Raw genomic sequence first — 99,093 nt, forward strand, 5'->3', positions numbered from 1 at the left:
CTGGTAGCCTCGGCATTGACATTATTCGTGCTGCCGGTGGCTTATTGCGCCATTCATAAAATCAAGTGAGAGAACATTCAACAATTTACAGTTTACCAATTGAATGATGAAAACAAAGATACTTATTCTATCATTACTGTGCTCCGGACTGAATGCCGGGGCACAACAAGCATATCTGAGCCGCGAAGAATACCGCGACAAGGTAGAAGCATACAGCCAGATTCTGAAACAACAGCATCTGAAAACATTCGCCAGTACCGAGGCACGCAAGATTGCCTCCACCGGTTTCCTGCCCCAGATTGACATCATCGCCGAGGGTACCGCCAATCTCAATCATCTGGACCAATGGAACAGTCCGAAAGGAGACTACCGCCCTTATACCTATCAGGCACTTGCCACCTTGACGCAGCCGCTTTATACCGGAGGTTCCCTAATAGCCCAAAAGAAAGTGGCGCAAACCGAAGAGGCACTGGAGCAACTAACCACAGAACTGACCCTCGACCAGATACACTATCAAAGTGACGCCGTCTATTGGAATGCCTCTGCCGCCCGTGCCGGTCTGAAAGCCGCGGCTACCTTTCAGGATATTGTACAACAGCAGTACGACATCATCCAAGACCGCTTCGATGACGGCGCCATCAGCCGCACAGACTTGCTGATGATTTCCACCCGGCGTAAGGAGGCCGAATTACAGTACATCAAGGCACGCCAAAACCATACCCTTGCCCTGCAAAAACTGAATATCCTTATGGGCTCGGAACCGGACGCTCCCATAGACAGCATAGCCGAAATAGATATACCGACTGCCCCCATCATCCCTTTGGGCCTGGATGATGTGCTGCCCCGCCGGGCAGAATATGCCAGTACCTCCGTGAACATCGCCCGCAGTGAAGCGCAACGGCATGCCGCCCTCAGCCGCTACAATCCACAAGTCAGCATGTTTCTCGCTACCGGTTGGGATACGGGAATCGCCTATATGGGGCAGAATGTACCTCATACTCCCGTCGCAGGGGTCAACGTCAGCATCCCCATCTTCCGTTGGGGAGCCCGCTTCAAGACAAACCGCCAACAGAAAGCCTATATCGGCATACAGAAGCTGCAACAAAGCTATGTAACGGACAATATTCTGGAAGAGCTCTCCGCAGCCACCACAAAGCTAACGGAAACTGAACAGCAAGTCAAGACGGCCCGGGAGAATATGACACTTGCCGAAGAGAATCTAGACCTTGTCACCTTCTCTTATAATGAAGGAAAAGCCAGCATGGTAGATGTACTGTCCGCACAACTCTCATGGACACAAGCACACACCAACCTGATTGATGCGTATCTCGCGGAAAAGATGGCGGTAGCTGAATATTGGAAAGTGGTCAGCGAATGAAATGCCCCTCAACGAAAAAGATAAAGAAACTCCGGCATGGCTTTGTAAAGCCATGCCGGAGTTTCTTTATCTTTCCCCTACTGACCAGGTTTATCCCAAGAATGAAATCAATACACCAGCCGCAACAGCCGACCCGATTACACCGGAGATATTACTGGACATACAGTAATTCAGCACATGGTTTTTCGGGTCATATTTCGTTGCAATCTCATTGCAGACGCGGCTTGCCATGGGCACGGCACTCAGGCCGGTAGCACCAATCAGTGGATTGATCTTCTTCTTGCTGAATAGGTTGAACAGCTTCACAAAGAAAATACCTCCCGTAATGGACAATGCAAATGCCAGGAAACCGCCAATCACAATACCGATGGTTGTCCAATTCAGGAATGCCTCACTAGTCATCGTGGCGCCAACGCTCAATCCTAAAAAGATGGTAGCTGCATTCATGATACTATTAGCAGCAGCGTCAAACAAGCGGCTTGTATCAGAACCGATTTCCTTAATCAAATTACCGAACATCAACATACCAATCAAAGGTACTGCCGTAGGCACAAATAAAGCAACAATCGTAGTCACTGCAATCGGGAAGATAATCTTCAATACACGCAGATTCTTAATCTCGATTTTCGAAGGATACAGCTTCTCCTGCTCCTTCATGTTAATCATCAATTCCTTCTTGGTACAGAACAACTTCACCACCATCGGAATGATGACCGGTACCAGCGCCATATAAGAATAAGCAGCAATGGCAATCGGTCCCAACAGATGGGGAGCCAGCTTGATGGTAGTAAAGATAGCCGTAGGGCCATCGGCACCACCGATAATGCCCAACGCACCCGCTTCCTGCGGAGTGAACCCTATCATCACAGCACAAAGCAGTACGGTGAAAATACCTAACTGCGCAGCCGCACCGAATATGGAGAGACGCAAGTTACGGAGCATCGGACCGAAGTCCGTCAGCGCACCCACCCCCATAAAGATGACAGGTGGCAGGAATCCGGTCTTAATCAGCATATAATAGATGAAGTTCATCAGTCCAAGGTCGTGCGCTATTTCGTGCAACGGCATCTCCCAGATATTCTTCATCACCCCGCCTACCATGACCATTCCGTTTTCATCCGCCTGAATCACACCCATCTCGCCGCCAGGAAAGTTGGCGATGAGTACACCGAAAGCGATGGGTACCAGCAACAATGGTTCATAGTGCTTCTTGATGCCCAAATAAAGCAGGATAAAAGCGATGGCATACATCACGAGGAACGACGGATCAGCAATGATATTGCTGAAGGCCGTCATATCATAGAGTTTTGCAAATATATCTTCCATTATCCTATCTTCATTAATACATCATCTTCAGAAACAGAGTCACCCGGATTGACACAGATGGCAACAACCGTTCCATCAAAGTCTGCACGGATGGCATTGTATGTCTTCATAGCTTCGATATAGCAGAGAAGATCGCCACTCTTCACCTTGTCACCCACTTTCAACGGGGTTTCTTGTGCATTCTTCGTCAAGAAGAACTTGCCTTCGAGCGGAGCCGGAATATCCTGACCTTCGCCTACGGGAGAAGCAGTCACCTTCTCGGTAGCCGAAGCGGGCAGGTCAATGTCACCATAAGCCACCGTTACGCGGTAGGCCTGACCGTCCACCTGCACGGTGAGCGTCTTGGGTTTGGCATCGTCCAGCGGAGATTTGTCACGTTCAGCACGGCGTTTCTCCACATCCTCCAGGAAGTCCTGTTTGGCCTTGCCACTCTTGTAAGCCTCGTATTGAGCCGGGTGCATGGCGTATTCGAAAAGCTCTTCGTCGTCCTCGCCCAATTCCCATTTGTTTTCCTTCATCAGCTTGCGGTACTTGTCCAAAGCATCGGGATAGTTGTCCTGCGGATTGCCGGTGAAGAATTTACGTCCTTCGCGCTCTGCTTTCTCAATAAGCTCAGGAGCCAATTCACCCGGCAACTTACCGGCTTTGCCCAGCAGCATATCCCAAATATCATCGGCAATCATGCCCCAGCGTTCCTTGCCCTTCTCCATAGCAATGACGTTCATCATGGAGAGATTCTTGACATACTGGCTAAACGGAGTCACCAATGGCGGATAACCTACACGCGGCCAGACGTATGCCACTTCGTTGAACAACTTGATGAGCAATTCATCCTGCTTCATGAAGGGCAGGTTGCGTTTTGCCTTATATTTGTTAATGGATTCCAAATTGGACTCCAGGTCTGCCATCAAACTGCCCATCATGCCGCCCGGAAGTCCAGGACCAATCAGCAGGGAGTTCATCAAACGGTTACGCGGGCTGATGTACAAGCCAAGGAAATCATCCATAAATTCCTGGATGAGGGCACGTACCTTCATATATGCCTCCATGTTGATTTCGGGCACCTGGAAGCCTGCATCTTTCAGCATAGCCTGCACGCTGAGCAGGTCTGCATGTCCTGTACCCCATGAAAGCGGTTCCATACCTACATCAATATAGTCGCAACCTGCCTCGCACACTTCAAGAATGCTTGCCATATTGAAGCCGGGCCCCGCATGACTATGGTACTGGATAGGAATATCGGGATGTGCCGCCTTGATATTGGCCACAATCTTACCCAGGGAAACCGGACGTCCGATGCCTGCCATATCCTTGATGCAAATTTCATCGGCACCAGCCTTGATAAGCTTCAAAGCCATGTTCGTGTAGTATTCTACGGTATGGATAGGTGAATGGGTGATGCAGAGCGAACATTGGGAAATCATTCCGGCATCGTGTGCATAACCAATGGAAGGAATGATATTGCGAGTATCGTTCAGACCGCAAAAAGTACGCGTGATGTCCGTACCTTGCGCTTTCTTCACCTTATAGAACAGCTTGCGTACATCGGCGGGCACGGGACTCATGCGGAGGCCATTCAAGGCACGGTCCAACATGTGAGTCTGGATACCGGCTTCGTGGAACGGCTTCGTCCATTCGCGCACGGCTTTATTCGGATTCTCCCCAAACAGCAGATTTACTTGTTCAAAACCTCCGCCATTGGTTTCCACGCGCGCAAAACAACCCATCTCAATGATAGCGGGAGCTACTTTCACCAGCTGGTCAACACGGGGTACATATTTTCCGGCACTCTGCCACATGTCCCTGAATACCAAGCTGAACTTAATTTCCTTTTTCATACTAAATTATTCGGTGTGTTTTTATATAAGATTATTATTTCAGATTTTTTCTACCTTAGCAACTTTACCCTTACCTTGTGTCACTACTGTTACGGCTGCACTGATAGCTGCCAGAATATTACCGGGGACAGGTGCAGGACCATTTGCTGCAGCTTTGGCCGGTACCACTTCTTCGGGTGCATATTTGTTCACAAGTGCAATGAGACATTTTCCTAAGTAGATAACAATCAGCAGGATAGCAAAGACTGTTGCCATACCTACCACTATTAGCAGAAGTGCTATGTTCAAGTTTTCCATATTATAAATTATTAGTTATTCCGTAGGATTTAAAAAAAATCGTTCGAAATTAGCGATTATCCGTTAAAGAAAGGTGGTAAAAAATAATAAAAGATGCTAAAACGTCACTTCCCGCACTACCGGAGAGGTGGTACGGGAAGTGTATAATACCCCATTTATGTCAAGAAAAGAGGCAATTGGCGGGATGGGAAAAATCAGCCCAGCGGGTTCTCTCCCTGATCGCCGTCGTTGCCGCCCTGGTTGCTGCCACCTTGATTGCCACTGTCAGAAGAAGGAAGCTTGCCCCACTCTTCCCAAACAATCTTCGTATTCACCATGCTGCGGGTAATCACCTGACGGCCACTATTACGCTCCACTTCGGGCAAAAAACGGACACGTACTCCGTTAATCAGCGAAGCGCTTACCTCCGCAGCCGTCGACACTCCTCTTTTAGTAGAGGTGGCAGTATAGTAGAAGGTGCCGACACCGTTTATCTTCACAGTACGTCCCTGCCCCATGAAATTGCTCAATACACGCCCCAAGTTCTCCATCACCGCATACGTGTCACCACGGGTCACGGTAGAAAGAACAGACAGCTCGTCTGCCACTTCACGGGTAGTAACCGCCTTGCCCCAGGTTACTGATTGAGGATACCACAAATCGTTTACTTTTTTCTGAACTCTTTTAAAAAATGCCATAATCGTAATGTTTTAAATGATTAATTAATAATGTATATCCGGTTTCTCTTGTCTCACCCGAGAAGCAGAAGTTTTCATCGTGAGGCCTCAACGATTCAGCCGTCTGCTTTTCTCAAATTCGATGTTGCAAAGTTAGGGCGGGAAACAAGGGAAAACAAGAAAATGGCATCTACAACCAATTTTCATAAATCACTCAAATACAAACAATTACAAAAATAACATCTCTACAAGAAGAAGGGGGAAATAAAGCTGAAATAAGAAGAATAAGGTGATAATCTCTACAAGCTATACACGCAAACTTCTGATAATGAAGGCACCTATATCTTCCGGTCTCTACAAGATAGTTACTATAAGCTATTCTTTGCAATATGACATCATTTAGAGTTTATGCCAGTGAAAAGAAAGAATGCACACATAGAGAGAATGTGCCTCTCTACGTGTTTGGCTGATTTTACTTTGTTACTGCATTATACAAATCCTGGTAGGTTTTCACCACACTATACGCCACATCGCCAGTGCTGATAGCTGCAAAGTGGCGACGGGCGCACTCTATCTTGGCATCCTCGGCACGGCGAAGTTGTGATACTTCGATGTCGTTGCCTTTGGTTTCTGCCACGAAATAGACGTGCTTCACGGAATCTTCTCGAAAAGCTACAGCCCAGTCGGGATTATATTTGCCCATCGGAGTGTTGATGTAGAATCCACCGGGCAGTTTGCTATATACCACCACATCATCCTCAGCTTCCAGCGACTCGGCAAAACTCTTTTCGATACCTTCACTATCTACCACTACAAGATCGTAAAGCGACTTGGTACTTTCGATAGCATTCTTGCCAAGTGTACCACGCAGCGTAGCTTCCTCAAAGATGCCAGTACCAAAAGTTCCAGCACATTTCTCATACTGGATGTGTTGGATGAGCGAGATAGCCTTACAATCGTTGATGATGCGACCGGCTTTGATGATGAACTCTTCTGGATTCAGCTTGAACTGATGGAAAGTCGCATGATTAACGCCTTTCAGCATTTCTACAATGGTGCGGCGAGTTAGACCGGTGGATTGCACGAGTTCACCTACCAAGTCGTAAGTTACTTCTGCTCCAATAACTTCCGTTACCCGAATGGTTTTCACTGTAGCGGCACTCATGGCTGCTCCGGCTTCCAATTCTTCGCGGTCACGGATGCTTTCCATACCGCCACTCTCCACTACAATACGGATTTCTGTCACATTCAGGTGCTTGTCGAGTGCATCAATGGCACTCTTGATGAGTTTTGACGTTTCAAAACTCACGTTATAGTAAGTACGTGTATTGATGCGCCGCCACAACTCTTGCCACTCTTTTTTGTTGAAGTTGTCTTTCACTAAGTGAGCCTCCGTTTTATTACGTCCATTGGCTGGTTTGAAGGCATCGGGATTGAACACTTTATCCAACTGTTTGATGATAAACGAATGTAGATTTTCCACCTCACCAAACTGGAGCGAATCGGCTTTCTTTTCGTCAAAGTACTTTTGCGTGAGCTTGCCCTTCTTGATGTAACCTTGGACTATCAGTTCTTCGTGGATTTCCACGGCCTGTTCGGTCGTAATCTTTATGCTGTGTCCATCTTGTGTCTGTGCCAGTTGGTCGGCAAACAGTGTGGCTGTCACCACTACCGGACGGCTGGCACAGGCTTCTGCCATATCGGTTTGCAGCTTCTTGGCAAAGTCGTCATAGCTCTCGCTGGCAATAACGGTCAGGATATTGGTGTCGAACACATGGTCACCCAATACGTCGGCATCTTGACGTTCGCCCTTATCGTTGACGCATAGGCGCATACCACGACCCACCTCCTGACGTTTCTTGATTTCGTTGGAGGTATCTTTCAACGTACAAATCTGGAACACATTAGGATTGTCCCAACCTTCCTTCAAGGCCGAGTGAGAGAAGATGAAGCGAATGGGGCAACTTTGGCTAAGTAAGCGTTCCTTATCCTTCATGATAAGGTCGAAACCACGTTCTTCGTTTTCGCCTTCCTTATTCTTCGATTCCACGTTCTTCCCTTTTTTATCAATAGAAAAGTAACCATCGTGAATGTTTTCGGGCGCATTCTTCGGATTGGAAAGGAAGCGAGTGTAGGCGGTATCCTTAAAGGTAGACATAAGCTCTTGCAAGGCACGTTGGTATTCCTCTTCAAACATCCGTGCAAATTTCCCCTTCTCTGCCGTGTCCTTACCGTAGATGCGGTAACTATCCACATGATCGATAAAGAAGAGCGAAAGCACCTTGATGCCGCGAGCAAAAAGTTGGCGTTCACGTTCCAAATGAGTCTTGATGGTTTCACGTATCTGGTGGCGACGGAGAATATCCTCATTCACGCTGCCCACCACCTCACCGGGATGAAGCGTCAGTCCGTTGAGGAAATGCACGGTATTGGTCAATCCGTCTATACATTCCACTTTAAAGTTATTGGCATACTCCTGCAAACCACCGCTTTGCTCTTTAAGATCGAACCCTTCGCCGACCAAGCGAATGGTCTGGCGTGTGCCATTGGCAGTCTTGACATCGAAGCCCAATCGAGCTTGTGGATTGCCTTTGCTAATGACGATTTCATCCAGATAGACATAGCTATTGGTAGCTGTAGAACCCACTTGATGCACACTGCGTACCTCTATTTTTTTCACCAGCTTCTTGTTGTAAGCGTCGATGGCATCGAGGCGATATACTTGGTTGAATATTTCACGGTGCGTGGCACTATAAAGTAAGGTAAAGAGCGGGTTAAACAGTTTGATACCTTTTCGTGTGGCATTGCCTTTGTCCGTACCCAACACGCTTTGCGGCTCGTCAATAATTAGGATGGGATTCGTTTTTGCCAAGATGTCAATAGGCTTTCGCGAACCGAACTCATCACGACGTGAGAAGATGATACGGGCTGCGGAATCACCTGCGCGACCTTCCTTGTTTTTATCCTCGTTAAGCGAAGCATTGAAAGCCTGCGTATTGATAATCATTGCATGAATGCCGTTATCCGAAGCAAAGGCATCAATCTTAGCGAGCTGCTTCGAGTTGTAGATGAAGTATTGCATGCGCTTACCATATTCTCCAGCAAAGTGCTCTGCCATACTCTCAAAACTCTTGAACACGCCTTCGCGGATGGCAATACTTGGCACTACAATCACAAATTTCGACCAGCCATAGCGGGCGTTCAGCTCATACATGGTCTTGATGTAGGTATAGGTCTTACCCGTACCTGTTTCCATCTCGATGGTAAAGGTACGTCCGTCTCCCTCCAGATGCTCCACGGGATTCAATCCTTCTGCCATCTGTATGCCACGCACATTCTCGCAAATGCTTTCATTGTCAAGTACAAGGGGAAAATTGCCGAAACCGTCGAAGTTGAGCGCACCAAACTTGTTCAAGAAGGTGCGGCTGCCATCGTGTTTGGGTTGCCCCTGAAACACATCGCTCACGCATTTGGCGGCTTCCGCTTGAAAGCGTTGATGTTTATATCTTATTTTCACTTTTTGCCTCCTTTCTTACTTTTGTCACTAATCGCCTTGATAGCGTTCAAATAATCTTGCTCCACATCGCTGAGTGTGCGCTGTTTATATTTACAATACTCAGTAGCGGCATGATCCATCGCTTCTTGATGGGATACTAGGCCTCCATCCAGTAGGAGTTGTTCTCCAGTTGAGGTGAGTATGCGATCCAGATAGTTTGCCCAATCGTTCATGGTCATGGGTTGCTCTTTCTCGGCTTGGCTTTCTGCGAAATCAAGTAAAGCGATAATCATATCAAGATTATAGAAGGTTGTCATGTATGACTTACCATCTGTGGCAGTTGTTCGGCATTTCCGAACAACTGAGTCCTCTTGTAGTTCGCCTTCTTCGAAAATGTGCTTAATATGCTCACTTACATTTGATTTACTCGTATGATACAGCTCGCACATCTGCGTTTGAGTAAGCCATAAAGGATCTTCCTCAAGTTTCACATCTATCTTTGTCAGACCGCCATTGTCTGTATAGATTAGTATTTTGTTGTTCTCTTCCATGGACACGTCAAATTACTCTGATATTATTAAACGCATCATTATCCGACCAATCCAAGGATTGCTTGAACTGCTCATAAATATTGATTTTCTGAGCATCTTCCTTGAAGCAGGCATCACGGAAAAGTACACGCAAGGGACTCTTGTCGGCCATCGCAGTTACTACCTTATCGGTAATGCCCTCGGAAAAGCAAGCCACAAGTTCACCTTCGTTGACAGTGTAGATGGTACAACCGTCCATGGTTTCTGTCTGCAAGGGCAAATCCAAGCGAACACCCCATGCCAACATCGAACCATAGAGTAGGTCAAGGTCAGTACGATCGCGCTTGATATTATAGGCAAAGAGGTCAAGCTGGTCTTGCTTGTATTCCTTGGGTGAAAGTGATACTTTCTCGTAGTTGCTTTCGTCAAGGCGGTAGACACGGAAACCAGTGTCGAGGTTTTGGGTAGTAAGCGAGGAATCTGCTTTTATTTTTGCACCGGAACGACGGATGCGTTCTTTGGCTATCTCAGGGATAGTGGCGTAGCCTGCCTTACGTGCTTCGCTATCTTCTGGTGTTTTTTCGGGAAGCTGAACGCAGATATATTTTCTGTTACCTCCGTCTTCGGCGTTGAGTTGCATTACAGCATGGGCAGTGGTGGCAGAGCCTGAGAAGAAATCGAGAATAAGTGCATCTTTATCAAAATGAGTCATCATCTTGAGCATCCTTATCAAGAGATTTATACTTTTGGGATTGTCGAATGCTTTGCAGCCCATTAATTTCTGAAGATATGAAGTTGCGGAAGAAGTTAAGAAATCTGTATCCCACCAAGTCGTAACTTTTTTTCTTGATTGTCGAGCCTGTTCTTCGTAATACTTCTTCTGGAGATTGTTCTCTGTGACAATAAGCAGTCCATTATCATACAGTTTCTGCATGGTCTCTTTTGAATATCTCCAATATCCTTCAACACCCATAAATTCGTAAAAAGGATTACCTTTCTTTGCTCCACCAGGACCATCTACAGGTGCCAATTTATATTTTCCCTTATCGTCTTCTCGATCAAATCCGTCTAATACAGGGTCTTCTCCTATATTCTTTTGTTGAGCAAACACCTCATTTATTTCTTTGGCATAAAACGCAATGTGATTGTGATTCTCAGATATTATTCTATCATTAGAAACAGAGGCTCTATGCTTATGGCAAATATCAGCAATGAAATTATGCTCGCCAAAGACTTCATCACATATTTTGATGAGATTTGCATTCTCATCATCACCTATCGAAATAAAGATAACTCCATCCTCCGTGAGCAGAGAACGAGCCACCAGCAGACGACTATAAATCATACTGCACCAATCCGAATGAAACTTACCATTCGTATCGGAATTCTTCCTGAAGCGATAGCCCAACTCGTCCACATTGCCGGCTTTGAAATCCTCTTCGGCAGCAGTGAGAGCAAAGTCGTCATGATACACAAAGTCATTGCCAGTATTATAGGGTGGGTCGATATAAATCATCTTCACCTTACCCATATATGAGCGTTGCAAGAGTTTGAGCACTTCCAGGTTATCACCTTCGATATAGATATTCTTCGTATTGTCCCAATCCACGGAATCTTCCACCACCGGGCGTAATGTCTTATCGGTTGGTTTGGCAGCCTCCGCACGAGCGGCATTCTTACCTACCCATGTAAACTGATACATCTCGCCATCGCCGTCTGTGACATAGTCGCCAAGCAACCGGCGAAGCACCTCGAAGTTTACCTTTCGGGAGATTTCACCAGTCTTGTCATCACGTACTTCGGTAAATGCCGAAGGTGCTATCTGATAGAGCGCATCAAGATTGAGTTGCGTTCCGTCTGCGGAGTTCAAATCCAAATGTTTTAATATGTCAGTCATATATCTTGTTTCTTAATTGTTTTCTAATGTTTTAAGTTTCTCTTTCTTTGATTTATCCTTGATGAAAGTAGGAGACGTGAAAATGAAACGCAATTGTTCCACTTGCTCCAATTCTTCTTTCAATGCTTCGTAGGCATAGATGGAGAATGAAGCCGCAGCAATAGACACAAAAGTACCTTTGGATAATCGTCCTTTGATGTCATCCACTACACGTTCGTTTATATTGTTTATTAATTTGGAATGTTCCATCCTCGTTCTATCAGACCTTAGTTCCGCGGCACTTTACAAAACAATTATTTAAAATACTGAACAATAAAATATTGCCCAGTACTTTGCCATGTCAGAAGATTCACTTAAATTAGTGCTGCAAAAAAAGCACAAGAAATCCTCAACAAGCATGACAAAAATAAGCATAAAATCCGGTAAACTCACTTCTTTTGGAGGGATATTTTTAATTATGGAGCAATTTGATTCTATGCTCTCATCCGTAATCAATTCAACACTTTAGTAGTCCAATAGAAAGCGAACTATTGAAATAACAAGGAATAACAATATTTTTTAAGTCACCAATCAGTTTCTTATTTCATTTTGTAACAACATTTCAAATCCCAAAAGCATCCGTTTCAAGCCATCAAACCGTCACAGTCCATCCCCTCCCAGAACACCTTCTGAAGTGGGGGTAATTCAGTATACGACTAAATAGGATTCAATATAAGACTGAATGGCATTCAGTATACGACTGAATAGGGTTCAGTATAAGACCGAGGTTATATTAGTAGCAAAACAGATTGAGAACAAGGGAAATCACCGACTTTTTGTCCTAATAAATCAACACAAATTGGCTATATCCCTAAAATAATCATATAAAAATATCGGAATCAAGCAGTGTTCTTTGCCCAACGGGTAGGAAGTCTATAAGAAATTGACTATCGACCCGTTATTTGCATTACTTCCGAGGTTATTCTCTATGGTTTCTTCCATAGGAAACTGTTGCTTGTTTATGCAAAAAGAACCATTCTTCCGTTCAAAAACCAAATTATCGTCCACCCGAAGCGATTCGGACACTAATATACCACCGGCATTTTTAGAATAGGCATAGACAACTGTCCCGTTCTCAAACCTAAATGTATATTCGAACCCGACTACTCCCTCTTTCTTTACAGCATAAATAAAATTCACATAATAATCTATCTTCTTCCATTTGGGCGACAAATGGTTCTCAATATCGAATAAGGCCAAACTGAAGTTTGTTTTACCCGATCCGTTCGGTCCATATACAATACCATTTTTTATGATACCGTCTTTGATAGCGTTTTTATGAACTCATAATTAGCCGGACTTGACAAATCCCACTTGAAGATACGGAAAAGGATTTCCGTAAAGAAATTACGGGCCTAATTTATCTTAATGCCACCTAATAGTTTCATACCCTTGTCACTGTTGTCTTGCAATCCGAAATTTCAGACATGGCACACTACTGTATCCAGCGTCTCTCCATCAGCAAACAGTCCACCATCCGCCTGCATCATCCGCTTCTTCAGGCGGAATTTCTGCTGGGACACGGAAGCGGGAGACACGGCAATGAGCGTGGCAATCTGTGCATTGCTGAAATGCAAGCGGATAAGCATGCAAAGCTGGCTGTCGGCAGGCGTAAGCTGGGGAAAGCGCATGACAAGGCGTTTGGAAGCGCCCTTATATACTCTGTCAGTAAGTTTCTGTAAGTAGTCCCACTGGCTGTCCGCAAGGAATTTGGGCTGGATGCGCAACTGCTTCACCACTTCGTCTGCGTCTATCATGACGGAAGCAAGCGCCTGCACCTGCCCGTCGAGCATCCGGACACGCTCGCCCTCTTTCCTCAACAGTTCCAGTTCGCGGGGCACGGGGTTGTCTTCATACTCCTTGAGACGGGCGCGGAGTGACTCGTTTTCCTTATCCAGACGGCTACCATGTTCCATGAGGTTCGTCAGCGAGCTATGCACTTCTTCGCGCTCTTCGTCGGTCAGCGACATCTCCTTCAGGCATTCTTCCAGTTCCTCGCGCTCGCGTTCATTGTTGCGCAAGCGCTGTTCGTTTTCGCTCAAGGTGATAAGGTAGTTGCGGTGGTGGCGCTCTTTCTTGAACCGGACAAGGCTGAACAGCATAGCACCGGAAATGCTGAACATAATCACAGAAAACACTCCCCAGAAAAAACGTTCGTAACCACTGACCGGCTTCAGCCGCACATGCCTGCCATCGGAAAGCTCCTTTATCTGACTGTATTCACGGTGCAAACCGGAAATCAGGCGGACGGCCCGGGCACTGTCGACAGCACCGCATTGCACCAACGAGTCAGCATGAGAAAGGGCCTGTTCGTAGTTCATCAAAGTTCTACCGGCAGGTTTCGAGCAGGCTGTCAGCCCTAAAAGGAAGGTCAGCAGGAGAAAAAGGAAGGTATGTTTCATCTTGAAATTTTGTGTTTATAATAAGTAAGGTGTAAAGTCGGTAAGGAACGAGCTTACTTCAAGTGTCTTCATAATCAATGCATATTAATAGAAACAAAGGTAACACTTTCTTCCCACAATAAATAAAGAGGTACAAAGTTTTTTATTACTTTGTACCTCCTCTTTTTCTTCAACCTGCATCATTTACAGCCGTGAGTCAGCAAAATCATATAGCTTAGAACTCACTCGTAAAGTGGAACTTGATATGCTTGAAGTCCATCTGCGCCATCTGCAACACATATCCGCTGTCGGCCAGGAACACATCCCTACCCTCGCGGTCTTTGGCCATGTACTGGTATTTGCGCTTCTTGAAGGCTTCCAGCTCCGCCGCATCATCGCTCTCAATCCAGCAGGCCTTATACAGACTGAGCGGCTCCCAACGGCACTTCGCACTGTATTCGTTCTCCAGACGATACTGGATGACCTCGAACTGCAACTGCCCCACCGTACCGATAATCTTACGCCCGTTAAACTGGTTGACGAACAACTGAGCCACACCTTCGTCCATCAACTGGTCGATACCCTTGGCAAGCTGTTTCTGCTTCATCGGGTCGGCATTCTCAATGTACTTGAACATCTCCGGCGAGAAACTTGGAAGTCCCTTGAAGTGGAGCACCTCGCCTTCGGTCAGCGTATCGCCAATCTTGAACGTACCATTATCCGGCAGACCGATAATATCTCCCGCCCAAGCCTCATCGACAGTCGTCTTGCGCTGCGCCATGAACTGCGTAGGTGACGAGAAACGCATCATCTTGCCATGACGTACGTGCAAGTACGGGGCATTGCGTACAAACTTCCCGGAGCAGATTTTGCAGAAAGCGATACATGAACGGTGATTCGGGTCGATGTTGGCGGTTATCTTGAAGATGAATCCGGTAAATTTAGGCTCTTCCGGCTCCACCTCACGTTCTTCCGCCTTCACGGGACGGGGACTGGGAGCAATCTCCACAAAGCAATCCAGCAGTTCCTGCACACCGAAATTATTCAGTGCCGAACCGAAGAATACGGGAGCAAGCTCCCCTTTCAAATATTCCTCCTTATCAAATTCGGGGTAAACACCGTCTATCAGTTCCAATTCTCCGCGCAGCTTGTCGGCCAGCTGGGCACCAATCCGGTTGTCCAGCTCCTCGGTATGGATGTCCACTTCCACCTTCTCTGTCACCACCTGCTTACTGGGCTGGTAGAGGTTAAGATTATGCTCGTAGATGTTGTAGACACCCTTGAAACGGACACCGCTCTCGATAGGCCACGTCAAAGGGCGCACGTGGATGTGCAGTTCCTCCTCCAGCTCGTCCAGCAGGTCGAACGGGTCTTTGGCTTCACGGTCCATCTTGTTGATGAAGATAATCACCGGCGTATTACGCATACGGCAGACCTCCATCAGCTTGCGTGTCTGCGTTTCCACACCTTTCGCACCGTCCACCACGATAATAACGCTGTCCACAGCCGTCAGCGTGCGGTAGGTATCTTCGGCAAAATCCTGGTGACCCGGAGTATCGAGGATGTTGACCTTGTAGTCATGGTAGTCAAACTCCATTACAGAAGTGGTGACGGAAATACCACGCTGTTTTTCAATATCCATCCAGTCCGACGTTGCCGTCTTCTTTATCTTATTGCTCTTTACGGCACCCGCCACCTGGATTTGTCCACCAAAAAGCAACAGCTTCTCGGTCAATGACGTCTTACCGGCATCCGGATGCGCGATAATCGCAAACGTTCTCCGTCTTTCTATTTCGTTGTTATTGGCCATATATCAATTAGTCAGTAATAATCACTCTTCCAAATTCTTCATGCAGACAGCAAGGCTCTCCTCCCAATGGGGTATATCGATGCCGAATGTCTTCTTTATCTTTGTCTTGTCCAGTACGGAATAATGCGGACGCGGCGCCTTGGCAGGGAATTCGTCCGTATGTAGTGGATTTACTTTGCAGGTCTTTATGCCGGCCAGGCGATGGATAACCAAAGTGAAATCATACCACGAGCACACACCCTCGTTGCTGAAATGATAGATACCGGGAACAATCCCCCGGTTGACAGCCGCAAAAATGACACGTGCCAAATCATTGGCATATGTCGGCGTACCTATCTGGTCGAAGACAACCCCCAGCGTCTCTCGCTCACGCCCCAGACGAAGCATCGTCTTCACAAAATTATTCCCGTAAATGGAATAGAGCCATGCTGTACGGATAATCATGGCACGGCTGCAATGCTTCATCACCGCCTGCTCACCTGCCAGTTTAGTAGAGCCATATACCGAATTGGGGCAAGTGGCCGCCTCTTCCGTATAAGGAGTGTGTCCGGTTCCGTCGAAAACATAATCGGTGGACACTTGTATCAAGGCAGCACCGCAAGCTTCGGCAGCGGCAGCCAGATAGCCAGGAGCGACATGGTTCAGCTTGTCGCAAAGTTCCTGATTGTCCTCCGCCTTGTCCACCGCCGTATAAGCAGCGCAATTCACAATCACATCTATCCGGTTACCCTTCACAAACCTGTGCACAGCTTGTTCGTCGCAAATGTCCAATTCCTGCACATCAGTGAAAAAATAAGCATGTTGTCCGTTTTCTTTCGACAACACTCGCATTTCATTGCCAAGTTGACCGTTGGCACCGGTTATCAGAATATTCATTTAATAAAGTTACACTTATATATAGAATGTTACGATGAACAATATTTTCCTTCATAATTATCAATCATCCACTATCAATTATCCATCAACTCCAGTTCTCCCCGCTTCTCCTTGTCATAATAGTTGGCAAGCAACGAGATGAAACCACTGATGGCCTCCATAGCCTTTGCCGTGCCCTGACTGATTTCCTTCTTCTGCAAGCGTAACAGCAACACTCCATAAAGCGCCTCGAAACAAGTGTCTACCTCAGACTCCTCTTTCCGGCCGTTCTTCTGACGCAGTTCCACGATAAAAGGCAGTGCCTTGAAATAAGCCGCATTATAGAACGGATATTTCGTAGAAGCCAGCAATTCGCCATGCAGTTCCGTCAGATTCAGAATGACATTACGGTTGATTTGCAGATGCCCTTTTTCCGTTACGCCTTCCGCACGCATCATATCTGCCAGGTTTCCATACCATTCTTCCAGCGCAGGCCATTCCTCCTCCGGATAGCGCAAGATGATGTTCTGGCGTATCCGGTCTATGTCACAGCCGTTGGCACGGAGCAAGTCCTCCACCTGCCACATATATATAAGGTATTCGGCTATATTCTTCTCTTTCAGTTGTTGCGCAATCTTCACGATAAAATGTATGATTTATAACCTTAGATTTATGACTTCATTATCAATTTATCCACTATCGATTATCCATTAATACAGCGATTCACCCATCAGCGTAAACACCAGTCCCATCACAGACACCACAATGACAATGCTCCCGATAATACGGTTCAGTATCCAGATACCTCGCAGGTTGAATTGTGTACGGACCTTATTGACAAAAAAGGTTATGCCAAACCACCAAGCCAAAGCACCCAATGCGATGGCCAAGTATCCGGTGACAGCCTCAAACACCAGCACGCCCTCACTTACAAAAGCGAAGCGGGCGAAAAGGCCTACAAAAAGGAAAATAATCAGTGGATTGGAAAGTGTGACGGCAAACGCCGTTATGAAGTTATGGAAATAGGAACCCTTATTGGTGGATACCGGCCGGATGGACTGTACCGGATTGCTGCGGAACGTATAAATGCCAAATGCCAACAGAAGAATGCTTCCGAAAAGCTGCAGGTAAAAGATGTTCTTGTTGACATAATCAAAAACGAAACTCATCCCGTAGCCCGTCAGCAAGGCATATGCAATATCGCTCAGCGAAGCTCCTATCCCCGTTACGAAACCATACCACCGTCCTTTATTCAAAGTACGCTGAATACACAATACTCCTACAGGACCCAATGGCGCGGACACAATGACGCCGATAATGAACCCCTTCCACAATATGTCAAATATGGTCTCTATCTGAATCATGGCTGCAAATATCGGACTTTTTTATGAGACGAACGAATAGTGTTAACGTTTTTTCGACGGAAAAGGATTTTAAGAAGTAAAGATTATCCATTTTACATATTATTCCGTATATTTACCTCCGAACTTAACAATACCCCCTAATGAAACGAATAAAAAAAACTCTAGCACTCGTTTCCATGACCGTCTTACTACTGACGGCATGCGAAGCTCCCAAGGAACTCGGTGTGATTCCATATCCGCAGTATGCCCAAACTACGTCAAAAACAGTCGAACTGCCATCTACGGTAACCTTCTCGACCAATCTGGCGAAATCCGACATGAATGACCTGCTGGCCTATCTGCCGGACTTTGCCATCCCCATGAAGCTTGTCGACAAGAATCCTTTTGTAACGATAGAAATAACGGACGAGACGGACAATCCAATCGCCGCCGAAGGCTACAACCTGACAGTCAGCAAACAAGGTGTAAATATTCAGGCCTCCTCCGCAGCAGGTGCCTTCTATGGACTGCAAACCTTGGCACAACTTGCCCGTAACGGGAAGGAACTGCCAGTCACGACCATCAAGGACGAACCCAGATTCCCCTACCGTGGGCTGCACCTGGATGTTTCAAGGCACTTCTTTAACACGGACTATGTCAAGAAACAAATAGACCTGGTAGCCACCTACAAAATCAACCGCCTGCATTGGCATCTGACCGACGGTGCCGGATGGCGGCTGGAGATTCCGGGCTATCCCCGCCTGACAGAATTCGCAGCCTGGAGAAAAGCCGCCAATCTGCAGGATTGGGGGAAATATAACCACCGCTTCTGCGAAAAGGATGAAGAAGGAGCCTATGGAGGCTACTATACAGAAGCAGATGTACGCGAAGTTTTAGAATACGCCCGCTTGAGGCATGTTACCGTCATCCCCGAAATAGAAATGCCGGGACACTCAGGAGAAGTACTGGCAGCCTATCCACAGCTGTCCTGTACCGGCGAGCCTTATACATCCGGTGAAGTCTGTATCGGCAACGAAGAGACCTTCAAGTTCTTCGAAGATGTGCTGGATGAAGTGATACGGCTGTTCCCTTCCCGTTATATCCATATTGGAGGCGATGAAGCCAGCAGACGCCACTGGAAAGCATGTCCCAAATGCCAGAAGCGCATGAAGGAAGAAGGGCTCAAAGATGAAAGTGAGTTGCAAAGCTATATGATAGCCCGCATAGAGAAGTACCTCAACGACAAAGGGCGTGAAATCATCGGCTGGGATGAGATACTGGACGGAGGCCTGGCCCCCAACGCAACCGTCATGTCGTGGCGGGGTACGGAAGGTGGCATTGCCGCCGCCCGCATGGGGCATTACGCCATCATGACACCGGAGAGCCACTGTTATCTGGACCACTACCAGGATGACCCCGAGACACAGCCGCTGGCGTTCGGCGCCTGCGTCCCCATCGGACAGACCTACTCCTACGACCCGGCTCCCGACTCATTGGAAAGTGATATCTGCAAATACATATTAGGCGTGCAAGGCAATGTATGGGCCGAATATCTACCCACTTACGAACATGCCGAATATATGATATACCCGCGCATCATCGCTCTGGCAGAAGTAGGATGGACTCCCATGAAGAACAAGCATTCAGAAAGTTTCAAGAGACGTATCAACAACGAAATACGCCATATCAAAGCAATAGGCTACAACCCGTTCACCTTGTCGGAACTAGTGCAGACCAGCCAGACCGTTGACTATGCCAAGAAAAGAATCATGCTGTCCCTCACCTCCGAAAAACATCCGATTGACATCCGCTACACAACGGACGGTTCCGAACCGACTGCGTCTTCCAAGTTATACAAGAAACCGTTTGCCGTAAAAGACTCCATATTGCTGACCGCACGTCTTTTCGATGGAGAAAAGCCTATCGGAAAAAGCCTTCACCTGCGCACCGACTATCACAAAGGCATAGGCAAAAAGATAACCTATGCACCGGGCGGCGGATACTATCAGCATAAAGAAGTATACAAAGGCGGCGGTGACACCGGTCTCCTCGACGGACTTCGCGGCGGTAAAAGCTACATGGACGGGCGTTGGCAGGGATTCTGCCCCAATGATTTGGATGCCACCATCGACTTGGGCGAAGTGACCGCTATACACCGGGTCATGGCCAACTTCATGCAAATCCGTACCCCGCAGGTTTTTCTTCCAGCCAAAGTAGAAGTGTGGGCATCAGTGGACGGCAAAGAATTCTCCCTGCTGGGCAGTGATACTTGCAGCGAGGAGGATGCCGGAAAAGACGTGATTTTCAGAGATTTCGGATGGACCGGCACCCCTACTGAAGCACGGTATGTACGCTTCCACGCCATACAAGGGAAGAAACAATTCTTATTTACGGATGAAATCGTCATACAATAATATACATCCGGCTTTATAAAACAGAATAAAAAACGCATACAAGTAAAATTGCATGCGTTTTTTGTTTTCCTTTTTTTCTCCTCCCCACCGATTTTGCGTATCTTTGTCCCCAAGAAGAAAAGATGAAGATATTCAAAGAAGTAACTTCAATCGTAAAATCGTAAATCGTAAAATCGTAAATATAACTATGATTCTTTTTTTCAGAACACCATCCAAGAGTGTGATTGCCGTAGAATGTAATCATGAACTCCCCCAGGCAGACAGCGACAAACTCTGCTGGCTTTTTGGAGAAGCCACCCCCGAAAGTGAAAACAACCTGAAAGGACATTTCGTCGGCCCGCGCCGCGAGATGATTACTCCGTGGAGTACAAACGCCGTAGAAATCACCCAGAACATGGGACTGGACGGCATTATCCGCATCGAGGAGTATTTCCCCGTAAAAGATGAGAATGCAGACCATGACCCGATGCTGCAACGTATGTACAAGGGGCTGGACCAGAATGTATTTACAACCAACCGGCAACCGGAACCGATTGTACACATCGAAGACCTGGAGGAATACAATGAGAAGGAAGGGCTGGCACTTTCCAAAGAGGAAATGGACTACCTCAAGAAGGTAGAAAAAGATCTTGGGCGCCCTCTGACGGACTCCGAAGTATTCGGTTTTGCGCAAATCAACTCCGAGCACTGCCGTCACAAAATCTTCGGCGGGACATTCATCATCGATGGAGTAGAACAGGAATCTTCACTCTTCCAAATGATAAAGAAGACCACACAAGAGAATCCCAATAAGATTATCTCTGCCTACAAAGACAATGTGGCCTTTGCCGAAGGTCCGGTTATCGAACAGTTTGCTCCGGCAGACCACTCCAAGCCCGACTATTTCCAAGTAAAAGACATCAAGAGTGTCATCTCCCTGAAAGCGGAAACACATAACTTTCCCACTACCGTAGAACCGTTCAACGGTGCATCTACCGGTACGGGCGGTGAAATCCGCGACCGTATGGGCGGCGGTAAGGGCTCTTGGCCGATTGCCGGAACAGCCGTCTATATGACCTCCTACCCCCGTACGGAAGAAGGACGTCCTTGGGAAGAGATTCTGCCGGTACGCAAATGGCTGTATCAGACTCCCGAACAAATACTGATCAAGGCCTCCAATGGTGCCAGTGATTTCGGAAACAAATTCGGTCAACCGCTAATCTGCGGTTCCGTGCTCACTTTCGAACATAAGGAAAATGATGAAGTCTATGGTTACGACAAAGTGATTATGCTTGCCGGAGGCGTAGGCTACGGTACCCAACGCGACTGTTTGAAAGGTACACCGGAAGCCGGAAACAAAGTGGTTGTTATCGGTGGAGACAATTACCGCATCGGTCTGGGCGGCGGCTCCGTATCTTCCGTAGATACCGGACGCTACAGCAGTGGCATCGAGCTGAATGCCGTGCAACGCGCCAACGCCGAAATGCAAAAACGTGCCTACAACGTGGTACGCGCACTTTGTGAGGAAGAGACCAATCCGGTTGTCTCCATCCACGACCACGGCTCTGCCGGACATGTTAACTGTCTGTCTGAATTGGTAGAGGAATGCGGCGGCCTGATTGACATGAGCAAGTTACCCATCGGTGACACCACGCTGTCTGCCAAGGAAATCATAGCCAACGAAAGCCAGGAACGCATGGGCTTGCTGATTCAGGAAGAGGCCATCGAACATGTACGCAAGGTAGCCGAACGCGAACGCGCTCCGATGTACGTAGTAGGTGAAACCACCGGTGACCATCGCTTTGCCTTCCAGCAAGCTGACGGTGTACGTCCGTTCGACCTCGCCGTAGAACAGATGTTCGGCTCTTCCCCCAAGACCTATATGGTGGACAAGACCGTGGAACGTCATTACAAAATGCCCCAATACGAACTTTCCCAACTACATGAATACCTCACCAATGTGCTCCAACTGGAAGCTGTGGCTTGTAAAGACTGGTTGACAAACAAGGTAGACCGTTCTGTAACAGGCAAGATTGCTCGCCAGCAGTGCCAGGGTGAATTGCAGTTGCCTCTGAGCGATTGTGGTGTGGTAGCTTTGGACTATCGCGGCGAAAAGGGTATCGCAACCTCTCTGGGCCATGCTCCCCAGGCGGCACTTGCCGACCCGGCAGCCGGCTCCGTTCTTTCCGTCAGCGAAGCCTTGACCAACTTGGTTTGGGCACCGCTTGCCGAAGGTCTGGACAGCGTTTCCCTTTCTGCCAACTGGATGTGGCCTTGCCGTTCGCAAGAAGGTGAAGATGCCCGTCTGTACACGGCAGTAAAGGCATTGAGCGACTTCTGCTGTTCCCTGCAAATCAATGTACCGACTGGTAAAGACTCTCTTTCCATGACACAGAAATACCCCGACGGCAGCAAAGTCATTTCTCCGGGCACGGTAATTGTTTCTGCCGGTGGAGAAGTTTCCGATGTCAAGAAGGTCGTTTCTCCAGTGCTGGTCAACAATGAAAAAACTACCATTTATCATATAGACTTCAGTTTCGACAACCTGAAACTCGGTGGTTCCGCCTTCGCCCAAACCCTGGGCAAAGTGGGTGACGAAGTTCCCTGCGTGCAGGATGCCGAATACTTCCGCGATGCTTTCCTTGCCGTGCAGGAGCTGGTCAACAAGGGACTGATTCTTGCCGGACATGATATTTCTGCCGGTGGCCTTATCACTACACTGCTTGAAATGTGCTTTGCCAATGTGGAGGGCGGTATGGAAATCAACCTGGATAAAATCAAGGAGCAAGACCTTATCAAGATTCTGTTTGCAGAGAATCCGGGTATCGTTATTCAGGTGAGTGACAAGCATAAGGAAACAGTAAAGCAAATCCTGGAAGATGCAGGCGTAGGTTATGTGAAACTCGGTAAACCGACAGACGAACGCCATATTCTTGTATCAAAAGGCGATGCTACTTATCAGTTCGGCATCGACTATATGCGTGATGTATGGTACTCCACTTCTTATCTCCTTGATCGTAAACAGTCCATGAACGGCTGTGCCAAGAAGCGTTTCGAGAACTACAAGATGCAACCGGTGGAATTCGCCTTCATGCCGGACTTCAAAGGCAAGTTCTCACAATACGGCATTACCCCGGACCGCCGCACACCTTCCGGTATACGCGCTGCCATCATCCGTGAAAAAGGGACTAACGGCGAACGCGAAATGGCCTACTCGCTCTATTTGGCAGGCTTCGATGTGAAAGATGTTACAATGACCGACCTTATCAGCGGCCGCGAGACGCTGGAAGATGTAAACATGATTGTTTACTGCGGTGGTTTCTCCAATTCCGACGTGCTTGGTTCTGCTAAGGGTTGGGCCGGTGCCTTCCTTTTCAATCCGAAAGCCAAAGAAGCGCTCGATAAGTACTATGCACGCAAGGATACGCTTTCGCTAGGCGTCTGCAACGGTTGCCAGCTTATGATGGAACTCAACCTTATCAATCCCGAGCTTGAAAAGAAAGGCAAGATGTTGCACAACGATTCCCACAAATTCGAATCCAGATACCTCGGTGTTACCGTTCCCACTAACCGCAGTGTAATGCTCGGGTCTTTGAGCGGCAGTAAACTGGGTATCTGGGTGGCCCACGGCGAAGGCAAATTCTCTTTGCCGTACGATGAGGACAAATACAACGTTGTGCTGAAATACTCATACGACGAATACCCTGCCAACCCCAACGGTTCGGATTATTCCATAGCCGGATTGGCAAGTGCCGACGGACGCCATCTGGCCATGATGCCCCACTTGGAACGTGCTATCTTCCCCTGGCAAAATGGTTGCTACCCCGCAGACCGCGTAAACAGCGACCAAATCACTCCTTGGATAGAAGCGTTTGTCAATGCACGCAAGTGGGTGGAAGCCAATAAAAAATAAACAGAACTTCCTTCTTAATAGAAATGTGACAAGCGCGGGTTGACAAATAAATCCGCGCTTGTTCATTTTTTCCATTCTTTGCCTTCCTTTTGCTTTTCTCGAACAAAAGCACTACTTTTGTGTTTATTTTCAACTCTCCCTCAGTACAACATTCAAAAACCGTTCGACAATTATGAAAAAGTACTTCTTTTTCTACATACTACTATTATTGCCAATTATAGGCATTGCGCAAACATACAAGTACATCGATGTGGAAGACGGTTTGAGCAACAGACGGGTATATGCCATTCAAAAGGGCCCCAAAGGTTACATGTGGTTTCTCACCCACGACGGCATCGACCGATATAGCGGAAAAGATTTCAAGTCTTACAAACTGATGGACGGAGATGAAGAAGTAAATTCCATGATGAATCTGAACTGGCTCTATGTGGATCCTAAAGGAACCATATGGGAAATAGGCAAAAAAGGACGTGTGTTCCGCTACGACACAAGACACGACCGTTTTGTCTTAGTATACAAGCTACCCGAAAATGAAGTAAAAGGACGTCCTACTCCCATCAGCTATGGTTTTGTGGATGCCAACAGCGTAATATGGCTTTGCAATGAAGATGCCCTATATCTGTACGACAGTAATACTCAAAAAGTGACCTTCATTCAAAATGAAATAAAAGAACGAATCACGGACATCGTACAGATTGACTCAACTCATTTCTTTATCGGAACCGACATCGGCATACATTATGCCGAATTGGAAAACAATGTACTCACCTTGAGTCCCTGCGACCAATTGGATACCTTAAAGGTACAAATCAACGAATTATACTATCACAAACCGTCCCGTAAGGTTTTTATCGGTACTTTTCAACGAGGAATATTTGTCTATGACTTGAACAAACATAAAGTCATGCATATACCGTCCGGCCTGATGGATGTCAGCATCAACTGCATCCGTTCCTACACTGACAATGAAATTCTCATTGCAACAGACGGAGCCGGCATCTACAAAATGAACGCTGCTACTTATGAGTCCGTACCATACATTGTTGCCGACTACAACCGGCACAACTCTATGAACGGGAATACCATCAACGACATCTACATTGACAGCGAACAACGCATCTGGATAGCCAATTATCCCATCGGTATCACCGTACGCGACAACCGATATGCCGATTACCAATGGATAAAACACTCTATCGGTAATAAACAGTCACTCATCAATGACCAAGTAAATGCCATCATCGAAGATCATGACGGAGATTTATGGTTTGCCACCAACAACGGCATCAGCCTTTATAATAGTAAAACAAACCAATGGCATTCTTTTCTCAGTACCTTCGATCCTGCAAGCCACAGTAAAAACCACACCTTTATCTCACTATGCGAGGTTGAGCCTGGTATCATCTGGGCCGGAGGTTACAGTTCAGGCATCTATCAGATAAACAAGAAGCAACAGTCCGTAGATTTCTTCACTCCATCCTTATTCAGCAACCTCAATATCCGGCCGGACAAGTATATCCGTTCTATCATGAAAGACTCTTCAGGAAACATCTGGTCCGGAGGGTATTATAACTTGAAGGAAATAGACTATTCCAGCAAAAGCATACGGCATTTCCCCGGTCTGAACGGCATTACCGCCATTATAGAAAAAGACTCCACACATATGTGGATAGGCACTGCAACCGGCCTATACTTATTAGAAAAAGCAACCGGCAAGTACACCTATATCCGAATGCCAGTAGAATCATACTATATCTACTCTCTATGCCAGACCTCTGACGGAATGTTGTACATCGGTACCAACAATGCCGGTTTACTGGTATATGATACGGCCAAAAATACATTCAGACACTATCATAGAGACAACTGTGCCTTGATTTCCAATAATATCTATACACTATTGTCTGATGGAAAAGGAAATATCTTTCTGAGTACAGAACACGGTCTGTCCACCTTCTATCCTGCCGAAGAGACATTCCATAACTGGACCAAAGAACAAGGACTGAAGTCAGATCATTTCAATGCAGCTTCAGGCACCTTAAGAGGAAACGGCAATTTCATTTTCGGCAGTACGGACGGAGCCATAGAGTTCGATAAGGACATGGTCCTGCCACGTGACTATAAATTCAAAATGGTATTCAGCGACCTGCGGGTTTTCTATCAGACCGTTTATCCCAAAGATGAAGGTTCCCCACTTATTCAGGATATAGACGAGACAGAAACCTTGCGTTTGAAGTACAACCAGAACATCTTCTCATTGCAAGTTTCCGATATAAACTATGACTACCCTTCCCTGATTCTGTACTCTTGGAAGCTGGAAGGATTCTATGAGGGCTGGAGCCGCCCGGGACAGGAAAATGTCATTCGTTTTACCAATCTGAGTCCGGGTAACTATACCCTCCGCGTACGTGCCATCTCCAACGAAGACCGCCGTATTGTCCTGGAGGAACGTAGTATGAACATCATTATCGAACAACCCATCTGGCTCAGTTTTTGGGCATTAATACTCTATGCAGTGATTATCATATCCATTGCAAGCATCGCCCTGCGAATCATAGCCTTGAGAAAACAGCGGAAAGAATCCGACGAGAAAATACGCTTTTTCGTCAACACGGCACATGATATACGTACTCCACTGACGCTCATCAAAGCACCCTTGGAAGAAATCACCGAACGCGAACAACTGACTTCCAGCGGACAGAGCAACATCAACACAGCTCTGCGAAACGTAAATGCCTTGTTGCGCCTGACCACCAATCTTATTAATTTCGAACGAGCAGACACCTATTCCGGAAGTCTATACGTATCCGAATACGAACTGAGCACATATATGGAGGAGACAATCGATGCATTCCGTCCATACGCAAACATAAAACACATCAACCTGACCTACGAAAGCAGTTTCCGTTATCTGAACGTATGGTTGGACAAGGACAAGATGGATTCCATTTTGAAGAATATCATATCCAACGCATTGAAATATACACCGGACGGCGGCAATGTACATGTCTTTACTTCCGAGACGGAAGATACCTGGAGTATTGAGGTGAAAGATACCGGTATCGGAATTCCGGCCTCGGAACAAAAAAAGCTGTTCAAGATGCATTTCCGCGGCAGCAATGCTATCAATTCCAAAGTTACCGGCAGCGGCATCGGACTACTCTTGGTTGGGAAACTTGTACGCTTACATAAAGGAAAGCTCAACTTCAGCAGTATGGAAGGAAAAGGCTCTTGCATCAAAATCACGTTCCCCAAAGGGAACAAGCATTTCCGCAAGGCAATCCAACGCCCTCAACCCCAAAACGAACGGATTGTTTATTCGGCTTCCGGAGTGCCCATCAATGCCTCCGCCACACCGTCCCCTGCTTCCAGCGGCATCTACGACAAGACGCAGCAACAGTCGCAAAACAACAGTAGCCACCAGAAAATTCTTATTGTAGAGGACAATGACGAATTAAGGGAATATCTGCGCAGAACATTGTCTGAACAGTACAACATACAAGTATGCTCCAATGGAAAAGAGGCACTGATCATTGTCAAGGAGTATATGCCTAACCTAGTCATTTCAGACATCATGATGCCGGAAATGAGAGGAGACGAGTTGTGCCATATCCTGAAGAACGACATCGAGACATCACATATCCCCATCATCCTGCTCACAGCACTGAATACCGACAAGAATATCATCGAGGGACTGCAAAGCGGAGCAGATGAATATATTGTGAAACCCTTCAATATCGGTATATTGCGGGCAAACATTGCCAACTTACTGACTAACCGGACACTGTTGCGCCACAAATATGCCAGCCTGGACCTGAACGACGAGAAAAACAATACGGATTGCATCAACTGCTCCAACGACTTGGACTGGAAATTCATTGCAACCGTCAAAAAGAGTGTCGAAGACAATATGGACAACCCAAGCTTCAACGTCGACGTGCTCTGCAACCTGCTGAATATGAGTAGAACCAGCTTCTACAACAAGATAAAGGCACTGACCGACCAAGCTCCGGCTGACTACATCCGGCTGATTCGACTGAAACATGCCGCCCAACTTCTGAAAGAACAAAAGCATACCATCACCGAGATTTCAGAGCTGACCGGTTTCAGTGATGCGAAATATTTCCGTGAAGTATTCAAGAAACATTTCGATATGAGCCCAAGCCAATATGCCAAGAGAGGGAAAGAAGGGAAAGATGATAAAGAAATAAAGTAAATTACAACATTTTGAATATGAATATATATCTTGAAGCATTCTCCATATTCTTTAAGATAGGAGCCTTTACCATCGGCGGCGGTTATGCCATGGTACCACTGATAGAAAACGAAATCGTAACCAAACGAAACTGGATAGCCAAAGAAGATTTCATTGACCTGCTTGCTATATCACAGTCCGCTCCGGGCATTCTTGCCGTCAATATATCCATTTTTATAGGGTACCGGCTACGGGGAATACGAGGGAGCATAATCACTGCATTGGGAACCATACTTCCTTCGTTTCTCATCATCCTCGCCATAGCGTTGTTCTTTCACAACTTCAAGAACAACACCATTGTGGAACGTATATTCAAAGGCATCCGCCCGGCAGTGGTTGCATTGATTGCCGCCCCTACATTCAGCATGGCCAAATCGGCCCGGATAAACCGATACAATATATGGATACCGGTGGTTTCAGCACTGCTCATCTGGCTGCTGGACTTCTCCCCCATCTGGATTATCATTGCAGCAGGTGCAGGGGGATATGCCTTCGGACGTCGGAAACATCGAAGAATTAAAAATGAAAGAATTAAAAAATGAAAGGTGCAATAACACTAATCATTAATCACTAACCATTAATCACTAACCATGATTTTCTTACAGCTATTCTATACATTCTTTAAAATCGGCCTTTTCGGCTTTGGCGGCGGATATGCCATGCTGTCTATGATACAAGGCGAAGTAGTCACCCGTTATGGCTGGCTTTCCCCTCAAGAGTTTACTGATATCGTGGCAATCAGCCAAATGACACCCGGTCCGATAGGTATCAATTCGGCAACCTATGTAGGTTTTACTGTCACCGGTAGTGTATGGGGATCTATTACCGCCACTTTTGCCGTAGTGCTCCCCTCTTTCCTACTGATGCTGACCATCAGCAAATTCTTTCTGAAATACCAGAAACATCCTTCCGTGGAAGCGGTATTCAGCGGGCTCCGCCCGGCAGTGGTCGGTCTGCTGGCCTCAGCCGCGCTGGTATTGATGAATTCGGAAAACTTCAGTTCTCCCAAAGAAGACACATATTCCTTCGTCATCAGCTGCCTCATTTTCCTCGTGGCATTTGTAGGCACCAAAAAATATAAACTGAACCCGATAGGAATGATTGTAGCCTGTGGAATAGCAGGGTTGATACTTTATTAAGGAGGGAAATTAAGGATTAGGGATTAGGGATTAAGGATTAGACGTTAATCCCTAATCCTTAATTTTCTTTTTAAAGTTTAATCTTCTTTCCAACGGATTTCGATTCATTATGCAGACGGTCCAAGGCTGTCACCACATAGCGGTACTTTGTCTTTCCGTCTTCATAAGGAAGTTTATAGAAATTATCACGCGTGATGGCTACAATATGGGAAGGATCGTCTATATTCACTTTCTCTTTGGCATCAAAACAATAAACTACATACTGGACAGCACGATTCATCTCCTCTTTATACTTGGGTGCTGTCCAAAAAAGAATATATCCGTCTTCCGTCCATATCGGTTTCATCTTACGCACCTTTCCTGGAGCTTCGTTATCCATAAAATCGAAAACGGGAGGCAATGCCGGATATTTATGATATTCGGCAATCAAAGCATCGCGATACTTGCCCGCATTCTCAATCACTGCACTGGCGGGCCACTGGCAACTGCCACCGATGGTTTGATAAGCTCGCTGCAAGGCCATCTTGCGGGGAAGCTGATTTATTGAGGGGTTCTTGGGGTCAGCATTCTGCACTGTATTCATTACGGACTGACCGATAAACAAGGGACGGTTTTCCGTATTCCTAGCCCACCACTTCACCAGTGTCTCATAGTCGGCAACCGGATGTCCTATATGCCAATAAATCTGCGGAATATTATAGTCTATCCAACCTTCACGGGCCCATAGCAGTACATCTGCATAAAGGTCATCGTAGTTTTGCAGGCCTTTGGTCTTACTGCCAAGCGGGTCACTGCTTTCGTTCCGGTAAATACCAAACGGAGAAATCCCGAACTTCACCCACGGCTTGATTTCACGGATAGTTTCATGCAGTTTTTTAATCAGCACATTCACGTTGCTCCGGCGCCAGTCTCCTTTATTGCTGAATCCTCCACCAAAACGTGCAAAACTTGCATCGTCGGGGAAATCCTTTCCCTTAATGGGATAAGGATAAAAGTAATCGTCCATATGGATAGCATCCACATCATAACGGGAAACAATGTCGCTCACCACCATGCAGATGTGTCGGCGGCTCTCAGGCAGTGCCGGGTCAAAATACAACTGGTCGCCATAAGTGACAAACCATTCCGGATGGATATTGTACACATGATTGGGAGCCAACTCACTCTTCAAGGTCGTCTTCGTGCGATACGGATTAATCCATGCATGAAACTCCATGCCACGTTTATGGCATTCATCAATCATAAACTGCATAGGGTCCCAATAAGGTTCGGGCGCTTTACCCTGCACTCCGGTAAGGAAACGACTCCACGGTTCCAGTCTGGAAGCATACAGAGCATCCGCTTCGGGACGTACCTGGAAAATTATGGCGTTGATTCCTGCCTTCTGCAAGGAATTCAACTGCCCGATCAGATTCTGCTTTAGCTTTTCGGTCGGCATTCCACGGAACTGTCCGTTTACTGACTGTATCCATGCTGCACGAAATTCACGTTTAGGATAGGCAGACCCGGTCTGCACTTGCGCAAATGCCCCTCCTGCCACCATCAGTGACAAAAGACATAGGCATAAAATGGATTTTATTCTCATATTCCGGTCAATAGCTTTTATTAAAAAAGCGAAATTAATTCTTTTGTCCTAAGTATACCGGTAAAAAGCGGAAAGTATAACAAATCTTAACCAAGGGTATCTTTCCTCCCCAATAAATCCACTTTTGCCTTGCCTGATTGTTACAATTCGGATAGCAAACATTATCTTTGCATTCTGTAAACCACCGAACCAACCTACAGATATGGCAGAAAATACATCGATTATCATAAAAGGGGCCCGTGTCAATAACCTCAAGAACATTGACGTAGAGATTCCCCGTAACAAACTCGTAGTCATCACCGGACTGTCCGGTTCCGGAAAATCCTCACTTGCTTTCGATACATTATATGCCGAAGGGCAACGCCGCTACGTGGAGAGCTTGAGCAGTTATGCCCGCCAGTTTCTGGGACGTATGAGCAAGCCTGAATGCGATTTCATCAAAGGGATTCCACCTGCCATTGCCATTGAGCAGAAAGTAAGCAGCCGCAATCCGCGGTCCACCGTTGGCACCTCCACCGAAATATACGAATATCTGCGGTTGCTCTACGCACGCGTAGGGAAAACCTTCAGCCCGGTCAGCGGACTGGAAGTGAAGAAGCACTCGGCGGAAGACATCGTGAAGTGCATGCTGGAATATCCGGAAGGAACCAGATATACCGTACTCGCCCCGATATTGCTGCGCGAAGACCGCACGCTGCAACAACAACTGGAGATAGACATGAAGCAAGGTTTCACCCGTCTGGAAGTGAATGGTGAAATGATGCGCATCGACGAATACAAGCCGAAAGCCGGAGACACAGTTTTTCTGTTGATTGACCGTATGACAGCCTCTTCAGAAAAGGATTCCGTCAGCCGCCTCACCGACTCGGCCGAAACAGCCATGTACGAAGGAGACGGTGCCTGCCTACTGCGTTTCTACCAGCCTGACGGGAGTACCTGCCTCTATCGTTTCAGCACCAAGTTCGAAGCAGACGGCATCACCTTCGAAGAACCGAACGACCAGATGTTCTCCTTCAACTCTCCCATCGGCGCATGCCCCGTATGCGAGGGATTCGGGAAAGTCATCGGCATCGACGAGCATCTCGTGATACCCGACCGCTCCTTGTCCGTCTATGACGGCGCTGTAGTATGCTGGCGGGGCGAAAAGATGGGCGAATGGAGGGATATGGTGATACACGGAGCCGAGAAAGCCGACTTCCCCATCTTCACTCCCTATTATGAACTGACCGACGAGCAACGCCGGATGCTGTGGGAAGGGACACCCTACTTTGAGGGCATCAACGCCTTCTTCAAGATGGTGCAGGAAAACCAGTACAAGATACAATACCGTGTGATGCTGGCACGCTACCGCGGAAAGACGCTCTGCCCCAAATGTCACGGCACCCGCCTGAAACCCGAAGCAAACTACGTACGCGTGGGAGGACGCAACATCTCCGAACTGGTAGATTTGCCCATCACTGAGTTGAAGCTCTTCTTCGACAACCTGCAGCTAGACCCACATGACGCCGACATAGCCCGCCGCATCCTGACAGAAATCAACAGCCGCATCCAGTTCCTATTGGATGTCGGTTTGGGATACCTCACGCTGAACCGCCTCAGCAACTCGCTCTCCGGCGGTGAAAGCCAGCGAATCAACCTAGCCACCTCGCTGGGAAGTAGTCTGGTGGGCAGCCTGTATATTCTTGACGAACCGAGTATCGGCCTGCATAGCCGCGATACGGACAAACTGATACACGTGCTCCGCCAGCTGCAACAGTTGGGCAATACGGTAGTGGTAGTGGAACACGATGAAGAGATTATCCGTGCTGCCGACTATATCATCGACATCGGTCCCCGAGCAGGCCGCTTGGGAGGAGAGGTGGTCTATCAGGGAGACATGAAAGACCTTCAGAAAAACAGTGACAGTTATACCGTGCGCTATCTGCTGGGGGAAGAGACAATCCCACTGCCGGAACACCGTCGCCCGTGGAACAACTATATAGAAATAAAGGGGGCCCGCGAAAACAACCTGAAAGGTGTGGAGGCACGCTTCCCGCTGAATGTAATGACCGTGGTGACCGGTGTCAGCGGTTCGGGCAAGAGTACGCTGGTGCGCGACATCTTCTACCGCGCCCTGAAACGCGAGCTGGACGAATGCAGCGAACGCCCGGGCGAGTTCACCTCCATCGGAGGAGATTTGCAGAACCTGCGCAATGTAGAGTTTGTAGACCAGAATCCTATCGGGAAGTCATCGCGAAGCAATCCCGTGACCTACATCAAGGCCTACGACGAAATCCGTAAACTATGGGCAGACCAGCCACTTGCCAAGCAGATGGGATACAGTACCGGATACTTCAGCTTCAACAGCGAAGGTGGCCGTTGCGAGGAGTGCAAGGGTGAAGGCACCATCACTGTGGAGATGCAATTCATGGCAGACCTTGTACTGGAATGCGAATCCTGCCACGGCAAACGCTTCAAGGCGGACACGCTGGAAGTGAAGTTCCACAACATGAATATCTACGACGTACTGGAGATGACCGTAAACCAAGCCATCGAATTCTTTACGCAACACGGACAGAAAAAGATTGTGAAGAAGCTGCAACCCTTGCAGGATGTAGGTTTGGGATATATCAAACTGGGGCAAGCCTCCTCCACCCTCTCCGGTGGAGAGAACCAGCGCGTGAAACTCGCCTTCTACCTCAGCCAGGAGAAAGCGGACCCGACCATGTTCATCTTCGATGAACCGACTACCGGACTACACTTCCATGACATCAAGAAACTGCTCGAAGCCTTCGATGCCCTGATACGCCGCGGGCACAGCATTGTCATCATCGAACATAATCTGGATGTGGTGAAATGTGCGGACCATGTGATAGACCTGGGACCCGAAGGAGGGGACAAAGGAGGAAACATCGTAGCTACCGGTACACCGGAGGAAGTGGCGAAGTGTGCGGCAAGCTATACGGGGCAGTTCTTGCAAGAGAAATTACACCCCTCTCTTCCTTAAATAGAACACAGAGGCACGGAGACACAGAGATATTAAATTCAAGGAAAAAGAATAAAACTCCATGCCTCCGTGTCTTTGTGCTTAATCTTACCGGGTGCCACTACTCCAATTTAAAAGTAACCGGAAAAGTAAATTCCACCTTCACGGCTTTACCTTGCTGCATCCCCGGCTTCCATTGTGGCATCAATCCTACAATCCGTAATGCTTCCTCATCCAAGGCAGGATACCTGCTGCGCATAATAACGGGGTCCACCACACGACCATTCTCGTCAATCACCACGCTGACAATAACTCTCCCCTGAATGCCATTCTTATGGGCTTCTTCCGGATAACGGACATTCTTTTGAATAAAATCCATCAAGGCTTTCATGCCTCCCGGAAACTCGGGCATCACTTCCACTACTTTATAGACCGGTTCTTCCATTGGCTCTTCCGTTATCAATTGTGGGCTCCCGCCCTTCCCTGCATCCGAGACATAAGGAGGAAGAGATGTCTTTTCCGCCGTTCTCCATTCTTCCTCATTGTCCGTCAGTCTAAACTCAGCCATCATCAAGACAGGTTTCCTCCTGATGGTTATCTCATAAAAGTAACGGTAGCGTCCCGGCTTGTTGGGATGCACATCCGGATAAAGGGAGGCTTTCATAACCCTTTCCTCCCCATCCCGCAGCACATAGGCGATGTCCCAAAAGGCAGCGTTTATCTGCAATTCCCGCCAGGTACCTTTTTCGTCTTCGAACGTCAGGTAGTAATGCTCGCCGCAGGTCAAATCTCCGCCGCTGTGATTGCTGAGGATGAATGTCGCCTGAGTCGCTTTCGTTGAAAAGACCGGATATTCGGGACGGATATGGATGCCACGAATATGATTCCTGCCTACTCTCTCGTTGATGACGGGGACTTCTACACCATGAAAACAGAAAACGGGGGAGTCCATTATTTTCTCCCGGAACTCTTTCCGCCGCTCGGGAGTATTCACCATCAAATCTATATCGATGCAATGCAACCCCACCCCATATCCGGTCACATTCCTCTGAATGTGTATATATGGTGTATTATTCAATCTTTTTCCTAGTTCTTCGTGAATGGCAAGCAATTGCCTTTGCAAGCAGTCACCATCATCCGCAATCCCTATCTTGAGGCTATCGCTCACTATTTTTTCTCCCATCCATTGGCCTATCCTTACTGTACCTACGGAATCTTCAAGCGTTTCCACACGTTCCGTTTTATTCATTCGGCAAGATGACAAGCAGCAAAGCAATAGGAGAAAACAAACTCTGTTCATGGCATTTTGTATTTCAAGTTCATAGCATCAGATACAAATATACTCATTCCTGCAATCACAATCAAAAAGAAAACTCCTAATTTCGTAAGACTATAGAAGGAATACATGCAATAGCGGCATGAGAAAAGGAAAGATAACGGCTAAATCGGCACTGTATCGCCACTGCAAAGTCACTGCATTCCTTTTGCAGTGATACTGCAACACCTTTGCAGTGGCATTGCAAAAAGTTGGCAGGACTTTGCAGTAAGAAAGAGCTGATAACTAAGATAATAGCATCAATGAAAGACGTATGCAGTACAATCGGAATGGGAACGAAAATGGGCGTGATAGATACTTGTAAGAATATTTATCTATCACACCCATCTATCACGCGACAAGCCATTTGTAGTCAGGCGAATACCCCCCCTCGCGTGATAGCATGACAGATGTTTTGCAAAAACAAACTCTGTGGAGGAGTAGCAAAATGAGATTAGAAATAGAATCCGAAACCTACCTTCAGGCCGAATTTAGAACGGTCGTCGTTAATATTCCAATAAGCGGCAGGTTCGATGGTCACCGTACGCGTCAGGAAAAAAGCATAACCGGCTTCCAGACCGAAAGAGAACTTGGTATCATCCAAATCATGTCCCCAGTCCCAACGGTCTACATTGACATCGGCACCCAGATACACGCCAATCTTGTCGAAATAATAACGTCCGCCTACACCCAACGTATAGACATCGAGGTCAGACCCTCCGGAATTCCAAGCAGCTCCGGCATGCACCAGCAAAGCCACATTGTCGAGCAGGAAAGCACCTCCTTTGGCTTCAAGCCCGAAACTTGTCTTGTCGGTTCCCGTGTCATGAGAGAATTCCAAACCGGTGATGGACGGATTCAAAATCCACTTACCTTTTTCAAACTGTGCCTGAGCTGCCACTGTGACAACAAGCAAGCAAACGAATAATGCCAGTTTTTTCATCTTGTTCTGTTTTTTGAGTGAATAATCAATGTTGTTTATTGTCTTCTTCGAATCGTTTGCGTTGCAGCGCCTCCTTCTTGCGAAGTACCAGCCACAACACAAATACAATGAGATACGAGGCAGCTACAGTGACATACTTCTCAGTATCGCTGATTTCCGTATTGCGGGGAAGGAAATAAGCGGCAGTAGCAGAAACGTAAATAAGCAGGGCCAACGTAAGCCCGGTAGATTTCTTTATTTTTTTCATTACCAAAGTTTTTTAGTCGTCTTGAAATACCAGATATTAAACCAGAAGCCGGCCAATACAGCAGCCAAAAGAGCTATCGGCAGCGCATACTGCGGCTGAAGTCCGAGTCCTTCGGGAGCAATGCAAATATAAGTGGTGCATACAGCCGTCATGAACAATGCGGGAAAATAGGTGATATAAAAATAATGCCCTTTTTTCTCACGCACCAGATAAACGGTAATTGCCCACAAGGTGAAAACAGACAAAGTCTGGTTGGCCCAAGCAAAATAGCGCCAAATCATATCAAAGCCATCCTTGTCGCGCAGGCTGTAAAGCAACAACCCGATGGCCACCAGGAACATCGGTATGCAGATATATAAACGACTACGCATGGATTTTTGTTCCATTCCCAAGAAATCAGCCACGATAAGACGTGCCGAACGGAAAGCCGTATCACCACTGGTAATAGGGGCGGCAATGACACCCAGAATAGCCAATACTCCACCTACGGCGCCCAGCCAGTCTTTTGTAATGGCATCTACGATAATGGAGGCATTCGTCTCTTCCATGCCATTCTGATGGAAAAAGTAAGTGGCGGCGGCAGCCCAAATCAAAGCTACGATGCCTTCGGTTATCATGGCTCCGTAGAAGACAGGGCGTCCGTATCGTTCACTTGTCATGCAGCGTGCCATGAGAGGACTTTGAGTAGCATGAAAACCACTGATTGCACCACAAGCTATACTGACAAACATAATAGGGAAGATAGGCAACAAGGCAGCATTGGGATGTGTATTCTGCAAGCCGTTCCATATTTCGGGCAGCGCGGGATGGTTGACATAGAGCATCACCAAAATACCGACAGCCATAAACAGCAAGGCTATGGCAAACAACGGATATATCTTGCCGATAATCTTATCTACCGGCAACAAGGTAGCCAGAATATAATAAGCAAATACTACAATAATCCAGAAAGTGGCATCCAGACTTTCGGGAGTCAACTTGGCAAGCAGTCCGGCAGGGCCTGCCACAAAGACGGCTCCCACCAATATCATCAGGACAACGGTGAAGCCACGCATCACCTGCTTGGTGGTCAACCCCAGATAACGTCCGATGATTTCCGGCAGGCTTTCCCCGTCATGCCGCAAGGAGAGCATACCGGCAAGATAGTCGTGCACAGCACCGGCAAAGATACTGCCAAGTACAATCCACAGATAGGATGCCGTGCCGAACTTGGCTCCCATGATGGCGCCGAAGATAGGTCCCAGTCCGGCTATATTAAGAAACTGTATCATGAAAATCTTCCAAGTAGGCAGTGGAATGTAATCCACACCATCGGCTCTTGTAAGGGCAGGTGTTTTGCGGTCATCGGGACCGAAGACGCGTTCTATGAAGCGTCCGTAGATAAAATAGCCGGCTATCAACGCCAGCAGGCAAAGCGTAAATGTAATCATGGCGTGTTAATATCTTTAATCTATGCAAATGTAACAGTTTCCAAGTAAACAGCACAAAATAATCGGGTGTTTTGCTTATCTTCGCCGAGAAAAATGATAGAAATAAAGAAGAAAAGAGAAAAATGAAACGAATTATTTCCATTTTACTATATATAGCCATCTTGCTGCCGCTTGCCGCACAACCGCCCAAACATGAAGTACGTGCCGCCTGGATAACCGCCGTCTATGGGCTGGACTGGCCGCAGACACGCGCCACTTCGCCCGAAAGCATCCGCAAGCAGCAGGCCGAACTGATTGAAATATTGGACAGACTGAAAGCCGCCAACTTCAACACCGTACTGTTCCAGACCCGTACACGGGGAGATGTCCTCTACAAATCAGCCATCGAACCCTACAACTCCATACTGACCGGAAAGGTGGGCGGCGACCCCGGCTACGACCCGCTGGCTTTTGCCATAGCCGAATGCCACAAGCGCGGCATGGAGTGCCATGCCTGGATGGTGACCATTCCTCTGGGCAACCGCAAGCATGTGGCAGCCCTCGGCAAAGAGTCGGTCACCAAGAAGAGACGCGCCATCTGCGTACCCTACAAACGCGAATACTTCTTGAATCCCGGACATCCGCAAACCAAGGAATACCTGATGAGCCTTGTCCGCGAAGTGGTGGAACGCTACGATGTAGACGGGGTACACTTCGACTACCTGCGCTATCCGGAAAACGCCCCCCGTTTTCCCGACAGCTACGACTACCGCAAATACAGCAAAGGACGCAGCCTTGCCCAATGGCGCAGAGACAACCTGACGGAAATAGTACGCTATATATATAAAGGTGTAAAAGCCATGAAACCCTGGGTAAAGGTCAGCACCTGCCCGGTAGGAAAATACAAAGACACTTCCCGCTACCCCTCCCGTGGCTGGAATGCCTTCCACACCGTCTATCAAGACGTGCAGGGTTGGCTGGGCGAGGGCATCCAGGACCAGATTTATCCGATGCTCTATTTCCGTGGCAATCATTTCTATCCCTTTGCCCTCGACTGGCAGGAACAAAGCAACGGACGCCAAATCATTCCCGGTCTGGGCATCTACTTCCTCGACCCCAGCGAAGGGAACTGGACGCTGGACGAGATTGAACGGCAGATGCACTTTATCCGCGCCCACGGTCTGGCGGGCGAGGCACACTACCGCGTGAAGTATCTGATGGACAATACACAAGGGCTTTATGATGCGCTGGAAGAAGACTTCTATACCGCCCCGGCCCTGCTGCCCGCCATGCCGTGGATAGACAATGTAGCTCCTACACCTCCCTCCGGACTCACGGTGGAAACACCGGAAAACGGCTATTGGAAACTAAGCTGGCAACCCGCCACGGATAATGACAAGCGGAATGCTCCGATGTATGTAGTCTACGGTTCGGACACCTATCCCGTAGATACCTCCAATCCGGAGAATATCCTGGCACAACGAGTACAAGGCACGGAATATACCTATGTCCCCATCCGCCCGTGGACTGCCCGAAAATATTTTGCCGTGACAGCCATAGACCGTTGCGGAAACGAAAGCAAAGCTATTCAGCAGCAGTGACACAGACAAAAGCCCGGTAACGGCTCTTCGGAGTGACCGGAACCAGAGGCAGATAGCCGGAAACAACCCTGCCGTCCTTCACCACCAGCGGATAACTTTGCGCATCCTGCTCATGCCGCTCCATCAAAGCTTCATGGGTCGGAAAGCAATCGATGGAGAAACGTCCCTCCCCACCGGGGACAATGAAATGATCACTAAGCACATGGGAAACGATTCCCATATTCATCCGTAGATTTATTTCGACATGGGGGTTGATGGCATACGGATGCCCTTCCTTCTGACGGCAGACCATCATGTCCACACCCAAGAAACCCATATAAGATGTAGCATAACTCGTTTCCAATGCTTTCTGCATCATATTGCGTATGCGTACAAATGCTTCAAAGGGTACATATTGCTGAATCCATTCCTCCACTTGCTCATCCGAAGTAAGGATATTACCACGATATGCCCCTTTGTCATCCGTAACAAAACGGGAATAGCCGACAAAAAGAAGCTTTCCCCGGCCATCCGAATAAAATTCCATGGCAAAATCTTCCACCTTATCAAATATAGGCTCCATCACAAAACCTCCATTTTCTTTCAGCGCCCTACTACACCAATCGGAAACATTTTTCGTAAAGCCATGACGGCACCAACACAATCCCTTCCCACTTCCCGACCAAAGTGATTTAAACACACATCCCTCCTTGTAACGACCAATAATATCCGGAGAGATAGCCGTAGTTCCACCATCAGCCTCCACCAAGCAACAACCGTCACCACAAGTATAATCTATTTTATTGGAATAGAAAAGTGCACGAAAAGCCAAAGCGTTACTACGGGCAGCTTTCATACGATACTTGTCCAAAGCATCCGGTGTAGGAAGATTCCTTTCCAGGACACCGCCTTTCAACATCCGTTTACGGATAGCGGGATTCCATCCCCAAGGCATTACCCGCACATCAGCATAATCGGGCAGCTCCGGCTCTGTCACCAAATGCACATCCAGCCGGAACAACTGTTGCATCCGTTTCAGATAATCTGCATTATAAGCAGAAGGGGCCAATATCCCACTACCCGGCCGGGCATACCAAACCGGTAACAAAGCCAGGTCTTCAGCCATACGGCGGATGGTAGCGGGCGCCATATAATTTTCTTCGTTATTTCCCAATGCCATATCTGCATCAGGATTGAACACATAAAGTTCCATCTTTCAAATGTTAGCCAATTACTCACGTTTTGTATGAGAGTGCAAAGTTATATAATATTTTGCCATCTCTACTTTGCAAATCTATAAAAAAGCCGTATATTTGTCGCCCGATAAACCGAATTTAAAGCATGGAAGCATTTTACCGTACACACGCTTATCTCGTAGAGCATACCAATGCCCCCGTACGCCGCGACCTAATGGACGAAATAGACTGGAATGACCGTCTTATCGGTATCAAAGGCACAAGAGGCGTAGGTAAGACTACTTTCTTGCTGCAATATGCCAAAGAGAAATTCGGCACAGACCGCTCCTGCCTCTTCATCAACATGAACAACTTCTACTTCTCCGGACATGGCATCGTGGAGTTCGCCGCCGAATTCCAGCGCCGCGGAGGAAAAGTACTGTTGATAGACCAAGTATTCAAATACCCGGAGTGGAGCAAGGAGCTGCGCATATGCTACGACCGTTTCCCCAACTTGAAAATCGTATTCACCGGTTCCTCCGTAATGCGCCTGAAAGAAGAGAATCTGGAGTTGCGCGACATTGTGAAAAGCTACAACCTGCGCGGCTTCTCCTTCCGCGAATACCTGAACTTGCAGACGGGCATGAAGTTCCATGCCTATCCGCTGGAAGAAATCCTGAGCAACCACGAACAGATAGCCAAAGGCATCCTCTCCAAAGTACGTCCATTGGACTACATGCAGGACTATATGCACCACGGCTTCTACCCATTCTTCCTTGAAAAGCGTAACTTTTCGGAGAATCTGCTCAAGACGATGAACATGATGGTGGAAGTGGATATCCTGCTCATCAAACAAATTGAGCTGAAATACCTTTCGAAGATAAAGAAATTACTATATTTGTTGGCCGTGGACGGGCCGAAAGCGCCGAATGTCAGCCAACTGGCAAACGACATACAGACCTCCCGCGCCACAGTAATGAATTACATCAAGTATCTGGCAGACGCACGGCTCATCAATATGGTCTATCCGAAGGGAGAAGAATTCCCCAAGAAGCCGTCGAAGATAATGATGCACAATTCAAATCTGATGTATTCCATCTATCCCGTCAAGGTGGAAGAGCAAGACGTATTGGACACTTTCTTTGCCAACACAATGTGGAAGGACCACAAAGTGAACAAGGGCGACAAGAACATCTCATTCATGGTAGATGAGGTGATGCCTTTCAAGATTTGTCCGGAAGGAACAAAGATAAAGAATAATCCGGGAGTTACTTATGTACTGCATAAGGCGGAAATAGGCCGAGGCAACCAAATACCTCTCTGGTTATTCGGTTTCTTGTATTAAGAGAGAGATTTTTTCACTTAAATAAATAATTCAATTTAGTTATGACTAAACAGAAGAAATTCATTACTTGTGATGGTAACCAGGCTGCTGCACATATCTCGTATATGTTCTCCGAAGTAGCTGCCATCTACCCCATCACCCCCTCTTCTACGATGGCTGAATACGTAGACGAATGGGCTGCCGCAGGTCGCAAGAACATCTTCGGCGAAACAGTATTGGTACAGGAAATGCAGTCAGAAGGCGGTGCTGCAGGTGCCGTTCACGGCTCTCTGCAAGCCGGTGCGCTGACTACCACTTACACAGCTTCACAAGGTCTGTTGCTGATGATCCCTAACATGTACAAGATTGCCGGTGAATTCCTGCCTTGTGTATTCCACGTATCAGCACGTACATTGGCAAGCCATGCACTGTGTATCTTCGGTGACCACCAGGACGTAATGTCTACCCGTCAGACCGGTTTTGCCATGTTGGCCGAAGGCTCTGTACAGGAAGTTATGGACTTGGCCGGTGTAGCTCACTTGGCTACTATCAAGAGCCGTGTTCCGTTTGTCAACTTCTTCGACGGTTTCCGTACTTCTCACGAAATCCAAAAGATTGAAATGCTGGAGAACGAAGACCTCGCTCCGCTTATCGACCAGGAAGCTTTGGCTGAATTCCGCGCACGTGCATTGAACCCGATGAACCCGGTTGCCCGTGGTATGGCCGAAAATCCTGACCACTTCTTCCAACACCGTGAATCTTGCAACAACTACTATGAAGCAGTTCCGGCTATCGTTGAGGAATACATGAACGAGATTTCCAAAATCACAGGCCGCAAGTACGGTTTGTTCGATTACTATGGTGCAGAAGATGCAGAACGCGTTATCATCGCCATGGGTTCTGTAACAGAAGCTGCCCGCGAAGCTATCGACCACCTCGTTGCCAATGGCGAAAAGGTAGGTTTGGTTGCCGTCCACTTGTATCGTCCGTTCTCTGCCAAGCACTTCCTTGCCGCCGTTCCCAAGACAGCCAAGAAGATTGCCGTACTGGACCGTACGAAAGAACCGGGTGCTAACGGCGAACCGTTGTACCTCGACGTAAAAGACTGCTTCTACGGTGCAGAGAATGCTCCGGTTATCGTAGGCGGCCGTTACGGTTTGGGATCCAAGGACACTACTCCCGCACAAATCCTCGCCGTTTACAAGAACCTGGCTATGCCGATGCCGAAGAACCACTTCACTATCGGTATCGTAGACGACGTTACCTTCACTTCTCTGCCCCAGGAAGAAGAAATCGCATTGGGCGGCGAAGGCATGTTCGAAGCCAAATTCTACGGTTTGGGCGCTGACGGTACAGTAGGTGCCAACAAGAACTCTGTGAAGATTATCGGTGACAATACCGACAAGCACTGCCAGGCTTATTTCTCTTACGACTCCAAGAAATCAGGCGGTTTCACCTGCTCACACCTGCGTTTCGGTGATACTCCTATCCGCTCTACATACCTGGTAAACACGCCTAACTTCGTGGCTTGCCACGTTCAGGCTTACCTGCACATGTACGACGTAACCCGCGGCTTGCGTAAGAACGGCTCTTTCTTGCTGAACACCATCTGGGAAGGCGAAGAGCTGGCCAAGAACCTGCCTAACAAGGTGAAGAAGTACTTTGCACAGAACAATATCACTGTTTACTATATCAATGCTACTCAGATTGCACAAGAAATCGGTTTGGGCAACCGTACCAACACCATCCTGCAATCCGCATTCTTCCGTATCACCGGCGTTATTCCGGTTGACCTGGCTGTAGAACAGATGAAGAAGTTCATCGTTAAGTCTTACGGCAAGAAGGGTGAAGACGTTGTCAACAAGAACTACGCAGCAGTTGACCGTGGCGGCGAATACAAGCAACTGACCGTTGACCCGGCTTGGGCCAATTTGGCAGACGACGCCAAGGCTGAAAACAACGATCCTGCATTCATCAACGAAGTGGTTCGTCCTATCAACGCACAAGACGGTGACTTATTGCCGGTATCTGCATTCAAGGGTATTGAAGACGGTACTTGGGAACAAGGTACTGCCAAATATGAGAAACGTGGTGTAGCTGCATTCGTTCCCGAATGGAACGCTGAAAACTGTATCCAGTGTAACAAGTGTGCATACGTTTGTCCTCACGCTTCCATCCGTCCGTTCGTACTCAATGCTGAAGAGCAGAAGGGTGCCAACTTCACTCAACTGAAGGCTGTAGGTAAAGCATTTGACGGTATGACATTCCGTATTCAAGTAGACGTTCTCGACTGTCTGGGTTGCGGCAACTGTGCCGATGTTTGTCCGGGCAACCCGAAGAAGGGTGGCAAGGCTCTGACTATGAAACACCTCGAAAGCCAATTGCCGGAAGCTGCTAACTGGACCTACTGTGCTGAAAACGTGAAAAGCAAACAACACTTGGTTGACATCAAGGCCAACGTGAAGAACTCCCAGTTCGCTACTCCGTTGTTCGAGTTCTCAGGCGCTTGCTCCGGTTGTGGTGAAACTCCGTACGTTAAACTGATTTCCCAGTTGTTCGGTGACCGCGAAATGGTAGCCAACGCAACAGGATGTTCTTCCATCTACTCCGGTTCAGTACCTTCTACTCCTTATACCAAGAACGAAAAGGGTCACGGTCCTGCTTGGGCAAACTCATTGTTCGAGGACTTCTGCGAATTCGGTTTGGGTATGGAGCTTGCCAACGAAAAGATGCGCGCACGTATCGTGAAGGCTATGGAAGATGCCATCGCAGCAGAAGGAACTCCGGCTGAATACAAAGAAGTATTCCAGGCTTGGATTGAAAACATGTACGATGCAGACAAGACCAAGGAACTGGCCGAAAAGATCATCCCGATGGTAGAAGCAGCCAAAGACAAATGCGACAGCTGCAAGACTATCGCCGGTCTGTCTCAATACCTGGTTAAACGCAGCCAGTGGATTATCGGTGGTGACGGTGCCTCTTACGACATCGGTTACGGTGGTCTCGACCATGTAATTGCAAGCGGTAAGGACGTCAACATCCTCGTACTGGATACTGAGGTTTACTCCAATACAGGTGGTCAGTCTTCCAAGGCTACTCCGGTAGGCGCCATCGCCAAGTTTGCCGCTGCCGGTAAACGCGTACGTAAGAAAGACCTCGGTCTGATGGCTACTACTTACGGTTATGTATATGTTGCTCAAATCGCTATGGGTGCCGACCAGGCTCAAACCTTGAAGGCTATCCGCGAGGCAGAAGCATATCCCGGCCCGTCACTCATCATCGCTTACGCTCCGTGTATCAACCACGGTCTGAAGGCAGGCATGGGCAAGAGCCAGGCAGAAGAGGAAAAGGCCGTTAAGTGCGGTTACTGGCACTTGTGGCGTTACAACCCGGCTTTGGAAGCCGAAGGCAAGAATCCGTTCACGCTGGATAGCAAGGAACCGGATTGGAGCGGATTCCAAGACTTCCTGAAGGGTGAAGTTCGTTACGCATCCGTAATGAAGCAATATCCGCAGGAAGCCGAAGAGCTGTTCAAGGCCGCCGAAGAAAACGCTAAATGGCGCTACAACAGCTACAAGCGTCTTTCCAAAGAAAACTGGGGCGCTGAAGTTACAGAGTAATTCCTTAATTACTAAATAGAAAATAGAGGCTGTTCCCGAACTGGATGCAGCCTCTATTTGTTTTAAATAAAAACATTAAATATCAAAAAGTTATGATCGGATTTATTATTTGGGTTATTGGGGTGGTCCTTGCAGTCAAGGCTGTACTCGAAATCATGAGATGGCCGGTAGACGGAGTAAAGAAGCTCTTGGTCGCAATCATCATCCTGCTCACAAGCTGGATTGGAATCTGTGTTTACTACTTCTGGGGAAGAGAAAACCTGCCCCAAATACTGAAATAAGTTCCGGTATCATCAAACAGAAGTAAACAAACGTGTATTAAGAACAAGGGGATAGGCAATAGTTATCCCCTTCTTTTCAGAAACTCGGTAGGGCTCTCCCCAAACTGTTCCTTATAGCATTTTGTGAAATAGGAAGGTGACGAAAAGCCCACTTCATAAGCAATCTCCGCTACTGTCATATCAGAGGAGGCAAGCAGTGAGGCAGCCTTTTTCAACCTCATCTGGCGCAGCAGCTCATTCGGCGAATAGTTGGTCAGCGATTTCAGCTTACGGTAAAGCTGCACACGGCTCATACCCATATTCCGTCCCAAATCCTCCACATTGAGTTCCGCATCTTTCATCCTCTCCTCGACAAGCGATTTGAAGCGGGAGACGAAACCCTTATCCAAATCACTGATGGTTTCCTTCTCAATAGTCTGGTTATCTCCGAAGAACTGCCTCAACTGGCGGCGGTTTGCAATGAGATTGCGGACACGAGACAAGAGCAGCTGCGAATTGAACGGCTTGGAAATATAAGAATCGGCACCGCCGTCATAGCCCTGGATACGCTGTTCGTCCAGCGAGCAGGCCGTCAGCAGAATCACCGGGATATGGCATGTCTGCAACTCGCTCTTCAAACGGCGGCAACATTCCACACCATCCATACCGGGCATCATTACATCCGAGATAATCACATCCGGCACATACCTCATGGCCAGCCTGATACCCTCTGCCCCGTCCGCCGCATCCAATACACGGAATTCGTTCGACAACAGCGACTTCACATAGCTGCGGATATCCGCATTATCGTCAATTACCAGCACAGTAGGACAATCAGCCTCAACCACCTCTTCGCCTGCCTTCACTTCCGTATCTATCAGGGTAGACGACACGTCCTTCTCTTCAGCAGGCAACGTCACTATAGTGGGATGGTACTGCGAAACATCCTGCTGCGGGAAAGTGACAGTGAAAGTAGTGCCTTTCTCGTCACTGCGTGCCGCAATGTTACCACCATGCATCTCTACAAAGGCACGTACCAGCGCCAGTCCGATACCGGTACCGGCCTGATGCCCGTCCACTTGATAGAAGCGCTCGAAGATAGCTTCCACATCGGTCGAAGAAATGTAACTGCCGGAATTGAAGACGGACAGACTGTAGTTCTGTTCCGACTTTAACAACCGTACGGTGATTTTCCCGTTCTCCGGCGTATACTTCACGGCATTGGAGAAGAGATTGAAGTAAATGCGCTCCATCTTCTCTGCATCCGCCATCATCCGGAAGTCCGTATCGGAAGATGCCTCAAAGCTGAAAGCAATATGTTTCTTCAGCAACGCCATGCGGAAAGAGTCGTTCCAGCCCCGGAAACTGTCGAGCAAATCAAAAGGTTCGAGATGGAGCTCCATGCGCCCGTTCTCCACCTTTCGGAAATCAAGTATCTGGTTGACCAGGCGAAGCAGGATATGCACATTCTTTTTCATCAGCTCGAGGAGCTGGCGCGGCTGTCCGTCGAGGGTGCGGTTGGCAAGAAGCTGCTCTATGGGATCGGCTATCAATGTCAGCGGAGTACGGAAATCATGCGAAATATTCGTGAAGAACACCAGCTTGGCATGCGTAGCCTCCTCCAGTTCATGGGAAAGCTGTTCCAACTGCGACTTCTGTACTTCCAACAGTTCCTTCTGCTGTATCAACTGGGTTTTCTGTTCCTCCAATTTCTTTTTCTGCATGGACAGCTCACGGTTCAACCGATTCTTGACACGCAAGGAGAGGTAGACAGCCACCAACAAGCCGACCAGCAACAATAGGGCGGACAGACTGCCGTACAAGACAACCTGCTGCGTGGCATAACTGGCTAAATACTGGTTTATCTTTCCGTTCAGGGTTTCTATCTTTCCATCCAGGGTGCCGATGTGGGCGGTCTGCATCTTCATGATGAGAGCATTGTCGCGGTCAACGACGGAAGTGCCCAGGATAGTTTCACGGGGAAAATCACGCTTGTTCAGGATATCCATGGCAATCTGCATCACGCGGTCGCCACCGGTAGGATATATAAACGTGGCATCCAGTTCGCCGGCAAGCACTTTCTCCACTCCGTAGTCTTTGCCGGGCAGGGCGTCTATGCCGATGAACCGCATTTCCTTCTCCCGCCCCTTGCGGGCAGCGGCAGCATAGGCTCCGGCCGCCATACGGTCATTCTGCGCATACACCAGGTCGATATGCGGAAAGCGGCTCAGCAGGGTATCCATTTTCTCTCCGGCCTTGAGTTGCAACCAGGCACCGTCTACAGCGGCCAGCAACCGGATACCGGGATAAGCGGATATAGCCTTCACAAATCCCTGATGACGGTCTACGGCAGGTGTAGAGCCCACCAAACCGGAGATTTCCACCACATCTCCCTGCCCGTGCAGCACATTGGCCACATACTCTCCCACAGCTTTCCCTATCTCGTAGTTGTCTGCACCGACGTAGGCCGTGTATTTGTCCGAAAGGATTTTACGGTCCACTACAATCACCGGAATGCCCCGGTTGTATGCCTCCTCCACAACCGGAGTTATCGGAGTGGCTTCATTAGGGGCCACAATCAGCAGGTCTACCCCTTCGGCTATCAGTTCACGAATGTCTTTTGCCTGACGGTCATTATCGTCGACGGCAGTACGGATGTCCACCTCCACATCTCCGTAGAAATGGGCTTCACGGAGTATCTCACTGTTCATCTGGCGCCGCCATTCATCCTCGCTACATTGGGAAACGCCGATACGGAAACGTGCCTCGCGCCGGGAGCAGGCAACCGCCACTCCCCAAAGCACGAGCAAAAAGAATAAAATCCGAAGGTTATGCTGTCTCATCTTCACTTTCCTCTGATTTAAGATTGCAGATGAGCAAAGATAGCGAAAAATGTGAAAAGAATAAGAAAAATCTATGCCAGCCTTTCTTTCAAGGCGTCCGGCAATTCCGGCATGGCACCGCTCTGGGTACATACATAGGCAGAGACTTCCACCGCCAGTTTATGGGCATCGGGCACCTGCTTCCCGCTGAGAATGGCAGCGGTGAAGGCTGCCGTGAACGAGTCACCGGCTCCAACGGTGTCCGCCACCGGTACCTTGGGTGTCTCCTGGAAGGAAACCACTCCCGGAGTGAACACATAGCTGCCGTTCGTTCCACAAGTCAAGATAAGCATCTTCAGGTTATACTTGGCCAGCAGAATCCAGCATTTGTCCTGCAAGTCGATGCCCGGGTAGCCGAAAATACGGCTGATGGTCACCAGTTCCTCATCGTTTATCTTGAGGATGTTGCAGCGGCGCATGGATTCGCAGAGTATCTCTTTGGTATAGAACCCTTGGCGGAGATTGATGTCGAATATCTTCAGTTGCCCCTCCGCATCGGGCATCGTGTCGAGAAAACGGTTGATGGTGATGCGGCTTGTTTCACTGCGTTGCGCCAAAGAGCCGAAACATACGGCACGCGTGTTCAGTGCCAGACGCTTCAGTTCGTCGGTAAAGGGAATGTTGTCCCAGGCCACGCCTTCTTTTATCTCATAGCACGGCACGCCCACGGCATCGAGCGTCACCTGCACCGTTCCCGTGGGGTAAGGCACGCGCTCAATCTGCGTGCGCAGCCCCTTCCGGGCGAACACATCCAGAATCTCGTCCCCATCCGCATCGGCACCTACGGCACTGACCACACGGCTGTCGAAACCAAACTGCGATGCATGGTAAGCAAAGTTTGCCGGAGCACCGCCTATCTTCTTTCCTTCGGGGAGGCAGTCCCACAAAGCCTCGCCCATACCTACTATTATCTTATTCATAATATTATATTGTTTAATGAATGATATATTTTATTCACGGCAAACTCAATGTCCTACCCACTGCAAACCTAATAAAAAAGTTCCTAACTATAGAATGAAAAGTTGCCAATTATCTATTAAAAAGTCTCTAAGAACTAAGGATTATCTCTATCCCAAGGCTTGGGATAGACATCCGCAACCTTGGGACAGATATCCGCAGCCTTGGGATATGTATCCGCAGCCTGCGAACAAAGATTACCGCTTCATACGCAGCATATAGAAGAACAAGTACACTACCCCTACCGTCATCACAGCCACGGCACCGCTTTGTCCTACAGCATCACTTGCCAAGCCCATTGCTATCGGAAATACCGTACCGCCGAAGAGCCCCATAATCATCAAGCCGGAAACCTCGTTCTTCTTTTGTGGCATAGCAAGCAACGCTTGGGAGAAGATAACCGGAAAGATGTTCGAATTGCCGAAACCGATAAGGGCAATGCAAATGTATATCATTGTCTTTTCATGGAAAACGAACAACCCTACCATCGCCGCCAACATACATAACACGCTGATGCCGAAGAAGGTTCGGGGAGCCATCTTCTGAAGGATGAAGGCTCCGAGAAAGCAACCCGCCGTGCGGAAAATGAAGTAAAGGCTGGTGGCAAAGCCGGCATCGGCCAGCGTCATGCCCAGACGCTCCATCAAGATTTTGGGCGCTGTGGTATTCGTACCTACATCAATGCCCACATGGCACATGATGCCCAAGAAGCAGAGAAAGATAAACGGCTTGCCCAGCAGGGCGAGGCACTCCCCGAAGGTGGAAGGGCGTCCCTCTTCCTTTTCCTCACGGATGGAAGTACCGCTCAGCCAGAGAATGGCAATCACCGCAATGACCATATAGACCGGGAACAGTACCCTCCAGCCCATGCCCAGAGACGGAATGGCCTGCGTAGCTCCCCACATGGCGATGTATGGAGCCAGAAACGAAGCAATGGCTTTTACAAACTGTCCGAAGGTGAGCGAACTTGCCAGCCGCTCGCCGCTTACGATATTGGAAAGCAGCGGGTTGAGCGACGTTTGCATCAGCGCATTGCCGATGCCCAGCAATGAGAACGAGAGCAGCATCAGCACATAGCCGTCTCCGAAAACCGGGAGAAGCAAAGAGGCAAACGTGATGACAAGGCTGAGAAGCACCGTCTTCTTGCGTCCGATGCGGTTCATCAGCATACCCGTAGGTACGGAGAAGATGAGGAACCAGAAGAACACCAGAGACGGGAATATGTTGGCTTGCGAGTCGGTCAGGTTCAAGTCGGCCTTCACGTAGTTGGAGGCGATGCCCACCAAATCCACAAAGCCCATGGCGAAGAAGCAAAGCATGACCGGAAAGAGCTTTGCCAAGGAATTCGTTTTTTGCATAATTATATCCTATTTTTTAAAATCCTAATCTGTAAATTCTGCAATTATTCACTTTGTAGCTTCCACCTTTTGCATAACAACTCATACGATTATATGGCTCATTAGGGAAAACCAAATTAGTCATAGCTACCTTACCACCATCAAGGAAAATCTCAACAGAACACTTATCAACAAATATATTTAAAGTATGGCTCATTGTTTTTACTATAGGCCCCCAAGTAGCAAGAGCAAAATCATCGATATAATTAATCGAAGTTTTCATACGTTTATCATGGGTTTCAAGTATATGAGATTGACTATTACGACCAAAATCAACAATACCACTCTTCGTGCGATCCATTACTAATCTACTTTCTAATAAATCTAAGTAAATATCAACCTCTTCACCTTTTTCATTAAATAGTTTAAACCCCATTATATTTGCTGTACCATTGACAAACTGCATTTCAATTTCATAGGCCCCACTATTCTCATTCAACAATGTATCCACATGATACTCGGTATCAACCATAAATGTAGATATCTCCCTCACTTCTTTACGTATATCACGTACTTCCTTTACAGGAGTTATTGATACATAAAATTCACCATCTTGTTCATACAACCCTAACTCACGAGGCAAGGCATTAGCACTACGAAACTGTTTTGTAGGAACGATGTTTGCATACTGCCAATTACTCATCCAAGGTATTGCAATAACCCTATCACAAGTATTTGAAAAACAAACTGTTGCATAATGGTCCTTTCCCCAATCCAGCCATTTTACTGTCTCTTTAGGACTATCACAGACAAACTTCGTCCCATCAAAATTGCCTACAAAATATTGTGTAGCACTTCCCCCAAAATAGCAACCAGGATTTACATTGACAATCATAACCCATTTCATATAATCCTTATTACCATTAACTGGTAATTGGACCATGTCTGGGCATTCAAATTGACGAGGTTGCACACCATATCCTTCTCCCCACGCACTAAGATATGTCCAATCCTTTAAATTGTACGAAGCATAAAAGCGCATTTCTTTATCAGCAGAAACAATCATAATCCATTTCTTTTCAGGATTATACCAAAAGACCTTGGGATCACGAAAATCTTTTATCCCATCAAAAGGAGTCAGAATAGGGTTCTTTTCATATTTAGTATAAGTATACCCATTATCTTTACTGTAAGCCATACACTGAATTTGCCCATTTTTTTCACTTGCAGAAGTATAAAAAGCAATAATAGCTCCTGCACCATAACCAGCTGTATTCTCTACATCTACAACAGAACTACCTGAAAATATATGTCCCAGAGAATCACGAGCAATCACCGGTGCTTTATGCTCCCAATGCATCAAATCTTTACTGACTGAGTGTCCCCAATGCATATTCCCCCAAACAGAGCCATAAGGATTATATTGAAAATAAAGATGATATTCTCCATCCTTATAGACCAATCCATTGGCATCATTCATCCAACCATACAAAGGTGTGTGATGGTAAATTGGACGAAAAGTTTCACGGTTAGTAGTATCAAAAGTATCAACCAGCTCTATAGCATCCCACGTAACAGCATTATTATAGAGTCCTTTCATACGAATCATAATAGTCTCTCCACTACCCTGCCGATAATTATCTAAATCAAGAGGAACAAAATAATCTATACTGTCAACTGCCATATGTACGTCTAAAGTCTGCATAATTTTATTCCCGTCCCCACTCTCTATTTGCAAAAGAGATTCATCTGCAGACTCTTGAATTGGAAGAAGCAATATTTTTGCTTGTCCTTCCACATAAATAATACTTTCCAACTCATTCATATGCTCTAATTGCATCTGAAAATGAGTAGCTTGTTTACAACCCCAAAAGAGTAAACAGCACAAACTTGCGAATAATGCTATACTCCATTTTACTGCCATCTGCCACTGTGTTAATAAATGTTTCATGTTTAATGGTATTATATTAATAAGGTTTTGCAAAGAAACAACAAAAAAAGAAGCCTGGACATAATTAATGTTGCAACTACTATAACAAATGTTACCTCAGCATTGTAGAACAATGCTGAGGTAACAAAATTCATAGTTTTTGAAACATATTTGACAAGCATTTCATTTTCTTAGCGCTATATTTGCCATTGTTATAAAATAAATAATATATTAAGTTAAACTCAAATTATTAAGACCATGAAAACATGTAAAGCAAAAAAAATGTATGGATTAGCTATAATGCTTTTTTCCATAATGCTTGTAAGTCCTACTTATGCGCAAAACGGTCCCAAAGGAACATTAAGGGTTGGAGCTGCAAAAGTGGACATTACTCCTAATCAAGATGAATTACCACCGAATTCTTTCGGTATCCTTGACCATATTCATAGCCGAGCTATTGTAATTGATAATAATCATACGAAAGCAGCATTGGTTACAGTAGATATAGGTGGTATCAGTGATGCTCAATGGAAGACTATAACAGAACGGGTTGAGACGGAAATTGGAATACCCCAAAATAATATAATGATTACAGCGTCACATACACATAGTGGAGCACGTTTAAAACCAGAAGTCTTGAATGAAAAAATATTCTCTTCCATTAAAGAAGCCACATCCAAACTACAACCTGCCCAAATAGGATATGGTAGTGGAGTTTCATATATCAATATCAATCGCAATATTTTTGATCAAGAACGTCACGGCTGGTGGGAAGGCCCCAACTATGAAGGGATATCAGATAAAACAGTTGCAGTCATCTGTTTCAAAACAATGGATAACAAACCCATCGCAGTATATTATAATTACGCAATGCATGCTGTTGCAGCAGGGCAGTTGGATATGATTAGTGGAGATGTACCAGGAACAACTTCCAAATACATAGAAGACACTTTTGATAATGAAATAATAGCAGTATGGTCAACCGGAGCCAGTGGTGACCAAAACCCGATTTACTTCAATCAGACGTATGAGTTACGAGATATCCGTATTAAGGAATATGCAAAAAGAGGCGAAGATATCTCAAATGCAATGCCTCCAGGAGGCACAGGGCTTGACCGGAACAACCCTCAAGTAGCAAAACTAATGCAACAACAGAAAGATATCATCATATCTATGGGGCAAATGTTAGGAGAAGAAGTTCAACATGTTATGCGTAATATCAAACGTTATGAAACAGTTATTCCAATTAATACGGGAAGCAAAATTATAACTTGTCCAGGACGTAACCGATTAAATAAAGGAAGAGCTGGCTACGAAGGCAAATATGAAGATGCAGACCCGATTGAGCTCCGTCTCGGTCTAATTATGCTAGACAATATACCTATTACATCTGTTAATGCAGAAATATTTAATTATATAGCAGTCAGATTGAAAAATGAATCTCCATATACACGCACAATGATGGCAACAATAACAAATGGAACAGCACGTTCTGGATATATACCTAATGATGCAGCTTATGGTTTTCAGACATTTGAAGTACTTTCTTCCAGATTAAAACCCGGATATGCAGAAAGCGCCATTGTCAATGGACTACTTGATTTAATCAATGAAGCCACTCATTAAAAAAAGCTGGGCTATCCTTATAAAAAGGACAGCCCACATAACAAACTTTTGATTAACTAGAAAATGTGATTATGAAAACACATATATTTACCCCAAAATTCATATGGATAACATTTTTATTCATACTTTATTCCAATTCCATATTAGCTCAACAAATCAGTGTGACAGGAACTGTTATTGGAACAGATGATGAGCCTATTATAGGTGTTAGCATATTAGTTAAGGGAACCACCCAAGGAGTTATCACCGACCTTAATGGAAATTACACAATCAACACAAACAGTGATGCTACTCTTGTTTTTTCTTACGTAGGTTGCATAACCCAAGAAGTAGCTATTGCTGGTAGAAAAAAAATTAATATAACCCTCGTGGAAGACAGTAAAGCTCTGGATGAAGTAGTAGTTATCGGTTATGCTGTCGGTAATAAACGATCTGTATCAGGAGCAGTAGATCGTGTTACGGCAAAAGATATGAATCTTGGTTATATTGCTACTCCTATTGATGCCATCAGAGGCAAAGTTCCTGGTATGGTTATTTCTCAAGACGGTGGGAATGTTAATGCTGAACCGACTGTCCGCATTCGTGGAACATCTTCTTTATCAGGAGGTAATGATCCATTAGTAATCATAGATGGAGTCTTCGGATCCCTAGAGATGTTAAATACAATTGCAGCCCAAGATATTGAAGAAGTTACAGTTTTAAAAGACGCTTCTGAAACAGCCCAATATGGTTCACGCGGTGCAGCAGGCGTAATTGTTGTAACTACAGCTAAAGGAAAAGAAGGAGTTTCCAATATCACATATAATGGCCAATTCGGTATCAGCCATGCATATAAACAATTACAAATGTTATCACCTGACGAATGGAGGCATGTCAATCAAACTTTATTTTCTGGAGTAGGAAAAGATTTAGGTGCAAGTACCAACTGGATGGATTGGGTACAAAATTCTGTATATACCCAAAATAATCATACAGTCTCTCTTACACAAGCAACAAAAAAAGGAAGCATGCGTGCCACATTTGGTATAAATGACAGAACCGGATCAGTACGTAATACTGGTAATACCACGTATTACGGACGTTTCAACTCAAACTTACATGGTCTAAATAATAAATTGAGTCTTGAATTTAATTTATCTGCTATTTACCGTGAATCCAAGCCAGGTTCCAATGTTTGGTCAAGCGCTGCCGTTTATAATCCAACATATCCATCTGAAAGAAATCCAGAAACTGGTATATGGGACATTGACAACAATGTTTCATCAATGGTTGTACATCCAGGAGAAATAATGGAATACGATTTGAAAAATGAAAGCACACGCATTAATGCCAGTGCAAGAGCAACATATAAGATAATCGATGGATTATCATTAAGCGCTTTTGGCTCATTTATGTATGTAAACGCAAATAATAAAGCATATTACCCCAATGATGTATATGCTTATAGAGGTAATCGTGGACGTGCTCAGGTCAGCAATCGACATGGCAAAGATTGGATGGGTAATATACAAGCAAATTACTCAAAAGAATTTAACAAACATGCAATTAATGCTTTAGCTCTAGTAGAAGGTCAATCCTACTATACATTCAATAGTTCTGTATATACAGAAGGGTTTGATACCAACTACTTTAAATATAATAATCTTGCAGCCGGTGCCCTATTAAGTTATGGAAATGCATCATCAGGGGCTCAAAAGAACACACTTTTATCTTATATGGCACGCCTCAACTATATGTTTGACAATAAATATGTAATAACAGTGAATGCACGTACAGATGGTTCATCTAAACTTGGAGCTAACCATAAATGGGGATTTTTCCCTTCCGCATCTGCCGCATGGATTATCAGTAATGAAGAATTCATGAAAAAGCAAAAAATATTTTCTACACTTAAACTACGTGCCGGTTATGGAGTTACAGGTAATCAAGATGCTATTTCACCACTCAACTCTTTACAAGTCTTATCTCCAAATGGAATTTCATCTTACAACAATCAGTCAGTAGTAACTTATGCTGTAGCTTCCAATGCTAATCCCGATTTAAAATGGGAAACAAAATATACTTTTGATATTGGATTGGACTTTACAATGTTCAATGGTCGTTTACGTGGAACGATGGATTACTTCCATTCAACAACTAAAGATTTACTGTATACATATAATGTATCTGTTCCGCCATTTACATACCCCACCTTACTTGCCAATATGGGAGAAATGGTTAATAAAGGATTTGAATTTTCCATTTCAGGAGAAGTAATCAAAAATAAAAAATGGGGACTCAATTTATCAGGTAATGTATCATTCTTAAAAAATAAATTAATATCACTTTCAGGAGCATATAATGGTGAAGCATTAACTACCACAGACTGGGTAGTAGTATCAAGTGCAGGTGGTTCAGGGCTTACCGCAAACACAGCTGTTACTTATATGGCAGAAGGTTATCCCGTTGGTATTTTCCGTTTACCAGTACACGATGGCTTCAATCAAGCTTCAGATGGAAAGAAAACATATAAATTTAAAGATCTAGACGGTGATGGAACCATTGACCACTCAGATTCTGGAGATAGAGAGATACTTGGTCAAGTTGTACCAAAAGTCAACATGAATCTTAATGCACAGTTACGATATAAGCAATTCGACCTGTCTGTCCAATTCAATGGCGCATTTGGACATAAAATTTATAACGCAACCCATCTTAATTATAATAACTTAAACTTATTTCCTTCATATAATGTACTTAAGACAGCCCCTGACTTAGGTATCTATGATATTGTACATACTTCATATTGGCTTGAAAAAGGAGATTATGTAAACATTGAATATATAACATTGGGATACAACATTCCCACCAAAGTATTCAAAGTCTTTTCCAATGCTCGCATAGCACTTTCATGTAATAATGTAGCTACCATTACTGGTTATTCCGGACTAACTCCAATGATTAACTCAGCAAGTTTTCAAGGTGGAGTTGATTCTCGTAATATCTATCCTATTAATAGAACATATACTATTCAGTTAATTCTTAGTTTCTAAACATAAAAATAGAAAGCCATGAAGAAAAAAATATTAGGTTTAGTGACAATAGCAATACTATTACTAAGCAGTTGTTCTGATTTTCTTGACGAAGTTGCCTATGACAAATTCCAAAAAGAGGACGCATTAAGTAATCCCACATTAGTATATATCAATTCTGTTGCTGCTATATATTCAGGAATGGGATTACAAGGAACCTGCTTTGAGTTTCGTACATACCCTTACTCCTTTTTATCAGAATTCACATCGGATTTAGCAATGTTGCCCGGTCGTCAAGGTGACTGGGTAGATGGCGGTTTCCATCAGAATGCTTTCTTACACAGTTGGTCACCATCTTATGCGGCATTTTTAGCAACTTGGAATGACATTTACAAACAGATTAGTTTATGTAATTCTGCTTATGAAGACTTACAAGATATGATAGATAAGGGAGGAGAAGATTATCTCAAAGACTATCAATATGAAATTAGAGCTTGTAGAGCATTTTATTATTATCATGCAATAAATCTTTTTGGCAGGGTACCTATTATAGTTTCCTCAGATACCAAAGTGGCAGACGTAAAGCAGCCAAATCGTACTCAAGTTTATGATTTTTTACGTGATGAATTAACCGATATCATACCACACCTACCTGAAGCAAAGTCCGCAGATTCAAACAGCCAATACTATGGGCGTATCACAAAGGCTGTCGGTTATATGATGATGGCAAAACTAGCTATCAATGCACCAATCTTTTCAAAAGAAGATTGGAACGATGGCTCCTTCACTGGAGGAATTAACGCAGTAGAATCCTATATTACAAATGCCGGAAAGAATATAACAATCACTCTTGAAGGAACTACACGTAACGCCTGGGAAACTGTTATATACTGCAAACAACGTATTAAAGAATTAGGATATGCACTAGCTGATAACTTTAAATCTAATTTCCTTGTAGGCAACGAAGGTTCTATTGAAAATATTTTTATTCGTCCTAATGATACAGACACTTACCGCCTTAGTCAAAATTTACATTGGTACTCATTGCATTATGCACATTCTGCTGCTATGGGATTTAATGGTGGGAACGGTCCAATAGCAACAATAGAAGCTGTTAAAATATTTGGTGCGACCTATGACGAAGCGACAGAAACTGCTGACTATTCAGCAACAGATCCACGTTGGGACATGAGCTTTTTCTATGGAGATGTGTATGTTGACGGAAAAAGAATTGCCTCACAAGTTTCCGAATCTTATAATCCTTATGGAACCTATTTACCATTCCAAGCCCGTATTGATTATGACGTAACTTCATACTCTGACCCTAAAGGATTATATATAGTGAAATGGGCTGGAGCTAGAGTAAAAAAACTGGAGCTTAATAAAACCGACAAAAACACAATGTGGGCTCATTATACTAATGCAGATTTTGTGGTATACCGATATGCGGATGCGCTACTACTCGCAGCAGAAGCACAATATCGTCTAGGGAATATTTCAGAAGCACTTACACTGGTAAATGAAGTTCGTAATCGGGTGAATGCCCAACCAAGAGAAACCCTTACATTACAAGACTTACTTGATGAACGTGCTCTTGAATTAATGTGGGAGCCTGTTCGGAGAGAAGATCAAATCCGTTTTGGTACCTACACTGAGGCTACAGATGATAAGTATCCAGGCGTACCGCATGCCAATTCTGCAGGAGACTGGGTATACGATGCCAACGGATACACAACAGTATTTCCAATTCCTATCGATGTACTCAACTTAAATAAAAATCTTACGCAGAACCCCGGATATTAATAATACTCCTCTCATGCAACAGTAAATATAAGAGTCGTGCTAGAATCAATCCTACACGACTCTTTAATACAGATATTTTAAGGATTTATATATAATGCCAATTTACTCAAAAAAGTTATTAATGCCTCACCATTTATCTATTAGTAAACAATAATAACCTCAGGAAAATAAATCTATACTTCTCAAAAAACAAACTGTTCCGCACACCAGTATCCTTCTTCATAAAGCTCCGTCAGCTTCTTGATGTCACGCTCGATGCGGTCTACCACTACCGGCTTCTGTGGACGGATAACAATAATTTCCCCGGCGGCTTCCATCCGTTCCACCTGCTCCAACTGTTGATTATAGACAATGCTGCGGCGATTGATAGCTTCACGCAATAGCGGATATTTCTTATATATAAAAGGTGGAACCTTCGTTCCCTGAATTTCCTTACGGTATCCATGATTGCGCGTCAATACTACCACATTATTGGTAAATCCATCCTGACGGGCACGCATCAAAGGGATACTGTCCACAATACCTCCATCCAGCATCGGGGTGTTGTCCACATAGGTAACGGGACAGACAAACGGCAGACTGCTCGAAGCACGCACAATATCAATGACGCGCTCTTTACTCCGCTTCTCCTCAAAATAGTTCGCTTCGCCCGTCTCGCAATTGGTAGTTACCATCACATAGCGTTCGGGGCAATGAAAGTATGCCTCGTAGTCGTAGGGAAGTATGTGTTCCGGAAACTCCTGGAACAACAAGTCGAAATCCATGATATTCCGCTTCTTCAACAGATACTTCAATCCGATGTAATTGTATTTTTCCAACAAGTCGATATTGCTGTACTTGGCACGCCCGCGCTGACCGGACATATAGGAAAGTCCGTTGCAAGCTCCGGCACTGACGCCGATGGTATAGGGAAAGCGAATGCCACGATCCATAAAGTTGTCGAGCACACCGCAAGTGAAGACGCCGCGCATACCGCCACCCTCCAAAACAAGACCGCTACGGTCATCAATATGTATTATTTTCTCCATAAGTGTCGGAATTAACGCTTCAAAGATAGCTTTTGTTTACGATATTCTACCTATATTTGCAGTTGCAACAATAAATCTATAACATTTTAATTATGATGAAGAAATCAATACTGATGGCTGCATTGGGTTTATTAAGTTTAAACACAATAGCACAAGACACTCCGAAAGAGGAAGGTTTCATCTTTACGACCGTAAAAGAAAATCCGATCACTTCTGTTAAGAACCAGAACCGCGCCGGTACATGCTGGTGCTATTCCGGATTGGCATTCATCGAATCCGAACTGCTCCGCATGGGCAAAGGCGAATACGACTTTTCTGAAATGTTTATCGTACACAACACCTATCTGGACCGTGCCGACAAGGCAGTGCGTACACATGGTGACGTTTCGTTCTCACAAGGCGGTTCGTTCTACGATGTAATTTATGGTATGAAAACTTTCGGTCTGGTGCCCGAAGAGGAAATGCGTCCGGGCGTTATGTATGGCGATACGCTGAGCAACCACACCGAATTGACAGCCGTATCTGATGCCGTAGTGGTAGCCATTGCCAAGGGAAAACACCGCAGCCTGCAAACAGACCAAGACAAGAACCCGCTCTGGAAGAAAGCCATTACCGCTATCCACGATATTTATCTGGGCGAACGTCCCGAGAAGTTCACCTACAAAGGCAAGGAATATACTCCGAAGTCTTTCTATGAATCTACCGGACTGAATGCAGATGACTATATCTCACTGACTTCCTATACCCACCATCCCTTCTACCAGCCGTTCGTCCTAGAAATACAAGACAACTGGCGTTGGGCTTCTTCCTACAACTTGCCTATCGACGAGTTGATGGAAGTGTTTGACAACGCTATCAATAAGGGTTACACCATTGCATGGGGTAGTGACGTAAGCGAACAAGGCTTCACACGCGACGGTATAGCCGTAATGCCCGATGCAGAAAAGGTGCAAGAACTGAGCGGTTCGGACATGGCACACTGGCTGAAAATGAAACCCGAAGAAAAGAAACTGAACAGCAAGCCTCAACCGCAGAAGTGGTGCACACAAGAAGAGCGCCAGCTGGCATACGACAACTGGGAAACTACTGACGACCACGGTATGCTGATTTACGGTATAGCCAAAGACCAGGAAGGCAACGAATACTATATGGTAAAGAACTCTTGGGGTGAAGCCGGAAAGTACAAAGGTTTGTGGTATGCTTCCAAAGCTTTCGTGCGCTATAAAACAATGAACATCATTGTGCACAAGGATGCACTACCTAAGGATATTGCCAAGAAACTGGGTATTAAATAAATAAAAGAAGGAGATGCATCAAACTGCATCTCCTTTTTCAATTCTTAACAAATCCTACAGATATCTTCCACAATCTGCGGAACCGTCAACCGGTTCTTCTTCAACAGTTCCTCCACATCGTAACGGTCGATAAACTCTTTCTTCACACCATAGTTCAGTACCTTCATATCCGACGGACCGTAGTAACGGGCAATCTTCTCGCCAAAGCCACCGTCCAGCACTCCGTCCTCAAGAGTAATGACCAGTGTATGGTCGAGCTTCAGGTCATCGAGCAAAGCCTCGTCCACACCCGTGATGTAGCGGGGATTGACAAGCGTGGCATCCACTCCTTTCTCTTCCTTCAACCGGGCAGCCACAGCTTCGCCCAACTGATAGAAAGAGCTCAGTCCCAATATGGCGACCTTCTCTCCACGATGGGACACCTCATAACGGTTCAGCGTCTTGCCGTAATCCTTCTCTGGTTCTACATTCCTGCGGACAACCCCATTGGCCGGCACGCGAATGGCAACCGGATGTTCCGTCTGACGGATGCCCCACTCCAGCATTGCCATATACTCCTCACGGCAAGTAGGTGCCAGATAAACCATATTCGGAATATTGCCGATAACCGGAATATCGAAAAGACAAAGATGGGTAACGTCATTCATACTCGACAAGCTTCCCCAGAAGACAAGAATCAGTGCAGGATTATTGTTGATGCAAAGATCCTGGGACAACTGGTCGTAGGCGCGCTGGATAAAGGTGCTGTAAACCCCGAATACCGGTTTTCCACCTCCGGCAGCAATGGCAGAAGCCATGGCAACAGCCTGCTCTTCGGCAATGCCCATATCAATGAACTGCCGCCCTGCCTCTTTGCGGCGCTCCGGTGTAAAGCCAAATACCGTAGGTGTACCTGCGGTGATACCCACCACAGTCGGGTCTTTCTTCATCTCCTGCAACAGATAACCGGCGGTAAGGTCGGCATAGTCTTCACCCTTCCCAGGCTCACCGGTCAGATTGCCGGTCTCAAGGTCGAACGGAACACTGTAATGGAAACGTTCTTTCTGCTCTTCCGCCAATTTGTATCCCTTACCTTTCAAGGTATTGATATGTACCACAACCGGATGCTTCTTGTCCTTCACTTCACGGAAAGCCTCTATCAATTGCTCCACGTCATTGCCATCCTTCACATAGAGATAATCATATCCCATTGCCTTAAAATAGTTGCAGGGAGCCTGACCCTCCGTTTCGCGCAACTGTTGCAGATTGCGGTATAGCCCGCCATGATTCTCGGCAATGGACATCTGGTTGTCGTTGACAATGACGATGAAGTTCGTGCCCAGTTCGGCACCTACATTCAATCCTTCGAAGGCTTCGCCACCACTTAGCGAGCCATCGCCGATGACGGCAATCACATTACCCGTCTCCCCCTTCAAGTCACGCGCCTTGGCAAGCCCGCTTGCCAGACTGACGGAGGTAGAGGTATGCCCGATGACGAAGAAGTCGTGCTCGCTTTCCGACGGTTCGGAATATCCGGAGACTTCGTCATACTCGTCCGCATTCATAAACGCTGCCCGGCGGCCTGTCAATATCTTATGGGTATAACTTTGATGGGACACGTCATAAACTATCTTGTCCGTTGGTGAATCGAACACGTAATGCAGGGCTATGGTGGCTTCTACCATTCCCAGGTTGGGACCTACGTGTCCTCCGTGGGAGCTCAACTTGTTTAACAACACCTGGCGGATTTCTCCACCCAATCCGTTCATTTCGCTGACTGATAACTTTTTCACGTCAGCAGGGGAATTTACTTTTTCAATATACATATTCTATAATAGCATTTAAGTAGCGATACTTGTTTATCCGATGCCGCCCGTCGTGCAGGCCTCATCCGGACGCTGCAAAAGTACAGAGGAAACGGGAACGGAAAGGTAGATAAATTACCGGTTTTATTACCTTTTTTACAGATATAGAGCCAACTGATATTTGCGCAAAATCCCTCAACTTGTGCATTTTTCACCCCATTTTCTTGTCAAACCCAACTCTTTCCGTAAATTTGCAGGCTGATAATGAGTTAACCGGCCAATTTCAGTAGCAGGATTCTACTACTCCTATTCCCGGCACTGACATACAAAGAAATACTAATACTAATAATTAATAGCATGAGTTTGAAAATTGTTGTATTGGCAAAACAAGTTCCCGACACACGCAACGTTGGGAAAGATGCCATGAAAGCCGACGGAACCATCAACCGCGCGGCACTCCCTGCCATCTTCAACCCCGAGGATCTGAACGCTCTTGAACAGGCTCTCCGACTGAAAGATGAACATCCGGGCTCCACCGTTACCATCCTGACCATGGGACCGGGACGTGCAGCCGAAGTTATTCGTGAAGGACTTTACCGTGGTGCCGACAACGGCTATCTGCTGACTGACCGCGCTTTTGCAGGTGCCGATACACTTGCCACTTCGTATGCCCTTGCCACAGCCATCAAGAAGATAGGCGACTATGACGTCATCATCGGCGGACGCCAGGCCATCGACGGTGATACCGCCCAAGTAGGTCCGCAAGTTGCCGAAAAACTGGGACTGACGCAAGTGACCTACGCAGAAGAGATTCTGAACGTGGACAAAGCTGCCAAGAAGATCACCGTGAAACGTCATATCGACGGTGGTGTGGAAACCGTTGAGGCTCCCCTGCCCATCGTCATCACCGTAAACGGAAGTGCCGCCCCCTGCCGCCCACGCAATGCCAAACTGGTGCAGAAGTACAAACGCGCCCTCGGTGCCCAGGAAAAAGCTGCCATCACCAAGGAAGGCGCTGAGCTTGCCTACGCCGACCTCTACGAGAAATATCCCTATCTGAACATCACGGAATGGAGCGTTGCCGACGTGAACGGCGACCTTGCACAATGCGGTCTGAGCGGCTCGCCTACCAAGGTGAAGACCATTCAGAACATCTCATTCCAAGCCAAAGAAAGCAAAACGCTGACGGGCAGCGACAAGGATGTGGAAGATTTGATTGTTGAACTGTTAGCCAACCATACGATAGGATAAGATTATGAATAATGTAGTTGTATATTTAGAGATAGAAGGCACAACAGTTGCCGACGTCAGTCTCGAACTCTTGACCAAAGGTCGTAAATTAGCCAATCAGTTGGGCTGCCAACTGGAGGCAGTTGCTGCCGGAAGCAATCTGGCAGGCATTGAAAAGCAAGTATTACCCTACGGAGTAGACAAACTCCACGTATTCGACGCTCCGGGCTTGTTCCCCTATACTTCCCTTCCCCACTCCTCTGTCCTCATCAACTTGTTCAAAGAAGAAAAGCCGCAAATCTGTCTGATGGGCGCCACCGTTATCGGTCGCGACCTCGGTCCGCGCGTTTCTTCCGCTTTGACCAGCGGACTGACCGCCGACTGTACCTCACTGGAAATCGGCAACCACGAAGACAAGAAGGAAGGTAAGACCTACGAGAACCTGCTGTATCAAATCCGTCCCGCATTCGGCGGTAACATCGTTGCCACGATTGTGAATCCCGAACACCGCCCGCAGATGGCAACCGTTCGCGAAGGTGTGATGAAGAAAGAGATACTGGACGCTGACTATAAGGGCGAAGTCATCAACCACGACGTTGCCAAGTACGTGCCCGAGACGGACTATGTGGTAAAAGTCATCGACCGCCACGTAGAAAAGGCAAAACATAACCTGAAAGGCGCTCCCATCGTGATTGCCGGAGGCTACGGCATGGGAAGCAAGGAAGGTTTTGACATGTTGTTCGAGCTTGCCAAAGAACTCCATGCTGAGGTAGGCGCCAGCCGTGCTGCCGTCGATGCCGGTTATGCCGACCATGACCGCCAGATTGGCCAGACCGGTGTCACTGTCCGCCCCAAACTGTATATTGCTTGCGGCATCAGCGGACAAATCCAGCACATTGCCGGTATGCAGGAAAGTGGTATTATCATCTCCATCAACAATGACGAGAACGCTCCCATCAATACGATTGCCGACTACGTCATCAACGGTACGGTGGAAGAGGTTATCCCGAAGATGATAAAATATTATAAATCACACAGTAAATAACAATAAAGGTAATCATGAAAGGGCTGATTCTTATATTTGTTCTTCTTTCAGGTATATCTTCCGCTATCGCTCAAGAGAAACTCTGGTTGGACAAGAATTACCAATGGACGGACGACTCCATCCAAGCAGTCAGGTATGCTCTTGTTTCCAAGATAAACAAAAAGTGCATCAAGGTGGAAGAGTATGCTTTGGAAGGACAAAAGAAGGATGTCTGGCATTTCTCCGAATACAAAAGCAATCCCCGCAAAAGGATAAGGGAAGGCTTGCATACATCATTCTATGCAAACGGCAAGGACAGCCTGACAGAAGTATATAGAGACAATCGCTTGGAGGGGCAAACCATGGTGTATTATCCCGACGGTGCCATACATCTGGCCCGGAGCTACAGTGATGGGAAACTTGACGGAACACTCCTGCAATACTATCCCGATGGAAAACTTCGTAGAAAGGAACACTATTCAGAGAATCAGTGCACCGATGGAAAGATGTTCGACAAGCACGGAACTGAAATGGCACATCAGCCGTATTTCGTATTTCCATCCTTCCCCGGAGGAATAGAGAACCTCATGAAACTGGTGGCCAATGTTACCAAATATCCGGAAGACGCCTGGAAGCAAAAGGCAGAAGGAAGGGTAATCCTGCAGTTTGTTGTAGACGAAGAAGGCAAGATGACCTATCCAAAAATCCTCCAGTCCGTGCGCTATGACATCGATAAAGAAGCCATACGTGCTTTCAAGGCCATTGCCGACGTCTACCGTTGGTCGCCCGGCTATCAGGACGGAGAGGCCAAGCGAGTGAAATTCACAATGCCCCTATACTTCAGAATACCTAAATAACCAAGAAATTATGGCAAATTTTTATACCGAAGTTCCCGAATTGAAGTATCATCTGAACAACTCGATGATGGAACGTATCTGCGAACTGAAAGAACGCGGTTACCAAGACAAAGACAAGTATGACTATGCTCCGCAGGACTATGCGGACGCTATGGACTCTTTTGACAAGGTACTTGAAATCACCGGAGAGATTACCGGAGAGATTATTGCTCCCAATGCCGAAGGCGTGGACGAAGAAGGTCCCCACTGTGCCAACGGCCGCGTGGAATATGCCAGCGGCACTAAGCAGAACCTCGACGCCATGGTAAAAGCTGGCTTGAACGGTATGACCATGCCGCGCCGTTTCGGTGGCTTGAACTTCCCGATTACTCCGTACACCATGTGTGCGGAAATCGTTGCCGCCGCCGATGCCGGTTTCGGTAACATCTGGTCACTGCAAGACTGCATCGAAACGCTCTACGAATTCGGTAACGAAGACCAGCACAGCCGTTTTATACCACGTGTCTGTGCCGGAGAAACCATGTCTATGGACCTGACAGAACCGGATGCCGGTTCCGACTTACAGAGCGTAATGCTGAAAGCGACCTATGACGAGGCCAACAACTGCTGGCGCCTGAACGGTGTGAAGCGTTTCATCACTAACGGTGATGCCAATCTCCACCTCGTACTGGCACGTTCAGAAGAAGGAACGAAAGACGGACGTGGCTTGTCCATGTTCATCTACGACAAGAATGAAGGCGGTGTAGACGTGCGCCGCATCGAGAACAAGCTGGGTATCCACGGCTCTCCCACCTGCGAACTGGTTTACAAGAATGCAAAGGCAGAGCTCTGCGGCGACCGCAAGCTTGGTTTGATTAAATACGTTATGGCTTTGATGAACGGTGCCCGTCTGGGTATTGCCGCACAGTCAGTAGGTCTTTCACAAGCTGCCTACAACGAAGGTCTGGCTTATGCCAAAGACCGCAAGCAGTTCGGCAAGGCCATCATCGAATTCCCTGCTGTATATGACATGCTGGCTATTATGAAAGCTAAGTTGGATGCAGGACGTTCCTTGCTGTACCAGACTTCCCGCTACGTGGACATCTACAAAGCGCTGGACGACATCGCCCGCGAACGTAAACTGACTCCGGAAGAACGCCAGGAACAAAAGAAGTATGCCAAACTTGCCGACGCCTTCACTCCGCTGGCCAAAGGTATGAACTCTGAATATGCCAATCAGAATGCTTACGACAGTATTCAGATTCACGGCGGTTCGGGCTTCATGCTGGAGTATGCTTGCCAACGTATCTATCGTGATGCACGTATTACTTCTATCTACGAAGGTACTACTCAGTTGCAGACCGTAGCTGCTATCCGCTATGTAACAAACGGCTCATACTCTGCCACCTTGCGCGACTACGAGCAAGTGCCGTGCAGCGAAGAAATGCAACCGTTGATGGACCGCATCAAAGAGATGACCAACAAGTTCGAAGCCTGCACCAATGCGGTGAAAGAGGCACAGAATCAGGAATTGCTGGACTTCGTGGCACGTCGCCTCTATGAGATGGCTGCGGTATGTATCATGTCGCATCTCATCATCCAGGATGCGACAAAGGCTCCCGAACTGTTCGGCAAATCGGCTCTGGTGTATGTGAACTATGCAGAAGCCGAAGTGGAAAAACACTTTAACTTCATCCGTAAGTTCAAAGCAGAAGAGCTGGAAAGCTACCGCAAATAAACGCATTGCTTGACAAGACAAATATAGCGGGCACCGGAGTAGCTAAACTCTCCGATGCCCGCTTGTTTTTTCTGAAAAATTTCCTGCTTGCTCCTTCTTAAAGGGACAAAAGCTCTCAAAGAGACGAAAGGAAAATTAATACTCTCCGTGCAGCCTCAGCCTGCCGCGCAGCGAGTGTATCTCCCGCTGCATCTCTTCCATCCTTGCCAGCAGATGATGGATGGCATCAATCCCTTCCATATTGATAGAAAGGTCGTAGTACATACGGCTGTACCGTTCCACATCCGGCAACTCGGAGAAAGGAAGATAACGTTCTCCACCTTCCTGCTCCACATCTATCAGCCCACTTTCGCACAACATATCAATAAAAGTGGGCTCTATATGACACTTGTCACAATATTCGCTGATGACAATCCATTCGTTCTGCATACTCCGTTCTCCTTTCATTAGTTCATACCCTTAATTTTACGGAACATCTCTTTCTGCTGTTCCGTCAGATTCGTCGGCAACTTCACGGAATAAGTCACGATGAGATCGCCAAACTGTCCCTCCTTCTTATATACGGGAAAGCCCTTGCCCTTCAGACGTACCTTAGTCCCGTTCTGGGTTTCGGGTTTCACCTTCAGCTTCACCTGACCATCCAAAGTATCCACTAACTGGTCGCCACCCAGCAGGGCTGTATAAAGGTCAACGGTCACATCTACATACAAATCATCTCCCAAACGCTTGAATACCGAGTCATCCGGAATCACAAACGTGATGTACAAGTCACCAGCAGGACCTCCGTTGATACCCTCGCCACCATAGCCTTTCAGTTTGATGACCTGTCCGTTGGCCACACCGGCCGGAATGGTAATACGCACTTGCTTACCATTCACCGTCAATATCTGTTTATGGGTCTTCGCAGCCTCACGAAGCGATAGGTTCAAATCCGCATGATAATCCTGCCCGCGGAAACCGGCATTGGCACCGCCTCCGCCGCGCGTACGATGACCGAACATCTGTTCGAAGAAGTCTGAGAAACCACCGGCATTACTGCCCGAAAATTCCTGACCGTCGGAAGAATACCAATACGTACCGCCTCCGTCCGTACCAAATCCCGCACCGGAACCTCCAAAACCGGCACCGCCAAATTCCCCGAAGCCCCCAGCTTGCTGCTGTGCCCGCTTCTGCGCCTCAAACTCGTCGGCATGTTTCCAGTGTTCACCATATTCATCATATTTCTTTCTCTTTTCAGGATCACTCAGCACCTCATTCGCCTCGTTGATAGCCTGAAACTTATCCTTGGCCGTAGCATCGTTCGGATTCAAGTCAGGATGGTACTTGCGCGCCAACTTGCGGAACGCTTTCTTGATGTCATCCTGAGATGCCTTTTTGTCCACTCCAAGGACCTGATAGTAATCAATATAAGCCATAGTCTATTAGTTTTATTGTCTAAATACCATAAAACAAATAACACGCCAATTTGTTTTACGCATTACTAAAATAGGTAAACGAAAATTAAAAAGCATCATCAAGCATAATAATTACGTGATAAACAAACATTTAGTTTCAACTAAACACTTATTTCACGTCTATAAAACACCAAAATAGTGTAAACGACACCTAATATCGTCTAATTATTCATCCTAAATCTTCCTAAAATTGACAGAAAATACTTTATTTGTAATAAGGAAAATTTGTTTTATATATAATCCCCAACCTTAGATTAAAAACCCCCATTATGAAAAGTAATTATTGGCTCCTAACGGTAATATTCGCTCTCGTAGCCCTGCCGGGCAAAGCAGGCGAATGGATCAGAATCAACCAACTCGGCTATTTGCCGCAATCCGTCAAAGTCGCTGTATTCATGAGCGAGGAAGGAACAAACGTAGGAAATTATTCATTGATTGACGCTTTCACCGGAAAGGTGGTGCGTACCTTCAACACAGCCAAAGCCACCGGCAAGATGGGAGGCATGAAAAGTACCTACCGGTTGAACTTCAGTGATTTCACAGAACCGGGCACGTATTATCTGAAAGCAGGCAAAGCGGTCTCCCCCCGTTTCCCCATCAATGCACAAGTCTACAACGGTACCGCAGACTACCTGCTGCACTACATGCGGCAGCAACGCTGCGGCTATAATCCGTTCCTGAAAGACAGCTGCCACGTGCACGACGGCTACATCGTCTATCATCCCACCAAAACCGGACAACATATAGACGTCCGCGGAGGCTGGCACGATGCTACGGACTATCTGCAATACACCACCACCTCCGCCAATGCCATCTACCAGATGATGTTTGCCTATCAGGAAAATCCGGAATCATTCGGTGACGCCTATGATGCAGCCGGACATCCGGGAGCCAACGGCATTCCCGACATCGTGGACGAAATCAAGTGGGGACTGGACTGGCTGAACCGGATGAATCCTGCTCCGGGCGAGCTGTACAACCAGATAGCCGACGACCGTGACCATGCCGGAATGCGCCTACCTAACAAAGACCTGGTGGATTACGGCTACGGACCGGGCAAGGGACGCCCCGTTTACTTTTGCAGTGGCGAACCGCAAGTACGTGGAGAGTTCAAGAATGCAACGACCGGAGTGGCAAGCACTGCCGGCAAGTTTGCCTCCTGCTTCGCTTTAGGCGCCAAGATACTGAAAGACTACTATCCTAAATTTGCAGCAGAAATCGAAGCCAAGGCCGATGCCGCCTATCAGGAAGGCGTAAAGAAACCGGGAGCATGCCAGACTGCCTCTGTCTTGTCTCCCTACATTTACGAAGAGGACAACTGGGTGGACGATATGGAACTGGGAGCCATGGAACTGTACAAAGCCACCGGCGACAACAAATACCTGGCCCAAGCCCTTGAATACGGACGTCGCGAACCGGTGACTCCTTGGATGGGCGCCGACAGTGCACGCCACTACCAATGGTATCCGTTCATGAACATGGGGCACTACCATCTTGCCAAAGTGGACAACAGCCGCATCAGCAAGGAATTCATCCGCAACATGCGTACGGGCATTGAACGCACGTACGAGAAAGCGGTAGAAAGCCCCTTCCTGCACGGTATACCCTACATCTGGTGTTCCAACAATCTGACTACCGCCATGCTAACCCAATGCCGGCTGTACCGTGAAACCACCGGCGATGACACATACGCCGAAATGGAAGCCTCCCTGCGCGACTGGCTGTTCGGCTGTAACCCTTGGGGAACCAGCATGATTGTGGAACTTCCCCTTTACGGAGACTATCCCTCGCAACCCCACTCCTCACTGCTGAATGCAGGCGTGGGCAATACTACCGGCGGACTGGTGGACGGTCCTGTCTATCGTACCATCTTCGAAAGCCTGCGCGGTGTCAATATGACGGGAATTCCCGGAACTCCCGGACAAGACTACGAACGCTTCCAGCCAGACCTGATGGTATATCACGACGCCATCCACGACTATTCCACCAATGAGCCTACCATGGACGGAACCGCCTGCCTCACGTACTACCTCTCTGCCATGCAGAAGGATGGAATGAAGCAAGCCGGTATCCCAAATGACAAGAATGTATATGTGGACGGAGGCATTATCCGCACCGATCCCTCAAAAAAGCAAATCACCCTCGTATTCACTGCCGCCGACAAAGCAGACGGTGCCGATGCCATCATCAGCACCTTGAAGAAGCATGGCATCAAAGGTGGCTTCTTCTTTACCGGAGAGTTCTATGAACTCTATCCCGATGTAGTGAAACGCCTGCTCGACGAAGGGCATTTTGTAGGCAGCCACAGTTACGGACATCTGTTGTACATGCCTTGGGAAGACCGTGATTCTCTGCTGGTCACCCGCGAAGAGTTTGAGAACGATATGATGAGAAGCTACGAGACCCTCCGTAAGGCAAGTATCGAATACAAAGACGCTCCCGTCTATATTCCTCCTTACGAATACTATAACAAGGAAATATCCGCCTGGGCAAAGAATATGGGTATTCAAGTCATCAACTATACCCCTGGTACCATGAGCAATGCCGACTACACCACTCCGGACATGGGACAGAAGTACCGGAGCAGCAAATTCATCTACGACAAGATTATGGAGGTGGAAAAGAAAGAAGGTCTGAACGGACACCTAATGCTGATACACTTCGGAACGGACGACCGCCGCACAGACAAGTTCTATAATGGCTATCTGGACAAGATGATTAAGACGCTGAAACGAAAAGGCTATACTTTTGTACCGGTCCGCGAGGCTATCGGTATATAAGCATACTCTAACAAGGATTTATTGAAAAGGTTAGTTAAAAAAGTTATCGTGCAAAGGTATTTAAGGTAAATATTCAATCGGTTTGTTTTCAGTAAACCTTCCCCTACCCCCAAGAGGGGAAAGTTTCGAAGTAAGCTCCCAGCCTGTGAAGGTTAGGAGCTTTTATATATTTCAGAGAAGCCTTTTTACCGATTGCAGCAATTGCTCGATATCTTCTTCCGTAGTATCAAAAGAGGTTACAAAACGGATTTCGTGGATGGCCTCATCCCAGAAGTAGAAGAAATACTCCTTCAACAGCTCGTCAATCACCGGACGGGGCATCGTAAGGAAAAGCTGGTTACTTTCCACCTTCTGCGTAAAATGCACACCTGGCAACTCCTTCAATCCGTCGTAAAGAATCTTTGCCATACGATTGGCATGCGCGGCATTTTTCAGCCAAAGGCTGTCCGTCAGGTAAGCAGTGAACTGGCAGGACAGATAGCGGAGCTTGGATGCGAGCTGTGCCGACTGCTTGCGCACAAAATAAGCTTCCTTCTTTAAGGCTGGGTTAAAGACAACCACGCTTTCTCCCAACATCAGTCCATTTTTCGTACCACCGAAACTGAGGATATCTATCCCGCAATCCACTGTCAGTTCCCTAAAGCCAAGATTCAAGGCTGCACAAGCATTTGCCAGACGGGCTCCGTCCATATGGACATACATGCCATGCCGATGGGCCAAATCCGTCAAAGCCCGCAATTCGTCTGGCTTATAGACAGTGCCCAGCTCCGAACATTGCGAAATATAGATGGCTCCGGGCTGCGAATGATGCTGTTCGCCGAAATGGCACAAATAAGGACGGACTAAATCGGGCGTCAGCTTGCCGTCAGGGGTAGCTATAGGACGAATCTGACAACCTGTCATGCGGGCAGGCGCACCGCATTCATCGACATAGATATGTGCAGTCTCTGCACAAATAATGGAATTATAAGGGCGGGTACACAGCTGCAAAGCCACCGCATTACTGCCCGTACCGTTGAATACGAACAACGGTTCGCAATCCGGCGTAAACGCTTCCCTTATTTTACGGACAGCCTCCTCTGTCCAAGGATCATCCCCATAACCAACAGCATGGTCACGGTTGGCCCGGTTCAGCGCCTCCATTACCAGCGGATGTACGCCTGAATTATTGTCTGAAGCAAAACTTCTCATAGTCATTCTGTTTTTGTTCATTGAAAAGAATGTGCAAAGGAAAGAATATTCTGCAACATGAAAAAACAAAGGAGCACAGATTTCATCCCCCCGGCAGAAAATGCTTCCGCACTATGAAATCTGTGCCCCTCAATCAATCCATTCACTCGGTTCCCTTTATCCGATATAAACATTTACCCCTAGTGAAACATAAAGTTCATCTTCTTCCTGATGAATTTCAATCTTGTCCTCACGGGCAAGCCACCCCAATGCGGCTCCCAATTCCTTGTCCTTCAGTCTGGACTTCCTCTTTAAAGAATCGTAGCTCCATCTGGTATAATCGCTAAGCAACTGCCAAACTTTCCCAGCATTTAGTCCAATTTCGCTTTTGTTCATTTTTCTCTTTAATTAAAAAGGTTAATAGCTCTTGTTGATTAGGTTATCTTTACAAAGGGTAAAGATATGATTTTTTATTTAACTAACAACAAAAACGAACAAAAGATATAAAAATGAACCGTTTTTGCAACACTTTTGTAATATTACACTCTTTTTATTGATAATCAAGAAGGAAAATGAAACAAAAAACCGCAGTATCTATCAAAAAGACACTGCGGTTCTTCTATTTGATTAAGCAATCAGGGGAAAAGTCTTACATCATTCCACCCATGCCGCCCATTCCGGGAGCACCCATCGGCATTTCGGGCTTATCCTCTTTCTTCTCTACGATTACACATTCTGTAGTCAAGAACATGCCTGCAATAGAAGCGGCATTCTCAAGAGCCACACGAGTAACCTTGGCAGGATCTACCACACCAGCTGCATGCAGGTTTTCATAAACATCTGTACGAGCATTGTAACCAAAGTCTGCCTTGCCTTCACGCACTTTCTGTACAACAACAGCACCTTCTTTACCAGCGTTGGCAACAATCTGGCGCAACGGTTCTTCAATAGCACGTTTGATGATGTCAATACCGGTTGTTTCATCTACATTGTCACCCTTAAAGCCTTCCAGAGCATCCAATGCACGGATATAGGCTACACCACCACCTGGAACAATACCTTCTTCGATAGCGGCACGGGTAGCACGAAGCGCATCGTCTACACGGTCTTTCTTTTCCTTCATTTCAACCTCAGAAGCAGCACCTACATAAAGAACAGCTACACCGCCAGACAACTTGGCCAGACGTTCCTGCAGTTTTTCCTTGTCATAATCAGATTTCGTAGATACAATCTGAGCCTTGATTTGCTCGCAACGTTCCTTGATGTTTTCTTTATCACCGGCACCGTTTACAATAGTTGTATTATCCTTGGAAACAGTTACCTTGTCGGCAGTACCCAACATTTCGATAGTAGCTTGTTCCAGCTTCAGACCTTTTTCCTCGCTGATGACAACACCACCGGTCAGCACTGCAATATCTTCCAACATTTCCTTGCGACGGTCACCGAAGCCCGGAGCCTTCACTGCACAAATCTTCAACTGAGAACGCAGACGGTTTACAACCAAAGTTGTCAGCGCTTCGCTATCCACATCTTCTGCAATAACCAGCAAAGGACGACCGGTCTGTACTGCCGGTTCAAGAATAGGCAGGAAGTCCTTCAAGTTGGAAATCTTTTTATCATAAATCAGGATGTACGGTTTCTCCATTTCGCACTCCATCTTCTCCGTGTTGGTAACGAAGTAAGCAGAGAGGTAGCCACGGTCGAACTGCATACCTTCAACCACACCGATAGTAGTATCAGTACCCTTGGCCTCTTCGATAGTGATGACACCGTCTTTGGAAACTTTGCGCATAGCGTCTGCAATCAGCTTACCGATAACGGGGTCATTGTTGGCAGAAACAGAAGCAACTTGTTCAATCTTGTCATAATTGTCACCCACTTTCTCTGCCTGTCCTTTGATAGAATCAACCACTTTGGCAACAGCCTTGTCGATACCGCGTTTGATATCCATCGGGCTGGCACCGGCAGTCACGTTCTTCAAGCCTTCGGCGACGATGGCCTGAGCCAAAACAGTAGCGGTTGTAGTACCATCACCTGCATCATCACCGGTCTTGGAAGCAACTTCCTTTACCAGCTGTGCGCCGGTATTCTGATATGCGTCTGCCAACTCAACTTCTTTAGCTACCGTTACACCATCTTTCGTGATGTGGGGAGCACCGAATTTCTTTTCGATGATAACGTTACGACCTTTAGGGCCGAGGGTTACTTTCACTGCATTTGCCAGTGTGTCGATACCTTTCTTCAATTGGTCGCGGGCATCGATATTGAATAATATTTCTTTTGCCATAATTTTATTTACTATTTAACGGTTTACTAATTAAAAATTATCCCAAAACAGCGAGCACATCGCTTTGACGCATGATGAGGTACTTGGTTCCTTCAACTTCCAGTTCAGTACCAGCATACTTGCCATACAACACTGTGTCACCAACCTTCAACACCATTTCTTCGTCTTTTGTTCCGTTGCCTACTGCAATAACTTCACCTTTCAAAGGTTTCTCTTTCGCTGTATCAGGAATAATGATACCGCCAATTGTCTTTTCTTCTGCAGGTGCAGGGAGTATCAGCACTCTGTCTGCTAATGGTTTAATGTTCATAGTCTTTTTGTTTTATATGTTATACATTTATTATAATAGTAATTTCGCTTTAAACAAGCAATAAACAACTTACGAAAACCGTGCCAAACCGACAAGCTGTTTGTTTGGCAGACAAAGACTGACAAAATGACAAAGTATAAACAAGATTTGCTATCTTTGCAGCCTCCAAAATGATTTGACTTATGAATGCAATATGGATAGTCCTCCCCATTCTTACCTTATTGATGTTTGAACTGGGACTGACATTACAAACCGAAGACTTTAAACTGTTCCGCAAACGCCCCCGCCCCATCATTGCCGGACTGGCAGGTCAAATTATCCTACTGCCGACGCTGGCATTTGCTTTAGGACATGTCTTCCAGCTCGAACCTTTGTTTTTTATCGGCATCATGCTCATAGCCTGCTCGCCAGGTGGCAGTTCATCCAACATCTTCTCCATGATAGCTGAAGGAGACGTAGCATTGTCCGTGTCACTGACGGCATGCAGCAGTATTATCACACTATTCACCATCCCCATGATTATGGAATTCGCCACACACTATGTAGACAACAATCTGAACATAGACGTCCATCTCCCTATAGGCAGCCTCATCATACAGAACCTGGCCCTGATGCTCCTTCCCATTGTAGCCGGTATACTCACAAAGCGTTACCGTCCGCAAATGGCAGAAAGGATTCATAAGACATTGTCGAAGATAGCTTTTCCCGCACTTATCCTGCTGGCGACTATCTTCTTCATACAGCACCATTCCACCATCACCGACCAATTCGGCAAACTAGGAATCTGCATCTCCGTTCTTATCCTGCTGGCTATAGGAGGCGGCGTACTGCTATCGAAGTCCATGTACCTCAACCGAAAAGAACAACGTACACTCATTATAGAAATCGGTATGCAAAATGCCGCACAGGCAATTGCCGTTGCCAGTAGCCCGTTTGTATTCAACAATGACATTATTGCAATACCTGCCATTATCTACGCACTGGTAATGAATGTTATTCTGCTGATTTATGTGGGAGTGGTAAAGCGACAAAGATAATCTCCCAACCGGTATCTTCCCTTCTTCTGTGTCGCTTTTCCATACTGTATCACTTTCCGGGGGCAAAAATGCAAACAAGCCATACAATGAATGCAGTGCTTTCCCCACACCGGACGCCCATCCACCAACCGGATATTACCTACCGGACAAGATTTACTGCATATTCCGCAAGAGATACAGCCTTCATCTACATGAAATCCCTTGCTACCAATGATGAAACGTACAAACAAAGGATTCACTACATACGTTTTCAGCCAGGCAGCACCGCCTTCATGCACGTTCCAAGCCTTCTTCCGTGCAATGACATCCTCCACAATTGAAGTAATGGCAAGCCGTGCATTCTCTATCTTCTTACGACAAAGCGCCTCATCGTCCAAGTCGAACATCGGTACGTAGGTATTAGGCATTGCAACAGACCAAGCAGCATCCAACGGAAAATGCTCCGCCAGACGGTTCATTCCCTTTCCCACATCGTCCCCGCATGTACACACGGCATAACGATAACGGCAGTCCGGCAACCGGAGCTGCGACAAAAAATCAATCAAGACACGGGGGGCATACCATGAGTGCACCGGAAAAACAATACCCACTCTGTCAGCTTTTGACAGCTCTGCGGGTATCAGGCCTTGCTTAAGGCAATCAACAATGCTGACGGCAGTATCATGCGTAGCCTCTGCAAGCAATTCTGCAATCCAGTGTGAGTTTCCGGTTGCGGTAAAATAAAGTATCATCGGCAGTATGTTTTGCCGACAAAGGTAGTGATTTGACTTGAATTCCTTCTATTCCAGCAGCTCTTCTATGGAATAATTTTCCCAGAACGCTTTTGTAGAATGCACTAATGAACTGCCCATATAGAGCAGGAACAATACCGCTATGACAATCATCAGGAAACTGACGAGGGCATTGTGTTTTTCTTGCTTAAGCTCAACAGAAACCATAAGAACCTCCTTTTTTGTCAGTACAAAGATAAATGCAGGATGTTTCATTTCTCCTACGCCACTATTACAAATACTTATATTCGTGCCATAAATATACAAAAAAAGGAGCAACTTTATGCTCCTTTTTAAATGTATTTCAGTTTTTATTATTTCAGTTCGCTAACCAACTCTTGGGGAGTGACCATTTTCTGCTCACCGGTCTCCATGTTTTTCAATGTCACCTTACCCTCATTCATCTCATTCTCCCCTACCAAAGCCACAAACGGAATGGCTTTAGAGTTCGCATACCCCATCTGCTTCTTCATCTTGCTTGCATCGGGAAAAATCTCGGCACGAATACCTGCCGCACGAACCCCGGCAAGTACATTCATGGAGAATGCAGCTTCTTTCTCACCAAAGTTGATAAACAACAGCTGAGTACCATTCACTGCTTCTTTCGGATAAAGGTCGAGCTGATTCAGCACATCAAAGATGCGGTCTGCACCGAACGAGATGCCTACACCACTGACACCGGACATGCCGAATACACCCGTCAAATTGTCGTAACGTCCTCCACCGGTGATACTGCCGATTTGCACATCAAGCGCCTTTACTTCGAAGATGGCGCCGGTATAGTAATTCAAGCCACGAGCCAATGTCAAGTCCAACTCGATTTCATTCTTTAAGCCGAGATTCTTCAAAGTGGAAAGGATAAATTCACTTTCCTCCACACCTTTCAGTCCAGTCTCGCTGGCAGCAAGGACCTCCTTCAGAGTTGCGAGTTTCTCTTCATTACTTCCGCTCAACAAAATGATAGGTTGCAGTTTAGCGATAGCCTCGTCACTGATGCCTTTCTCTTTCAACTCGGCATTGACATTATCTAGACCTATCTTATCCAACTTATCGATGGCCACAGTAATATCCACAATCTTGTCAGACTCACCGATGATTTCGGCAATGCCACTCAATATCTTGCGGTTGTTAATCTTGATACAAACACGGATGCCGAAGCGGGTAAATACCGTATCTACAATCTGCATCAGTTCCACTTCGCTCAGCAAGGAATCGCTGCCTACCACGTCGGCATCGCATTGATAGAATTCACGATAACGCCCTTTCTGCGGACGGTCGGCACGCCACACGGGTTGTATCTGATAACGTTTGAAAGGGAAAGTTATTTCATCGCGGTGCATCACCACGTAACGGGCAAAAGGTACTGTGAGGTCATAGCGCAAACCTTTCTCGCAGAACTTACTGGCAAGCTTCACTGCATTACGGCTCAACAGTTCTTCGTCCGTAAGTCCGGAGAAATAATCACCAGAATTCTGTATTTTGAACAAGAGCTTGTCACCTTCCTCACCATACTTCCCCATCAAGGTAGAAAGCATTTCCATTGAGGGCGTTTCTATCTGCTGGAAGCCATAGAGGTGATACACTTCACGAATCGTATTGAATATATAGTTACGCTTCGCCATTTCTACGGGCGAGAAGTCACGGGTTCCTTTCGGAATACTTGGTTTTGCTGCCATAATCAGTTCAATCATTTTAAAAATCGGACGACAAAGTTACAGTATTTTATTGATTGAGAAAAGAGAATGTTTATCTTTATGCCATTACTGCAGTATAAAAGTGACAAAAACAAGCTTTGAACTTACACCTTTACAGAAAAGGTTGAATAATACACAACAGATGAGCTGTTTGATATAAACAGACTATCCATCTAAAGCAAACAGACCATCTGTCCGTATGGAACAGATGGTCTGTTTTTATGTCTGCATCATATACTTAATCTCTGCGTCCCAAGAATATCATGATATAATAAATCAAGGTAGCAAGCGAACCGAGAGCAGCCACTACATACGTATAGGCAGCCGAACGCAGTGCATCTTCCGCTTGTGCATGATTATATGAATTTGTAATGCCGGAATTGCTAAGCCATACCAGCGCACGCTTACTTGCATTGATTTCCACCGGCAAGGTGATGAAGCTGAACAAAGTAGTCAACGCAAACAGTATAATACCCGCCAGTAACAGTTGCGGGAAGGAGTTCAGCATCAAAATACCTGCCAGCAGCAGCCACGTCATCCACTGTGAGGCGAAAGAGACTACCGGCACCAGTTTGCTGCGCATTGTCAACGGAGCGTATGCACGCGCATGCTGCACAGCGTGGCCACATTCGTGGGCTGCAACGGCAGCAGCCATGATGCTGTTACTGCTATAAACACTCTCACTCAGGTTTACTGTCTTATTGGCAGGATTATAATGGTCGGTCAGATGTCCAGGAGTATGCGTCACAGTCACATCGTAGATGCCATTATCGTGCAGCATCTTCAAGGCCACGTCTGCTCCCGTCATTCCGTTGCCGGTAGGGATTTTAGAGTACTTCTTGAATTTGTTCTGAAGATTCATCTGTACCAGCCAGCTGACGACGGCAATACCGATAAAAATAATCCATTGCATTCCTATCATTCCTGTTCCCATAATTTTCTTTCTTTAAATTGTGAATAAATCAGTCGTTTCTTATTGTATAACAAATAGTCTGCCAAAAATAAAAGGAAACGGTGAGCAATGCCAGCGTTTCCTTTATCTTTTAGGAAGAATTAAAGATTTCTGATTTATAATTTATTTTTCAATCTCCACCTCTATCACTTTATCGATATCCGTCGGAACCTCCGGCAAGTAAAGCATCACCCCTCCTTCACACTTACGGAACTTCACTGGAAGACGGTCGGCATACCCCACTGCCTTCCTCACTTTCTTGCCTTCCAACGGCAGGAAGAGAGCCTTATCCTGCAATTCGAGAATATGCACGTATAATTTATTTTCTCTTTGTGTAGTGACTCCCCAAGGATGCGGAGCAATGCAGCCGCCACGGGTTCCGTAGATGGTTTCACCGTATACCTTCATCCATTCCCCTACTTCTGCCAGACGCTCCAATGCAACAGCAGGCAGCTCACCGTCCGGCTGAGGACCGATATTCATCAGCAGATTGGCATCTTTACCCGCAGCCTTCACCAGGTAATGTATCAGCGTTTTGGTGGATTTATAATCCTGGTCCGTAATCTTATATCCCCACATTCCATTCATCGTCTCGCAGGTTTCAAGGGGCAAGGCGCTGATATCCTGCCCGGAAAGGCCGGCACGGTTCTCTCCCGGCAGATCGCGCTCGAATATCTGGATGTCCTCGCCGACAAACGGTGCTTGATGATGGTTGTTCCCAACCAGGCAAGCCGGTTGCAGGCGGTGTATCATGGCATATTGCCCGGGCAGTTGCCAATCGAAATCCGGATTCTGGTCCTGGTCCCACCAGCCATCAAACCAGATGGCACCTATTTTTCCATAATTAGTGAGCAACTCGGTCAGCTGGTTGTTCATGAATTTATAGTAGCTGTTCCAGTCGCCCTTCGGATTCGGCCGTCCCGTTCCACGTCCGGTGCGTCCCCACGGAGCATCTTCGCGATACCAGTCAATGTGCGAATAGTAGAGATGCAGACGGATACCTTGCTTGTGGCACTCGTCTGCCAATTCTTTCAGAATATCCCGCTTAAAAGGGGTGGCATCCACAATATTGTAATCGGAAAAGCGTGTGTGGAACATGGAAAAGCCATCGTGATGCCGGGACGTGAAGCAGATATACTTTGCCCCGGACGCTTTGATGGCTGACACCCATCTGGCGGCATCGAACTTGGCAGGATAGAAGCCTCCCGCCAGTTTGGCATACTCCTTATAATTAAGGTTCTTGTTCGTCATGGTCCATTCTCCAGTAGCCAGCATGCTGTATATCCCCCAATGCAGGAAGATACCGAATCGGTTGTCACGAAACTCCTGACGGGATTTCAGATTTTCCTCCGTCGGCTGATAAGTCTGCGACTGTGCGGAGGGCACAAGGAGCAACAGCAGTAAAAAAGACAAAAGACGTGTTTTCATGGCAATAAATAAAAAAGGCACGGATTATCCGGACACCCACGGTTCTTCAGATGAAGCCGCGAAATCCGTGTAATCCGTGCCTAAGGTTATCTGTTTGTTTTATTATTCCTCTGTATATCGTTCGATGGTCTGCTCACGGTCCGGTCCCAAGGAAACAATCTTGATGGGCACACCAAGCTGTTCTTCCAGGAATGACAAATATGCATTGAATTCTTCCGGGAACTCATCTTCACTCTGCATCTTGGTCATATCCGTCTGCCAACCGGGTAGCTCTACATAAACCGGTTCAATAGTCTCGTTGATATCGAACGGGAAGTAATCAATCTCTTCCCCATCCATCTTGTAAGCTACACAAGCCTTAATGGTTTCAAAAGAATCGAGCACATCGCTCTTCATCATAATCAGTTTGGTAACCCCGTCTACCATAATGGCGTATTTCAATGCCACCAAGTCAATCCAACCACAACGGCGCTTACGTCCAGTCACAGACCCGAACTCATGCCCCAGCGTGCAAATCTGGTCACCGGTCTTGTCGAATAATTCCGTCGGGAACGGACCGGCACCTACGCGCGTACAATAGGCCTTGAAAATACCATATACCTCACCAATCTTGTTGGGAGCAATACCCAGACCGGTACAAGCACCCGCACAGACCGTATTGGAAGAAGTGACAAACGGATAAGAACCGAAATCAATGTCTAGCATTGTCCCCTGCGCGCCTTCGCACAATACAGACTTGCCGACAGCCAACAGATTGTTCATCTCGTGTTCACTGTCCACCAACTGGAATTGTTTCAAGTATTCGATACCTTCGAACCATGCCTTCTCCATTTCTGCAAGTTCATACTCATAGTTCAGGCTCTTCAATATCTGTTCATGACGGGCCTTGGCCGCTGCATACTTCTTGTCAAAGTCATGCAGAATGTCGCCTACGCGCACACCGTTACGGCTGATTTTATCCGTATAAGTCGGTCCGATGCCTTTTCCGGTCGTTCCTACCTTTGCATCGCCTTTGGCTGCTTCGTATGCAGCATCCAGTATGCGGTGAGTCGGCAGAATGAGGTGTGCTTTCTTGGAAATGTGCAAGCGTTCCTTCAAGTTATGGCCAGACGCTTCCAAAGATTCGGCTTCCGCTTTGAAGAGAGCCGGGTCAAGCACTACACCGTTACCAATGATATTCACCTTGTCCCCCTGGAATATTCCAGACGGAATGGAACGGAGCACATACTTCTGCCCTTCAAACTCGAGTGTATGTCCGGCATTCGGTCCGCCCTGGAAACGAGCTACGACATCGTATCTCGGAGTTAACACATCAACGACTTTGCCTTTGCCTTCGTCGCCCCATTGTAATCCTAATAATACGTCTACTTTCATTTTTCTTTTTTATGGTTATTATTCTTTTTCTTCCGTTTATTGGCCCGGTCACACTTGCTGCACAACCCATACATATATAAGGAATAGTGCGTAAGATTAAAACGGCTCAGCTTGGTATTCTCAATGGCATGCTGCAACTCCTCGTTCTGAAACTCAGTTACCTTTCCGCACTGGGTGCATATCTGGTGATGGTGTGTATCGCGATTATAAGATTTTTCGTATTGGGAAGAGTTGCCGAACTGATGCTTGATGACCAGACGAGCATTTATAAGCAAAATGATGGTATTGTAAAGCGTTGCACGGCTGACGCGGAAATTCTCCTGGTCGGCCATCAGTGAATAGAGCGTGTCGATATCAAAATGACCGTCTATGGAGTAAATGGTGTCAAGTATGGCATAACGTTCGGGAGTCTTCCGATGCCCGTTCGCATTCAGATATTCAGTGAATATCTGCCTAACTGTATCTTTCACATTCTGACTTTCCATTTGACGGCGCAGTTTTACAGCCAACAAAGTTAATCCTTTTTTGTGGAAAGCAAACGAGAAAGAGATAAAAATTGCGATAAGGGAAATATTCCCTTACCGCATCAGTCTCTATAACCATAGAACTAATCTAACAAACCTCCTCTTTTACAAGATTGTATAGTAATTGTTCTACATCAGAAGAAGAATTGTCCATACCCTCCACCCTGCGGCAAACTTGAAAAGAATTTTCCTCATTTTGCTGCATAAAGCGGCGGATAGCGGTCATGGCTGCATTGCGCACATGATAGGAGCCCGACAAAAAAGCCGTTATTGCCTGGTCGAGGAACTCATTTTCAACCCGTTCACTCATATCCCCTTTCTTCATCAATAGACGGGCTATGGTGAGGAAGCCGCAAACCTGCGTGTATTCGTCCTCGCTTGCAATCCAATGGAAGGACTTGGCAGGCGCATAAGGAAGATGTTGGAATAAATTCATACTAGTAAGTTCTGCAATCTCGATATTACGGATATCTTCCACCCAGATATCGGCTATCTCGGGCAGGAAACTCTCTACTGGCTGTAAAAGTCCCGCCAATATTTTGCACTCTCTGATATCTTCTTTCCACAAAGCCTGAGCCAGAGAGTGGTCCTTCTCGTAACCGGCAGCAATACCCTTGATACGGGGCAGCTCCACGCCAAAGTTCAGCTTATATACCAGCCCTTTTTCACGCATACTTTGGGACACAGCCCCGTTCATTGAGAGACGGAGCTGTGTCTTTATATCTTTCAGCCGCTGATGCAGCTGCTCTTTAGTATCTATCATAGTTCATCATTTATTGACAGAAGGCAATGTAGAATAGTCTTTGCTATAACGCAACATCTGTTCCGCATAACCTTCATCATAAGTCACTGTCACATCTGTTATAGTACCGTTGGCATCCGTCACCGCCTCATATTTCGGATTGACGAAACCCTTATACGGCGCAAGATTCAGCTTCTTGTAGCGTTCCAGCACTTCGGCATGCAAAGCGGGATCGACTTTCACGGCATAGGCTTCCACCAAATCATGGGCACCGGCATAGTCACCGGTGGACTTGATACGCTGTATCTCGGCAAGCAACCGGCCAAACAAGTCACGCACTTTCTCATAATCGTTTATCACGACGTACGTCTTCCCATCCTTCTTTACCAATTCCACAACCTTCTCCGCCGCACCATTTTCATACACCCAGCGCGCTATGAGCTGGCGGTTACGCATATGGGCTTCTTCTACATTGTTGCCCGGTTCGATACGTACAAGCTGTGTCATCAAACCATTCATCAGATAGGTGTAGTATTGAGCCTTATAAGCATCCGCACTTGGAGTAAGCCCCAGTTCCACCAGCTTCGGATCGGCCACGTAGTAGAGTCCGAACAAGTCGGCGCGTGCCTCTTCAATAGTAGAGCCATACGCCTTCAACGCATCCGGGTCCACACCCGGAAGCAATTTGCCGGAACCATGTCCCAAACATTCATGCAGGTCAGTATGCAGTTCATCTGTCACATCTGCGTACTTATCAATCAGTTGAAGCTCTGCATCACTGTACACAAACTCCTCATTGAATCCGTTGCCATGAGCAGCCTTGTTATAAGCATCTGTAATGTTACCGATTGTAACGGATTTCGAACCATGCTGGCTACGTATCCAGTTCGCATTGGGCAGGTTGATGCCGATAGCTGTTGCAGGATACAAGTCACCGGCCAGAATAGCCGCCGTGATTACCTTGGCAGACACCCCTTTCACTTTTTCCTTCTTGAATTGTCCGTCTACCGGTGAATGGTCCTCAAACCACTGTGCATTGCCGCTTATCAACTCTGTACGCCGGGTAGCTTCCAAATCTTTAAAATTCACCAGAGATTCCCAGCTTGCCTTCATGCCGAGCGGGTCACCATAACTTTCGGTAAAACCGTTCACAAAGTCAATGCGTGAGTTCAAATCCTTCACCCACAAAATGGCATATTCATCGAATGTCTTCAAATCGCCGGTTTCATAGAAATCCATCAGTTTGGCTATCACCGCCTTCTGCTCGGGAGTCTCGGCAACTCCTTCCGCCTTCTTCAGCCAATAGACAATCTTTTCAAGTGCCTGTCCATACAAACCACCCACTTTCCATACTTTCTCCTGAATCTTGCCATCCTCTTTCACCAAACGGCTGTTCAAACCATAGGAAACGGGAGTTTCATCCTGCGGATTCTTCAAGGCATTATAAAAGTCTTCGGCTTCTTGCTGCGTCACGCCATCATAATAATTGCATGCGGAAGTCAATACCAAATCTTCACCGGCAGCTTGATTCACCCGCTTGGGCATCACTTTAGGGTCAAAAATAACGGGGAATACTTCCTCGCATAGTTGTTCCACAGTCTGTCCTTCGGCAAGCGGCAACGTAGCTGCATCCACACTCTGTACAGCCTGCCTGAAGAATTCGGGAGTAAATCCCGGAACGAACTTTTCGCTGCCATAGTGATGATGAATGCCATTGGAGAACCATACCCGCTTGAGGTACACTTCCATAGCCTTGAAATCAGGAGTGTTCTTATCTCCATTATAGCCGGTATAGACAGCCTCCAACATCCGGCGAATCGTCAGGTTGTACTTGCCATTCTGATCGAAAAGAATGTCTCTACCCTGCAAAGCCGCTTCCGTCAAATAATAAACCAATTCTTTTTGTTTGAGGGACAAATCCTCAAAACCTGGTACACGGTAACGTAAAATCTGTAAATCTGCAAATTGTTCCACTGTATAGTCAAATTTTTCTGCCTCAGCAGTTGTTTTCGGATTTCCGCCACAAGCCGTCAATAGAGAAAGGGCAGTCACCATAGAAATCAGTTGTTTCTTCATGTGTCGGGAATATATGGATTGGTATTAAAAAAGAAGAAAAGGAAGTATCCCGAAACAACTGTTCCGAAATATTTCCTTTTTATTCATTCAATCATACAGAATTATTTCTTCTTAGCCTCTTTTTCAGCGTGTCTTTTACGATATCCATTAGGAGTCTCACCTACATTTTTATAAAAAGCAGCATAAAAAGACTGACGGTTTGCAAAGCCTACCATCGTACTGATTTCCTCTACATTCTTGTCAGCATATCTTTTGTCTGTCAACAAATGCTGCGCTTCTTTTACTCTATATTCATTCAGCAGGCAAGAGTAGTTCATGCCGAAGCGTGAATTCACCACTGCAGATAAATAGCGGGTATTGGTCTGCAATTCTTTCGCCAAATCCTTAGCGGAATAATCAGCATCTCTATACTTCTTTTGTACAACAACGATATTCAATATCTTGTCATACAACTCATCTGCCAATTCCGGCCTTATCAAAGAACGGTAGGCAGCATTCTTTTCTTTCTTTTCGCGCAGGTTGTAAGGACGTTTCTTCGTTCCTTTTTCCTGGGCATTGTTTTCTAAATCACTCATTGAATTAACTGGTTAGGGTTGTTTAAAATCGGAAAAGCCAAAGGGTTAGCCCTTTAGACTTTACAAAAGTCAGACATTTTTTTTTAATACACAACTTTTCCCGTATATATTTTTGATAAATAAACAACGAAAAAGGTTGAAAAGTAGCTCAATTCAGCCATTAATAAGAAACTTTAACCTTTTGCGGAAACTCATATGATACTAAATCTTGATGACTTTCCATTTGTAGTATATGCAATAATTAGTGTACCTTTGTCGGAAGAAATCCATACTGCCAGATTATGCTACAAACGCTCAAGACATATTTCGGTTACGACAGTTTCCGCCCCTTACAAGAAGACATCATACGCCATCTGATGGATCGTAAAGACGCATTGGTACTGATGCCGACGGGAGGCGGAAAATCCATCTGCTATCAACTTCCCGCCTTATTGAGTGAAGGCACGGCGGTAGTGGTTTCTCCGCTCATTTCCTTGATGAAGGACCAAGTGGAAACGCTCTGTGCAAACGGCATCGCGGCCGGTGCACTGAACAGCAATAATGATGAAACAGAGAATGCTTCCCTACGACGTGCATGCATGGAAGGCAAGCTGAAACTACTATATATTTCTCCTGAAAAATTATTGACGGAAGCCAACTATCTGTTAAGAGATATGCATATTTCCCTTTTCGCCATTGATGAAGCTCACTGCATCTCACAATGGGGACACGATTTCCGTCCGGAATATACACAGATGGGCATCCTTCACCAACAGTTTCCCCAGGTTCCCATCATTGCACTTACTGCCACAGCCGACAAAATAACCCGTGAAGATATTATTAAACAGCTACACCTCAACCAACCCAGGGTTTTCATTTCATCTTTCGACCGTCCCAACCTGAGCCTCACCGTAAAAAGAGGTTACCAGCAGAAGGAAAAAAGCAAAGCCATCCTCGACTTCATTGCCCGCCATCCGGGAGAGAGCGGCATTATTTATTGCATGAGCCGCAGCAAGACTGAAACAGTGGCACAAATGCTTCAAAAACAAGGGATAAAATCAGCGGTCTATCATGCAGGACTGTCACCGGCACGAAGAGATGAAGCGCAAGACGACTTCATCAATGACCGCGTGCAAGTGGTATGCGCCACCATCGCCTTTGGAATGGGAATTGACAAAAGCAATGTACGCTGGGTAATTCATTACAATTTGCCCAAAAGCATTGAAAGTTTCTATCAGGAAATAGGACGTACCGGACGGGACGGAATGCCCAGTGACACCCTTTTGTTCTATTCACTGGCCGACCTCATTCTGCTCACTAAATTCGCAACGGACAGTGGACAGCAAAGCATCAACCTGGAAAAACTGCAACGCATGCAGCAATATGCGGAAGCAGATATCTGCCGCCGCCGCATTCTGTTAAGCTATTTCGGTGAAAATACGACCTGCGACTGTGGAAACTGTGATGTATGCAAAAATCCCCCTGAACGTTTCGATGGTACAATAATCGTACAAAAAGCACTTAGTGCAATCGCGCGTTCCGAACAACAGATAGGGACTGGTATTTTAGTGGACATCCTCAGAGGGAACATGAGTTCTGAAGTTACAGAAAGAGGATACCATCGTCTTAAGACCTTTGGAGTCGGGCGTGAAGTACCCGCCAGAGATTGGCATGACTACCTGCTGCAAATGTTGCAACTCGGCTATTTCGAAATAGCCTACAATGAAAACAACCATCTGAAAATTACTCAAAGCGGAACAGATATCTTGTTTGGCAGAGCACGCACCCTGCTTGTCACCATCCGCCGCGAGGAAGCTGTACAAACTACAAGAGGCCGTAAACGCAAGGCTACAGTTCCAACCAAAGAATTGCCATTGGGATTGCCCAATACAGAAAGTGGGGAACTTTTCGAGGCTCTCCGCATTCTCCGCAAACGCCTTGCCGACCAGGAAGCACTTCCTGCCTATATCGTACTGTCCGACAAAGTGCTCCACCTACTCAGCGCCTCCCGCCCCACTACCATAGAAGAATTTGGTAATATCAGCGGTATCGGTGAATATAAAAAGAAGAAATACGGAAAAGAGTTTGTGGAACTGATACGGAAATACAGTTGAATATTATTTACACTGTAACAGTAAATCCCTGAGGTCACCTTGCGGCACGCCAAGCGAAATGGCTTTTTCGAAGTCACGTTTTGCCAACTCCTTTTTCTTTTGAGAAAGGTAAATTTGCCCCCGTATCAAGTAGGCTTCTGTCTGCGAAGCATCCAGCTTGATGGCTTCTTCCAAGTCCATCATGGCCAGGTCCACATGTTTCATATCCTGCTCTACACCCGCACGTGCTACGTAAAGTACGGCATATTGCTGGGTAGTCAGCCGGGTAGCTTCTCCTCCTTTTTCTGCAATCATGGCATTCAATATCGAAAGCGCCGCTTCATATTTGCCCTCCTTCTGCTCCAGTGTAGCCAACCCCAGACGGCCATTGTAACTCCGGGGGGCAAGTTTCAGCAGACGTTCATAATCAGACTTTGCAAAATTATAGTTGCGCTGCCGCATATAGATATAGGCGCGCATTAGCAAGGCTTCCTGATTATCGCTCTCTATATCCAGCACCAAAGAATAGTCTATCCGGGCCAAATCATCCTTCCCCAACTCAAGATAAAGAGCGGCACGGTTCATCAGGGCAGGTATGGCACGCGGAGCAATGTTCAATGCCAGAGTATACGAGTCAAGGGCCTGCTCATACCGGTGTTGCCGACGCTGTATCGTTCCCAAGTTGGAGAACAGCAAAGCGTTATGAGGGTTGGCAGGCTCCATTTTCAAAGCTTGTTCAATGTATTTTTCGGCCAATGACAAGCTATCCTGCTCCGTGGCTGCAACCGCACGTTCGCTCAGTTCTTGATAGGTTTGTGAAAAGGCAGAAAACATCGTGGCTCCACACAAAAGGAAAGAAAAAATAAATTTCTTCATATAATCGTTCAGTATTTATTCCAAAGGATAGGTATCGAAAGCAAACAGTTCTGTTGACAAATAGCGTTCCCCCGTATCGGGCAGTAGGGCAACAATCATTTTATCCGCAAATTCAGGGCGTTCGGCCAGCAACCGTGCCGCATATACCGCTGCACCGGATGAGATGCCGGCCAGCAAGCCTTCCGTAGAAGCCAGCTCCCGTCCTCCACGAATGGCCTCGTCATCGGGTACCGGAATAACCTCGTCTACTACAGAAGCATCATAAATGGAAGGAATAAAATTGGCTCCAATCCCCTGGATGCGGTGCGGTGCGTCTTCCCCTCCTTCCAGAACCGGAGAGGAGGCAGGTTCTACAGCCACAACATAGACATCCGGATTGTGTTTCTTCAAGGCACGCGCCACTCCACAGACCGTGCCGCCCGTGCCCACACCGGCAACAAAAACAGTAACTTTGCCATCCGTGTCCGTCCAGATTTCTTCCCCCGTAGCATGTTCATGAGCCTTGGCATTGGAGGGATTTTCAAACTGTTGCAGAATAACCGCACCGGGTATCGCATCCCGCAGTTCTTTCGCTTTGGCAATGGAGCCGGACATACCTGCCAGCCCGTCGGTCAGTACAATCTCCGCGCCCAAGGCTTTCAACAGATTACGGCGTTCCACACTCATGGTCTCCGGCATGGTCAATATCAAATGGTATCCCTTGATGGTTGCCACCATCGCCAGTCCCACGCCGGTATTGCCACTGGTAGGTTCAATAATCGTGGCTCCGGGTTTCAAGGCCCCGCGTGCCTCGGCATCCTCAATCATGGCAAATGCCACACGGTCCTTCACGCTTCCCGCCGGATTAAAAGATTCCAGCTTAGCCACAATATTTCTTTTCAATCCGTATTTACGGCTGTATTCAGCCAATTCCATCAAAGGAGTATGCCCAATCAACTCCGTCAGGTTCTTTGCAATTTTCGCCATAATCTTATTGTCTAATACATTCTTCCCGCACATACTTGCGGTGCATGGATATGCTGACAAAGATATGCAAATTCCAAGAAATAAACCGTGCGGGAAAGGAAAGATTATGCTGCCATCTACCAAAGCTTAACACGAATAAAGAGGATGAAAGGATATGAAACGATTGAAGAAGGAAAAATGGGAAGGAAGAACCATATCTGACAATCAGCGACTTCCCACTGCAAAGATGGTGCATGCTTTTTGCAGAACTTTACAGTGGGAAGTTACTGATGGACAGAACAGTAATGGGATACTGGCATCAAGACTTCTTAAGATAGTCTACAATCCAAACGCCCACTTCCTTGGTACCGTATTTGTCTCCACCTTCTACTTGAATCTCCGGTGTACGTACATTCGCATCGAGTGAAGCATCCACTGCCTTGCGAATCAACGCCCCTTCCTCTTTCAGGTCGAAGTATTCGAAAAGCATGGCTACAGACAAAATTTGCGCCAGCGGATTGGCTATATTCAAACCTTTCGCTTGCGGCCAGGAGCCATGAATAGGCTCGAATACCGGCGTGCTCTCTCCCGTAGAAGCAGAAGGCAGCAATCCCATAGAGCCACTGATGCAGGAACCCTCGTCCGTCAAAATATCGCCAAACGTATTTTCCGTAACCATTACGTCAAAGAACTTCGGCTCTTGAATCATCTTCATAGCGGCGTTGTCCACAAACATATAGTCGGTTGTCACTTCGGGATATTGCGGTGCCATTTCCTGGGCAATCTGTCTCCAAAGGCGGGAAGAGGCAAGCACGTTGGCTTTATCCACCACCGTAAGATGTTTGTTACGTTTCATGGCATATTCAAATCCGACTTTCAGGATACGTTCAATCTCAGGACGGGTATACATGTTCGTATCATACGCCTTGTCATTGTCCTGGTATTTCTCACCGAAGTACATGCCACCGGTCAGTTCGCGGATGCAAAGGAAATCGGCACCATCCACCAGCTCCGCACGAAGGGGAGACTTATGGAGCAGACATTTGAAGGTCTGTACGGGACGGATGTTGGCAAACAGTCCCAGTTTCTTGCGCATAGCCAGCAAGCCCTGCTCGGGACGCACTTTGGCAGTAGGGTCATTGTCGAATTTCGGGTCACCTACGGCAGAGAACAATACAGCATCCGCATTTTTACAAGCCTCATAAGTGGCTTCGGGAAACGGGTCACCCACCTTGTCTATCGCGTCTGCACCGCAGATGGCATATTCATAGTTCACTTTATGTCCGAACTTCTCACACACGGCAGTCATCACATCCACGCCTACGGTAGAGATTTCGGGGCCGATACCGTCACCGGCCAACACTGCAATTTTAAAATCCATTGTTTTCTTTATTATTTAAAAGTTCATCTATCTTCTTTTTGTTTGCAAGATTCTTGCGGCGATACCGGTCACCCCACACAAAACCAGCTGTCAATATAAGGGTATTGATGGCTGACATAAGATACTCGTCCGCATCCAACTCGCCGCTCCACCAACGCAGAAAGAGGTTGAAAGCAAAAAGCAAGCCTGCATACAACGCATAGCATACATAAGGACGCCTCTCAAAAAACGATTTCTTTTTCTCCATAAGATCCATTTTTTATGATTCGTATTCGTCTTCTATGATATTCAACATCTTCACCGTCGCCTTGATGGCCGCTTCCGTCTGGTCTGCGTCCAATCCGCGTGTACGGAATATCGTATCTTCAAAACTCCAGGTAATAACCGTCTGCACAAAGGCATCGGTACGCCCGCCGGGAGGAATGGTCACGGCATAGTTCGTCAGCATCGGGAACTTACGACCCAGTGTCACTTTATATATCTTGCGCAAGGCGCGCACAAAAGCATCATACTGGCCATCTCCACTGGAACTTTCCTCATATTCCTTTCCGTTGATTTCTATCTTCAACGTAGCCATCGGCTTCAATCCATACGCCAGATTCACAATATAGCTCTTAAGGCTGACGCGTTCTTCTGCCATTCCGTGCTTCAGTACGTCCGAAACAATATAGGGCAGGTCTTCTTGCGTCACCAGTTCCTTCTTGTCGCCCAGCTCAATGATGCGTTCGGTCACTTTGCGCATGGCATCTTCATCCAGTTGTAATCCCAAGTCCTCCAAATTCTTCCGGATATTGGCTTTACCGCTGTTCTTGCCCAGGGCATACTCTCGCTTGCGGCCAAAGCGTTCAGGCAGAAGGTCGTTGCAGTAGAGGTTACTTTTATTGTCACCGTCGGCATGGACGCCTGCCACTTGGGTAAATACATTCTCGCCCACAATCGGTTTATTGGCAGGGATTACGATACCCGAGTAGGACTCCACCACACGGCTTACATCGTTCAGGCGGCTTTCGTCAATGTTGGTAATGGCATTGAAGTGGTCTTTCAGGATAGCCTGCACACTGGCAAGCGGAGCATTGCCGGCACGTTCGCCCAGGCCGTTGATGGTAGTATGCAGTCCCTTGCAACCGCTAAGTACGGCGGCAAGCACATTGCTCACAGCAAGGTCATAGTCATTGTGGGCATGGAAGTCGAAATGGGCATGCGGATAGCGTTTCACCATCTTGCGCATGAACTCGATGACTTGTAGCGGGTTCAATACGCCCAATGTGTCAGGTAACATGTAACGGCGGATATTGGTCTGCTCCAAGGCGTCCATCAGACGGAACACATATTCCGGAGAATCTTTCATGCCGTTACTCCAGTCTTCCAGATAGACATTCACTACCATATCCTGCTCGTTGGCGTAATCCACTACAGACAGAATATCCTCGATATGCTCTTCGGGAGTCTTCTTCAACTGGTAGGTGCAATGCTTCAGCGAGCCTTTGCACAGCAGATTGATGACACGGCAACCGGTCGCATGTATCCAGTCCACCGACGTGTGGCCATCTACAAAGCCAAGCACTTCTACTCTTGGCAACAGATTACGGCGTGCCGCCCAGTCACAAATCATTTTTACGGCATCAAACTCTCCTTCGGATACCCGCGCAGAAGCCACCTCCACCCGGTCTACTTTCAATTCCTCCAGTAACAAACGGGCAATCATCAGCTTCTCATGGGGCACAAAGGAGACTCCGCTGGTCTGTTCACCGTCGCGGAGCGTAGTGTCCATGATTTCTATCTTCGGATGATTATGCTTCATTTTTATTCTCCCAAGCTTCTATCTTATCTTTATTCTCAACCAGAAAATCGATGTCATCCAAACCATTCATCAGGCAATGTTTCTTGTAGGCATTGATTTCAAAATGTTCGCTCTTGCCCGTAGCCTTGTTGGTGATGGTCTGTTCGGGCAGATTCACTTCTACTTCCATCTTCGGATTGGCAGAGATAGAGTCGAACAACTCTTTCAGGAACGGCTCACTTACCACCACCGGAAGCACAAAGTTGTTCAGTTCATTGTTCTTGTGTATATCGGCAAAGAAGCTCGATACCACCACGCGGAACCCGTAACCGGCAATGGCCCATGCAGCATGCTCACGGCTGGAACCGGAACCGAAGTTCTTTCCCGCCACCAGAATCTGTCCACCGTAAGTGGGATTGTTCAAAACAAAGTCCTTGTTCAGAGAACCATCCGGATGATAACGCCAATCGCGGAATAAATTATCTCCGAAGAACTTTTCCTCACGGGTAGTAGCTTTCAGAAAACGTGCAGGGATTATCTGGTCTGTATCCACATTCTCTAATGGAAGAGGCACACAAGTACTGGTTATTATATCAAATTTTGTCTTCATCTTTGTATTTACGATTTACAATTTACGATTGAAAATACTCTTGATTTACCTTTGTTGAACGATGTTTGATTTACGAAGTAATTTTAATCGTAAATCGTCCAATCGTACATCAAATCAGCGTTCTCGGGTCAGAAATAACTCCAGTCACTGCCGCTGCTGCAGCTACAAGCGGGCTGGCAAGCAGTGTTCGGGAACCCGGTCCCTGGCGTCCTTCAAAATTACGGTTACTGGTAGACACTGCATACTTTCCGGCAGGCACTTTATCGTCGTTCATTGCCAGACAAGCGGAGCAACCCGGTTGGCGAATGGCAAAACCGGCCTCTTCCAGAATCTTGTCCAGTCCCTCTTCACGAATCTGGGCATCTACCATCCAGGAGCCCGGAACCAGCCATGCCACTACATCCTCGGCTTTCCGACGGCCTTTCACAATGGAGGCAAATGCACGGAAATCCTCAATACGTCCATTGGTGCAGGCGCCTAGAAATACATAATCAATCTTCTTACCCAGCAAAGGCTCTCCCGGTTGAAAACCCATATAGCCCATGGACTTCATGAAAGAGGTGCGGGCAGCCTCTCCCATTCCTTCGGTAGTAGGAATATGTTGTGTGATACCCATGCCCATACCCGGATTGGTACCGTATGTAATCATCGGTTCAATATCTTCGGCTGCAAAACGGACTTCCTTGTCGAACACGGCATTTTCATCACTCCTCAACGTTTTCCAGTATGCCAATGCCTTGTCCCATGCCTCACCCTTCGGAGCATATTCGCGTCCTTTAATATACTCGAAAGTGGTTTCATCCGGAGCAACCATACCGCCGCGGGCACCCATCTCTATACTCAGATTGCACAAGGTCAGACGCCCTTCCATAGTCAGACTGCGCACAGCTTCTCCGCCATATTCCACGAAATATCCCGTAGCGCCGCTGGTCGTCATCTTCGACATCATATACAATGCTACATCTTTTGCCGTCACTCCCTTGCCAAGTTTGCCGTCGACAGTGATACGCATTGTCTTAGGACGGGTCTGAAGGATACATTGCGAGGCCATTACCATTTCCACCTCACTCGTACCGATACCGAAAGCCACTGCTCCCATCGCCCCGTGGGTGGAAGTATGCGAGTCACCGCAGACAATGGTCATGCCAGGCAGGGTCAGCCCGCGTTCCGGACCTACTACATGGATAATTCCGTTCTTCTTGTCCATCATACCGAAATGGGCCAATCCAAACTCTTCCGCATTCTTGGCCAGTGTATCTACCTGAGTCTTTGAAATCGGGTCTTCAATCGGCTTGTCCTGGTCATGCGTCGGCGTGTTATGGTCGGGCATACAGAAGATCTTTTCCGGACGGAAACACTTGATTCCACGTTCGCGCAATCCTGAAAAGGCTTGCGGGCTGGTTACTTCATGACAATAAAGCCGATCAATATAAAGCTGTGTGGGACCGTCTTCCACTTTCTGTACCACATGGGCATCCCAGATTTTATCAAATAATGTATTCATCTCTTTATGTACAATTTAGCTATTTACAATTTACGATTAAAATCACATCTTAAACTTATTGATACAGTCGATGTACGCTTCCACTGATGCCGCGATAATATCCGTATTGGCACCGAACCCATAATAAATATGATTATCGTATTCCACCTGCATATGTACCTTACCCATATCGTCGCTACCCTTGCTGATAGCCTGGATGGTGAATTCCTTCAATGTCATATGGCGGTCGATAATCTTCTTCAAAGCCTTGATAGCGGCATCTACCGGACCGTTTCCACTGGCAGCGGCTTCAAACTTCTCACCGGAGATGTTCAACCCCAAACTGGCAACCGAACGAACCCCCACCCCACTGGTCACCTGGAGATATTCCAGTTTGATACGGTGGTTCTGCGTACGATTTGCCCCTGCCAATACCAGAATGTCGTCATCATTGATATCTTTCTTCTTATCGGCAAGTTTCAAGAACTCTTCATACACTTTGTCCAGCTTCTCCTGATCCAACTGTACTCCCAATATCGACAAACGATTCTTCAAGGCTGCACGTCCGCTACGGGCTGTCAATACGATAGAATTATCATCAATACCCACATCATGCGGGTCAATGATTTCGTACGTCTGCACATTCTTCAATACACCGTCCTGGTGAATACCCGACGAATGGGCAAAAGCATTGCGACCTACAATAGCCTTGTTGGGCTGCACCGGCATGTTCATCAGGCTGGACACCATACGGCTGGTTGGATAAATCTTCTGTGTATTGATGTTGGTCTCAATTTCTATGTCCTTGTGACATTTGATAATCATCGCCACTTCCTCAAGAGAAGTATTGCCGGCACGTTCACCAATACCATTGATGGTTACCTCCACCTGGCGGGCACCATTCAGCACGCCAGCCATTGTATTGGCAGTAGCCATGCCCAAGTCATTGTGGCAATGAGTAGAAATAATGGCATTATGAATACCGTTGACATGTTCCATCAGATATCTTATCTTCGCGCCATACTCATCAGGCAAGCAATACCCCGTTGTATCGGGAATATTCACCACAGTAGCACCTGCCTTGATAACAGCTTCTACCACCCGTGCCAAATATTCATTATCCGTTCGGCCTGCATCTTCGGCATAGAACTCTACATCATCCACATACTTACGTGCATACTTTACGGCAGCCACTGCACGCTCTATTATTTCCTCGCGATTGGAATTGAATTTATATTTAATGTGCGAGTCAGATGTACCGATGCCAGTATGGATACGTTTATGCTTGGCAAATTGCAAAGCCTCTGCTGCCACATCAATATCTTTCTGTACGGCACGTGTCAAGGCGCAGATGGTGGGCCATGTCACAGCCTTTGATATCTCAATGACCGAATTGAAATCTCCCGGACTTGAAATCGGAAATCCGGCTTCAATCACGTCCACCCCCAGGGCTTCCAGTTGTCTGGCTACCTGAATCTTTTCCACTGTATTCAATTGGCATCCCGGAACCTGCTCGCCATCGCGGAGCGTTGTGTCGAAAATAAATAATTTGTCACTCATTGCTTTATTGTATTTAATTTATGTCCCATAAAAAAAGCCTTTCGCACTTGGAAGTGAGAAAGGCTTCATATATCATTGCATCTTACATATATATTCACGCACAGCACTCACTTCCACTAAACTTTGCCAGTAGAATAATAATACCACACAGTAGAATATATGTAAAGTTCTGAATCATCTTCTTTTTTGTTTTGACGTTGCAAAGGTAGATATTATTTCGTATCACACAAACAAATTCATTACTTTTTTCAAAGAAACAGTTTCATTTTATAAGTTAGCATTCACCTATTACTTAAATATATCACAAAAAAGGCATACTTTACAGTATGCCTTTTCCTATTGCACAATTTAATACAAGTCTTGAATTACTTTTTATCACAAGCTTTCTTGCAATCTTCTTTCTTATCACAAGCAGCTTTATCACAAGCCTTCTCACATTTCGCACTGTCACAAGCAGCAGAGTCAGCACCCTCACAGCAAGCCTTAGCAGAGTCACACACTTGTTCTGTTTTTGCTGCGCAGCAAGAATCCACCTCAGTTACATTAGAATCTGCAGCCTTTTTGTTGCCACAAGATGTCACTGCGAAAGAAAACGCTACCGCAACGGCAGCCAATAAAACTTTAGTCTTCATACTTTCAATTTGCTTTAAACGTTGATATAAAATTAGTTCGACGCAAATATACGAAAAGTTTATGAGACCGCCAAAACGAACGAAGCCTCCGTATCCTTATCAGACACGGAGGCTTCTTCTGAAAAACGGCG

General features: G+C 46.7%; 73 protein-coding genes and 1 pseudogene (1 of these 74 cut by a window edge). 23 read left to right on the forward strand and 51 right to left on the reverse strand.

All coding sequences use genetic code 11. From position 1 onward, the window contains the following. On the forward strand, nucleotides 1-69 hold the final stretch of the coding sequence (locus tag DWY57_RS08905; RefSeq protein ID WP_117601168.1) for an efflux RND transporter permease subunit. Its footprint begins 2,961 nt before the window's first position; only the last 69 of its 3,030 coding nucleotides appear in the window; its start codon lies beyond the left edge, outside the window; it ends in the stop codon at nucleotides 67-69. Nucleotides 70-103: 34 nt separating this feature from the next. Continuing rightward, nucleotides 104-1,378: a TolC family protein gene (locus DWY57_RS08910; protein WP_117601167.1), complete on the forward strand. Its 1,275-nt coding sequence runs from the start codon at nucleotides 104-106 to the stop codon at nucleotides 1,376-1,378. A 90-nt stretch (nucleotides 1,379-1,468) separates the two neighbouring features. Here the strand turns inward: DWY57_RS08910 and DWY57_RS08915 are convergent, their stop codons facing one another. The 14 genes and pseudogenes from DWY57_RS08915 to DWY57_RS08985 form a co-directional block, all read right to left on the reverse strand. Further along, a complete protein-coding gene (locus tag DWY57_RS08915) occupies nucleotides 1,469-2,704 on the reverse strand; it encodes a sodium ion-translocating decarboxylase subunit beta (RefSeq protein WP_117601166.1) in 1,236 nt (411 codons plus the stop codon). Next, on the reverse strand, nucleotides 2,704-4,542 hold the full coding sequence (locus tag DWY57_RS08920) for a biotin/lipoyl-containing protein (protein ID WP_119961619.1): 1,839 nt from the start codon (nucleotides 4,540-4,542) through the stop codon (nucleotides 2,704-2,706). The genes DWY57_RS08915 and DWY57_RS08920 overlap by 1 nt, the downstream gene beginning before the upstream one ends. A gap of 39 nt (nucleotides 4,543-4,581) precedes the next feature. Then, nucleotides 4,582-4,839: an OadG family protein gene (locus DWY57_RS08925; RefSeq protein ID WP_119961620.1), complete on the reverse strand. Its 258-nt coding sequence runs from the start codon at nucleotides 4,837-4,839 to the stop codon at nucleotides 4,582-4,584. A gap of 194 nt (nucleotides 4,840-5,033) precedes the next feature. Beyond that, the gene (locus DWY57_RS08930; protein WP_035449543.1) at nucleotides 5,034-5,516 is read right to left on the reverse strand and encodes an HU family DNA-binding protein; all 483 of its coding nucleotides are present in this window, start codon (nucleotides 5,514-5,516) and stop codon (nucleotides 5,034-5,036) included. Nucleotides 5,517-5,967: 451 nt separating this feature from the next. Continuing rightward, the gene (locus DWY57_RS08940) at nucleotides 5,968-9,012 is read right to left on the reverse strand and encodes a DEAD/DEAH box helicase family protein (protein ID WP_117601164.1); all 3,045 of its coding nucleotides are present in this window, start codon (nucleotides 9,010-9,012) and stop codon (nucleotides 5,968-5,970) included. Beyond that, a complete protein-coding gene (rhuM, locus tag DWY57_RS08945; RefSeq protein WP_119961621.1) occupies nucleotides 9,009-9,542 on the reverse strand; it encodes a RhuM family protein in 534 nt (177 codons plus the stop codon). The genes DWY57_RS08940 and rhuM overlap by 4 nt, the downstream gene beginning before the upstream one ends. Nucleotides 9,543-9,549: 7 nt before the next feature. Continuing rightward, nucleotides 9,550-11,418, reverse strand: coding sequence for a site-specific DNA-methyltransferase (locus DWY57_RS08950; RefSeq protein ID WP_117601162.1), 1,869 nt, complete (start codon nucleotides 11,416-11,418; stop codon nucleotides 9,550-9,552). A 36-nt stretch (nucleotides 11,419-11,454) separates the two neighbouring features. Then, nucleotides 11,455-11,667, reverse strand: a pseudogene (locus tag DWY57_RS08955) (type III restriction endonuclease subunit R); the annotation flags it as partial. Between the two features lie 663 nt (nucleotides 11,668-12,330). Beyond that, nucleotides 12,331-12,657 (reverse strand): hypothetical protein, encoded by a 327-nt coding sequence (locus DWY57_RS08960; RefSeq protein ID WP_174646229.1) that lies wholly within the window; start codon nucleotides 12,655-12,657, stop codon nucleotides 12,331-12,333. A gap of 221 nt (nucleotides 12,658-12,878) precedes the next feature. Further along, nucleotides 12,879-13,859 (reverse strand): hypothetical protein, encoded by a 981-nt coding sequence (locus DWY57_RS08965; RefSeq protein ID WP_117601161.1) that lies wholly within the window; start codon nucleotides 13,857-13,859, stop codon nucleotides 12,879-12,881. Nucleotides 13,860-14,073: 214 nt separating this feature from the next. Then, nucleotides 14,074-15,648, reverse strand: a complete 1,575-nt coding sequence (locus DWY57_RS08970) for a peptide chain release factor 3 (protein WP_117601160.1) — start codon at nucleotides 15,646-15,648, stop codon at nucleotides 14,074-14,076. 21 nt (nucleotides 15,649-15,669) lie between these two features. Continuing rightward, the gene (gene rfbD, locus DWY57_RS08975; RefSeq protein WP_119961622.1) at nucleotides 15,670-16,524 is read right to left on the reverse strand and encodes a dTDP-4-dehydrorhamnose reductase; all 855 of its coding nucleotides are present in this window, start codon (nucleotides 16,522-16,524) and stop codon (nucleotides 15,670-15,672) included. Nucleotides 16,525-16,598: 74 nt separating this feature from the next. Continuing rightward, nucleotides 16,599-17,144 carry a DUF4924 family protein gene (locus DWY57_RS08980; protein ID WP_117601158.1) on the reverse strand — a complete coding sequence of 182 codons (546 nt, stop codon included), beginning with the start codon at nucleotides 17,142-17,144 and terminating at the stop codon, nucleotides 16,599-16,601. 69 nt (nucleotides 17,145-17,213) lie between these two features. Further along, the gene (locus tag DWY57_RS08985; RefSeq protein WP_035449560.1) at nucleotides 17,214-17,867 is read right to left on the reverse strand and encodes a LysE family transporter; all 654 of its coding nucleotides are present in this window, start codon (nucleotides 17,865-17,867) and stop codon (nucleotides 17,214-17,216) included. Nucleotides 17,868-18,007: 140 nt separating this feature from the next. On the opposite strand from DWY57_RS08985, the gene DWY57_RS08990 reads away from it, so the two are divergent. The 5 genes from DWY57_RS08990 (at nucleotide 18,008) to DWY57_RS09015 (ending at nucleotide 29,546) form a co-directional block, all read left to right on the forward strand. Next, entirely contained in the window at nucleotides 18,008-20,260 is a 2,253-nt protein-coding gene (locus DWY57_RS08990) for a family 20 glycosylhydrolase (protein WP_117601157.1), read from the forward strand. 187 nt (nucleotides 20,261-20,447) lie between these two features. Beyond that, nucleotides 20,448-24,152: a phosphoribosylformylglycinamidine synthase gene (gene purL, locus DWY57_RS09000; protein WP_119961623.1), complete on the forward strand. Its 3,705-nt coding sequence runs from the start codon at nucleotides 20,448-20,450 to the stop codon at nucleotides 24,150-24,152. A 172-nt stretch (nucleotides 24,153-24,324) separates the two neighbouring features. Next, complete coding sequence (locus DWY57_RS09005; protein ID WP_119961624.1) at nucleotides 24,325-28,368, forward strand: two-component regulator propeller domain-containing protein; 4,044 nt, start codon at nucleotides 24,325-24,327, stop codon at nucleotides 28,366-28,368. A 17-nt stretch (nucleotides 28,369-28,385) separates the two neighbouring features. Then, the gene (locus DWY57_RS09010) at nucleotides 28,386-28,949 is read left to right on the forward strand and encodes a chromate transporter (protein ID WP_117601453.1); all 564 of its coding nucleotides are present in this window, start codon (nucleotides 28,386-28,388) and stop codon (nucleotides 28,947-28,949) included. Between the two features lie 48 nt (nucleotides 28,950-28,997). Further along, nucleotides 28,998-29,546, forward strand: a complete 549-nt coding sequence (locus DWY57_RS09015; RefSeq protein WP_117601452.1) for a chromate transporter — start codon at nucleotides 28,998-29,000, stop codon at nucleotides 29,544-29,546. A 70-nt stretch (nucleotides 29,547-29,616) separates the two neighbouring features. Here DWY57_RS09015 and DWY57_RS09020 read toward each other — a convergent pair whose 3' ends face one another. Next, nucleotides 29,617-31,131: a family 10 glycosylhydrolase gene (locus tag DWY57_RS09020; protein ID WP_119961625.1), complete on the reverse strand. Its 1,515-nt coding sequence runs from the start codon at nucleotides 31,129-31,131 to the stop codon at nucleotides 29,617-29,619. Nucleotides 31,132-31,333: 202 nt separating this feature from the next. On the opposite strand from DWY57_RS09020, the gene uvrA reads away from it, so the two are divergent. Next, the gene (gene uvrA / locus DWY57_RS09025; RefSeq protein WP_119961626.1) at nucleotides 31,334-34,117 is read left to right on the forward strand and encodes an excinuclease ABC subunit UvrA; all 2,784 of its coding nucleotides are present in this window, start codon (nucleotides 31,334-31,336) and stop codon (nucleotides 34,115-34,117) included. 100 nt (nucleotides 34,118-34,217) lie between these two features. Here uvrA and DWY57_RS09030 read toward each other — a convergent pair whose 3' ends face one another. The 4 genes from DWY57_RS09030 to DWY57_RS09045 all read right to left on the reverse strand — a co-directional run bounded on the left by DWY57_RS09030 (nucleotide 34,218) and on the right by DWY57_RS09045 (nucleotide 38,031). Further along, the gene (locus DWY57_RS09030) at nucleotides 34,218-35,396 is read right to left on the reverse strand and encodes an energy transducer TonB (protein WP_119961627.1); all 1,179 of its coding nucleotides are present in this window, start codon (nucleotides 35,394-35,396) and stop codon (nucleotides 34,218-34,220) included. A gap of 469 nt (nucleotides 35,397-35,865) precedes the next feature. Beyond that, nucleotides 35,866-36,354 (reverse strand): outer membrane beta-barrel protein, encoded by a 489-nt coding sequence (locus DWY57_RS09035; protein WP_117601448.1) that lies wholly within the window; start codon nucleotides 36,352-36,354, stop codon nucleotides 35,866-35,868. A 25-nt stretch (nucleotides 36,355-36,379) separates the two neighbouring features. Further along, nucleotides 36,380-36,601, reverse strand: coding sequence for a hypothetical protein (locus DWY57_RS09040; protein ID WP_005826297.1), 222 nt, complete (start codon nucleotides 36,599-36,601; stop codon nucleotides 36,380-36,382). Next, on the reverse strand, nucleotides 36,601-38,031 hold the full coding sequence (locus tag DWY57_RS09045; protein WP_119961628.1) for a carbon starvation CstA family protein: 1,431 nt from the start codon (nucleotides 38,029-38,031) through the stop codon (nucleotides 36,601-36,603). The genes DWY57_RS09040 and DWY57_RS09045 overlap by 1 nt, the downstream gene beginning before the upstream one ends. A gap of 122 nt (nucleotides 38,032-38,153) precedes the next feature. Here DWY57_RS09045 and DWY57_RS09050 point away from each other — a divergent pair, with 122 nt between their 5' ends. Beyond that, nucleotides 38,154-39,611, forward strand: a complete 1,458-nt coding sequence (locus DWY57_RS09050; protein ID WP_243634664.1) for a family 10 glycosylhydrolase — start codon at nucleotides 38,154-38,156, stop codon at nucleotides 39,609-39,611. Here the strand turns inward: DWY57_RS09050 and DWY57_RS09055 are convergent. Next, entirely contained in the window at nucleotides 39,595-40,803 is a 1,209-nt protein-coding gene (locus DWY57_RS09055; RefSeq protein ID WP_119961630.1) for a hypothetical protein, read from the reverse strand. The two genes, DWY57_RS09050 and DWY57_RS09055, sit on opposite strands and share 17 nt — an antisense overlap. Nucleotides 40,804-40,931: 128 nt before the next feature. Here DWY57_RS09055 and DWY57_RS09060 point away from each other — a divergent pair, with 128 nt between their 5' ends. The 3 genes from DWY57_RS09060 to DWY57_RS09070 all read left to right on the forward strand — a co-directional run bounded on the left by DWY57_RS09060 (nucleotide 40,932) and on the right by DWY57_RS09070 (nucleotide 45,990). Further along, nucleotides 40,932-42,110, forward strand: a complete 1,179-nt coding sequence (locus DWY57_RS09060; protein WP_117965112.1) for an AAA family ATPase — start codon at nucleotides 40,932-40,934, stop codon at nucleotides 42,108-42,110. Between the two features lie 41 nt (nucleotides 42,111-42,151). After that, complete coding sequence (gene nifJ / locus DWY57_RS09065; protein ID WP_119961631.1) at nucleotides 42,152-45,709, forward strand: pyruvate:ferredoxin (flavodoxin) oxidoreductase; 3,558 nt, start codon at nucleotides 42,152-42,154, stop codon at nucleotides 45,707-45,709. Nucleotides 45,710-45,801: 92 nt separating this feature from the next. After that, nucleotides 45,802-45,990, forward strand: coding sequence for a hypothetical protein (locus DWY57_RS09070; protein WP_117601458.1), 189 nt, complete (start codon nucleotides 45,802-45,804; stop codon nucleotides 45,988-45,990). A gap of 62 nt (nucleotides 45,991-46,052) precedes the next feature. On the opposite strand, the gene DWY57_RS09075 is transcribed toward DWY57_RS09070, so the two are convergent. From DWY57_RS09075 to DWY57_RS09095, 4 genes are all read right to left on the reverse strand, one after another. Next, a complete protein-coding gene (locus DWY57_RS09075; RefSeq protein ID WP_119961632.1) occupies nucleotides 46,053-48,812 on the reverse strand; it encodes a substrate-binding domain-containing protein in 2,760 nt (919 codons plus the stop codon). A 71-nt stretch (nucleotides 48,813-48,883) separates the two neighbouring features. Continuing rightward, complete coding sequence (locus DWY57_RS09080) at nucleotides 48,884-49,771, reverse strand: carbohydrate kinase (RefSeq protein ID WP_005835617.1); 888 nt, start codon at nucleotides 49,769-49,771, stop codon at nucleotides 48,884-48,886. Nucleotides 49,772-50,005: 234 nt separating this feature from the next. Then, the gene (locus DWY57_RS09090; RefSeq protein ID WP_022401570.1) at nucleotides 50,006-51,166 is read right to left on the reverse strand and encodes an MFS transporter; all 1,161 of its coding nucleotides are present in this window, start codon (nucleotides 51,164-51,166) and stop codon (nucleotides 50,006-50,008) included. Nucleotides 51,167-51,182: 16 nt separating this feature from the next. After that, entirely contained in the window at nucleotides 51,183-53,096 is a 1,914-nt protein-coding gene (locus tag DWY57_RS09095) for a GH32 C-terminal domain-containing protein (RefSeq protein WP_243634666.1), read from the reverse strand. Nucleotides 53,097-53,333: 237 nt separating this feature from the next. Here DWY57_RS09095 and DWY57_RS09100 point away from each other — a divergent pair, with 237 nt between their 5' ends. The 3 genes from DWY57_RS09100 to DWY57_RS09110 all read left to right on the forward strand — a co-directional run bounded on the left by DWY57_RS09100 (nucleotide 53,334) and on the right by DWY57_RS09110 (nucleotide 59,515). Then, nucleotides 53,334-54,701 carry a neutral/alkaline non-lysosomal ceramidase N-terminal domain-containing protein gene (locus tag DWY57_RS09100; protein WP_022401572.1) on the forward strand — a complete coding sequence of 456 codons (1,368 nt, stop codon included), beginning with the start codon at nucleotides 53,334-53,336 and terminating at the stop codon, nucleotides 54,699-54,701. A 71-nt stretch (nucleotides 54,702-54,772) separates the two neighbouring features. Further along, nucleotides 54,773-57,733, forward strand: a complete 2,961-nt coding sequence (locus DWY57_RS09105; protein WP_119961634.1) for a TonB-dependent receptor — start codon at nucleotides 54,773-54,775, stop codon at nucleotides 57,731-57,733. A gap of 18 nt (nucleotides 57,734-57,751) precedes the next feature. Continuing rightward, nucleotides 57,752-59,515: a RagB/SusD family nutrient uptake outer membrane protein gene (locus tag DWY57_RS09110; RefSeq protein WP_119961635.1), complete on the forward strand. Its 1,764-nt coding sequence runs from the start codon at nucleotides 57,752-57,754 to the stop codon at nucleotides 59,513-59,515. A 182-nt stretch (nucleotides 59,516-59,697) separates the two neighbouring features. On the opposite strand, the gene DWY57_RS09115 is transcribed toward DWY57_RS09110, so the two are convergent. Continuing rightward, a complete protein-coding gene (locus DWY57_RS09115; protein WP_119961636.1) occupies nucleotides 59,698-60,543 on the reverse strand; it encodes a patatin family protein in 846 nt (281 codons plus the stop codon). Nucleotides 60,544-60,638: 95 nt separating this feature from the next. Between DWY57_RS09115 and DWY57_RS09120 the strand changes: the two genes are divergently transcribed. After that, nucleotides 60,639-61,838: a C1 family peptidase gene (locus DWY57_RS09120; RefSeq protein ID WP_119961650.1), complete on the forward strand. Its 1,200-nt coding sequence runs from the start codon at nucleotides 60,639-60,641 to the stop codon at nucleotides 61,836-61,838. Nucleotides 61,839-61,882: 44 nt separating this feature from the next. Here DWY57_RS09120 and DWY57_RS09125 read toward each other — a convergent pair whose 3' ends face one another. Then, nucleotides 61,883-63,643 (reverse strand): 1-deoxy-D-xylulose-5-phosphate synthase, encoded by a 1,761-nt coding sequence (locus DWY57_RS09125; RefSeq protein ID WP_119961637.1) that lies wholly within the window; start codon nucleotides 63,641-63,643, stop codon nucleotides 61,883-61,885. Nucleotides 63,644-63,979: 336 nt separating this feature from the next. On the opposite strand from DWY57_RS09125, the gene DWY57_RS09130 reads away from it, so the two are divergent. Genes DWY57_RS09130 through DWY57_RS09145 form a run of 4 tightly spaced genes read left to right on the forward strand, consistent with a single transcriptional unit; the run spans nucleotide 63,980 to nucleotide 68,450 of the window. Further along, entirely contained in the window at nucleotides 63,980-64,873 is an 894-nt protein-coding gene (locus DWY57_RS09130) for an electron transfer flavoprotein subunit beta/FixA family protein (protein WP_117601570.1), read from the forward strand. 4 nt (nucleotides 64,874-64,877) lie between these two features. Continuing rightward, the gene (locus tag DWY57_RS09135) at nucleotides 64,878-65,897 is read left to right on the forward strand and encodes an electron transfer flavoprotein subunit alpha/FixB family protein (RefSeq protein ID WP_117965122.1); all 1,020 of its coding nucleotides are present in this window, start codon (nucleotides 64,878-64,880) and stop codon (nucleotides 65,895-65,897) included. A 14-nt stretch (nucleotides 65,898-65,911) separates the two neighbouring features. Then, nucleotides 65,912-66,733 carry an energy transducer TonB gene (locus DWY57_RS09140; RefSeq protein WP_117601572.1) on the forward strand — a complete coding sequence of 274 codons (822 nt, stop codon included), beginning with the start codon at nucleotides 65,912-65,914 and terminating at the stop codon, nucleotides 66,731-66,733. A 10-nt stretch (nucleotides 66,734-66,743) separates the two neighbouring features. After that, a complete protein-coding gene (locus DWY57_RS09145) occupies nucleotides 66,744-68,450 on the forward strand; it encodes an acyl-CoA dehydrogenase family protein (protein ID WP_005826256.1) in 1,707 nt (568 codons plus the stop codon). A gap of 135 nt (nucleotides 68,451-68,585) precedes the next feature. Here the strand turns inward: DWY57_RS09145 and DWY57_RS09150 are convergent, their stop codons facing one another. Then, on the reverse strand, nucleotides 68,586-68,879 hold the full coding sequence (locus DWY57_RS09150) for a chaperone modulator CbpM (RefSeq protein ID WP_009036538.1): 294 nt from the start codon (nucleotides 68,877-68,879) through the stop codon (nucleotides 68,586-68,588). A gap of 17 nt (nucleotides 68,880-68,896) precedes the next feature. Continuing rightward, nucleotides 68,897-69,865, reverse strand: coding sequence for a J domain-containing protein (locus DWY57_RS09155; protein ID WP_119961638.1), 969 nt, complete (start codon nucleotides 69,863-69,865; stop codon nucleotides 68,897-68,899). Nucleotides 69,866-70,173: 308 nt separating this feature from the next. On the opposite strand from DWY57_RS09155, the gene DWY57_RS09160 reads away from it, so the two are divergent. Then, nucleotides 70,174-72,684, forward strand: coding sequence for a glycoside hydrolase family 9 protein (locus DWY57_RS09160; RefSeq protein ID WP_117601575.1), 2,511 nt, complete (start codon nucleotides 70,174-70,176; stop codon nucleotides 72,682-72,684). Nucleotides 72,685-72,855: 171 nt separating this feature from the next. Here the strand turns inward: DWY57_RS09160 and DWY57_RS09165 are convergent, their stop codons facing one another. The 4 genes from DWY57_RS09165 to DWY57_RS09180 all read right to left on the reverse strand — a co-directional run bounded on the left by DWY57_RS09165 (nucleotide 72,856) and on the right by DWY57_RS09180 (nucleotide 76,451). After that, a complete protein-coding gene (locus tag DWY57_RS09165; protein WP_117601576.1) occupies nucleotides 72,856-73,875 on the reverse strand; it encodes a low specificity L-threonine aldolase in 1,020 nt (339 codons plus the stop codon). Between the two features lie 156 nt (nucleotides 73,876-74,031). Continuing rightward, entirely contained in the window at nucleotides 74,032-74,250 is a 219-nt protein-coding gene (locus tag DWY57_RS09170) for a winged helix-turn-helix domain-containing protein (RefSeq protein WP_117601577.1), read from the reverse strand. A gap of 253 nt (nucleotides 74,251-74,503) precedes the next feature. Then, nucleotides 74,504-76,141, reverse strand: a complete 1,638-nt coding sequence (groL, locus tag DWY57_RS09175) for a chaperonin GroEL (protein ID WP_016273163.1) — start codon at nucleotides 76,139-76,141, stop codon at nucleotides 74,504-74,506. Between the two features lie 37 nt (nucleotides 76,142-76,178). Then, a complete protein-coding gene (locus DWY57_RS09180) occupies nucleotides 76,179-76,451 on the reverse strand; it encodes a co-chaperone GroES (RefSeq protein WP_004290132.1) in 273 nt (90 codons plus the stop codon). 182 nt (nucleotides 76,452-76,633) lie between these two features. On the opposite strand from DWY57_RS09180, the gene DWY57_RS09185 reads away from it, so the two are divergent. Beyond that, nucleotides 76,634-77,488, forward strand: a complete 855-nt coding sequence (locus DWY57_RS09185; RefSeq protein ID WP_119961639.1) for a bile acid:sodium symporter family protein — start codon at nucleotides 76,634-76,636, stop codon at nucleotides 77,486-77,488. Here the strand turns inward: DWY57_RS09185 and DWY57_RS09190 are convergent. The 10 genes from DWY57_RS09190 to DWY57_RS09235 form a co-directional block, all read right to left on the reverse strand. Next, nucleotides 77,458-78,219, reverse strand: a complete 762-nt coding sequence (locus tag DWY57_RS09190) for an EFR1 family ferrodoxin (protein ID WP_117601579.1) — start codon at nucleotides 78,217-78,219, stop codon at nucleotides 77,458-77,460. The genes DWY57_RS09185 and DWY57_RS09190 overlap by 31 nt on opposite strands. A 48-nt stretch (nucleotides 78,220-78,267) precedes the next feature. Then, nucleotides 78,268-78,426: a hypothetical protein gene (locus DWY57_RS20875; RefSeq protein WP_165491391.1), complete on the reverse strand. Its 159-nt coding sequence runs from the start codon at nucleotides 78,424-78,426 to the stop codon at nucleotides 78,268-78,270. A gap of 146 nt (nucleotides 78,427-78,572) precedes the next feature. Further along, nucleotides 78,573-79,934 carry a histidine--tRNA ligase gene (gene hisS / locus DWY57_RS09200; protein ID WP_117601592.1) on the reverse strand — a complete coding sequence of 454 codons (1,362 nt, stop codon included), beginning with the start codon at nucleotides 79,932-79,934 and terminating at the stop codon, nucleotides 78,573-78,575. 256 nt (nucleotides 79,935-80,190) lie between these two features. Continuing rightward, nucleotides 80,191-80,886, reverse strand: a complete 696-nt coding sequence (locus DWY57_RS09205) for a zinc metallopeptidase (RefSeq protein ID WP_016273159.1) — start codon at nucleotides 80,884-80,886, stop codon at nucleotides 80,191-80,193. Between the two features lie 141 nt (nucleotides 80,887-81,027). Beyond that, on the reverse strand, nucleotides 81,028-82,332 hold the full coding sequence (locus DWY57_RS09210; RefSeq protein WP_117974543.1) for an alpha-L-fucosidase: 1,305 nt from the start codon (nucleotides 82,330-82,332) through the stop codon (nucleotides 81,028-81,030). A gap of 102 nt (nucleotides 82,333-82,434) precedes the next feature. Beyond that, nucleotides 82,435-83,706, reverse strand: coding sequence for an adenylosuccinate synthase (locus DWY57_RS09215; RefSeq protein ID WP_117601582.1), 1,272 nt, complete (start codon nucleotides 83,704-83,706; stop codon nucleotides 82,435-82,437). Then, the gene (locus DWY57_RS09220; RefSeq protein WP_005835580.1) at nucleotides 83,703-84,191 is read right to left on the reverse strand and encodes a Fur family transcriptional regulator; all 489 of its coding nucleotides are present in this window, start codon (nucleotides 84,189-84,191) and stop codon (nucleotides 83,703-83,705) included. Before DWY57_RS09220 ends, DWY57_RS09215 begins: the two co-directional genes overlap by 4 nt. A 127-nt stretch (nucleotides 84,192-84,318) precedes the next feature. Beyond that, the gene (locus DWY57_RS09225) at nucleotides 84,319-84,993 is read right to left on the reverse strand and encodes a DNA alkylation repair protein (RefSeq protein ID WP_117601583.1); all 675 of its coding nucleotides are present in this window, start codon (nucleotides 84,991-84,993) and stop codon (nucleotides 84,319-84,321) included. 6 nt (nucleotides 84,994-84,999) lie between these two features. Continuing rightward, the gene (locus DWY57_RS09230; RefSeq protein WP_117601584.1) at nucleotides 85,000-87,048 is read right to left on the reverse strand and encodes a dihydrofolate reductase; all 2,049 of its coding nucleotides are present in this window, start codon (nucleotides 87,046-87,048) and stop codon (nucleotides 85,000-85,002) included. A 101-nt stretch (nucleotides 87,049-87,149) separates the two neighbouring features. After that, complete coding sequence (locus tag DWY57_RS09235; RefSeq protein ID WP_117601585.1) at nucleotides 87,150-87,623, reverse strand: helix-turn-helix domain-containing protein; 474 nt, start codon at nucleotides 87,621-87,623, stop codon at nucleotides 87,150-87,152. A 281-nt stretch (nucleotides 87,624-87,904) separates the two neighbouring features. Here DWY57_RS09235 and recQ point away from each other — a divergent pair, with 281 nt between their 5' ends. Then, nucleotides 87,905-89,716: a DNA helicase RecQ gene (recQ, locus tag DWY57_RS09240; RefSeq protein WP_119961641.1), complete on the forward strand. Its 1,812-nt coding sequence runs from the start codon at nucleotides 87,905-87,907 to the stop codon at nucleotides 89,714-89,716. A gap of 3 nt (nucleotides 89,717-89,719) precedes the next feature. On the opposite strand, the gene DWY57_RS09245 is transcribed toward recQ, so the two are convergent. From DWY57_RS09245 to DWY57_RS09285, 9 genes are all read right to left on the reverse strand, one after another. After that, nucleotides 89,720-90,571 (reverse strand): tetratricopeptide repeat protein, encoded by an 852-nt coding sequence (locus DWY57_RS09245; RefSeq protein WP_117601587.1) that lies wholly within the window; start codon nucleotides 90,569-90,571, stop codon nucleotides 89,720-89,722. 15 nt (nucleotides 90,572-90,586) lie between these two features. Further along, nucleotides 90,587-91,537: a cysteine synthase A gene (cysK, locus tag DWY57_RS09250; protein ID WP_117601593.1), complete on the reverse strand. Its 951-nt coding sequence runs from the start codon at nucleotides 91,535-91,537 to the stop codon at nucleotides 90,587-90,589. A gap of 298 nt (nucleotides 91,538-91,835) precedes the next feature. Further along, a complete protein-coding gene (leuB, locus tag DWY57_RS09255) occupies nucleotides 91,836-92,897 on the reverse strand; it encodes a 3-isopropylmalate dehydrogenase (protein ID WP_117601588.1) in 1,062 nt (353 codons plus the stop codon). Beyond that, nucleotides 92,887-93,144: a hypothetical protein gene (locus DWY57_RS09260; RefSeq protein WP_005835569.1), complete on the reverse strand. Its 258-nt coding sequence runs from the start codon at nucleotides 93,142-93,144 to the stop codon at nucleotides 92,887-92,889. The genes leuB and DWY57_RS09260 overlap by 11 nt, the downstream gene beginning before the upstream one ends. Nucleotides 93,145-93,156: 12 nt before the next feature. Beyond that, nucleotides 93,157-94,698 carry an alpha-isopropylmalate synthase regulatory domain-containing protein gene (locus DWY57_RS09265; protein WP_005826194.1) on the reverse strand — a complete coding sequence of 514 codons (1,542 nt, stop codon included), beginning with the start codon at nucleotides 94,696-94,698 and terminating at the stop codon, nucleotides 93,157-93,159. Next, a complete protein-coding gene (gene leuD, locus DWY57_RS09270) occupies nucleotides 94,688-95,287 on the reverse strand; it encodes a 3-isopropylmalate dehydratase small subunit (protein WP_117601589.1) in 600 nt (199 codons plus the stop codon). The genes DWY57_RS09265 and leuD overlap by 11 nt, the downstream gene beginning before the upstream one ends. Before the next feature lie 109 nt (nucleotides 95,288-95,396). Next, nucleotides 95,397-96,791, reverse strand: coding sequence for a 3-isopropylmalate dehydratase large subunit (gene leuC / locus DWY57_RS09275; RefSeq protein ID WP_117601590.1), 1,395 nt, complete (start codon nucleotides 96,789-96,791; stop codon nucleotides 95,397-95,399). Between the two features lie 42 nt (nucleotides 96,792-96,833). Next, nucleotides 96,834-98,330, reverse strand: a complete 1,497-nt coding sequence (locus DWY57_RS09280) for a 2-isopropylmalate synthase (protein WP_005835565.1) — start codon at nucleotides 98,328-98,330, stop codon at nucleotides 96,834-96,836. A 365-nt stretch (nucleotides 98,331-98,695) separates the two neighbouring features. After that, nucleotides 98,696-98,962, reverse strand: coding sequence for a hypothetical protein (locus tag DWY57_RS09285; RefSeq protein WP_117966787.1), 267 nt, complete (start codon nucleotides 98,960-98,962; stop codon nucleotides 98,696-98,698). Nucleotides 98,963-99,093 lie beyond the last annotated feature (131 nt).

The sequence above is a fragment of the Bacteroides sp. AF25-5LB genome (assembly GCF_003602965.1).
In the GTDB taxonomy this organism is placed as follows: Bacteria; Bacteroidota; Bacteroidia; order Bacteroidales; family Bacteroidaceae; genus Bacteroides; species Bacteroides uniformis.

Coding starts and splice junctions, on each gene's coding strand:
- DWY57_RS08910 (WP_117601167.1), top strand. CDS start 104: ATGATGAAAACAAAGATACTTATTCTATCATTACTGTGCTCCGGACTG.
- DWY57_RS08915 (WP_117601166.1), bottom strand. CDS start 2,704: ATGGAAGATATATTTGCAAAACTCTATGATATGACGGCCTTCAGCAAT.
- DWY57_RS08920 (WP_119961619.1), bottom strand. CDS start 4,542: ATGAAAAAGGAAATTAAGTTCAGCTTGGTATTCAGGGACATGTGGCAG.
- DWY57_RS08925 (WP_119961620.1), bottom strand. CDS start 4,839: ATGGAAAACTTGAACATAGCACTTCTGCTAATAGTGGTAGGTATGGCA.
- DWY57_RS08930 (WP_035449543.1), bottom strand. CDS start 5,516: ATGGCATTTTTTAAAAGAGTTCAGAAAAAAGTAAACGATTTGTGGTAT.
- rhuM (WP_119961621.1), bottom strand. CDS start 9,542: ATGGAAGAGAACAACAAAATACTAATCTATACAGACAATGGCGGTCTG.
- DWY57_RS08950 (WP_117601162.1), bottom strand. CDS start 11,418: ATGACTGACATATTAAAACATTTGGATTTGAACTCCGCAGACGGAACG.
- DWY57_RS08965 (WP_117601161.1), bottom strand. CDS start 13,859: ATGAAACATACCTTCCTTTTTCTCCTGCTGACCTTCCTTTTAGGGCTG.
- DWY57_RS08970 (WP_117601160.1), bottom strand. CDS start 15,648: ATGGCCAATAACAACGAAATAGAAAGACGGAGAACGTTTGCGATTATC.
- rfbD (WP_119961622.1), bottom strand. CDS start 16,524: ATGAATATTCTGATAACCGGTGCCAACGGTCAACTTGGCAATGAAATG.
- DWY57_RS08985 (WP_035449560.1), bottom strand. CDS start 17,867: ATGATTCAGATAGAGACCATATTTGACATATTGTGGAAGGGGTTCATT.
- DWY57_RS08990 (WP_117601157.1), top strand. CDS start 18,008: ATGAAACGAATAAAAAAAACTCTAGCACTCGTTTCCATGACCGTCTTA.
- purL (WP_119961623.1), top strand. CDS start 20,448: ATGATTCTTTTTTTCAGAACACCATCCAAGAGTGTGATTGCCGTAGAA.
- DWY57_RS09005 (WP_119961624.1), top strand. CDS start 24,325: ATGAAAAAGTACTTCTTTTTCTACATACTACTATTATTGCCAATTATA.
- DWY57_RS09010 (WP_117601453.1), top strand. CDS start 28,386: ATGAATATATATCTTGAAGCATTCTCCATATTCTTTAAGATAGGAGCC.
- DWY57_RS09015 (WP_117601452.1), top strand. CDS start 28,998: ATGATTTTCTTACAGCTATTCTATACATTCTTTAAAATCGGCCTTTTC.
- DWY57_RS09020 (WP_119961625.1), bottom strand. CDS start 31,131: ATGAGAATAAAATCCATTTTATGCCTATGTCTTTTGTCACTGATGGTG.
- uvrA (WP_119961626.1), top strand. CDS start 31,334: ATGGCAGAAAATACATCGATTATCATAAAAGGGGCCCGTGTCAATAAC.
- DWY57_RS09030 (WP_119961627.1), bottom strand. CDS start 35,396: ATGAACAGAGTTTGTTTTCTCCTATTGCTTTGCTGCTTGTCATCTTGC.
- DWY57_RS09035 (WP_117601448.1), bottom strand. CDS start 36,354: ATGAAAAAACTGGCATTATTCGTTTGCTTGCTTGTTGTCACAGTGGCA.
- DWY57_RS09040 (WP_005826297.1), bottom strand. CDS start 36,601: ATGAAAAAAATAAAGAAATCTACCGGGCTTACGTTGGCCCTGCTTATT.
- DWY57_RS09045 (WP_119961628.1), bottom strand. CDS start 38,031: ATGATTACATTTACGCTTTGCCTGCTGGCGTTGATAGCCGGCTATTTT.
- DWY57_RS09050 (WP_243634664.1), top strand. CDS start 38,154: ATGAAACGAATTATTTCCATTTTACTATATATAGCCATCTTGCTGCCG.
- DWY57_RS09055 (WP_119961630.1), bottom strand. CDS start 40,803: ATGGAACTTTATGTGTTCAATCCTGATGCAGATATGGCATTGGGAAAT.
- DWY57_RS09060 (WP_117965112.1), top strand. CDS start 40,932: ATGGAAGCATTTTACCGTACACACGCTTATCTCGTAGAGCATACCAAT.
- nifJ (WP_119961631.1), top strand. CDS start 42,152: ATGACTAAACAGAAGAAATTCATTACTTGTGATGGTAACCAGGCTGCT.
- DWY57_RS09070 (WP_117601458.1), top strand. CDS start 45,802: ATGATCGGATTTATTATTTGGGTTATTGGGGTGGTCCTTGCAGTCAAG.
- DWY57_RS09075 (WP_119961632.1), bottom strand. CDS start 48,812: ATGAGACAGCATAACCTTCGGATTTTATTCTTTTTGCTCGTGCTTTGG.
- DWY57_RS09080 (WP_005835617.1), bottom strand. CDS start 49,771: ATGAATAAGATAATAGTAGGTATGGGCGAGGCTTTGTGGGACTGCCTC.
- DWY57_RS09090 (WP_022401570.1), bottom strand. CDS start 51,166: ATGCAAAAAACGAATTCCTTGGCAAAGCTCTTTCCGGTCATGCTTTGC.
- DWY57_RS09095 (WP_243634666.1), bottom strand. CDS start 53,096: ATGAAACATTTATTAACACAGTGGCAGATGGCAGTAAAATGGAGTATA.
- DWY57_RS09100 (WP_022401572.1), top strand. CDS start 53,334: ATGAAAACATGTAAAGCAAAAAAAATGTATGGATTAGCTATAATGCTT.
- DWY57_RS09105 (WP_119961634.1), top strand. CDS start 54,773: ATGAAAACACATATATTTACCCCAAAATTCATATGGATAACATTTTTA.
- DWY57_RS09110 (WP_119961635.1), top strand. CDS start 57,752: ATGAAGAAAAAAATATTAGGTTTAGTGACAATAGCAATACTATTACTA.
- DWY57_RS09115 (WP_119961636.1), bottom strand. CDS start 60,543: ATGGAGAAAATAATACATATTGATGACCGTAGCGGTCTTGTTTTGGAG.
- DWY57_RS09120 (WP_119961650.1), top strand. CDS start 60,639: ATGAAGAAATCAATACTGATGGCTGCATTGGGTTTATTAAGTTTAAAC.
- DWY57_RS09125 (WP_119961637.1), bottom strand. CDS start 63,643: ATGTATATTGAAAAAGTAAATTCCCCTGCTGACGTGAAAAAGTTATCA.
- DWY57_RS09130 (WP_117601570.1), top strand. CDS start 63,980: ATGAGTTTGAAAATTGTTGTATTGGCAAAACAAGTTCCCGACACACGC.
- DWY57_RS09135 (WP_117965122.1), top strand. CDS start 64,878: ATGAATAATGTAGTTGTATATTTAGAGATAGAAGGCACAACAGTTGCC.
- DWY57_RS09140 (WP_117601572.1), top strand. CDS start 65,912: ATGAAAGGGCTGATTCTTATATTTGTTCTTCTTTCAGGTATATCTTCC.
- DWY57_RS09145 (WP_005826256.1), top strand. CDS start 66,744: ATGGCAAATTTTTATACCGAAGTTCCCGAATTGAAGTATCATCTGAAC.
- DWY57_RS09150 (WP_009036538.1), bottom strand. CDS start 68,879: ATGCAGAACGAATGGATTGTCATCAGCGAATATTGTGACAAGTGTCAT.
- DWY57_RS09155 (WP_119961638.1), bottom strand. CDS start 69,865: ATGGCTTATATTGATTACTATCAGGTCCTTGGAGTGGACAAAAAGGCA.
- DWY57_RS09160 (WP_117601575.1), top strand. CDS start 70,174: ATGAAAAGTAATTATTGGCTCCTAACGGTAATATTCGCTCTCGTAGCC.
- DWY57_RS09165 (WP_117601576.1), bottom strand. CDS start 73,875: ATGAGAAGTTTTGCTTCAGACAATAATTCAGGCGTACATCCGCTGGTA.
- DWY57_RS09170 (WP_117601577.1), bottom strand. CDS start 74,250: ATGAACAAAAGCGAAATTGGACTAAATGCTGGGAAAGTTTGGCAGTTG.
- groL (WP_016273163.1), bottom strand. CDS start 76,141: ATGGCAAAAGAAATATTATTCAATATCGATGCCCGCGACCAATTGAAG.
- DWY57_RS09180 (WP_004290132.1), bottom strand. CDS start 76,451: ATGAACATTAAACCATTAGCAGACAGAGTGCTGATACTCCCTGCACCT.
- DWY57_RS09185 (WP_119961639.1), top strand. CDS start 76,634: ATGAATGCAATATGGATAGTCCTCCCCATTCTTACCTTATTGATGTTT.
- DWY57_RS09190 (WP_117601579.1), bottom strand. CDS start 78,219: ATGATACTTTATTTTACCGCAACCGGAAACTCACACTGGATTGCAGAA.
- DWY57_RS20875 (WP_165491391.1), bottom strand. CDS start 78,426: ATGGTTTCTGTTGAGCTTAAGCAAGAAAAACACAATGCCCTCGTCAGT.
- hisS (WP_117601592.1), bottom strand. CDS start 79,934: ATGGCAGCAAAACCAAGTATTCCGAAAGGAACCCGTGACTTCTCGCCC.
- DWY57_RS09205 (WP_016273159.1), bottom strand. CDS start 80,886: ATGGGAACAGGAATGATAGGAATGCAATGGATTATTTTTATCGGTATT.
- DWY57_RS09210 (WP_117974543.1), bottom strand. CDS start 82,332: ATGAAAACACGTCTTTTGTCTTTTTTACTGCTGTTGCTCCTTGTGCCC.
- DWY57_RS09215 (WP_117601582.1), bottom strand. CDS start 83,706: ATGAAAGTAGACGTATTATTAGGATTACAATGGGGCGACGAAGGCAAA.
- DWY57_RS09220 (WP_005835580.1), bottom strand. CDS start 84,191: ATGGAAAGTCAGAATGTGAAAGATACAGTTAGGCAGATATTCACTGAA.
- DWY57_RS09225 (WP_117601583.1), bottom strand. CDS start 84,993: ATGATAGATACTAAAGAGCAGCTGCATCAGCGGCTGAAAGATATAAAG.
- DWY57_RS09230 (WP_117601584.1), bottom strand. CDS start 87,048: ATGAAGAAACAACTGATTTCTATGGTGACTGCCCTTTCTCTATTGACG.
- DWY57_RS09235 (WP_117601585.1), bottom strand. CDS start 87,623: ATGAGTGATTTAGAAAACAATGCCCAGGAAAAAGGAACGAAGAAACGT.
- recQ (WP_119961641.1), top strand. CDS start 87,905: ATGCTACAAACGCTCAAGACATATTTCGGTTACGACAGTTTCCGCCCC.
- DWY57_RS09245 (WP_117601587.1), bottom strand. CDS start 90,571: ATGAAGAAATTTATTTTTTCTTTCCTTTTGTGTGGAGCCACGATGTTT.
- cysK (WP_117601593.1), bottom strand. CDS start 91,537: ATGGCGAAAATTGCAAAGAACCTGACGGAGTTGATTGGGCATACTCCT.
- leuB (WP_117601588.1), bottom strand. CDS start 92,897: ATGGATTTTAAAATTGCAGTGTTGGCCGGTGACGGTATCGGCCCCGAA.
- DWY57_RS09260 (WP_005835569.1), bottom strand. CDS start 93,144: ATGGAGAAAAAGAAATCGTTTTTTGAGAGGCGTCCTTATGTATGCTAT.
- DWY57_RS09265 (WP_005826194.1), bottom strand. CDS start 94,698: ATGAAGCATAATCATCCGAAGATAGAAATCATGGACACTACGCTCCGC.
- leuD (WP_117601589.1), bottom strand. CDS start 95,287: ATGAAGACAAAATTTGATATAATAACCAGTACTTGTGTGCCTCTTCCA.
- leuC (WP_117601590.1), bottom strand. CDS start 96,791: ATGAATACATTATTTGATAAAATCTGGGATGCCCATGTGGTACAGAAA.
- DWY57_RS09280 (WP_005835565.1), bottom strand. CDS start 98,330: ATGAGTGACAAATTATTTATTTTCGACACAACGCTCCGCGATGGCGAG.
- DWY57_RS09285 (WP_117966787.1), bottom strand. CDS start 98,962: ATGAAGACTAAAGTTTTATTGGCTGCCGTTGCGGTAGCGTTTTCTTTC.